Source organism: Mesorhizobium sp. NFR06, from assembly GCF_900115245.1.
In the GTDB taxonomy this organism is placed as follows: Bacteria; Pseudomonadota; Alphaproteobacteria; order Rhizobiales; family Rhizobiaceae; genus Mesorhizobium.
Genome location: NZ_FOVT01000002.1, coordinates 177655 through 290024 on the forward strand (window position 1 = coordinate 177655; position 112370 = coordinate 290024).

At 63.6% G+C, this 112370-nt stretch carries 111 protein-coding genes and 2 pseudogenes (1 of these 113 running past the window's edge); 65 read left to right on the top strand and 48 right to left on the bottom strand.

Annotated features, from left to right (window positions below):
- Positions 1–186: 186 nt before the first annotated feature.
- Positions 187–609, top strand: a complete 423-nt coding sequence (locus F3H96_RS05000) for a BA14K family protein (protein WP_149790829.1) — start codon at positions 187–189, stop codon at positions 607–609.
- Positions 610–729: 120 nt separating this feature from the next.
- On the opposite strand, the gene F3H96_RS05005 is transcribed toward F3H96_RS05000, so the two are convergent.
- The 3 genes from F3H96_RS05005 to F3H96_RS05015 all read right to left on the bottom strand — a co-directional run bounded on the left by F3H96_RS05005 (position 730) and on the right by F3H96_RS05015 (position 2963).
- On the bottom strand, positions 730–1368 hold the full coding sequence (locus tag F3H96_RS05005; protein WP_149790830.1) for an MBL fold metallo-hydrolase: 639 nt from the start codon (positions 1366–1368) through the stop codon (positions 730–732).
- A 238-nt stretch (positions 1369–1606) separates the two neighbouring features.
- Complete coding sequence (locus F3H96_RS05010) at positions 1607–1924, bottom strand: hypothetical protein (protein WP_149791162.1); 318 nt, start codon at positions 1922–1924, stop codon at positions 1607–1609.
- Between the two features lie 145 nt (positions 1925–2069).
- On the bottom strand, positions 2070–2963 hold the full coding sequence (locus F3H96_RS05015; protein ID WP_149790831.1) for a branched-chain amino acid aminotransferase: 894 nt from the start codon (positions 2961–2963) through the stop codon (positions 2070–2072).
- Positions 2964–3224: 261 nt separating this feature from the next.
- Between F3H96_RS05015 and F3H96_RS05020 the strand changes: the two genes are divergently transcribed.
- From F3H96_RS05020 to F3H96_RS05035, 4 genes are all read left to right on the top strand, one after another.
- Complete coding sequence (locus tag F3H96_RS05020) at positions 3225–3752, top strand: MarR family transcriptional regulator (RefSeq protein ID WP_188131297.1); 528 nt, start codon at positions 3225–3227, stop codon at positions 3750–3752.
- The gene (locus F3H96_RS05025) at positions 3739–4458 is read left to right on the top strand and encodes a response regulator transcription factor (protein WP_149790833.1); all 720 of its coding nucleotides are present in this window, start codon (positions 3739–3741) and stop codon (positions 4456–4458) included. The genes F3H96_RS05020 and F3H96_RS05025 overlap by 14 nt, the downstream gene beginning before the upstream one ends.
- Before the next feature lie 53 nt (positions 4459–4511).
- The gene (locus tag F3H96_RS05030) at positions 4512–5927 is read left to right on the top strand and encodes an ATP-binding protein (RefSeq protein ID WP_149790834.1); all 1416 of its coding nucleotides are present in this window, start codon (positions 4512–4514) and stop codon (positions 5925–5927) included.
- 243 nt (positions 5928–6170) lie between these two features.
- Complete coding sequence (locus F3H96_RS05035) at positions 6171–7271, top strand: glycosyltransferase family 1 protein (RefSeq protein ID WP_149791163.1); 1101 nt, start codon at positions 6171–6173, stop codon at positions 7269–7271.
- 72 nt (positions 7272–7343) lie between these two features.
- On the opposite strand, the gene F3H96_RS05040 is transcribed toward F3H96_RS05035, so the two are convergent.
- From F3H96_RS05040 to F3H96_RS05050, 3 genes are all read right to left on the bottom strand, one after another.
- Complete coding sequence (locus F3H96_RS05040; RefSeq protein ID WP_149790835.1) at positions 7344–7703, bottom strand: tRNA-binding protein; 360 nt, start codon at positions 7701–7703, stop codon at positions 7344–7346.
- Positions 7704–7721: 18 nt separating this feature from the next.
- Positions 7722–8222, bottom strand: a complete 501-nt coding sequence (locus F3H96_RS05045; RefSeq protein WP_128258385.1) for a YbjN domain-containing protein — start codon at positions 8220–8222, stop codon at positions 7722–7724.
- Between the two features lie 312 nt (positions 8223–8534).
- Positions 8535–8837 (bottom strand): accessory factor UbiK family protein, encoded by a 303-nt coding sequence (locus tag F3H96_RS05050; protein WP_149790836.1) that lies wholly within the window; start codon positions 8835–8837, stop codon positions 8535–8537.
- Positions 8838–9050: 213 nt separating this feature from the next.
- Here F3H96_RS05050 and F3H96_RS05055 point away from each other — a divergent pair, with 213 nt between their 5' ends.
- The 7 genes from F3H96_RS05055 to F3H96_RS05085 all read left to right on the top strand — a co-directional run bounded on the left by F3H96_RS05055 (position 9051) and on the right by F3H96_RS05085 (position 15121).
- The gene (locus tag F3H96_RS05055) at positions 9051–9290 is read left to right on the top strand and encodes a BrnA antitoxin family protein (RefSeq protein WP_149790837.1); all 240 of its coding nucleotides are present in this window, start codon (positions 9051–9053) and stop codon (positions 9288–9290) included.
- Between the two features lie 106 nt (positions 9291–9396).
- Entirely contained in the window at positions 9397–10251 is an 855-nt protein-coding gene (lgt, locus tag F3H96_RS05060) for a prolipoprotein diacylglyceryl transferase (protein WP_149790838.1), read from the top strand.
- Positions 10248–11315, top strand: a complete 1068-nt coding sequence (locus F3H96_RS05065; protein ID WP_149790839.1) for a class I SAM-dependent methyltransferase — start codon at positions 10248–10250, stop codon at positions 11313–11315. The genes lgt and F3H96_RS05065 overlap by 4 nt, the downstream gene beginning before the upstream one ends.
- A gap of 81 nt (positions 11316–11396) precedes the next feature.
- A complete protein-coding gene (pgeF, locus tag F3H96_RS05070; protein WP_149790840.1) occupies positions 11397–12185 on the top strand; it encodes a peptidoglycan editing factor PgeF in 789 nt (262 codons plus the stop codon).
- Entirely contained in the window at positions 12185–13336 is a 1152-nt protein-coding gene (locus tag F3H96_RS05075) for a Xaa-Pro peptidase family protein (RefSeq protein ID WP_149790841.1), read from the top strand. Before pgeF ends, F3H96_RS05075 begins: the two co-directional genes overlap by 1 nt.
- A gap of 48 nt (positions 13337–13384) precedes the next feature.
- A complete protein-coding gene (locus tag F3H96_RS05080; protein ID WP_149790842.1) occupies positions 13385–13996 on the top strand; it encodes a hypothetical protein in 612 nt (203 codons plus the stop codon).
- A gap of 189 nt (positions 13997–14185) precedes the next feature.
- Positions 14186–15121 (top strand): ribose-phosphate pyrophosphokinase, encoded by a 936-nt coding sequence (locus tag F3H96_RS05085; RefSeq protein WP_149790843.1) that lies wholly within the window; start codon positions 14186–14188, stop codon positions 15119–15121.
- Between the two features lie 37 nt (positions 15122–15158).
- Here the strand turns inward: F3H96_RS05085 and F3H96_RS05090 are convergent, their stop codons facing one another.
- Together F3H96_RS05090 and F3H96_RS05095 are read right to left on the bottom strand one after the other, a co-directional pair.
- Entirely contained in the window at positions 15159–15725 is a 567-nt protein-coding gene (locus F3H96_RS05090) for a dihydrofolate reductase family protein (RefSeq protein WP_149790844.1), read from the bottom strand.
- A gap of 122 nt (positions 15726–15847) precedes the next feature.
- Positions 15848–16717 carry a helix-turn-helix transcriptional regulator gene (locus F3H96_RS05095; RefSeq protein ID WP_149790845.1) on the bottom strand — a complete coding sequence of 290 codons (870 nt, stop codon included), beginning with the start codon at positions 16715–16717 and terminating at the stop codon, positions 15848–15850.
- Between the two features lie 111 nt (positions 16718–16828).
- On the opposite strand from F3H96_RS05095, the gene F3H96_RS05100 reads away from it, so the two are divergent.
- A complete protein-coding gene (locus F3H96_RS05100; RefSeq protein ID WP_188131298.1) occupies positions 16829–18073 on the top strand; it encodes an MFS transporter in 1245 nt (414 codons plus the stop codon).
- Positions 18074–18226: 153 nt separating this feature from the next.
- A complete protein-coding gene (locus F3H96_RS05105; RefSeq protein WP_149790847.1) occupies positions 18227–19141 on the top strand; it encodes an alpha/beta hydrolase in 915 nt (304 codons plus the stop codon).
- An 80-nt stretch (positions 19142–19221) separates the two neighbouring features.
- Here F3H96_RS05105 and F3H96_RS05110 read toward each other — a convergent pair whose 3' ends face one another.
- Complete coding sequence (locus tag F3H96_RS05110; protein WP_149790848.1) at positions 19222–20064, bottom strand: alpha/beta hydrolase; 843 nt, start codon at positions 20062–20064, stop codon at positions 19222–19224.
- Positions 20065–20216: 152 nt separating this feature from the next.
- Here F3H96_RS05110 and F3H96_RS05115 point away from each other — a divergent pair, with 152 nt between their 5' ends.
- Entirely contained in the window at positions 20217–20660 is a 444-nt protein-coding gene (locus tag F3H96_RS05115; RefSeq protein WP_149790849.1) for a MarR family transcriptional regulator, read from the top strand.
- A gap of 82 nt (positions 20661–20742) precedes the next feature.
- On the opposite strand, the gene F3H96_RS05120 is transcribed toward F3H96_RS05115, so the two are convergent.
- From F3H96_RS05120 to F3H96_RS05145, 6 genes are all read right to left on the bottom strand, one after another.
- Positions 20743–21504 carry an ABC transporter ATP-binding protein gene (locus F3H96_RS05120; protein WP_149790850.1) on the bottom strand — a complete coding sequence of 254 codons (762 nt, stop codon included), beginning with the start codon at positions 21502–21504 and terminating at the stop codon, positions 20743–20745.
- A 17-nt stretch (positions 21505–21521) separates the two neighbouring features.
- Complete coding sequence (locus F3H96_RS05125) at positions 21522–22517, bottom strand: ABC transporter substrate-binding protein (RefSeq protein ID WP_149790851.1); 996 nt, start codon at positions 22515–22517, stop codon at positions 21522–21524.
- A gap of 59 nt (positions 22518–22576) precedes the next feature.
- Entirely contained in the window at positions 22577–23422 is an 846-nt protein-coding gene (locus F3H96_RS05130) for an ABC transporter permease (RefSeq protein WP_149790852.1), read from the bottom strand.
- Between the two features lie 24 nt (positions 23423–23446).
- A complete protein-coding gene (locus F3H96_RS05135) occupies positions 23447–24811 on the bottom strand; it encodes an LLM class flavin-dependent oxidoreductase (protein ID WP_149790853.1) in 1365 nt (454 codons plus the stop codon).
- 37 nt (positions 24812–24848) lie between these two features.
- Entirely contained in the window at positions 24849–25406 is a 558-nt protein-coding gene (gene msuE / locus F3H96_RS05140; protein ID WP_149790854.1) for an FMN reductase, read from the bottom strand.
- Positions 25407–25546: 140 nt separating this feature from the next.
- On the bottom strand, positions 25547–26191 hold the full coding sequence (locus F3H96_RS05145) for a glutathione S-transferase family protein (RefSeq protein ID WP_149790855.1): 645 nt from the start codon (positions 26189–26191) through the stop codon (positions 25547–25549).
- 464 nt (positions 26192–26655) lie between these two features.
- Here F3H96_RS05145 and F3H96_RS05150 point away from each other — a divergent pair, with 464 nt between their 5' ends.
- From F3H96_RS05150 to F3H96_RS05175, 6 genes are all read left to right on the top strand, one after another.
- Positions 26656–27297: a 50S ribosomal protein L25/general stress protein Ctc gene (locus tag F3H96_RS05150; protein WP_149790856.1), complete on the top strand. Its 642-nt coding sequence runs from the start codon at positions 26656–26658 to the stop codon at positions 27295–27297.
- A gap of 113 nt (positions 27298–27410) precedes the next feature.
- On the top strand, positions 27411–28133 hold the full coding sequence (gene pth / locus F3H96_RS05155) for an aminoacyl-tRNA hydrolase (RefSeq protein WP_149790857.1): 723 nt from the start codon (positions 27411–27413) through the stop codon (positions 28131–28133).
- 267 nt (positions 28134–28400) lie between these two features.
- On the top strand, positions 28401–29504 hold the full coding sequence (gene ychF / locus F3H96_RS05160; RefSeq protein WP_149790858.1) for a redox-regulated ATPase YchF: 1104 nt from the start codon (positions 28401–28403) through the stop codon (positions 29502–29504).
- A 20-nt stretch (positions 29505–29524) separates the two neighbouring features.
- Complete coding sequence (gene corA / locus F3H96_RS05165; protein ID WP_149790859.1) at positions 29525–30499, top strand: magnesium/cobalt transporter CorA; 975 nt, start codon at positions 29525–29527, stop codon at positions 30497–30499.
- 100 nt (positions 30500–30599) lie between these two features.
- Positions 30600–31061: a MaoC family dehydratase gene (locus tag F3H96_RS05170; protein ID WP_149790860.1), complete on the top strand. Its 462-nt coding sequence runs from the start codon at positions 30600–30602 to the stop codon at positions 31059–31061.
- Positions 31058–31528, top strand: a complete 471-nt coding sequence (locus F3H96_RS05175) for a MaoC family dehydratase (protein WP_149790861.1) — start codon at positions 31058–31060, stop codon at positions 31526–31528. Before F3H96_RS05170 ends, F3H96_RS05175 begins: the two co-directional genes overlap by 4 nt.
- Before the next feature lie 165 nt (positions 31529–31693).
- Here F3H96_RS05175 and F3H96_RS05180 read toward each other — a convergent pair whose 3' ends face one another.
- The 5 genes from F3H96_RS05180 to petA all read right to left on the bottom strand — a co-directional run bounded on the left by F3H96_RS05180 (position 31694) and on the right by petA (position 36044).
- On the bottom strand, positions 31694–32239 hold the full coding sequence (locus F3H96_RS05180; protein WP_149790862.1) for an adenine phosphoribosyltransferase: 546 nt from the start codon (positions 32237–32239) through the stop codon (positions 31694–31696).
- 198 nt (positions 32240–32437) lie between these two features.
- A complete protein-coding gene (locus F3H96_RS05185; RefSeq protein ID WP_149790863.1) occupies positions 32438–33133 on the bottom strand; it encodes a phosphatase PAP2 family protein in 696 nt (231 codons plus the stop codon).
- A 141-nt stretch (positions 33134–33274) separates the two neighbouring features.
- Positions 33275–34144: a cytochrome c1 gene (locus F3H96_RS05190; RefSeq protein WP_149790864.1), complete on the bottom strand. Its 870-nt coding sequence runs from the start codon at positions 34142–34144 to the stop codon at positions 33275–33277.
- Between the two features lie 21 nt (positions 34145–34165).
- A complete protein-coding gene (locus F3H96_RS05195; RefSeq protein ID WP_149790865.1) occupies positions 34166–35467 on the bottom strand; it encodes a cytochrome b N-terminal domain-containing protein in 1302 nt (433 codons plus the stop codon).
- A gap of 16 nt (positions 35468–35483) precedes the next feature.
- The gene (gene petA, locus F3H96_RS05200; protein ID WP_149790866.1) at positions 35484–36044 is read right to left on the bottom strand and encodes a ubiquinol-cytochrome c reductase iron-sulfur subunit; all 561 of its coding nucleotides are present in this window, start codon (positions 36042–36044) and stop codon (positions 35484–35486) included.
- A gap of 311 nt (positions 36045–36355) precedes the next feature.
- On the opposite strand from petA, the gene F3H96_RS05205 reads away from it, so the two are divergent.
- Positions 36356–36700: a cupin domain-containing protein gene (locus F3H96_RS05205; protein WP_149791164.1), complete on the top strand. Its 345-nt coding sequence runs from the start codon at positions 36356–36358 to the stop codon at positions 36698–36700.
- Positions 36701–36807: 107 nt separating this feature from the next.
- Here F3H96_RS05205 and F3H96_RS05210 read toward each other — a convergent pair whose 3' ends face one another.
- The 5 genes from F3H96_RS05210 to F3H96_RS05230 all read right to left on the bottom strand — a co-directional run bounded on the left by F3H96_RS05210 (position 36808) and on the right by F3H96_RS05230 (position 43361).
- Positions 36808–37119 (bottom strand): DUF6665 family protein, encoded by a 312-nt coding sequence (locus tag F3H96_RS05210; protein WP_149790867.1) that lies wholly within the window; start codon positions 37117–37119, stop codon positions 36808–36810.
- Between the two features lie 9 nt (positions 37120–37128).
- Positions 37129–39009, bottom strand: a complete 1881-nt coding sequence (locus F3H96_RS05215; RefSeq protein WP_149790868.1) for an ABC transporter ATP-binding protein — start codon at positions 39007–39009, stop codon at positions 37129–37131.
- Positions 39006–40898 (bottom strand): ABC transporter ATP-binding protein, encoded by a 1893-nt coding sequence (locus tag F3H96_RS05220; RefSeq protein ID WP_149790869.1) that lies wholly within the window; start codon positions 40896–40898, stop codon positions 39006–39008. Before F3H96_RS05220 ends, F3H96_RS05215 begins: the two co-directional genes overlap by 4 nt.
- A 135-nt stretch (positions 40899–41033) precedes the next feature.
- The gene (locus F3H96_RS05225; RefSeq protein ID WP_149790870.1) at positions 41034–42920 is read right to left on the bottom strand and encodes an ABC transporter ATP-binding protein; all 1887 of its coding nucleotides are present in this window, start codon (positions 42918–42920) and stop codon (positions 41034–41036) included.
- A 24-nt stretch (positions 42921–42944) separates the two neighbouring features.
- Positions 42945–43361, bottom strand: coding sequence for a hypothetical protein (locus F3H96_RS05230; RefSeq protein WP_244619911.1), 417 nt, complete (start codon positions 43359–43361; stop codon positions 42945–42947).
- A gap of 470 nt (positions 43362–43831) precedes the next feature.
- On the opposite strand from F3H96_RS05230, the gene F3H96_RS05235 reads away from it, so the two are divergent.
- Both F3H96_RS05235 and soxR read left to right on the top strand, forming a co-directional pair.
- Positions 43832–44290, top strand: coding sequence for a tRNA (cytidine(34)-2'-O)-methyltransferase (locus F3H96_RS05235; protein WP_149790872.1), 459 nt, complete (start codon positions 43832–43834; stop codon positions 44288–44290).
- A 148-nt stretch (positions 44291–44438) separates the two neighbouring features.
- On the top strand, positions 44439–44933 hold the full coding sequence (soxR, locus tag F3H96_RS05240; RefSeq protein ID WP_149790873.1) for a redox-sensitive transcriptional activator SoxR: 495 nt from the start codon (positions 44439–44441) through the stop codon (positions 44931–44933).
- Between the two features lie 130 nt (positions 44934–45063).
- On the opposite strand, the gene F3H96_RS05245 is transcribed toward soxR, so the two are convergent.
- On the bottom strand, positions 45064–45321 hold the full coding sequence (locus F3H96_RS05245; protein ID WP_149790874.1) for a hypothetical protein: 258 nt from the start codon (positions 45319–45321) through the stop codon (positions 45064–45066).
- A 119-nt stretch (positions 45322–45440) separates the two neighbouring features.
- Here F3H96_RS05245 and hemF point away from each other — a divergent pair, with 119 nt between their 5' ends.
- From hemF to F3H96_RS05270, 5 genes are all read left to right on the top strand, one after another.
- A complete protein-coding gene (gene hemF, locus F3H96_RS05250) occupies positions 45441–46355 on the top strand; it encodes an oxygen-dependent coproporphyrinogen oxidase (RefSeq protein ID WP_149790875.1) in 915 nt (304 codons plus the stop codon).
- Between the two features lie 245 nt (positions 46356–46600).
- A complete protein-coding gene (locus tag F3H96_RS05255) occupies positions 46601–46861 on the top strand; it encodes a DUF1344 domain-containing protein (RefSeq protein ID WP_149790876.1) in 261 nt (86 codons plus the stop codon).
- A 366-nt stretch (positions 46862–47227) separates the two neighbouring features.
- A complete protein-coding gene (locus F3H96_RS05260; RefSeq protein WP_027164980.1) occupies positions 47228–47413 on the top strand; it encodes a DUF1059 domain-containing protein in 186 nt (61 codons plus the stop codon).
- A 237-nt stretch (positions 47414–47650) separates the two neighbouring features.
- Positions 47651–48229, top strand: coding sequence for a hypothetical protein (locus tag F3H96_RS05265; protein WP_149790877.1), 579 nt, complete (start codon positions 47651–47653; stop codon positions 48227–48229).
- An 84-nt stretch (positions 48230–48313) separates the two neighbouring features.
- On the top strand, positions 48314–49294 hold the full coding sequence (locus F3H96_RS05270) for a S8 family serine peptidase (protein ID WP_149790878.1): 981 nt from the start codon (positions 48314–48316) through the stop codon (positions 49292–49294).
- 24 nt (positions 49295–49318) lie between these two features.
- Here F3H96_RS05270 and F3H96_RS05275 read toward each other — a convergent pair whose 3' ends face one another.
- From F3H96_RS05275 to F3H96_RS05285, 3 genes are read right to left on the bottom strand one after another with little or no spacing between them, the layout of a single operon-like run.
- Positions 49319–50587 carry a CCA tRNA nucleotidyltransferase gene (locus tag F3H96_RS05275; protein ID WP_149790879.1) on the bottom strand — a complete coding sequence of 423 codons (1269 nt, stop codon included), beginning with the start codon at positions 50585–50587 and terminating at the stop codon, positions 49319–49321.
- A complete protein-coding gene (locus F3H96_RS05280; RefSeq protein ID WP_149790880.1) occupies positions 50584–51216 on the bottom strand; it encodes a CoA pyrophosphatase in 633 nt (210 codons plus the stop codon). The genes F3H96_RS05275 and F3H96_RS05280 overlap by 4 nt, the downstream gene beginning before the upstream one ends.
- On the bottom strand, positions 51216–51875 hold the full coding sequence (locus F3H96_RS05285) for a DUF1285 domain-containing protein (protein ID WP_149791165.1): 660 nt from the start codon (positions 51873–51875) through the stop codon (positions 51216–51218). Before F3H96_RS05285 ends, F3H96_RS05280 begins: the two co-directional genes overlap by 1 nt.
- Before the next feature lie 154 nt (positions 51876–52029).
- Between F3H96_RS05285 and F3H96_RS05290 the strand changes: the two genes are divergently transcribed.
- From F3H96_RS05290 to F3H96_RS05305, 4 genes are read left to right on the top strand one after another with little or no spacing between them, the layout of a single operon-like run.
- Positions 52030–53034, top strand: coding sequence for a MoxR family ATPase (locus F3H96_RS05290; RefSeq protein ID WP_149790881.1), 1005 nt, complete (start codon positions 52030–52032; stop codon positions 53032–53034).
- A complete protein-coding gene (locus tag F3H96_RS05295; RefSeq protein WP_149790882.1) occupies positions 53034–53948 on the top strand; it encodes a DUF58 domain-containing protein in 915 nt (304 codons plus the stop codon). Before F3H96_RS05290 ends, F3H96_RS05295 begins: the two co-directional genes overlap by 1 nt.
- Complete coding sequence (locus F3H96_RS05300; RefSeq protein WP_149790883.1) at positions 53945–56764, top strand: DUF4159 domain-containing protein; 2820 nt, start codon at positions 53945–53947, stop codon at positions 56762–56764. The genes F3H96_RS05295 and F3H96_RS05300 overlap by 4 nt, the downstream gene beginning before the upstream one ends.
- Before the next feature lie 3 nt (positions 56765–56767).
- The gene (locus F3H96_RS05305) at positions 56768–58855 is read left to right on the top strand and encodes a hypothetical protein (RefSeq protein WP_149790884.1); all 2088 of its coding nucleotides are present in this window, start codon (positions 56768–56770) and stop codon (positions 58853–58855) included.
- Between the two features lie 165 nt (positions 58856–59020).
- Here the strand turns inward: F3H96_RS05305 and clpS are convergent, their stop codons facing one another.
- From clpS to F3H96_RS05325, 4 genes are all read right to left on the bottom strand, one after another.
- Positions 59021–59326, bottom strand: a complete 306-nt coding sequence (gene clpS, locus F3H96_RS05310; protein ID WP_149790885.1) for an ATP-dependent Clp protease adapter ClpS — start codon at positions 59324–59326, stop codon at positions 59021–59023.
- Between the two features lie 254 nt (positions 59327–59580).
- Complete coding sequence (locus F3H96_RS05315) at positions 59581–59925, bottom strand: hypothetical protein (protein WP_244619912.1); 345 nt, start codon at positions 59923–59925, stop codon at positions 59581–59583.
- A gap of 153 nt (positions 59926–60078) precedes the next feature.
- Positions 60079–60360 (bottom strand): hypothetical protein, encoded by a 282-nt coding sequence (locus F3H96_RS05320; protein WP_149790886.1) that lies wholly within the window; start codon positions 60358–60360, stop codon positions 60079–60081.
- Between the two features lie 38 nt (positions 60361–60398).
- Positions 60399–60701 (bottom strand): hypothetical protein, encoded by a 303-nt coding sequence (locus F3H96_RS05325; protein ID WP_149790887.1) that lies wholly within the window; start codon positions 60699–60701, stop codon positions 60399–60401.
- A 252-nt stretch (positions 60702–60953) separates the two neighbouring features.
- Here F3H96_RS05325 and F3H96_RS05330 point away from each other — a divergent pair, with 252 nt between their 5' ends.
- The 3 genes from F3H96_RS05330 to F3H96_RS05340 all read left to right on the top strand — a co-directional run bounded on the left by F3H96_RS05330 (position 60954) and on the right by F3H96_RS05340 (position 63545).
- On the top strand, positions 60954–61670 hold the full coding sequence (locus F3H96_RS05330) for a response regulator transcription factor (protein WP_149790888.1): 717 nt from the start codon (positions 60954–60956) through the stop codon (positions 61668–61670).
- Complete coding sequence (locus F3H96_RS05335) at positions 61667–63076, top strand: ATP-binding protein (protein ID WP_149790889.1); 1410 nt, start codon at positions 61667–61669, stop codon at positions 63074–63076. Before F3H96_RS05330 ends, F3H96_RS05335 begins: the two co-directional genes overlap by 4 nt.
- Positions 63077–63170: 94 nt before the next feature.
- Positions 63171–63545: a YciI family protein gene (locus F3H96_RS05340; RefSeq protein WP_149790890.1), complete on the top strand. Its 375-nt coding sequence runs from the start codon at positions 63171–63173 to the stop codon at positions 63543–63545.
- 19 nt (positions 63546–63564) lie between these two features.
- Here the strand turns inward: F3H96_RS05340 and F3H96_RS05345 are convergent, their stop codons facing one another.
- Entirely contained in the window at positions 63565–65043 is a 1479-nt protein-coding gene (locus tag F3H96_RS05345) for a pyridoxal-dependent decarboxylase (protein WP_149790891.1), read from the bottom strand.
- An 81-nt stretch (positions 65044–65124) separates the two neighbouring features.
- A complete protein-coding gene (locus F3H96_RS05350) occupies positions 65125–66210 on the bottom strand; it encodes a pyridoxal-phosphate dependent enzyme (RefSeq protein ID WP_149790892.1) in 1086 nt (361 codons plus the stop codon).
- Between the two features lie 194 nt (positions 66211–66404).
- Between F3H96_RS05350 and F3H96_RS05355 the strand changes: the two genes are divergently transcribed.
- The gene (locus F3H96_RS05355; protein ID WP_149790893.1) at positions 66405–68468 is read left to right on the top strand and encodes a BTAD domain-containing putative transcriptional regulator; all 2064 of its coding nucleotides are present in this window, start codon (positions 66405–66407) and stop codon (positions 68466–68468) included.
- Positions 68469–68685: 217 nt separating this feature from the next.
- On the opposite strand, the gene F3H96_RS05360 is transcribed toward F3H96_RS05355, so the two are convergent.
- From F3H96_RS05360 to F3H96_RS05375, 4 genes are all read right to left on the bottom strand, one after another.
- Positions 68686–69723, bottom strand: a complete 1038-nt coding sequence (locus tag F3H96_RS05360) for an MBL fold metallo-hydrolase (RefSeq protein ID WP_149790894.1) — start codon at positions 69721–69723, stop codon at positions 68686–68688.
- Positions 69724–69832: 109 nt separating this feature from the next.
- Complete coding sequence (gene choV / locus F3H96_RS05365; RefSeq protein WP_149790895.1) at positions 69833–71014, bottom strand: choline ABC transporter ATP-binding protein; 1182 nt, start codon at positions 71012–71014, stop codon at positions 69833–69835.
- A complete protein-coding gene (gene choW, locus F3H96_RS05370; protein WP_149790896.1) occupies positions 71011–71865 on the bottom strand; it encodes a choline ABC transporter permease subunit in 855 nt (284 codons plus the stop codon). Before choW ends, choV begins: the two co-directional genes overlap by 4 nt.
- Positions 71866–72068: 203 nt before the next feature.
- Positions 72069–73004, bottom strand: a complete 936-nt coding sequence (locus F3H96_RS05375; RefSeq protein ID WP_149790897.1) for a choline ABC transporter substrate-binding protein — start codon at positions 73002–73004, stop codon at positions 72069–72071.
- Between the two features lie 230 nt (positions 73005–73234).
- On the opposite strand from F3H96_RS05375, the gene F3H96_RS05380 reads away from it, so the two are divergent.
- The 8 genes and pseudogenes from F3H96_RS05380 (at position 73235) to F3H96_RS05420 (ending at position 83545) form a co-directional block, all read left to right on the top strand.
- Positions 73235–73846, top strand: coding sequence for a thymidine kinase (locus tag F3H96_RS05380; protein WP_149790898.1), 612 nt, complete (start codon positions 73235–73237; stop codon positions 73844–73846).
- Between the two features lie 428 nt (positions 73847–74274).
- A complete protein-coding gene (locus F3H96_RS05390) occupies positions 74275–75363 on the top strand; it encodes a hypothetical protein (RefSeq protein WP_149790900.1) in 1089 nt (362 codons plus the stop codon).
- Positions 75364–75397: 34 nt separating this feature from the next.
- Positions 75398–76546: a hypothetical protein gene (locus F3H96_RS05395; RefSeq protein ID WP_149790901.1), complete on the top strand. Its 1149-nt coding sequence runs from the start codon at positions 75398–75400 to the stop codon at positions 76544–76546.
- A gap of 25 nt (positions 76547–76571) precedes the next feature.
- Positions 76572–78476, top strand: a complete 1905-nt coding sequence (locus F3H96_RS05400; protein ID WP_149790902.1) for an AAA family ATPase — start codon at positions 76572–76574, stop codon at positions 78474–78476.
- A gap of 59 nt (positions 78477–78535) precedes the next feature.
- Positions 78536–78947 (top strand): annotated as a pseudogene (locus F3H96_RS05405) (DUF559 domain-containing protein).
- 67 nt (positions 78948–79014) lie between these two features.
- Positions 79015–80319 carry a DUF6638 family protein gene (locus tag F3H96_RS05410; protein ID WP_149790903.1) on the top strand — a complete coding sequence of 435 codons (1305 nt, stop codon included), beginning with the start codon at positions 79015–79017 and terminating at the stop codon, positions 80317–80319.
- A gap of 103 nt (positions 80320–80422) precedes the next feature.
- Positions 80423–81547 (top strand): DUF2333 family protein, encoded by a 1125-nt coding sequence (locus tag F3H96_RS05415; RefSeq protein ID WP_149790904.1) that lies wholly within the window; start codon positions 80423–80425, stop codon positions 81545–81547.
- A gap of 318 nt (positions 81548–81865) precedes the next feature.
- On the top strand, positions 81866–83545 hold the full coding sequence (locus tag F3H96_RS05420) for a formate--tetrahydrofolate ligase (RefSeq protein WP_149790905.1): 1680 nt from the start codon (positions 81866–81868) through the stop codon (positions 83543–83545).
- A gap of 134 nt (positions 83546–83679) precedes the next feature.
- Here F3H96_RS05420 and F3H96_RS05425 read toward each other — a convergent pair whose 3' ends face one another.
- From F3H96_RS05425 to F3H96_RS05435, 3 genes are all read right to left on the bottom strand, one after another.
- Positions 83680–84993: a hypothetical protein gene (locus F3H96_RS05425; RefSeq protein WP_149790906.1), complete on the bottom strand. Its 1314-nt coding sequence runs from the start codon at positions 84991–84993 to the stop codon at positions 83680–83682.
- Between the two features lie 16 nt (positions 84994–85009).
- On the bottom strand, positions 85010–85225 hold the full coding sequence (locus F3H96_RS05430; RefSeq protein WP_149790907.1) for a hypothetical protein: 216 nt from the start codon (positions 85223–85225) through the stop codon (positions 85010–85012).
- Positions 85226–85386: 161 nt separating this feature from the next.
- On the bottom strand, positions 85387–86028 hold the full coding sequence (locus tag F3H96_RS05435) for a cysteine hydrolase family protein (protein ID WP_149790908.1): 642 nt from the start codon (positions 86026–86028) through the stop codon (positions 85387–85389).
- Between the two features lie 126 nt (positions 86029–86154).
- On the opposite strand from F3H96_RS05435, the gene F3H96_RS05440 reads away from it, so the two are divergent.
- Positions 86155–87138 carry a helix-turn-helix domain-containing protein gene (locus F3H96_RS05440; protein WP_149790909.1) on the top strand — a complete coding sequence of 328 codons (984 nt, stop codon included), beginning with the start codon at positions 86155–86157 and terminating at the stop codon, positions 87136–87138.
- Here the strand turns inward: F3H96_RS05440 and F3H96_RS05445 are convergent.
- Complete coding sequence (locus F3H96_RS05445; RefSeq protein WP_149790910.1) at positions 87125–87682, bottom strand: sugar O-acetyltransferase; 558 nt, start codon at positions 87680–87682, stop codon at positions 87125–87127. The genes F3H96_RS05440 and F3H96_RS05445 overlap by 14 nt on opposite strands.
- Positions 87683–87812: 130 nt before the next feature.
- Here F3H96_RS05445 and F3H96_RS05450 point away from each other — a divergent pair, with 130 nt between their 5' ends.
- From F3H96_RS05450 to F3H96_RS05475, 6 genes are all read left to right on the top strand, one after another.
- A complete protein-coding gene (locus F3H96_RS05450; RefSeq protein ID WP_149790911.1) occupies positions 87813–88274 on the top strand; it encodes a DUF4126 family protein in 462 nt (153 codons plus the stop codon).
- On the top strand, positions 88271–89647 hold the full coding sequence (locus tag F3H96_RS05455) for an FAD-containing oxidoreductase (RefSeq protein WP_149790912.1): 1377 nt from the start codon (positions 88271–88273) through the stop codon (positions 89645–89647). Before F3H96_RS05450 ends, F3H96_RS05455 begins: the two co-directional genes overlap by 4 nt.
- A 119-nt stretch (positions 89648–89766) precedes the next feature.
- Positions 89767–90939, top strand: a complete 1173-nt coding sequence (locus F3H96_RS05460) for an MFS transporter (RefSeq protein WP_149790913.1) — start codon at positions 89767–89769, stop codon at positions 90937–90939.
- Between the two features lie 113 nt (positions 90940–91052).
- On the top strand, positions 91053–92108 hold the full coding sequence (locus F3H96_RS05465; RefSeq protein WP_149790914.1) for a succinylglutamate desuccinylase/aspartoacylase family protein: 1056 nt from the start codon (positions 91053–91055) through the stop codon (positions 92106–92108).
- Between the two features lie 240 nt (positions 92109–92348).
- The gene (locus F3H96_RS05470; RefSeq protein WP_149790915.1) at positions 92349–94538 is read left to right on the top strand and encodes an anthranilate synthase; all 2190 of its coding nucleotides are present in this window, start codon (positions 92349–92351) and stop codon (positions 94536–94538) included.
- Between the two features lie 31 nt (positions 94539–94569).
- Entirely contained in the window at positions 94570–95499 is a 930-nt protein-coding gene (locus F3H96_RS05475) for a cation diffusion facilitator family transporter (protein WP_188131306.1), read from the top strand.
- A 201-nt stretch (positions 95500–95700) separates the two neighbouring features.
- Here the strand turns inward: F3H96_RS05475 and F3H96_RS05480 are convergent, their stop codons facing one another.
- On the bottom strand, positions 95701–96771 hold the full coding sequence (locus F3H96_RS05480; protein ID WP_348530049.1) for a hypothetical protein: 1071 nt from the start codon (positions 96769–96771) through the stop codon (positions 95701–95703).
- Between the two features lie 130 nt (positions 96772–96901).
- On the opposite strand from F3H96_RS05480, the gene F3H96_RS05485 reads away from it, so the two are divergent.
- The 5 genes and pseudogenes from F3H96_RS05485 (at position 96902) to F3H96_RS05505 (ending at position 99083) form a co-directional block, all read left to right on the top strand.
- Positions 96902–97336: a DsrE family protein gene (locus F3H96_RS05485; RefSeq protein WP_149790918.1), complete on the top strand. Its 435-nt coding sequence runs from the start codon at positions 96902–96904 to the stop codon at positions 97334–97336.
- Between the two features lie 68 nt (positions 97337–97404).
- Positions 97405–98178, top strand: coding sequence for an SDR family oxidoreductase (locus F3H96_RS05490; RefSeq protein WP_149790919.1), 774 nt, complete (start codon positions 97405–97407; stop codon positions 98176–98178).
- A gap of 52 nt (positions 98179–98230) precedes the next feature.
- Complete coding sequence (locus F3H96_RS05495; RefSeq protein ID WP_149790920.1) at positions 98231–98539, top strand: putative quinol monooxygenase; 309 nt, start codon at positions 98231–98233, stop codon at positions 98537–98539.
- A 66-nt stretch (positions 98540–98605) separates the two neighbouring features.
- Positions 98606–98850, top strand: a pseudogene (locus F3H96_RS05500) (type II toxin-antitoxin system prevent-host-death family antitoxin).
- Positions 98847–99083 (top strand): hypothetical protein, encoded by a 237-nt coding sequence (locus F3H96_RS05505; RefSeq protein ID WP_188131299.1) that lies wholly within the window; start codon positions 98847–98849, stop codon positions 99081–99083. The pseudogene F3H96_RS05500 and the gene F3H96_RS05505 overlap by 4 nt, the downstream one beginning before the upstream one ends.
- 13 nt (positions 99084–99096) lie before the next feature.
- Here the strand turns inward: F3H96_RS05505 and F3H96_RS05510 are convergent, their stop codons facing one another.
- Together F3H96_RS05510 and F3H96_RS05515 are read right to left on the bottom strand one after the other, a co-directional pair.
- Positions 99097–99873, bottom strand: a complete 777-nt coding sequence (locus F3H96_RS05510) for an esterase family protein (RefSeq protein ID WP_149790921.1) — start codon at positions 99871–99873, stop codon at positions 99097–99099.
- A gap of 4 nt (positions 99874–99877) precedes the next feature.
- Entirely contained in the window at positions 99878–101044 is a 1167-nt protein-coding gene (locus F3H96_RS05515; protein WP_149790922.1) for an ATP-grasp domain-containing protein, read from the bottom strand.
- A 415-nt stretch (positions 101045–101459) separates the two neighbouring features.
- Between F3H96_RS05515 and leuA the strand changes: the two genes are divergently transcribed.
- The 4 genes from leuA (at position 101460) to F3H96_RS05540 (ending at position 107233) form a co-directional block, all read left to right on the top strand.
- On the top strand, positions 101460–103211 hold the full coding sequence (gene leuA / locus F3H96_RS05525) for a 2-isopropylmalate synthase (protein WP_149790924.1): 1752 nt from the start codon (positions 101460–101462) through the stop codon (positions 103209–103211).
- 293 nt (positions 103212–103504) lie between these two features.
- Complete coding sequence (locus F3H96_RS05530) at positions 103505–105283, top strand: hypothetical protein (RefSeq protein WP_149790925.1); 1779 nt, start codon at positions 103505–103507, stop codon at positions 105281–105283.
- 366 nt (positions 105284–105649) lie between these two features.
- Positions 105650–106453, top strand: a complete 804-nt coding sequence (locus tag F3H96_RS05535; protein ID WP_149791166.1) for an alpha/beta fold hydrolase — start codon at positions 105650–105652, stop codon at positions 106451–106453.
- Positions 106454–106615: 162 nt separating this feature from the next.
- Positions 106616–107233, top strand: coding sequence for a hypothetical protein (locus tag F3H96_RS05540; protein ID WP_149790926.1), 618 nt, complete (start codon positions 106616–106618; stop codon positions 107231–107233).
- 98 nt (positions 107234–107331) lie between these two features.
- On the opposite strand, the gene F3H96_RS05545 is transcribed toward F3H96_RS05540, so the two are convergent.
- Positions 107332–108273 carry a metallophosphoesterase gene (locus tag F3H96_RS05545; RefSeq protein ID WP_149790927.1) on the bottom strand — a complete coding sequence of 314 codons (942 nt, stop codon included), beginning with the start codon at positions 108271–108273 and terminating at the stop codon, positions 107332–107334.
- Between the two features lie 68 nt (positions 108274–108341).
- Here F3H96_RS05545 and F3H96_RS05550 point away from each other — a divergent pair, with 68 nt between their 5' ends.
- Positions 108342–108845: an NUDIX domain-containing protein gene (locus F3H96_RS05550; protein WP_149790928.1), complete on the top strand. Its 504-nt coding sequence runs from the start codon at positions 108342–108344 to the stop codon at positions 108843–108845.
- On the opposite strand, the gene F3H96_RS05555 is transcribed toward F3H96_RS05550, so the two are convergent.
- On the bottom strand, positions 108846–109832 hold the full coding sequence (locus F3H96_RS05555; RefSeq protein ID WP_149790929.1) for a glutathione S-transferase family protein: 987 nt from the start codon (positions 109830–109832) through the stop codon (positions 108846–108848). It abuts the gene before it with no gap.
- 287 nt (positions 109833–110119) lie between these two features.
- Here F3H96_RS05555 and F3H96_RS05560 point away from each other — a divergent pair, with 287 nt between their 5' ends.
- The 3 genes in view from F3H96_RS05560 to F3H96_RS05570 are tightly spaced (at most 27 nt apart) and all read left to right on the top strand, a layout consistent with a single transcriptional unit that may run on beyond the window.
- Positions 110120–110725 carry an N-acetyltransferase gene (locus tag F3H96_RS05560; protein WP_149790930.1) on the top strand — a complete coding sequence of 202 codons (606 nt, stop codon included), beginning with the start codon at positions 110120–110122 and terminating at the stop codon, positions 110723–110725.
- Between the two features lie 27 nt (positions 110726–110752).
- Positions 110753–111514 (top strand): 3-hydroxyacyl-CoA dehydrogenase, encoded by a 762-nt coding sequence (locus tag F3H96_RS05565; protein WP_149790931.1) that lies wholly within the window; start codon positions 110753–110755, stop codon positions 111512–111514.
- 6 nt (positions 111515–111520) lie between these two features.
- Positions 111521–112370: the 5' portion of a CaiB/BaiF CoA-transferase family protein gene (locus F3H96_RS05570; protein WP_149790932.1), read on the top strand. The gene runs 338 nt beyond the window's last position; 850 of the gene's 1188 nt are visible here — the first part of the coding sequence; its start codon is at positions 111521–111523; its stop codon lies beyond the right edge, outside the window.

Genomic DNA, 112370 nt, shown 5'->3' on the forward strand with positions numbered 1-112370 from the left:
TTTCAGGCGGGACTGCTCCCGCCCGGAACGGGTTGTGCCCAGGCCTCGAACAACCACCAAGCCTCGAAAAATCGTTTTCGCCGATTTCCATTCAGCCTCCGTTCAGCCACGGTCCTCTATTAACCTTTGCTAAAGCCGGTTCGCATCCCCTGAAAAATGCGCGGGCCGGCGCGAAGGAGACCGAAAATGAACCGTTTTCTCAAGACAGCCATCCTGACCGCCGGCATCGCCGCGACCACTTTGGCCACCTTCTCGGCAGCCAATGCCGACGACTGGCGCTGGCGCCATCATCACCGCGACCATGGCGATGCCCTCGCCGCCGGCGTTGTCGGCCTCGCGGCAGGCGCCCTGATCGGCAGCGCGCTCAGCAACCCCGGACCGCGATATTACGCTCCCGCCTACGATGGCGGCTATGATGACGGCTATTATGTCGATCGGCCCGTGCGTCGCTACTACGTGCAGCCGCGCGTCGTCTACGCCGACCGCTATGCAGAGCCGTGGACCCGCGAATGGTACGAGTATTGCTCGGACCGTTACCGCACTTTCAATTCGCGGACCGGCACCTTCACCGGCAGTGACGGCGACCAACACTTCTGCGTTGCCAACTGACAAGTAAAACGGCCAGGTTCGGCGCCTTCGCGGTAGCCTTCCATCCAGAGCTAGACAAAGTAGAGTTCCCTGCCCAAGAAAAGCGCCGCCTCCAGCGGCGCTTTTCTTTTGCTTGCACGGTCAGGTCAAAAATGGATTGGTGCGCCGCTCGTCGCCAAAACGGCTGCCCGGACCATGGCCGCAGATGAAGCCGATATCGTCGCCAAGCGGCAGCAACTTTTCCTTGATCGATGCAATGAGTGCCGCGTGGTCGCCGCCCGGCAGGTCGGTGCGCCCGACCGAGCCGCGAAACAGCACGTCGCCGACATGCGCGAACTTCGCCGCGCGGTTGTAGTAGACGACATGCCCCGGCGCATGCCCCGGGCAATGCAGCACCTCGAACGTATGATTGCCGAACGACACAGTGTCGCCTTCGGCTAGGAACCGGTCCGGTACGCAATTGCGCACGCCGGCGATGCCGTAGCGGCTGCCCTGGTTCTCGAGGTTGTCGAGCAACAACTTGTCGGCCGCGTGCGGTCCGATGATGTCGATGCCCAGCGCATCCTTCAGGTCCATCGCCCCGCCGGCGTGGTCGATATGGCCATGCGTGATCCAGATCGCGCCGGCGGTGATGGCATTGTCCTTTAGCACGGACAGTATCTGGTCGACATCGCCGCCCGGATCGACGACGACGCCGTTCCTGTCGTCCATGTCGAAGAGAATGGTGCAATTCTGCTGGAAGGGCGTGACCGGCACGATGCCCGCATTGAGCTGACCCATGGCTTCCTTTCTCGAGCAATTCCAGGAAAAGTGTGACACGGTTTTTCGCCTGGAATTGCGCCAAAGACAACGAGAGGGAGCGGTTTGCCGTTTTCGTGCAACGGTGAACCGCTCCAGATGTCGCCCTGATGTAGAGGCCATGGCGGGCCGCGTCCACCGTCGGCCGAGACGAATGATCCTCGAAAAGAAATGGGCGGCCGAAGCCGCCCATGCGCAGGCCGAAGGGGTATGTCCGGGCCTATTTCTTCATCGCGTTCATGACCGCGCCGATGATGGCGGTCAGGATGGCGCCACCGCCAACGCCGCCGACGATGTTTGGAATGTTGAGCGCGCTACCCAGTCCGCCGGCAGCCGCTGCTGCCGCCGCCGGATCGACCGTACCGCCGCCGAGCAGGCTGCCCAGGATGGCCGCGCCGCCGACGCCGCCAATCGCTCCGCCGAGGATTTTAGGAAGCTGACCCATCGCCGCTTGCTTCAGCGCCGCGCCGACTGCCTGACCGCCGATAACACCCGTAATCACCTGTATAACGATCGCAACGAGCGTGTTCGTATCCATGTAATTGGTCCCTCCATAGCCGCCAGCCTCGCGGGCCGACACCATCATGAGACGCCGAACCGCTGGAAAGTCAAATGCACGAAAGCTTAAATGAAAGGGGCGGCTCGAAAACCGCCCCTTTTTAACAAAAAAGCTGTGACTATCGCTATTCTGCGGCGATGGCGTGCTTTGGTTGCACTGCGGCGGAATAGTCGTTCATCAATGTCTTGGCGATCTCGCCGACCTCGAATCGGTATGGCCCGATCTCCGAAACCGGCGTGACTTCGGCGGCCGTGCCGGTTAGGAAGCATTGCTCGAAACCCTCGAGCTCTTCCGGCATGACGGCGCGCTCGATCACTTCGAGACCGCGGTCCTTCGCCAGGCCGATCACGGTGCGGCGGGTGATGCCGTCGAGGAAGCAGTCGGGCGTCGGCGTATGGATCTTGCCGTCCTTGACGAAGAAGATGTTGGCGCCGGTGGCTTCCGCCACCTGGCCGCGCCAGTCGAGCATCATGGCGTCGGCATAACCCTTGGCCTCGGCGGCATGCTTGGACAGTGTGCAGATCATATAGAGTCCGGCGGCCTTCGACTTGGATGGGGCGGTGCGCGGATCGGGTCGACGCCATTCGGCGACATCGAGGCGGATGCCCTTGAGCTTCTGCGCGGGGTCGAAATAGCTCGGCCACTGCCAGATGGCGATGGCGCAATTGATGCGGTTGTTCTGCGCCGAAACGCCCATCTGCTCGCTGCCTCGCCAGGCGATCGGACGAACATAGGCGTCCTGAAAGCCTTGCTTCTTCAGCAGCGTCCGGCATGCTTCATCGATCTCGGCGACCGGGTAGGGAATCTTGAAGCCAAGCAGGCGCGCCGATTCATGCAGGCGCTCATTGTGCTCGGTCAGCTTGAAGATCTGGCCGCCATAGGCGCGCTCGCCCTCGAAGACGGCGCTGGCATAGTGCAGGCCATGGGTCAGCACATGGATCTTGGCGTCGGCCCATTTGACGAACTCGCCGTTCATCCAGATGAAGCCGTCCAATTGATCGAAGGGAACGGATGCCATGGAAACCTCCCGCGGGCGGGCGCCCGCAAATCGTTGTGTCAAATAGACTTTCGCGCCGGCCCCGCCAAAGGATGCGAGACGCTGGCCAGTGCGTGAAAGCGTAAGCGGATATTCAATTCGTGGCAAACTCAGGAAGTTCCGGAAAAACGGCTTGCGCTTGCCTTTTCGTTCGCAATCCGCCGAAAAGCTTGTCAAAAATTATCATTGCCGGGAAATTACGTCAATAGTACTGACATAATTGCCGCCTCGCATGGAGAAATGATGACGAGCCCCGCAGCCGCAAAACCGATCAGGACAGCGATCACCGATGAGGACGGCATCGACTTCGCCATCATCGAACTGTTTTTCTTCGCCTATCGCGATTTCACCTCCGATCCGGACCAGATCCTCGCCGATTACGGCTTCGGCCGCGCCCATCATCGTGTGCTACACTTCGTCAACCGCAGGCCCGGCCTTACCGTCGCCGAATTGCTTGATGTGCTGAAGATCACCAAGCAGAGCCTTGCGCGGGTCTTGAAGCAATTGATCGACACCGATCATATCGTCCAGGTGCAGGGTCCGCGCGACCGCCGGCAGCGCGAACTCTACCCGACCGCCAAGGGTCGCGCCCTGGCCTTGGCGCTGGCGCGGCCACAGTCGCGCCGCATCCGTGCGGCATTGGAGGATTCCGGAACCACCGAACGCGCCACGATCGAGCGATTCCTGGAAGCGATGGTCAATCCGGAACTAAGAGCGCAGATCGACATTGTGCCTGCGCAAACATCGGGGAAGAACCATGGAGACCATTGAGAAGGTTGATCATCCGGCTGCGCCCGACGATGACGCGCCGCATCTTCTGGTTGTTGATGACGACACGCGTATCCGTAACCTGCTCAAGCAATATCTGACCGAGAACGGCTTTCGCGTCACCGTCGCCGGCAATTCCGGCGAGGCCAGGCGCAAGCTCGCCGGGCTCGACTTCGACTTGCTGGTGCTCGATGTCATGATGCCGGGCGAAACCGGTGTCGACCTCACCAAGGCGCTGCGGGCCGAGAAGAACGTGCCGATCCTGATGCTGACGGCGCTGTCGGAGACCGACAGCCGCATAACCGGGCTGGAAGCCGGCGCCGATGATTATCTGCCGAAACCGTTCGATCCGCGCGAGCTGATCCTGCGCATCAACAACATCCTGCGCCGTGGCGGCCCGGCAGCGACGCCCAAGGTCGAACAGCTGGTCTTCGGGCCCTATACTTTCCAGATCGCCAAGCGCGAGTTGAAGCGCGGCGGCGAGGCGCTGAAGCTGACCGACCGCGAGCAGGAGATCCTCGCCATCTTCGCCGCGCGAGCGGGCGAGACCATACCGCGCCATGAGCTGGTCGGTGACGAATCCGATGTCGGCGAGCGCACCATCGATGTGCAGATCAATCGGCTGCGCCGCAAGATCGAGCGCGATCCGTCCAATCCGGTATGGCTGCAGACGGTGCGCGGTATTGGGTATCGGCTCAGCGTGGAATAAGTTACTTCTCGACGGCCCTTTGCTGAACAGGCCGTCGATGAGTGGAAGGGCGAATGGCGACCACGCAACTGGAACAGCCTGAAGGGGGCGGCCTCGGCGATCTGGCGATGCGAACGCTGAGGGCGATGCCGCGCGCCTGGAACCGGTTCTGGCGCCTGGTCGCGCTCTACATGCCGAAGCGGCTCTACGCCCGCTCGCTAATCATCGTCATTGCGCCGATGATCCTGCTGCAGTCGGTGGTCGCCTTCGTCTTCATGGAACGCCACTGGCAGACGGTCACCCAGCGCCTGTCGCAGGCGACCATCGCAGATATAGCGGCCGTCATCGACATGATGGAGACTTATCCGCACGACGCCGATTACGCCAACATCATCCGCATTGCCCAGGACCGCATGCAGCTTAAGGTAGATCTGCTGCCGCCCGATCCGCTGCCGCCGCCCGGCCCGAAGCCGTTCTTCTCGATCCTCGACGAGGCGCTGTCTTCAGAGATCACAAAGCAGATCAACCGCCCGTTCTGGATCGACACGGTCGGCAACTCCAATGTGGTCGAAGTCCGCGTCCAGCTTGAAGGCAAGGTGCTGCGCGTCTTCGTGCGGCGCAGCCAGGCTTATGCCTCGAACACCCACATCTTCCTGATCTGGATGGTCGGCACCTCGCTGGTGCTCTTGATGATCGCCATCCCCTTCCTGCGCAACCAGATCAGGCCGATCCTGACGCTCGCCGAGGCCGCCGAAAGTTTCGGCAAGGGCCGACCGATGCCGCGCGATTTCCGCCCGCGCGGCGCCGAGGAAGTCCGTCGCGCCGGCTTCGCCTTCATCCAGATGCGCGAGCGTATCGAGCGCCAGATCGAGCAGCGCACCGCCATGCTGACTGGCGTCAGCCACGACCTCAGGACGATCCTCACCCGCTTCAAGCTGCAGCTGGCGCTGGCCGGCGGCAAACCCGAGACCAAGGCCGCGCTCAACCAGGACATCGACGACATGCAGTCGATGCTGGAAGGCTACCTCTCTTTTGCCCGTGGCGAGGCCGCGGAGGACACCGGCCGCTTCGACCTCGAGACCTATTTCCAGAAGCTCGGCGACGAAGCGCATTTGCGCGGCTGCAAGCTTGCGACGACGCTTACCGGCGATCCGACCGTGCACGTGCGGCCGAACGCCTTCGCCCGTTTGCTTTCGAACGTCATCGGCAACGCCTTCCGTTATGCCAAGACAGTCGAGGTCCAAGCCAGCCACGGCCGCGGCTCGCTGACCGTCACCATCGACGACGACGGGCCGGGCATCGCCCCCAACAAGCGCGAAGAGGTATTCAAGCCATTCCTACGGCTCGACGAGGCGCGCAACCTCGATGCCAGCGGCACCGGGCTCGGCCTGTCGATCGCCCGCGACATCGCCCGCAGCCATGGCGGCGACATCACGCTTGAAGACAGCCCGCTCGGCGGTCTGCGCGCCGTGATCAAGGTTCCAGCGTAAATCCGGGCAAAGATGGGTTCATCGGCCCGTCATGAATTCGTGGTCAAGAGCGCGCATGAAGCGCGCGACATTTATCGATTCGGCTGTGCCGCCCCGCTTCGATCCAGTACCTGCCCGGGTGCGCTGGAGCGAAGCGCGAGTTGCTGCCTGGTTGCCGTTCCGGCACCGCGCCGGCGCGCTCAGGAACTATCGCGGCAAAGGGCCGTCATGCGCATCGGGATCGCCACGCGTATCGGGATCGCCATGCGTATCCTGATGGTCACCGACGCGTGGCGGCCGCAGGTCAATGGCGTGGTGCACACGCTGGAACGCCTCACCGAGGCGTTGAAACCCTTCGACGTCACGCTCGAATTCCTGACGCCGAACCTCTTTCGCACCTTGCCGATGCCGACCTATCCCGACATCCGGCTGGCGCTGACGACGCCTGGCCGTGTCGCGCGCCTGATCGAGGCCGCGAAAACCGACCACATCCACATCGTCACCGAGGGCCCGCTCGGCATCATGGCGCGCCGCCATTGCCGCAGGACCGGCCGCCCCTTCACCACCAGCTACCACACGCGCTTCCCCGAATATCTCGGCGCCCGCCTGCCGGTGCCCGAGAGCTGGGCCTATAACTGGCTGCGCGACTTCCACAATTCCGGACAGGGCACGCTGGTGGCGACAAAATCGCTGGCGGACGATCTCGCGGCGCGCGGCTTCACCAAGCTGAGGCCCTGGACGCGCGGCGTCGATACCGACCATTTCCGGCCGGACAAGCGCAAGGAAACCGAATTCCCGCGCCCGGTTTTCCTGTGCGTCGGTCGCGTCGCGATCGAAAAGAACCTGACTGCCTTCCTCGACCTCGAATTGCCCGGCAGCAAGATTATCGTCGGCGAAGGTCCGGAATTGGCAAAGCTCAAGGCGCGCTATCGCGATGCGCATTTCCTCGGCCACCGTCCGAATGACGAACTGGCCGAGATCTACGCGTCGGCCGACGCCTTCGTCTTCCCGAGCCGCACCGACACGTTCGGCAACGTCATCATCGAGGCGCTGGCCAGCGGAACCCCCGTCGCCGCCTATCCGGTGACCGGGCCGATCGACATCGTCGGCGACGGCGTTGGCGGAGCGGTATCGAACGATCTGGGCGAGGCAGCGATGAAGGCGCTTCACGTCGATCGCACCGAGGCGCGCCAGCGCGCCATGCGCTACAGCTGGCAGGCCTGCGCCGAAATGTTTCTCGAGGCGGTCGAGGAAGCGCTGGGAATGCCGCGCAAGCTGGCCGATCAGGATGCGGTGGCTGCCGGCAGACCGAGGCTGGTCCTAGAGCCCGATTCAGATTTCAGGTCGAGTCGACCTGAAATCTGAATCCGGCTCTAAATCAAAGAGATAGGGCATGATGTCGTCCGAAAACCGCTTCACACTTTTCGGCATCATGCTCTAGAACAAGCGGCCGCCATCCGGCACCTTGCGTTCGATGGCGCCGAGCACGACCGCGCCCTCTTCATCGGGAAAGCCGAGCGTCAGCACTTCGGACATGAACGGACCGATCTGGCGCGGCGGGAAATTGACCACCGCAAAGACCTGGCGCCCGATCAGTGTTTCCGGCGCGTAGTATTTGGTGATCTGCGCCGATGACTTCTTCACCCCGATCACCGGACCGAAATCGATCTTCAGCTTGAATGCCGGCTTGCGCGCCTCCGGAAACGGCTCGGCCTCGATGATCGTGCCGGCGCGGATGTCGACACGGTCGAAATCGGCAAAGCTGATCTCGGGCTTGCGCTCGCTGCTCGAACTCATCGGTGATGCCTGCCTGGTTCAGGCGTTTCCATGCGTCTCAAAGAGCACGCTGGACAGCGCGTCCTTGGCCGATGTACCCGACCAGACGACGAACTGAAAGGCCTGGAAATAGCATTCGCAGGCTTCCAGCGCCGAGGACAGCAGCACCTCGACCTGCTGGCTCGAAGGCTCGACCCCGCCGGCAAGCAGCAGCGACTGTCTGAACATGATAGCGCCCTCCTGCTCCCACAGGTCGAAATGGCCGAACAGCATCTGCTCGTTGATCAGCGACAACAGCCGCATCACTTCCAGCGCCCGCGTCTCCGGCACCTTGATGTCGAAGGCGCAGGCCAGGTGCAGCGCCTCGAAATCCTCCATCCAGGAGAAGGAAACGTGGTAGTCGGTCCAGCTGCCGGCCACCGAAATCGAAATCTCGTCGTCGCCGGCACGTTCGAAGGACCAGTCATTGTTGTGGGCCACCTGCTCGATGACGTCCACCGGGTGGATTTCGCGGGAGATTTCGAGTTCGAGGAGTTCCATGAATGCTTCCTGTGTTCAGGGGAGCGCCACACGCTCCGCGGGGCACACACGACGAACAATCTTGTCTAGAACTCGGACGGCCAGGACTTCTCAACGCAAAGACCTAACCGGACCCCACCGCCCGGCGCATGACCCTGCTTCGAATCATGCAACAAATTCAGTCTATTGATCGGGAGTCGCGTGAACAGCCCAATTTTTCGCACTGCCTCGTCCGCATGTGGAAAGCCGCTGTCACGAAGATTCATACAATGCCGGTAAATGATTCACGGCAAAGCGATTTTTCGGATCGCGCTATGTGGAAAAGTTTAGTGATTATTTTTTTGCGCGGGGCTTCGACGCACCCGCAGGTGCGGCCTGTCCGGTCAGTTCGGCGAGCTTGGCTTCCAGCGCCTCGATGCGCGCCGCCAACTGGATGTTGTCTTCCCTCGCCTTGACCGCCATCTCGCGCGCGGCCTCGAACTCTTCGCGCTGCACCACCTCCATGGAGTTGAGCATACGCTCGGCCTGCGCCCGGAACGCAGTCTCCACCTCGCGCCGCACGCCCTGCGCGGCGCCCGCGGCATCGGTCATCAGCTTGGCGAATTCGTCGAGAATGCGGTTCGGTCCGGTCGACATGGCAGGTCCTCGCTTGACCGTTTTGACGTAGTGGCGCGCGAAGCGGAATGCAAGAACGTTAAGGGTTGGTGCGTGCTGTGCGTTGCTATGGCGCATGGCGACGCCATGCCTACGCCATGCCTACGCCAGGCTTTCAAATCGCCCCAAGCTGTACTTGAGGACGCCAAATCGCTTATTGTGGCGTATCGCTTCAGCACTCCTCAGGGTCAACCTATGGCAACACCACCGCGCCGACCGACAAATCCGATGGCCGCCGCAGAAGCCGCCTTCAAGCCGGCCAAAAAACCAGTTGCCCCAATTCGCGAGCCCGCTGGCGCTCCGAACGCCAGAGAACTTGTTTCGATCAGGATCGATCGAGCTGTGCTGGATCACTTTCAAGAAGATGGTCCCGGCTGGCAGGACAGGATCAACGACGCTTTAAGGCAAATTGTCGCCAGCAAACCGCGGGGCTGAGACCGCAACCTGTCGTCGCTCATGTAACCACCGCCTGCCTTGACCCCGCCAAAACCCTGCCGCATGGTCCGCGCCCGACGAACGACCGCAACCGGGAGGCCCCTGTTTGAGCGAATATTTCCTGCTGCCGCTGGCCTCCTTGCCCTTCCCCAACATCGATCCGGTCATCGTCCATATCGGGCCGCTGGCGGTGCATTGGTACGGCGTCGGCTATATCGTCGGCATCCTCTTTGCCTGGTGGTACGCCAAGCGCCTCGTCACCACTCCCCGCCTCTGGCCGGACGGCAATCGGCCGATGAAGCCCGAGGATCTCGACGACTTCATCGTCTGGGCGGCGATTGGCGTCGTGCTCGGCGGGCGCACCGGCTATGTGCTGTTTTACGACCTGCCGCGCTACATCGCGCATCCGCTCGACATCTTCGCGGTCTGGCAGGGCGGCATGTCGTTCCATGGCGGCCTGCTCGGCGTCATCCTCGCCATGACGCTGTTTTCGCTCAGGCGCCGCATCCACACCTGGACGCTGTTCGATGTGGTCGCCGCCGGCGTGCCGGTCGGTCTTGGCCTTGTGCGTGTCGCCAACTTTATCAATTCGGAGCTTTGGGGCCGGCCCTCGAACGTGCCCTGGGCGATTGAATTCCCCAATGGCGGTCCGTTCACCCGCCACCCCAGCCAGCTCTACGAGGCCCTTCTGGAAGGCCTGGTGCTTTTCCTGGTCCTGCGCTTCCTCACCCATTCGCGCCTGAAACTGAAGACGCCGCGCTTCGTCGGCGGGGCCTTCATCTGCGGCTACGGCCTGTCGCGCATCTTCGTCGAGTTCTTCCGCGAGCCCGACCAGCAGCTCGGCTATCTGCTCGGAACCGGTTGGCTGACCATGGGCATGATCCTGTCCACGCCGATGGTGCTCGCCGGCATCTGGGCCATGATCACCGCAAAGCCGATGGCACGGCCGCAGGCGGCATGACCGGGTTGAAGGAGCGCATTAAAGGCCTGATCGGCGCAACGGGGCCGATCCCGGTCAGCGAGTATATGGCGCTCTGCCTGTTCGATCCCGACGCCGGCTATTACACCACGCGCGAGCCCTTCGGCGCTGCCGGCGACTTCATCACCGCGCCGGAGATCAGCCAGATGTTCGGCGAGCTCGTCGCCGTCTGGCTTTACCAGGCATGGCAGCGTGCCGGCCGGTCCCTGCCGGCGACTTTTGCCGAGATCGGACCGGGCCGCGGCACGCTGATGAAGGACATGCTGCGCACCTGGTCGCGGCTCGACCCCGCGCTCGTCGGCAACGCCTCGTTCGCCTTGATCGAGACCAGCCCGCGCCTTGTCGAAATCCAGAAAGAGACGCTTGCCGGACAGGACGCAAAGCTGGCCTGGCACCAAACCATCGACACGCTGCCGCGGCAGCCGCTCTTCATCGTCGGCAACGAATTGTTCGACGCGCTGCCGATCCGGCAGTTCGTTCATGTCGGCGCCGGCTGGCGCGAGCGCGTTGTCGGCCTCGATGATGCCGATCGACTGCACTTCTTCGCCGGTGCGGGATCCGTCGACCCGGCATTGCTGCCCGCGGCCGCCGCCGATGCGCCGCAAGGCGCCATCGCCGAAGTGGCGCCCGCCCGCTCGGCGCTGATGTCGGGCATTGCCGCGCGCATTGCCAGCCAGGGTGGCGCCGGCCTCTTCATCGACTACGGCCACCTGCAGCCGGGCATCGGCGACACTTTCCAGGCGCTGCGCCGGCACCAGCGTGAAGACGTGCTGGCCAATCCAGGTGAAGCCGACCTCACCGCCCACGTCGATTTTGCCCCGCTTGCCGATACGGCGCGCGCTCACGGTCTCGACGTGCAACTGTCGACCCAGGGCGAATTCCTGCTCGGCATGGGCCTGATCGAGCGCGCCGGCACGCTCGGCGCCAATGCCGATCCCAGGACGCGTCAAGCCATTTCGGACGCTGTCGAACGCCTGGCCGGCCCCGACGCGATGGGCCAGTTGTTCAAGGTGATGAAGATCCTGCCAGCGGCGAGAGCCGCCTGAGGCTGGTCCTGCCGGCTGGTTCGCTTCCTTGTCCGAACTTCGCCTTGACGAGACCGCCCCGCACGGACGACAAACCCAACCATGCTGAATCAGACCAGACCCGATCCAGTACGCTCGCCGCTCCTTGAAACGGCGCAAGGCATACGTCACGGCTATTTTACCCGCATCGGCGGCGTCTCCGGCGGCATCTATCGGGGGCTCAACATCGGCACCGGCTCCAGCGACGATCAGACGCTGGTCGCTGAGAACAGGCGGCGCGTTGCCGACTGGATGGGCGTGCCGGCGGATCATCTCTTGACCGCGCACCAGATCCATTCGCCGGATGTCGTCGTCGCCAGGGAACCCTTCGCGGACCCTCGCCCTCTGGCCGATGCCGTCGTCACCGACCGTCCGGGCATCGCCGTCGGCGCCTCGACCGCCGATTGCGGGCCGGTTCTGTTCGCCGATAGCGGGGCCCGCGTCATCGGTGCGGCCCATGCCGGCTGGAAAGGTGCTTTCACCGGCGTGCTCGAAAACACAGTGGCGGCGATGGAAGGCCTTGGCGCCCGCCGCGAGCGTATCGTCGCCGTTCTCGGTCCCTCGATCGGGCCCGACAATTACGAGGTCGGGCCGGAATTCGTCGCCCGCTTCGTCGAGGCCGATGCCGGCAATGCCCGCTATTTCAGACCATCGAGGACTGCCGGCCACTCGATGTTCGACCTCAACCAATATACGGTCGACCGGCTGCGCAAGGCCGGCGTGACTGCCGAAGGCCTTGGCCGCTGCACCTACGCAGAAGAAGACCTTTTCTATTCCTACCGTCGCACCACACACCGCAAGGAAGCGGATTATGGGCGCCAGGTCTCGGCAATCGTTTTGGAGAATGAGTAATGGCGCTGCATTTCGAACGATCGGAATTCGACGCGCGGCGCGACCGGCTGCTGATCGAAATGGCCGAAAAGAAGCTCGACGCGGTGTTGCTGTTCGCGCAGGAGAGCATGTACTGGCTGACCGGCTACGACACGTTCGGTTTCTGCTTCTTCCAGTGCTTGGTGGTGAAGGCCGACGGCTCGATGGTGCTGCTCACCCGTTCGGCCGATCTGAGGCAGGCGCGCCATACCTCGACCATCGAAAACATCGTGCTGTGGACCGACCGTCAGGGCGCCAATCCGGCGATCGACCTGCGCAACCTGCTCAACGACCTCGATCTGCTCGGCGCCCGCATCGGCGTCGAATATGACACCCATGGCCTGACCGCCTACAACGGCCGTCGCCTGGATGAGCAGTTGCAGACCTTCGGCCAGATCGCCGATGCTTCCGGCATCGTCGGCCGGTTGCGCCTGTTCAAGAGCCCGGCCGAGGTCGCCAAGGCGGAAAAGGCCGCCAATCTTTCCGACGACGCGCTGGATGCCGCCTTGCCGCTGATCAAGCAGGGCGGTGACGAAGGCCTCATCCTCGCAGCCATGCAGGGCGCGGTCTTTGCCGGCGGCGGCGACTACCCCGCCAACGAGTACATCATCGGCTCAGGCGCTGACGCCCTGCTCTGCCGCTACAAGGCCGGCCGGCGCAAGCTCAACAAGAACGACCAGCTGACGCTCGAATGGGCCGGCGTCTTCCATCACTATCACGCCCCGATGATGCGCACCGTTTTGACCGGCAAGGTGTCGAAGCGCCATCAGGAGCTGTTCGATGCCGCCCGCGCCGCTCTGCTCGCGGTGGAAAAGGCGATGACGCCGGGCAACACTTTCGGCGACGTCTTCGACGCGCATGCCCGCACGCTCGAGGCGCACAATCTGACCAAGCACCGCCTGAATGCCTGCGGCTATTCGGTCGGCGCCCGTTTCACGCCATCCTGGATGGACATGCCGATGTTCTACCAGGGCAATACCGAACCGATCGCGCCGAATATGACGCTGTTCGCGCATATGATCATCATGGACTCCGAGACAGAGACCGCAATGACGCTCGGCCGCACCTATCTCACCACGGAATCGGCGCCGAAGCCGCTGTCGCGCCATGATCTCGACTTGATCGTACAGTGAATCCATGATGGTTGGTTCACGCGGGGGCCAGTAGGGAGTTTTCAGGCAATGAGACGATCGCAGGTGACGACCGTGTCATTGCTTGCGGCGCTGGTGCTTGGCGCATGCACCAACGCCAAGGACGTGCTGGAGCCCTCGGCCATCACCCCGCCGGCGAGTTCGGCCCAGCCATTGCCCTCCACCCAAGGCACATCATCGGCCACCACGTCTCCGACCACGACCGCGCAGGCTCCTTCGACGGCTGCGTCGTCGGCAACGTCAGCAACGCCGGCCCAGACCGCCGCCCTTGCCAAGACCCGGCTGCAGGTGGCGCCGATCGTCGGCGCATCCGTGGACGCCGCTGCGCCCTTGACGGCGGAACTGCAGACCCGTGCCAGGCAGCGCGGCCTGACGCTTGTCGGCAGCACGGACCAGACGGCCACGCATGTGCTGAAAGGCTATTTTTCGACGATGTCCGAAGGCAAGGACACGACCGTCATCTATGTCTGGGACATTTACGACCCCTCCGGAAATCGCCTGCACCGCATCAATGGCCAGCAGAAGGCGCCGACGGTCGGCGGCGGCGAGGGTTGGCCCACGGTGGCGCCCGCGACCATGCAGGCCATTGCCGACCAGACGATCGACCAGTTCGCCGCCTGGCTCGGCGGTGGCGCCGGTTGACCGAACTGTTGCCGGCCGAACTGTTGCCGGCCAGACTGTTGCCGGCTTGCGATGTTTTCCACGTTTGTGGCGGTGGCCGGAAGGATTCCCCACAACGAGGCTTGCAATACCGGCGCGGGCCGCTAAAAGCCCGCATAAAAGGCGCATGAGAGTCTCTCCGGCCTCTCCATCCTTCACCAGGAACGGTGCATGAAGCTTTTCGCGGGCAATTCCAACCGGGTGCTGGCCGAAGCGGTCGCTCGCTATCTCAACATCCCGCTGGGGAAGGCCAGCGTCAGGCGTTTCGCCGATCAGGAAATCTTCGTCGAGATTCAGGAAAACGTGCGCGGCGAGGATGTCTTCATCCTGCAGTCCACCTCTTATCCGACCAACGACCATCTGATGGAACTGCTCATCATGATGGACGCCTTCATGCGCTCCTCGGCGCGGCGCATCACGGCGGTCATCCCTTATTTCGGCTATGCGCGGCAGGACCGCCGCGCCTCCGGGCGCACGCCGATCTCGGCCAAGCTTGTCGCCAACATGATCACCCGCGCCGGCGCCGACCGCGTGCTGACGCTGGACCTGCATGCCGGTCAGATCCAGGGTTTCTTCGACATCCCGACCGACAATCTGTTCTCGGTGCCGGTGATGGCCCGCGACGTGAAAGCCAAATACAAGCAGCTCGGCAATGTCGTCGTCGTGTCGCCCGACATCGGCGGCGTGGTGCGTGCGCGGGCGCTGGCCAAGCGCTTCGACGCGCAACTTGCCATCGTCGACAAGCGCCGCGAACGCCCCGGCGAATCGGAAGTCATGAACATCATCGGCGCGGTCGCCGGCAAGGATTGCCTTTTGATCGACGACATCGTCGATTCCGGCGGCACGCTCTGCAACGCGGCCGACGCGCTGCTCGCCAATGGCGCGACCTCGGTCACCGCCTACATCACGCATGGCGTGCTGTCGGGCGGCGCCGTGACCCGCATCGCCGGGTCGAAGCTGCAGGAATTGGTGATCACCGATTCCATCCAGCCCAGCCAGGCCGTGCTGGACGCGCCGAACATCCGTGTCATTTCGATCGCCGACCTGATGGGCGAAGCGATCTCGCGCACGGCAACCGAAGAATCGGTGTCGAGCCTGTTCGACTAGCGCGGCGCCTTCGCCGGTTCCGTGAACGGTGAACGCTTTAACCGTCGATCCCGGCGGGCGCGTAGCGCAGCAGCGTGACACCTTGCGCAAGCCGCTCCGTGCCGAGCGACTTCAACGCCAGTGACAGGCCGGACTGGAAATACGGCTTGCCGGCGCCCAGCACGACCGGATGCAAATAGAGCCGGTACTCGTCGATCAGGCCCGCGCGTGCAAGGTGGGCCGCCAACTCTGCGCCGGAGACGGAAATCTCGCCATCGGTTTCCGCCTTGAGGGACCTTGCCACCGCCTCCGCGCCGCCCTTCACCAGACGGGCATTGGGCCCAACCTCTCGAAGCGTGGTCGAAAACACGATTTTCGGTGTCTCTCGCCAGGCGCGGGCAAAATCCCGCTCTACCTCGGAAGCGGCGATCTCTCGCTCCCGGCTGTCCCAGAAACGCATGGTTTCATACATCCTGCGCCCACAAAGCGCGATCGAAGTCCGCCTCATCCCATCGTTGAAATGCTGATGCAATTCTTCTTCGGGAACCGGCAGGTCAATGCCGCCGCTCGGCCCGGCGATGTAGCCATCCAGCGAGGTCAGCATGGCATAGGCGATCGTCGCCACGGGGTCCTCCGATTTTGCATTCGGGCAAAGGAGAACATAACTGATTGCAAATTGCAATCGGTATTTGTCAATTGGACCCTTGAACCGAGGATCGCCGCGCCAGCTTAATGCTGCCGGCTGCCTCACGCGGCGAGCGGGCCACCTGCGCGCCGCGGGGCTTCACCGACGTCACGGGCGCCGCGCATATAGCCGCGCGGCGAGGTGCCGAGCATGCGTTTGAACATGGTGATGAAGGCCGGCACGCTGTCATAGCCGAGATCGAGCGCCACCCTGGTGATCGGCTCGCGGTCGGCGAGCCTGGGCAGCGCCGCGAACAGGCAAGCCTGCTGGCGCCAGGTGGAGAGCGACAGCCCGGTCTGGCGGTGAAAAGCGCGCGTGAACGAGCGGCGGCTCATGCCCGCGGCATCCGCCCATTCGTCGATCGTCGCATGCGGCGACGGCGCTGCCACGAAGCGCCGGCAGAGCGCCGCGAGCTTCGCATCGGACGGGAAAGGCAGGCCGAGCGGCCGTTCCGGCAGGTTCGGAATCTCGTGCAGCAACAGTCCCATGACGAGGGCGGCACGCCCTTCGAGCTCGCCGCCCTGCGGCAGTTTCTCCGATTCCACGATCAGGCTGTGCATCAGTTCGGTGATGCCGACCACGCGCAAACCTTCCGGCAGGCCGGCAATGGCGCCCGGCATCACATAGACCGAGCGCATCGAAACATCGCCCAGCATCTCGACGGAATGCTCGATCCCGGCCGGTATCCACATCGCATGGTCGGGCGGCACCATCCAGCGCCCGTGCTTCGTCGTCACCAGGACCACGCCGACAAGGGCATGCAAAAGCTGGCTGCGGCTGTGGCGGTGTCGCGGCACGTGATAGCCGTCCGGATATTCGGTCGGTAGCGCGACCGCCGGCCCGACGGCCTGCTCCAGCCATTGCCAGCGGCTTTCATGCAGCAGGCTGAGCTCGGCGGCGTCACCCCTGAACACTTCCCGGTTATTCGGCATAGGATGTGGCCCACTCGCGAAACTATTGGACCAAACCACGAAAGAAGTCGCTTTGCAACCGGGCTATAAGGCCGCCTGCGGGTCGCCGCCAAAAGACTACGGAGCATTGCCTTGACTGATACGACCGCCACCTCCGTCGCCGCACCCGCGCCGGCAAGCAACATCTCTGCGCAAGCGACGGCCTTCACCGTCATTCTTGCGGTGAGCTTCTGCCATTGCGTCAACGACATCATGCAGTCGCTGCTTTCGGCGATCTATCCGCTGCTCAAGGACAATTACGGTCTCGATTTCTGGCAGATCGGCCTTTTGACCTTCACCTTCCAGGTGACGGCCTCCCTGCTGCAGCCGGTCATCGGCATGATCACCGACAAGCGGCCGATGCCCTACTCCTTGCCTTGGGGCATGGCCTCGTCGCTGATCGGCCTGGTTGTGCTCGCCCATGCCGGCCATTACTGGCTGCTCCTGATCGGCGCCTCGCTGATCGGCATTGGCTCGGCGATCTTCCATCCGGAATCCTCGCGCATTGCCCGCTTTGCCTCGGGCGGCCGCTTTGGCCTTGCGCAATCGCTGTTTCAGGTGGGTGGCAATTTCGGCCAGGCTATGGGCCCGCTGCTCGCCGCCTTCATCGTCGTGCCGTTCGGCCAGACCAGCATTTCCTGGTTCGCGGTCGGCTCGCTGGTCGGCATCGTCGTGCTGTGGCGGGTCGGCGGCTGGTACAGCCGGCTGCGCGCCTCGATGGCCACCCGCAAGCAGGCAGCCCACGTCTCGCCCTTCCCGCGTCGGAAGGTCATGTGGGCATTGGCCGTGCTGACGCTGCTGGTGCTGACCAAGAACGCCTACATCGCCTCGCTTGCCAGCTACTACACCTTCTACGCCATGCATAAGTTCGGGGTTTCGGTGCAGATGTCGCAGGTCATGCTGTTCCTGTTCCTCGGCGCCTCGGCGCTCGGCATCCTGCTCGGCGGCCCGTTCGGCGACCGCTATGGCCAGAAGGCGATGATCTGGTTCTCGATCGTCGGCGTGTTGCCCTTCACGCTGGCGCTGCCCTACGCCAACCTGCAATGGACGATGGTGCTGACCGTGCTGATCGGCCTGATCCTGTCGTCGGCCTTCTCCAACATCGTCGTCTTCGCGCAGGAATTGGTGCCCGGTCGCGTCGGCATGATCGCCGGCATCTTCTTCGGCTTCGCCTTCGGCATGGGCGGCATCGCCGCTGCCGTGCTCGGCGTCGTTGCCGACATGAAGGGCATCGATTTCGTCTTCCAGGTCTGCTCGTATCTGCCGCTGCTCGGCCTGCTGACGGTGTTCCTGCCCAACATGAAGGAAGCCAGGAAGGCGCGGGCCACCGCCAGCTGAGACACCGATCTCCAGGACTCGACCTAAGGGCGTGGCGTTTGCCGCGCCCTTATTGATTCTTTCCCCATGCGCCAGGTGAAAAGCCTGTTAGTGTTCGAAACGTGTGCGCGGGGCGACGCTGCCACAGGTTCCTCAACGTCTCTGGAGAGTGACATGCGCAAGATCGTGTTGGCCGTGTTGGGTGTGCTTCTTGTTACGTTGCCGGCGACGGCACGCATCGTTCCTTTTCCACCGGCTTTCAAGACGCAGTCCGTCGAAACCAATGGCACCAAACTCTATGTGCGCGTCGGCGGAAAGGGTCCCGCGGTCGTGCTGCTGCACGGCTTTGCCGATACCGGAGACATGTGGGGCGCCGCGGCGGCGGCACTTGCGAAGGATCACACCGTCATCGTGCCGGACCTGCGCGGCATGGGGCTGTCTGCCCACCCGGACGTTGGCTACACCAAGAAGAAGCAGGCCGTCGATATCGCCGGCGTGTTGGATTTCCTGAAGATCGACAAGGCCGACCTGGTCACGCACGACATCGGCAACATGGTTGGCTATGCGCTTGCCGCGCAATATCCCAAGCGCATCACCAAATGGGTCATCATCGACGCGCCGCTGCCCGGCATCGGCGACTGGGAAAAGATCAAGCAAAGCCCGCTGCTTTGGCACTTCAATTTCCGCGGCCCGGACATGGAGCGGCTGGTCGCGGGGCGCGAGCGCATCTATCTCGACCGCTTCTACAACGAACTGTCGGCCGATCCGAAGAAGATCGATGAGGCCACGCGCAAGCACTACGCCAAACTCTATGCCCGCCCGCATGCGATGCATGACGCTTTCGAGCAGTTCAAGGCCTTTGACCAGGACGCGATCGACAACCAGGCGATGCTCGCCGCCGGCGGTAAACTGACCATGCCGGTGCTGGCTGTTGGCGGGGAAAAATCCGCCGGCACCACGCAGGCCGATATCTTGCGGCTTGTTGCGACCGATGTCACGGGCGGCATCGTGCCCGACTCCGGTCATTGGATCATGGAGGAAAACCCCGACGCCACCGTCAAGCTGATCACTGGTTTTCTTGCCAAATAGCCACTGTCCCCTGGACTTTTTGATGAAAGCACAAAGCACCCGCCTGACGGCGGGTGCTTTGCCTGTCCAAGGGGACGATTTTACGCCTTGAAGAAGGCCAAGAGGTCGGCGTTGATGACATCGGCGTGGGTGGTCGCCATGCCGTGCGGGAACCCCTTATAGACCTTGAGCTCGCCCTGCTTGAGCAGCTTGATCGACAGAAGCGCGGAATCTGCGATCGGAACGATCTGGTCGTCGTCGCCATGCATGACCAGCACCGGCACGTCGATGGCCTTCAGATCTTCGGTGAAGTCGGTTTCCGAGAAGGCCTTGATGCAATCGTAATGCGCCTTGGTGCCGCCCATCATGCCCTGACGCCACCAATTCTCGACGACAGCCTGCGAGACTTCAGCGCCGGGGCGGTTGAAGCCGTAGAACGGGCCGGCCGCAACATCGTGGAAGAACTGGGCGCGGTTGGCGGCCTGAGCGGAGCGGAAACCGTCGAACACTTCGATCGGCAGGCCGCCGAGATTGGCCGCCGTCTTCAGCATGATCGGCGGCACGGCGCCGATCAGCACCGCCTTGGCGACACGGCCGCCCGAGCCATACTTCGCGACATAGCGGGCCACTTCACCGCCGCCGGTCGAATGGCCGACATGGATGGCGCCCTTGAGGTCGAGATGCGCCGCAAGTTCCGCGACATCGGCGGCGTAAGTGTCCATCTCGTTGCCGGTATCGGTCTGGGTCGAGCGACCATGGCCGCGGCGGTCATGGGCAATGACGCGGTAGCCCTTCGACAGGAAGAACAGCATCTGGGCGTCCCAGTCGTCGCTGCTCAGCGGCCAGCCATGGTGGAAAACGATGGGCTGGCCGGTTCCCCAATCCTTGTAGAAAATCTCGGTGCCGTCCTTGGTGGTGATCGTGCTGCTGCCGGGCTTGGTCATCTCAATCTCCATTAATTGATTTTCGCGATAATCAATATCGCAATAACAACATGACTAGCGCGGATCGAAACCCTTGTCTAGAGAAAATATGTATCGCGATATCATTTTTCGTGGTACATATCGAACACGCTCAGTCAGCAAAGGAATATGTCGTGCCTCTCCCATTGGACAATCAGCTCTGCTTCACGCTCTATGCCACCAGCATGGCGATCAACCGCACCTACAAGCCGATGCTGGACGAGATGGGCATCACCTATCCGCAGTACCTCGTGCTCAACGCGCTTGGAGAGACGGACGGCATGTCGGTCGGCAGCATCGCGCAGCGGCTCGCTTTGGAGTCGAGCACCATCACGCCGCTGGTTAAGCGAATGGAACAGGCCGGACTGGTTACCCGCCAGCGCAATCCCGCCGATGAACGCCAGGTGCAGGTCGACCTCACCGCGACCGGCCGTCAACTGCTCGTCCGGTGCAATTGCCTCAACGAGACCCTGATCGAGCGCTCAGGCATGACGCTGGCGGAACTCGATGCCGTCAACCGGCAGATCAAAGCGTTGCGCGATGCGCTGTCCGGCGGTCAGGCGGTCGACGCCACCTAAGGTCAGTTTGCGATTAGGGCAGGCCGAAGGGGGTTCCGGGACTTCCGTTCGCACGCCGGCATCACCTCAACATCGAGAGACCTCAATGCAGGCCGAACTCGCGCAGCAGCTCCTCGCGGTAGCGCACGAAGCGGCTTTCGCTGCGATCGCGCGGGCGCGGCAGGTCGACGTCGATCAGGCGCGCCGCGCCGCCCTTCTCCTTGGGCAGGATCAGCACCCGGTCGGCGAGATAGACCGCCTCTTCGAGGTCATGGGTGACCATCACCATGGTGACGTTCTCCTCGCTCCAGATGCGCGCCAGCTCCTCCTGCATGGATATCTTGGTCATGGCGTCGAGCGCGCCGAGCGGCTCGTCGAGCAGCAGGATCTCTGGCTGCACCGTCAGCGCCCGGGCAATGCCGACGCGTTGCGCCATGCCGCCCGAAAGCTGCCTCGGATAGGCGTCGGCGAACTCGGCCAGGCCGACCAGCGCAATGTAGAAACGCGCGCGCTTTTCTGCCTCTGCCTTTGCTATGCCGCGCACTTCGAGGCCGAAGGCGACGTTGCCGAGCACGGTGAGCCAGGGCAGCAGGCGCGGCTCCTGGAAGATCACCGCGCGCTCCTCGCCTACGCCCTCGATCTCCCTGCCGTCGATGGCAACGCCGCCATCATCGGCCCGCTCCAGCCCGGCAAGGATGCGCAACAGCGTCGTCTTGCCCGAGCCGCTGGCGCCGACAATGACCAGGCATTCGCCCGAGCGGATGTCGAGATTGAGCGAGCGCAGCACGGCGAGCTTTCGCCCGCCGAGGCTGAAGGATTTCGACAGGTCGCGTATCGTGACCGCGCCGCCGCTTGGCGTTGCCATGGCGTGGGTCTCCGTGCTCAGTTGGTTTTGGTTTCGCCCGGGCGATAGAGGATGTCGGCTGCCTTGAGCTTGCCCTTCGGCAGACGGCCGTCCCGCTCGAGAATGTTCACCCAGAAGTCGACGTCGCGGTCGGTCACCGCCGCCTTTTCGCGCAGGCCGAAGCCGGTCCAGTAGCGCGCAAGCTCGCCGTTCTCGCCGCGCCTGTTGAGAATGTCGGCGAGAAGCTTGCGCGTCTCGTCCGGGTTTTGCCGCGACCAGTCGGCGGCACGCGCCGACTGCTCGGCGAAGTTGCGGGCAGCGTCGGGATTGGCGGCGATGAAATCGCGCCGCAGCACGACGAAACCGCCGGCGATCTCGCCGAGCACATCGGTGTCGTTGAAGACGCCGCGCACGCCGCCATTGGCGACCAGTTGGCCGGCGAAGGTCGCCTGCCAGTAGCCCAGCCCGGCGACATCGACCTGACGCGAGCGCAACGTCTGTTCGAGCTGCGGTCCCGGTACCACGACCAGCTTGGCCGCGTCCGGCGGCAGCCCGACGCCATGCAGCGCCTCCCTCACCGTGTAGTCGAGATGGGCGCCGAGCGTGTTGACCGAAATCGTCTTGCCGGCGATGTCGGCGATCGACTTGATCGGGCTGTCTTCGAGCACGTAGAAGACGCTCTTGACGTCCTTGTTGATGCCGTTGCTTGGGTAGGCCGCGACGAAGTCGTTGCCGCCGGCGATCGAGTTGATCACGGCCGGCGTGGCGGCCGAGCCCAGGTCGACGCTGCCGGAGGCGAGCGCGAACAGCGATTCCGGGCCGCCGCCGGAATAGCCGACATTCTCCAGCTCGATGCCGAGGCCCTTGAAATAGCCGAGCTCGTCGGCGAGCTCATGCGGGGAGATGCCGCCGCGGCTGGCGAGATAACGTATCTTGACGGAAGCGGCTTGCGCCCTGGCGATCGATGGCATGCCGGCGAGGATGCCGGCGGCAAGCGGAGCGCCAAGGAGAAGCGAACGGCGGGTGATGCTCATGATCGGGCCTTTCGTGTTGGGAGGGCGGGTGTGTTGGGAGGACGGGGAGGAACAGCCGCTCAGCCGGCCGGATTGCTCCAGCGGCACAGGCGCCGCTGCAGGATGACCAGCGCCTGGTTGGCGATCAGGCCAAGCGCCGCGAGGATGACGATCGCCGCGAACATCAGCGGGATTTGGAAATTGTACTGCGCGTTCATCACCTGGAAGCCGATGCCCTTGTTGGCGCCGATCATTTCCGAGGCGATCAGGAGCAGCAGCGCGGTGGTGGCGCCGAGCCTCAGGCCGACGAAGATCGAAGGCACCGCGCCCGGCAGCACGACGCGGCGGAAAATGGTGAGCTGACGAGCGCCGTAGACGCGGGCCATTTCGAGCAGCTTTGGGTCGACTTCCTTGACGCCGCTGATGGTGTTGAGCAGCAGCGGAAACAGCGTCGCCCAGAAGATGACAAATACTTTCGAGGCTTCGCCCAGTCCCAGAAGCAGGATGAAAACCGGGTAGAGCGCGAGCGCCGAGGTCTGACGAAACAGCTGCAGGATCGGGTCGAGCGCCATTTCCACGGCGCGCGCCTGGCCCATGACCAGGCCGAGTGGGATGGCGACGACGACGGCCGCCACGAAAGCGAGGCCGGCGCGCTGCAGGCTGATGGCGATGTCGCCGAGCAGGCTGCCGCCGGCAACACCTTTCCAAAGCGCGACGATGATCGCGTCGATCGGCGGCAGCACCGCGGCATTGACCCAGCCGCGGCTCGCCGCCACCTGCCAGAGCGCGAGGAATCCCAGCAGCACGCCATAGCGCGACAGAATTCGTCCCGAGGCCCGGCCGGCTAGTCGCAGGGAGTCCATGGGCAGGGCGTTGCCCTCTCGCCGGCCGACGCCAACCGTCCGTTCGATGTGTTGCAAGGTCATCGTCTTGCCTTTCGTTTCAGCGGATCATTCGGCGGCGAGCACGGTCGAGCGCGCCGCCGCCCACGGGTTCTCCGGTCGCCTGAGGCCGAGGTTTTCGCGCAGCGTCCTGCCCTCATAGGCGGTGCGGAACAGCCCGCGCCGCTGCAGTTCCGGGATGACCAGATCGACGAAATCGTCAAGCGCGCCGGGCAGCCACGGCGGCAGAATGTTGAAGCCGTCCGCGGCCTCGTTGACGAACCATTCCTCCAGCTGATCGGCGACCTGGACGGCGCTGCCGATCACCGTGTAATGGCCGCGCGCCGTCGCCACCCACTGATAGAGCTGGCGGATCGTAAAATCATGCTCGTCGGCGATCTGGCGGATCAACGCCTGACGGCTCTTCATGCCTTCGGTTTCCCTGCTCGGCGGCAGCGGGCCGTCGAGCGGATAATCCCTGAGGTCGAGCGTCTGCCCGGCCAGCGCGTTGAGCAGCGCAACGCCGTCTTCGGGCAGGATGAGCTCGTTCAACTGCTGGTATTTGGCGCGGGCCTCCTCTTCGGTGCGGCCGACGAAGGGCGCCACGCCAGGCATGATCAGCACCTGCGCCGGATCGCGGCCGGCCGCTGCCACGCGCGCCTTGATGTCGCGATAGAACTCCTGCGCCGACGCCAGGTTCTGATGCGCTGTGAAGATCACCTCGGCAGAGGCCGCCGCGAGTCCGCGCCCGTCCTCGGACTGCCCTGCCTGCACGACCACGGGATGGCCCTGCACCGGGCGCGGCACGTTGAGCGGTCCCTTGACGCTGAAATGCTCACCCTTGTGATTGACGTCGTGCAGCTTGTCCTTGTCGTAGAAGCGGCCGGTCTTCTTGTCGCGAATGAAAGCGTCGTCTTCCCAGCTGTCCCACAATGCCTTGACCGTCTCGACATGCTCATGCGCCCGCGCATAGCGCTCGGCATGATTGGGCTGGACGTCGCGGTTGAAATTGCGCGCCGTGTCGTCGCCGGCCGACGTCACCACGTTCCAGCCCGCGCGTCCGTTCGACAAAAGGTCGAGCGAGGCGAATTTGCGGGCGAGCGTGTAGGGTTCCTCATAGGTGGTCGAGGCGGTGGCGATGAAGCCGATACGTGTGGTCAGCGGCGCCAGCGCCGAAAACAGCGTCACCGGTTCGAAACCGGCGATCTTGGCGTTGCCGCCTTCACGCGCGCCGAGCCCGACCGTCAGATTGTCGGCGAGGAAATAGGCGTCGAACAGGCCGCGCTCGGCGGTGAGCGCCAGCTTTTTGTGGAACTCGAAATTGGTCGCGCCATCGGCCGGCGCATCCGGATGGCGCCAGGCCGCGATATGCTGGCCGCCACCGGGCAGAAAGGCGCCAAGCTTGATCTGTCTGGTTTGGCTGGAGCTGGTCATGGGTGGTTCCTTCGGTTCGAAAACGATGGCCCGCAATTCAGGCGGCGAGGCCGACGCGGCTGGCCGCGCCGACGACACGCGTGACCTCGGCGACGGCTTGCCTGGCCCGGACGTGGATGGCCTCCGACACCAGAACGCCGTCGGCGAAGTCCTTGTCCGAAGCGTAGATCGCGGTCGGCATGGTGAGCGCCTCGAAGAAGCCGAACAGCGGCCGCAGCTGATGCTCGAGGATCAGCGAATGGCGCTCGCCGCCGCCCGTCGCCGTCAGAATGACCGGCTTGCCGCGCAACGAGGACGGATCGAGCAGGTCGAACAAGTGCTTGAAAAGTCCTGTGTAGCTGCCCTTGAAGGTCGGCGATCCGGCAACCAGCACATCGGCGCCGGTCAACTGTTGGACGATGGCGCGGGCGGGCGCGTCGAGATCGGAGAGCCGCCGTGCCGACGGGAACGACGGACCGAGGTCCTCGATGTCGTGGATTGCCGGTATGGCCCCGATGCGCCCCGCGACGTCTCCTGCGACTTGGGTGATGAAGGCCTTGGTCTTCGACGGGCGGGTCAGATTGCCGGATATTCCCACCACCAGCTTCTTGGTCATCTTCGCGCTCTCCTCGCGGGCATTTCTTCATTAAGCCTACCGATTTTATAGAATTAAATGAGCGAGAAGATTTCAAAAGCAGCCGCATGGAGAGATTGGGTTTGCGCCCTGACGCCGTTGATTGGTTCAGCCGATGCGGGTCACGCCTCGATCTTGACCGGCGGCAGTTGCGGCGCGTGCAGCCCTTGGAACGGGTCGCGCCAGGCGTCGATCGCCTCCAGCCGCCGATACCAGCGATGGATCGACGGGTAATCGTCGAGCGGCAACCCGGCGACGTCGTTGAAGGGAAGGAACGTCGCCATGCGGAAGTCCGCATAGGAGACGGAATTGCCGGCCAGCCATGCGCGTCCGGAAAGCTCGGGCTCGAGGACTGCCGCAGCCGCATGGAACTGCCTTAGTCCGTCTTCTACGACCGCCTGGTCGATTGGACCGATGCCATAACGCTGCTTGGTCCCGCGCTCGAAATGCACCATGTCGCAGGCGAATGCGAACCGTTCCTTGGCCCAGCTTATCCAGCGGATCATGTCCGGCTCGTCATCACCGGTTCGCCAGAAATCCGAATGCGTCACGCGCGACACGCGGCAGGCGATGGCATCGGCCTCCCACAGGCTCCATCCCGATCCCACCAGTATGGGCAATGTCAGATTGGGGTTGAGAGCGCGATAGCGCTCGGCTTGCCCCGGCGCCATCGGCGATGCGAATTCGAACGCGATCTCCGCTTTGACATAGCGTGCCGTGGCGACGGCAAGGCGAGGATTGGGATTGCGGCTGAACAGAAGCTTCATATCGGTCCCCATCGATTCTCGAGCGTTTGCCCCAGGACGATTGAAATCCGCCCGATCCTACATTGCAAAGCCGCTGGACGTGGCGCAGCAACTTGGCGCCGCTTGACGGCCACACCGAATGTGGGTCGGTATGGGCGACTGCGACCTGGCGCGGGACGGAATTTGTCTGGCGGCAAGCCCTGGACCATGGGTTTTTGACGAAGCCGGCCATCTTTCGGAGCCGCCGCGGGACCTTCAAGCCCAACAGCTTGCGCCCTCGCCTGCCTTCCGCTATAGAGCCGCCACCCGCGTAGACACCCTTGGAGGCAACGCGGAGGAAGGCCGGCCAGGCCTCGCATGATCCCCAGACGCATTTGGATCGCCAAACGCATCGGATAGATCGTGCAGGGCCGCGACGGCTTTCGACGTTTACGGTTGGCCTCGTGCTTGCCGCAAGCGCTCCATAACACGCGAAAGGAAATGCCATGAGCCACGATGCTTACGAGCTCAAGGCCGAAGCGCGCGAACAGGTCGGTAAGGGGTCCGCCCGTGCAGTTCGTCGCAACGGTAAAGTGCCTGCAGTTATTTACGGCGACAAGCAGCCCCCTCTGGCTATCGCCCTGAACTACAAGGACCTCTTCTACAAGATCCACGGCGGCGGGTTCCTGACCACGATCGCCACGATCGATGTCGACGGCAAGAAGATCCAGGTCCTGCCGAAGGATTTCCAGCTCGACCCGGTCAAGGATTTTCCTGTCCATGTCGACTTCCTGCGCATCGGCAAGGACACCGAGGTCAATGTCGACGTGCCCGTCCACTTCATCAATGAGGAAAAGTCGCCCGGCATCAAGCGCGGCGGCGTGCTCAACATCGTGCGTCACGAAGTCGAGTTCCACTGCCCGGCCAATGCGATCCCGGAATTCATCACCGTCGATCTCACCGGCACCGACATCGGCGACTCGATCCACATCTCGGCGGTCAAGCTGCCGGCCGGCGTCAAGCCGGTCATCTCCGATCGCGACTTCACCATCGCGACCATTGCCGGTTCGTCGGCGATGAAGCCGGAGGCGGAAGCGACCCCGGAGGCTGTGGAAGAGACGGCCGCCCCGGCGACCGAAGAGAAGTAATTCTCCGAGCCGGGTGATTTCATCCGGCTCTAAATCAAAGAAATAGAGCATGATGTTTTCCGAAAACCGCTTCACACTTTTCGGCATCATGCCCTAGGCGTCCGGAGGCGGCGATGCTTGTCTTTGCAGGCCTCGGCAATCCGGGCGCGAAATACGAAAACAACCGGCACAATGTCGGCTTCATGGCGGCGGACGCGATTGCCCGCCGCCATTCCTTTTCGCCCTGGTCGCGCAAGTTCCAGGGCTTGATTTGCGAAGGCACGCTGGGCGGCGAAAAGATCCTGCTGATCAAGCCGCAGACCTTCATGAACCTGTCCGGACAGTCGGTCGGCGAAGCGCTGCGCTTCTACAAACTCGAACCGGCCGCGCTTACCGTTTTCTATGACGAGATCGACCTTGCCGCCGGCAAGCTCAGGATCAAGGTGGGCGGCGGTTCCGGCGGCCACAACGGCATCCGCTCGCTCGACCAGCATGTCGGCAACGCCTATCGCCGGGTGCGCATCGGTGTCGGCCATCCCGGCGTCAAGGAGATGGTGCACGGCCACGTGCTCGGCGATTTCGCCAAGGCCGATCGCGAGTGGCTCGACGTGCTGCTCGCGGCAATCGCCGACGACGCCGGCTTGCTGGCAAAGGGCGACGACAGCTCGTTCATGAACCGCGTCACGCTGGCCTTACGCGACAAGCTTGTGCCGACCGGCGATGACGACCGCCCGCCGCCCAAGGCGCCGAAACAGCAAAGCCACATCCGCCAGGCGCGCCCACAGCAGCCGGCCGCAAAGTTTCCCGAAAGCAGTCCGATGGCCGCCATGCTGAAGAAGCTGTTCAAAAAAGACTGAGAGCATGGCGTTGCTCGCGCAAGAACCGTTCGGCGCCCGTGAGGAAGCCTTGATCGGCTTTTGCCTCTCGCCCTTGCGCTCGAGCACGACCGAGCCTTCACGGGCAGCGACGCGTGGCTCTCGCCAGACTGCGCCCGCCTTGGGCGGTGATCCGCATCAACCAGATCACCAGCCGCGAGGCGGCTCGGCCGATCAGGGCTTGACGTTCGTCACCCCTATCGCCCATAGCCCTCACCAAAATCGAATTCCCGATAGGACCGGACGAACATGGGTTTCAAATGTGGCATCGTTGGCTTGCCCAACGTCGGCAAGTCGACGCTGTTCAACGCGTTGACCAGGACGGCGGCCGCCCAGGCCGCCAATTATCCGTTCTGCACCATCGAGCCGAACACCGGCGAAGTGGCGGTTCCCGATCCGCGCCTGCAGAAGATCGCGGCCATCGGCAAGTCGAAGGAAATCATCCCGACCCGCATCTCCTTCGTCGATATCGCCGGCCTGGTGCGCGGCGCCTCCAAGGGCGAAGGCCTCGGCAACCAGTTCCTCGCCAACATCCGCGAGGTCGACGCTATCGTGCATGTGCTGCGCTGCTTCGAAGATGATGACATCACCCATGTCGAGGGCCGCATCGATCCGGTCGCGGACGCCGAGACGGTCGAGACCGAGCTGATGCTTGCGGATCTCGAAAGCCTCGAGCGCCGGATCGCCCAGATCCGCAAGCGCGCCGCCGGCAAGGACAAGGAAGCCATGGCCGTGCTGCCGATGATGGAGGCAGCGCTTGAATTGCTGCAGGCCGGCAAGCCAACGCGCCTCCTGCTCAACGGCATCGCGCAGGAGGACCTGCGCATCCTGCAAGGACTGAACCTGCTCACCTCTCATCCCGTTCTCTATGTCTGCAACGTCGCCGAGGCCGACGCCGCCACCGGCAACGAGCACACCAAGGCGGTGGAGAAGATGGCGGCCGCGCAGGGCGCCGGCACGGTGGTGATCTCGGCGGCGATCGAGGCGGAAGTCGCCCAGCTTTCCGACGAAGAGGAAATGGAATTCCTTGCCTCGATCGGCCTCGACGAGCCGGGCCTCAACAAGGTCATCCGCGCCGGCTACGAGCTTTTGCAGCTGATCACCTATTTCACCGTCGGGCCGAAGGAGACGCGCGCTTGGACGATCCACAAGGGCGACAAGGCCCCGCAGGCGGCTGGCGTCATTCACACCGACTTCGAGCGAGGCTTCATTCGCGCCCAGACGATCGCCTACAACGACTTCGTCACGCTGGGCGGCGAAGTGGCGGCCAAGGAAGCCGGCAAGGCGCGCGACGAGGGCAAGGAATATGTCGTCCAGGACGGCGACATCATGCTGTTCAAGTTCAACACCTGATCTCCAGGGAGAACCCGGCGATGATAAAAGCCTTCGTCGTGGACAATGATCGCCTGCGCCCCACCGAGGATCTCGCGGCGGATGGCGACAGGGTCGTCTGGGCCGACCTCTTCAATCCGAGCAAGGAGGAAGAGGCGCGTATCGAGAACTGGCTGGGCATTGCCATCCCGACCCGCGAGGAGATGGAGGAGATCGAGATCTCGAGCCGCCTGTATGTCGAGGACGGCGGCTACTTCATGACCGCCGTGCTGCCGGCGCAGACCGAGGCCGACGATCCCTTGATGTCGCCGGTGACCTTTGCGCTTGCCGGCAACCGGCTGATCACCATCCGCTACCACGAACCCAAGGCCTTCAAGACTTTCCCGCTGCGCGCCGAGAAGGTGGCGACCGGCTGCACCAGCGGCGACACCATTCTGATCGGTCTTCTCGAAGCGATCGTCGATCGCCTCGCCGACATCCTCGAGCGCGCCGGCCGCGATGTGGAAGCGATCTCACGTGACATTTTCGAGGCGCGCTCGACCCAAGCCTCGAAGCGCAACCGCGATTTCCAGGAACTGCTGAAAGGCATCGGCCGCAAGGAGGACCTCGCGTCCTCGGTCCGCGACAGCCTGATTTCGTTGCAGCGCCTGGCCGGCTTTCTCGCCCATGTCGCGGCCCAGACCAAGATGAGCAAGGACGTGCGCGCCCGCATCAAGACGCTGTCGCGCGACGTGCTGTCGCTCGCCGACCACGCCACCTTCCTGTCGCAGAAGATCTCGTTCCTGCTCGATGCCACGCTCGGCATGATCTCTATCGAGCAGAACGCCATCATCAAGATCTTCTCGGTCGCCGCCGTCATCTTCCTGCCGCCGACGCTCGTCGCCTCGATCTACGGCATGAATTTCGACATCATCCCCGAGCTGAAATGGGAGTTCGGCTACCCTTTCGCCATCGGCCTGATGGTGGTCTCGGCGATCCTGCCCTTCTGGTATTTCCGCCGTCGCGGCTGGCTCTGATACCGTCGCCGTTCGACTGGCTTACCAGAAAGCACTTGACCAAATCGCTGCCGGCCTGCATCCGGGTTGCCCGATCTTTGGGATTAACCGGATTGCCGATATGACCGGAAAGACCTGGGCTTTTGAGGATTTCATCGAGGGCGCCGCGCTGGACCTCGGCAGCAAGGACGTGAGTGCTGCCGAGATCATCGAATTCGCCGGCGAATTCGATCCGCAGCCGATGCATCTCGACGAGGAGGCCGGCAAGGCAAGCATCCTCGGCGGGCTTTCGGCTTCGGGCTGGCACACCTGCGCTATGTTCATGCGCATGCTGTGCGACGCCTTCCTGCTCGATTCGACCTCGCAGGGCTCGCCAGGCATCGAGCATGTGAAATGGAAGAAGCCGGTGCTGGCCGGCGACACTCTGCGCGGCACGGTCACGATCCTGTCCAAGCGCCAATCCAGGTCGCGGCCTCAGCTCGGCCTCATCACCATGCGCAGCGAACTGGTCAACCAGCGCGGCGAGAGCGTCTTCGAGCTCGAGAACACAGGCATGTTCCTGACCCGGGAGGCGGTGACGTGACCCTCGACGAATATTTCCTCATCGGCGAAACCATCACGCTCGGTTCGCATGAATTCGGAGCAGACGAGATCAAGGCTTTTGCCAAGAAATATGATCCGCAGGTTTTCCATGTCGACGAAGAGGCGGCGAAGAACAGTGTGCTTGGTGGGCTCTGCGCCTCCGGCTGGCACACCGCGGCCACGTGGATGAAATACAACCTCGAGAAACGCATGGAGACCGAGGGCGTGCGCTGGACAGGCCCCGGCCCGCAGCCCGAATTCGGTCCCTCGCCGGGCTTCCGCAACCTGAAATGGCTGAAGCCGGTCTATGCCGGCGAGACCGTGACCTTCACCCGCACCGCGCTCGCCCATCGTCCCCTCGCCGGCCGCCCCGGCTGGAACCTGCTTACGCTGCGCTCGGAAGCTTTCGATTCGACCGGCGACAAGGTCATCGAGTTCGACAGCGCGGTGCTGGTGAAGGTGGAGTAGGCCTTTGCCTTCTCCCCTAGTGGGAGAAGGTGGATCGGCGCGGAGCGCCGAGACGGATGAGGGGCGTTCCAGCGGAGTGAAACGCTGGTGGCATCTGGAGCACCCCTTATCCGACCGAGCTTCGCTCGGCCACCTTCTCCCACAAGGGGAGAAGAAAGAGGCGCCTCAATGCCCCTCGAACCCGATCAGCGTCCTGACCGGCACGCTGCGCGCTTCCAGCTTCTTGCGCCCGCCGAGATCCGGCAGGTCGATGACGAAGCAGGCGGCGACGATGTCGGCGCCGATCTGCCTGAGCAGCTTCACCGCCGCTTCCGCCGTGCCGCCGGTGGCGATCAGGTCGTCGACCAGGATCACCTTCTCGCCCGGCGAGACTCCGTCCTTGTGCATCTCCACCTCGTCCAGCCCGTATTCGAGGCTGTAGGCCACGCGCACCGTCTCATAGGGCAGTTTGCCTTTCTTGCGGATCGGCACGAAGCCGGCCGAAAGCTGGTGCGCCACGGCGCCGCCAAGGATGAAGCCGCGCGCCTCGATGCCGGCGATCTTGTCGATCTTCAGTCCGGCATAGGGATGCACCAGCTCGTCGATGGCGCGGCGGAAGGCGCGCGCATCGCCAAGCAAGGTGGTGATGTCGCGAAACAGGATGCCCGGCCTCGGGTAATCCGGAATGGTGCGGATGGCCGCAAGCAACGTGTCTTCGAGCGAGGATTTCATTGAGAGGGGCTCTCCGCGTGTCCGGCTGTCGGATGTGACGGCGTCGGCCCATTGGTGCCCAACGCGACCGACAAGGGCTACCGCGATGCGGCGCCTGAGACAAGCGCATCCGGCAAGGCATTGGCGCCGCCTGGCTCCAGCCTGCAGCAAAAAAGGCGCCTGAGACGGCGCCCTTCGCAAGTGGACTTGGCGTCGGAACTACATGCCGAGGTCGGAACGCAGCTCGGAGCGCGCCACTTCATATTCAGCCTTGAAGTCGGAACGGCTGAGCAGGACCGCCGCAATGACGCTTCCGGAAATTTTGCCCATCTCGATGTCGGACGGATAGTGGATGCCGCCGACTACACGGTTATGAGCATATTCGGCCGCGCGCGCCATGATCTCTGCGCGTTTCTCCGGAACCATGTCGGACAGGATGATGCCCATCATCGTGCCCACAGTCGCGTGGCCCGACGGCCACGAGCCGGAGTTCGACAGCTTCACAACGGGCTTGACCAGATCGCTGAGCTGATGCGGACGCGGGCGCTTCCAGACATCCTTGGCAGGGTCGACGACCGCGCCTTCGGTGGCCACGACACGGTCGAAAAAGGCGCTGAACTTCGGCAATGTTTCCTTGTTGAACTTCGGCCCCATGACATCGGCGAAACGCCAGACATTTTCTTCGGCATCGGCAATTGCACGCTTTTCCATCTCGGGTGTCCGCGTCACCTGTAGGGTCAGCACCTCACCGAGCTCCGCCTTGGTCTCGGCCGAATCGTTGGCCGGCGGCGGCGGCAGGATCATCGTCAGGTCGATGTCCTTATTGGTGACGAAGGGCTGGGCGTCATCGGCGCGGACGGCCGGGCTGGCGATAAGAAGCAGCAGCACGGCTGCAAGCGGAGCAAGTCTTTTCATGGGTACGATCCTTTGAGGTGGGCGAGGCAGGATCGCCTTGCGCAATGACGGCCATGTGACATGGCCGGATCAAACGCGGTCCCGAAACAAAAAAGGGCGCCTAAAGCGGCGCCCTTCGAAACTTTCCGATTTGATCGCGGCTCAATGCGCCACGTTGGCCCACACCCTGCGCTTGGTCATGTAGACCAATGCGCCGAACAGCAGCAGGAACACCATGACGCGGAAGCCGGTCTTCTTGCGCTCCTCCAGATGCGGCTCGGCGGCAAACATCAGGAAGGCGGAGACGTCGCGGGCATACTGGTCCACCGTCTGCGGCGAGCCGTCGTCATAGGTGACCTGGCCGTCCGAGAGCGGCTTCGGCATCTTCAGCGACACGCCGGACAGGAAGTACGGATTGTAGTGGGTGCCTTCCGGGATCACCATGCCGGCCGGCGGCGTCTGGTCGTAGCCGGTGAGCAGCGAATGGATGTAATCCGGGCCGCCCTGCGCGTACTGGGTGAAGATATCGAAGATGAAGCGCGGGAAGCCGCGCTCGACGCCGCGCGCCTTGGCGAGCAGCGACATGTCCGGCGGCGCCGCGCCACCATTGGCGGAAGCCGCGGCCTGCTCGTTCGGGAACGGCGCCGGGAAATGGTCCGACGGCTTGCCGGGGCGGTCGAACATGTCGCCCGCATCGTTCGGGCCGTCATGGATGGTGTATTCGGCCGCCAGCGTTTTGATCTGCGCCTCCGAATAGCCGAGCCCCTCCAAGGTGCGGAACGCCACCAGGTTCATCGAGTGGCAGGCCGAGCAGACTTCCTTGTAGACCTTGAGGCCGCGCTGCAGCTGCGCCTTGTCATAGGTGCCGAACGGGCCGGCGAAGCTCCAGCTCATTTCCTTGGGTTCGTTGATCGGGAAATGCGTCGGCGCTGCCGGGTTTTGTTCCTCCTCGGCGATGGCCGCGGCACTTGACATCCAAGTGCCCGCAACCACCAGGCCGAGCAGCGCCAGCGAGGTGAGAATCTTCTTCATACCCAAAATCCCCTCAGATTCTCAGCCCTTGGTTTCCGGCGCGGCTGTCGCGCCCGCCGGATGACCGCTGCCGCCCTTGTTCTTTTCCAGCACCGCCTCGGTTATCGAGTTCGGCAGCCTGCGCGGCGTCTCGATCAGGCCGAGCACCGGCATGACGACCAGGAAGAAGGCGAAGTAGAACAGCGTCGCCATCTGCGCCATGAACACATAGCTGCCTTCCGCCGGCTGCGAGCCCAGCCATCCGAGCAGGACGGCGTCGGCCACGAACAGCCAGAAGAACAGCTTGTACCAGGGCCGGTAGACCGCCGAGCGCACCTTCGAGGTGTCGAGCCACGGCACCAGGAACAGCATGGCGATGGCGCCGAACATGCACAGCACGCCGCCGAGCTTGGAATTGATCGGTCCGATGTTGAAGGTGATGGCGCGCAAGATCGCGTAGAACGGCAGGAAGTACCATTCCGGAACGATATGGGCGGGCGTCTTCAGCGGATTGGCGACCGTGTAGTTGTCTGGGTGGCCGAGATAGTTCGGCAGGTAGAAGACGAAATAGGCGAACACGAACAGGAACACGATCATGCCGAACGCGTCCTTGATGGTCGCGTAGGGGGTGAAGGCGACCGTGTCGGTCTTCGACTTGACATCGATGCCAGTCGGGTTCGACTGGCCCACGACATGCAGCGCCCAGATGTGCAGCACGACGACGCCGGCGATCATGAACGGCAACAGGTAATGCAGCGCGAAGAAGCGGTTCAGCGTCGGATCGTCGACGGCGAAGCCGCCGAGCAAGAGCTGCTGGATCCAGTTGCCGACCAGCGGGATGGCGCTGAAGAAGCCGGTGATGACGGTGGCGCCCCAGAAGCTCATCTGGCCCCAAGGCAGCACATAGCCCATGAAGCCGGTGGCCATCATCAAAAGGTAGATGATGCAGCCCAGGATCCACAGCAGCTCGCGGGGCGCCTTGTACGAGCCGTAAAACAGGCCGCGGAAGATATGGATGTAGACGGCTACGAAGAAGAACGAGGCGCCGTTGGAATGGAGATAGCGCAACAGCCATCCCGAATTCACGTCGCGCATGATCTTCTCGACCGAATCGAAGGCGAGATTGGTGTCGGACGCGTAGTGCATCGCCAGCACGATGCCGGTCAGGATCTGCGCGACCAGCATGATCGACAGGATGCCGCCGAACGTCCACATGTAGTTGAGATTGCGCGGCACCGGATAGGCGACGAAGCTGTCATAGATCAGTCGCGGCAGCGGCATGCGCGCGTCGAACCAGCGCTCGATACCGGTCTTGGGCGTATAGGTCGAGTGTCCCTCGCTCATCGAAATGTCCCCTGCCTCAACCGATAAGGATTTTGGTATCGGAAATGAACTTGAATACCGGGATCGCCATGTTCTCAGGCGCCGGGCCTTTGCGGATGCGGCCGGCGGTATCGTATTGCGAGCCGTGGCACGGGCAGAACCAGCCGCCGAAATCGCCTTCCTGGCCGAGCGGGATGCAGCCGAGGTGGGTGCAGACCTGAACCATCACCATCCAGGCTTCCTTGCCGGGCGTGGTGCGGTTGGCGTCGGTCGCCGGCGCATCGGCGGGCAGGTTGGCGTTACGCGCGATCGGGTCCTTGAGATCGCTGAGATTGACGGCTTCGCCGTCCTTCATTTCCTTTTCGGTGCGGTTGCGCACCACGACCGGCTTGCCGCGCCACTTCACGATCAGCGAGCTTCCGGGCTGCAGCGAGGAGACATCGACCTCGACCGAGGCCAGTGCCAGCGTCGAAGCGTCGGGACGCATCTGGTCGATGAACGGCCAGGCGACGGCTCCCGCGCCGACGACGGCGGCCATGCCGGTGGCTACATAGAGAAAGTCGCGACGGTTGGGATCGTGGATGTCGGTTGCGCTCACGGGTGCCTGATCCTTTCGCCTCTTCCTTACCGGAGGCCGAGCCTTGTCCCCGCTCAATCGCACCTGCCCGGCAGCGCATGGCGAACAGGCTAGCGAATTCCTCCGGCATTTGGAGTTCGGTTTATGCGTGAAGCCCGTTTTTGTCCAGTCAGGTGAAGGCACAAGGGCAGATTGTCGCGGGGATGTCCGGCAGTGGCGTCCGGAGCATCCTCGCCAGGCCGCCCAACAGGGCGAAACAGCAGGAATTCCATAGTGAAAACGGGCCGGTGTTCGCCTCGACATCGGCTCTTGGCCCGGTCTATTCTGCCGCCATGGCGCATGTCATTGAACGCGATAGCTGGGCCACCGACCCCGACCGCTGGAAAGGCGAGCTTCAATGCGGCCAGTTCGGCGCCAAGTCCTGCCTCATCTTCAACTATCAGCCGACGATCGGCGCCGGCCCGCGCCTGCACAAGCACCCCTATGCGGAGATTTTCGTCATCCGCTCCGGCACCGGCCTGTTCACGGTCGGCGACCAGGAAATAAAGGCCACCGCGGGCCAAATCCTGATCGTCCCGCCCGACACGCCGCACAAATTCGTCAATCTCGGCCCCGGTCCGCTCGAAAGCACCGACATCCACGAGAACGGCAGCTTCATCACCGAATGGCTGGAGTAGCTGTTTTTAAGCGTGTCGCGCTGGGCTCAGGCCACGCGCTTTAAAATCACAGTTTTGATGCATGTCGTCGTCCCAGAACCGCGCACGTCTGGGCAACATGCGTTGAGCTAGCTGGCGCCGAGCCTGACCAGCACCGCTCGCGGAATGTCGTATTCGCGGATAACGGCGTCGTGCTTGCGTAGACCGCAGAGCTCGCGCTGGATGAAATAGGCATGGACGGCGGCGGCCGCTGCCTTGAGCAGCCGCGGCCGCAGTTCGTCATCGACGTTGTCGCGAAGTTTGGCCAGCGTCTCCTCGACGCGCTGGCCGGCACGGCCCAGTGCCGCCGCTTTCTCGGCCAGTATTTCATGGCCGAGCAGGTCGAGCGCACTTTCCTGCGCGCCTGACCGTCCGAAATTCGAGGGCATGCGTACCGACATGACGCCGTTCTACTCCGCCGGCCTCGTCTCCTCCAGCGCTTCCTCGTTGAACAGGAAGCCGCCGGTCTGACGTTTCCACAGCCGCGCATAGAGCCCGTCGAGCGCCACCAGCTCGTCATGCGTGCCTTGCTCGACGATACGGCCGCGGTCGAGCACCACCAGCCGGTCGAGCGCTGCAATCGTCGACAGCCGGTGCGCGATGGCGATCACGGTCTTGTTTTCCATCAGCCTGGTCAAATTCTCCTGGATCGCTGCCTCGACGTCCGAATCGAGCGCCGACGTCGCTTCGTCGAGGATCAGGATCGGCGCATCCTTGAGGAAGACGCGGGCGATCGCGACGCGCTGCCGTTGGCCGCCGGAGAGCTTGACACCGCGCTCGCCGACATAGGCCTCGTAGCCGGCGCGCGCTCGGTTGTCCCGCAATTCCAGGATGAACTCATGCGCCTCGGCTTTCTTGGCCGCGGCGATCACTTGCGCGTCGGTCGCGTCCGGCAGGCCGAGCTTGATGTTGTCGCGCAGCGAGCGGTGGAACAGCGCGGTATCCTGACTGACCACGCCGATATTGCCGCGCAGCGAGTTCTGCGTGACCCCGGCGATATCCTGGCCGTCGATCAGGATCCGGCCGCCTTCCAGGTCGTAGAGGCGCAAGATCAGATTGGCCAAGGTCGTCTTGCCGGCGCCGGACGGGCCGATCAGGCCAACCTTCTCGCCTGCCCGCACGACGAGATCGATGCCGTCGAGCACGCCTTTCGCCTTGCCATAGTGAAAGGCGACCTCCTTGACGTCGATGCGACCGCCGGTGACGATCAATTCCTTGGCGCCCGGTGCGTCGGTAAGGCCAAGCGGCTGCGTGATCAGCGCCTTGGAGTTTTCCAGCACGCCGAGATTCCTGAGGATGCCGTTGAGCTGCATCATCAGCCGGCCGAGTAGCATGTTGAGCCGCAGGACGAGAGACAGCGTGAAGGCGACACCGCCGACCGTGATCGACCCTTCGACCCAGAGATAGATGGCTAAGGCGGCGATTGCCGTGATCATTGTGCCCGACAGCGTCGTCAGCGCCATGCGCACGCCGGTCAGCCGACGCGTGAATGGACGCAGCGCATCGAGATAAATGTCGAAGCCGCTTCTGATGTAGCGGTCGTCGCCATCGGCCGAGAACAGCTTCAGCGTCTGCACGTTGGAATAGGAATCGACGATGCGGCCGTTGATCATCGAGCCGGCTTCGGCCGTCGCCTCGGCATGCTTGCGGATCGCCGGCAGATAGAGTTTCGCCAGCCAGCCGAACGCGGCGATCCAGATCACCACCATGACCGCCAGCCGCAAATCCAGCCCCGCGACCAGCGCCAGCGTCGTCGCCGTATAGACGATCATGAACCAGACCACCTCGATGAAGCTCTCCATCAGGTCGCCCGTCGCCTGCCCCGCCTGCCAGACCTTCGTCGCGATACGGCCGGCGAAATCATTCTGGAAGAAAGCATAGGACTGGCGCGAGACGTGCCGGTGCGCCTGCCAGCGCACCAGGTTGTAGAACCCGGGCGTGATCGTCTGCTCGTCGACCAGCGCCGACAGACCGACGACCGCCGTGCGGATGATCAGCACCACCGCGCCCATGAACAGCAGCTCGGGGCCGGCCGTGTTCCAAAGCGCGTGCAAACTGCGCTCGCCGGGCAGTTGGTCGAGAATATCGACCAGTCTGCCAACGAAATAGAACAGTCCGGCCTCGACGAGCGGCGCGATGCCGCCGATGATCAGCATGGCGAAGAAGGCGAGCTTGGCTTGCCCGACATAATGCCAAAGGAAGCCGCCGACGCTGGCTGGTGGCCGGAGATTCGCCGGCTCGCGGAACGGATAGACCCAGTGCTCGAACCAGCGATAGATGGCTTGCATCATTCCGCGGCTTCACCTTTTGTCGACAGATCCTCGGCGGCCTGCTTTTCCTCGAGCAGGAAACCGCCCGACTGGCGCCGCCAGAGCTGGGCGTAAAGGCCGCCCTTTGCAATCAACGCCTCGTGCGAGCCGTCCTCGACGACGCGCCCCCTGTCCATCACCACCAGCCTGTCCATCGCCGCGATGGTCGACAGCCGATGCGCGATGGCGATGACTGTCTTGCCTCGCATGAGCTTGTAAAGGTTCTCCTGGATGGCCGCTTCCACCTCGGAGTCGAGCGCAGACGTAGCTTCGTCGAGAATCAGGATCGGCGCGTCCTTCAGCATAACGCGGGCAATGGCGATGCGTTGCCGCTGGCCGCCCGACAGCTTGACGCCGCGCTCGCCGACAAGCGCCTCGTAGCCGCTGCGGCCGTGCGGATCGGTCAGTGCCGCGATCACCTCGTCGATCTGAGCGGCTTTCGCGGCGCTGAACATGGCCTCGTCGCTGGCCGACTGACGTCCATATTTGAGGTTCTCTCGAACGGATCGGTGCAGCAGCGAGGTGTCCTGATTGACGAAGCCGATCGCCGCGCGAACGCTCTCTTGCGAGACGTTGCGGATGTCCTGCCCGTCGATCAGCACCTTGCCGTCCTGCACGTCGAACAGCCGCAGTGCGAGATTGACCAGTGTCGACTTGCCGGCTCCGGAACGCCCGATCAGCCCGACCCGCTCACCCGGCGCGATTTTCAGCGACAGATTGTCGATGACGCCGCCTTTGCCGTCCTTGCGCCAGTAGTTGAAGTTCACCCGGTCGAACTCGATGCCGCCGGCGCTGACGACAAGGGCGGGCGCGGCGGGATTGTCCAGCATGGTGATCGGACGCGCGATCGTCGTCATCGAGTTGCTGGCGACGCCGATCTGCCGGAAGACGTTGGCGCCGACATCGAGGATCCTGCCGGAGATGTTGGCGATCTGCAGCGCGAACGGTATCGCCGTCGCCACGGCCGCGGTGGTCATGGCGCCGGCGTTCCAGCCTGCGAGCGCCAGCCAGCTTATGGCGATAAGCAGCGCTGCGTTGAGGACGAACAATGCCGACCACATCAGCGTGAAAACGCGCATCAGCCGGTAGAACGTCTGCGCGTGCTCTTTCACGGCTTGCGAGACATATTTGTCTTCGTGTTCGCCGGTCGAGAATGTCTTGAGCGTCAGGATGTTGGTGTAGCTGTCGACCATGCGGCCGCTCACCTGCGACCACCGTTCCGACAGTTGGGACGAGCGTTGCGTGATCCTTGGCATCGCAGACCAGAAGATCAGGCAATAGAACACCAGCCACACCGCCACCACCGCCAGCAGAAGCGAGTCGAGCCGCGCCAGCACCACGATGGCGACCGCAACGAAGACCAGCGCATACCAGACGGCGTCGACGGTGAGGTTGACGCTCATCTCTACCGAATCGCCGCTTTGCATGACCTTGGTTCCGATGCGGCCGGCAAAGTCGTTCTGGAAGAAAGACCAATCCTGGCGCACGACATGCCAATGGCTCTGCCAGCGGATGAGGTCGATGAGATTCGGCGCGATGGCGTGGTTGCGAATGAGCGCATCGACGACCATCGACAGCGGACGCAGCAGCACGACAGTCGCCATCAGGGCAAGCAGCGGCCCATGCGCCGCGAAGAAATCGCCGGGCTTTGCGTCGGTGAGCAGGCCCACGATCAGGCCGACGAAAATCGGCAGCATCGCGTCCACGATGGCGGCGACGGCAACGATGATCATGCGCAACCAATAGGCGGCGCGAAATTGCCTTATGAAATACCAGTAGAACCGCCAAAGCCCCATGGGCGGCTGCCGGTCGTCCGCCAGCGCCACCGGCGAATAACGGCTTTCGAACCAGGTGAAGATGCGGTCTAGCATTTTTCTCTCGTGGGCCGGAAATCGGCCGCTACCGGCCCGCTTGTATCTCTGTGTTTCACCTGGGGGCGGCGGTTGCGCCCGGATCGATTTCCCGCAATCGTCATTCCCGCGCGCCCGCGCGAATCGCGGGCAATGTTACTCTGCCGCCAACTCGGATTCGGGTTCTGACGCCTTCGTGTCGGCCTCGGTCGACACGTCGTCGAGCAGGAAGCCGCCCGACTGGCGTTGCCAGAGCTGGGCATAGAGCCCGCCCTTGGCGACGAGCTCCTCATGCGAGCCTTCCTCGATGATGCGGCCCTTGTCCAAGACGACGAGCCGGTCCATCGCCGCGATAGTCGAAAGGCGATGGGCGATGGCGATCACGGTCTTGCCCTGCATCAGCTTGTAGAGGTTCTCCTGGATCGCCGCTTCGGCTTCCGAATCGAGCGCCGAGGTCGCCTCGTCGAGGATCAGGATCGGCGCATCCTTCAGCATCACGCGGGCAATCGCGATGCGCTGCCGCTGGCCGCCGGACAGTTTGACGCCCCGGTCGCCGACATGGGCATCGAAATTCTTGCGGCCGTCGGAATCGGAAAGCTCGCTGATGAAATCCAGCGCCTCGGCCCGTTTCGCCGCCTCGATCAGCATTTCGTTGCTGGCGTCAGGCCGGCCGTAGAGGATGTTCTCGCGCACAGAGCGGTGCAGCAGCGAGGTGTCCTGTGTCACCATGCCGATCTGAGCGCGCAGCGAATCCTGCGTTACCGCCGCGATCTCCTGGCCGTCGACGAGGATCCTGCCGCTTTCGAGATCGTAGAAGCGCAGCAACAGGTTGACCAGCGTCGACTTGCCGGCGCCGGAACGGCCGACAATGCCGACCTTTTCGCCAGGCTTCACGGTGAGCGACAGGTTCTCGATGACACCCTTCTGCTTGCCGTAATGGAAGCGGATGTCGTCAAAGCGGATCTCGCCATGGGCAACGGATATGTCCTTCGCTCTCGGCCGGTCCTCGACGAGACGCGGCAGCGAGATCGACTGAATGCCGTCCTGTACGGTGCCGATGTTCTCGAACAGGCCGGACATTTCCCACATGATCCACTGCGACATGCCCCACATGCGAAGCACAAGGCCGATAACCACGGCGACCGCGCCGATCGTCACCGCCTGGCCGAGCCACAGCCACAGCGAGATCGCGGTCACCGAGAACAGAAGCAGCGAATTCAGGATGTAGAGCAGGCCGTAGAGCACCGTCACCAGCCGCATCGAGCGGTAGACGGTGTCGAGGAAGCTCGCCATGCCTTCCTTGGCGAATGTTGCCTCGCGCCGCGCATGCGAAAACAGCTTCACCGTCTGGATGTTGGTGTAGCTGTCGACGACGCGGCCGGTCATGGTCGAGCGTGCATTCGCCTGCTCCTCGCCGACCTTGCCGAGCCGCGGGATGAAAAAACGAAGAAGGCCGATATAGCCGACCAGCCACACGCCGAGCGGCGCGGCCAGCCGCCAGTCCGCCGAGCCGACGATGAACAGCATGCCGAGGAAATAGACGATGACGTAGTTCAGCACGTCGATCAGCTTGATGACGCATTCGCGCACGGCGAGCGCCGTCTGCATCAGCTTGGTGGCGATGCGGCCGGCGAACTCGTCCTGGTAGAAGGCCATCGACTGCTTCAGCAGGTAGCGGTGCACCTGCCAGCGGATGCGCATGGGATAGTTGCCCATCAGCGTCTGCTGGTTGAGCAGCGAATGCAGCCAGACGGTGCCCGGCAGCGCGAACAGCACGACGAAGGCCATGCCGGCGAGCTTCCAGCTCTCCGTCTGCAGGAAGGTTTCGCGGTTCTGCGCCGACAGCCAGTCGACAATGCGGCCGAGGAAGCCGAACATCCAGACTTCCGTGAAGGCAATCGCCGTCACCAGCACCGCATCGAGGATGATGTAGGGCCAGGCGCCGCGCGTGTAATGCACGCAGAAGGCAATCAGCGTCCTTGGTGGCTCGACCGGCTCCGCGGCCGGGAACGGATCGAGCCTGTTTTCAAACCAGCGGAACATCCGGGCACTCGACTGTCTATGCGCTCACGCTGCGCGGGATTGATGGGCGGGGCTTTGCGGCCGCGCGGCGCAGCGAGCCGGCGATACGGAATCATCTGTATCGCCGGCCCTGCTTCGCGCAATATAGGGTGTTGCGGGCTTTTCGCCGACTGGCTCGTTCGACGATCCTGACGGCGCCGAATTTCCCGACGGAAAGCTCGAGCCTGCCCGGCCCTTGTCGCCAGGCCGGATCATCCGGATGATCCGGCGCACCAGCGTGGGCCGGCTGTGGTCGGGCACTGCGGTCGAGAAATCGACGTCCGGCAGCATGCCGCGATGCGGACGGCGGCGTTCCTCGGCGTGCACCGCCGACGAATAGGTCTCGCCGATCAGCAGCGCCCAGGTTGCCGCTTTGCGTTCGTGCAGGCTTCTTGACCCCGGTATCTTATAGGGATCGAACATCGGTCCGTCCTCCATGTGTAATTGCGCTAAAAAGGGTGATGCGACGTCGACCGTCGGCATTCGGCCGAAGGCGGAGATCGAATCGGTCGGGACGTGACGACAAGAGTCGCTTGGGACACGACGAGCGTCGGTCCAGACACGTTCAGGTGGGCGGCGGCGCCCTTTTGGCAGTTTGAAAAACATCGCGGAATTCCCTCGAAAGCCGAAAACTGGGTCCGGCGGGAATTCGGTGCGATGAGGAGACTTAAAGTGTCAGAAGAATCGTCGTACCGAAACCGCCGTTGGGCATACGTGAGCCCCGGAAAGGAGCTGGATGTGCATGGTCATCATGTGTTCCCCTTCCTTCGGTTCGGGTTGACGATGGTGTGCATATACTCGACTTCGCAGAAAATGGCCACCCGCCAATCCCGAAATCGCCGAAAGCCGGAGGTGCCTGTGGCCGATCTGCCACTTATTAGAAGGATGCGAAAATGAACGACCGTCTCCGCATCGCGCTCTACCAGCCGGATATCGCCGGCAACACCGGCACAATCCTGCGCTTCGCCGCCTGCCTCGACCTTGCTGTCGATATCGTCGAGCCGGCCGGCTTCCCGCTCTCCGATCGGGCGCTGAAACGGGCCGGCATGGACTACCTCGAAATGGCGGCGCTCTCCCGCCATGCCGACTGGCACGCCTTCCAGGACTGGCGCCGGACGAATACACGTCGCCTGGTGCTGGTCACCACCAAGGCGACGGCCGCCTATAGCGGCTTCGATTTCGCCGCCGGCGACATCCTCCTGTTCGGCCGCGAATCCGCCGGCGTGCCGGATGAAGTTCATCAGGCGGCGGACGCGCGACTGACCATCCCGATGCGGCCCGGCGCGCGCAGCATCAACGTCGCTCTGTCTGTCGCCATGGTCGCGGGCGAAGCGCTCCGTCAGCTCGGATAGCACCTTCAACCCCTCCCCGCCGTCGCCTGCCGCCTCCCCTGCCGCTGCCGTTCTCACCCAGGCGCACATCGCCTTCTCCTGCATTTGCCCTATCAACAATTACTCGCTACAAGCTCAACCTAACTTGAGGTCAAGGGGAAAATTCGAGATGGCTCCGGTAAGCGAATTGACGGTCGGCCAGGTGGCGATGCGCAGCGGCGTTGCGGTATCGGCGCTGCATTTCTACGAGGCGCGCGGACTCATCCGCAGCCATCGTACGGCGGGCAACCAGCGCCGCTATGGCCGCGATGTGCTGCGGCGCGTGGCGATCATCCGCGTCGCCCAGGACGTCGGCATCTCGCTCGCCGAGATCGCTGCGGCACTCCAGTCCCTGCCCGAGGGTCGCACGCCGACGCGCGAGGATTGGCAGCTGCTTTCAACGGCCTGGCGCGATAGCCTTGATCAGAAGATCAGCCAGCTGAAGAAGCTGCGTGACGGATTGACCGACTGCATCGGCTGCGGCTGCATGTCGATCGACAAATGCCCGCTGAGGAACAAGGAGGACCGGCTGGGCCGGGAGGGAACCGGCGCGAGGCGATTGGTTCTTCCTTCTGCCCGTTCACAGGGAGAAGGTGCCCGAAGGGCGGATGAGGGGCGACGCTGACTTCGGCGATTGGTCTGCAGTCCCGGGCGACGCCAAAAGCTATCGCACGCCGCGCTGATAGTCTCACAAGCCGGCGCCGCCCCTCACCTGCCTGCCGGCATCCTCTCCCCGTAAACGGGGCAAGGAAATCCTAGTCCGCCGCCGGAAGTCGCCGCATGGTGAACTCGATCACATCGCCCGGACGCTCGAACCAGCTTTCGATCTCGGTCCAGTAGGCCTGCTTGGGAAAGCGCTCGAACCATTCCTTCGCCTTGAGCCGCGCGGCAGGGCGGGGCAACACGAAGGTCTCGCGCAGAAATCCGTCGCGCGGCTGCTTTTCGCGCTCGGCGCGCGAGCGCTCCAGCCTTCTCTTCAAGCCATCCAGCGGCGGTCTTGCCGGGGTGCCCACGAAGGAACTCCTTGCAACTAGTCAGACGGGACTTGACCCTTGCCCCTAAGAGATTAGGGATCGCGCGCGGAAAAAACGAGTCATTTGTCAGGCAAGTGAGCCTGTGACTGGAGACGGAATTGGAAAGACCTGACCTTCCTGTGGGCCTGCCTGCCGACATCGAGCAGAAGAAGATGAAGGCCCGCCTCTGGTTCGAGGCCTTGCGTGAGCGCATCTGCGCCACCTTCGAGCAGCTCGAGCAGGAGCTCGCCGGACCGCAAGCGTCATGGTCGCCTGGCCATTTCGAAAAAACCCCCTGGGAGCGCGACGAAGGCGGTGGCGGCGGCGGCACCATGTCGATGATGCGCGGCCGCGTCTTCGAGAAGGTCGGGGTGCACACCTCGACCGTCTATGGCGAATTTTCGCCCGAGTTCAGGAAGCAGATTCCCGGCGCCGAGGACGACCCTCAATTCTGGGCGAGCGGCATTTCGCTGATTGCGCACCCCTGGAATCCCAATGTGCCGGCCGTGCACATGAACACGCGCATGGTGGTCACCACGAGCCAATGGTTCGGTGGCGGCGCCGATCTGACGCCCGTGCTCGACCGCCGCCGCACCCAGGACGACCCGGACACGATTGCCTTCCATCGCGCCATGCAATTCGCCTGCGAGAAGAACGCCGCGGTTGCCGACTATCCCAAATTCAAAACCTGGTGCGACGAGTATTTTTTCCTGCCGCACCGCAATGAGGCCCGCGGCATCGGCGGCATCTTCTTCGACTGGCTTCATTCGGACGAGGACAAGGGCGGTTGGAACGCCGATCTCAACTTCGTCCAGGATGTCGGACGCTCCTTCCTTGTCGTCTATGCCCATCTGGTGCGGGCCAATTTCAACCGGAACTGGACCGACGGCGAGCGCGAAGAACAGCTCATCCGGCGCGGCCGCTACGTCGAATTCAACTTGCTTCACGATCGCGGCACCATCTTCGGCCTGAAAACCGGCGGCAATGTCGCCTCGATCCTCTCCAGCCTGCCGCCCGAGGTAAAATGGCCGTAACGATCCGGTGAGCCTGGCCATGGCCGCATTGCTGTCTCATTCGCCGAATCTTGGCGGGAAATGTGGCGGCCTCGATTTCTTTTTCGTCTAATATCCTTTTGAAAAAATTGATTTATTTAACGTTTCCGGGTCGGGAAGCGCCGGCGGCTCGTCATTGCCGCGAGCCGCGACCCGACGCGACTTGACGGCCCTGATCAAGAGGGGTGCCTGCCAAACGGGCGCCCGCATTTCCAGGAGAGCATGCCATGCGCAAGCTTATCGTGACGGCGGCAGCCGCCGCCTTTCTCGCCTCCGGTGGCGCCGCGTTCGCGGCGGTGAAGCACACCACCGGCACCGTCAAGAGCTTTGATGGAACGGCCATGAGCCTTGTTCTGGATGATGGATCGACTTTCAAGCTGTCCAAGGCCTTCAAGGATCCGGGCATTCAGGCCGGCGAGAAGGTCCGCGTGTCCTGGGATATGAACGGCAAGAACAAAATTGCCGAGGCCGTCAAGATCATGAAGTGACGGCTACCCTCGGCTAGAGCACGTTGCCGAAAAGTGTGAAGCGGCTTTCGGACGACATCATGCTCTATCTCTTTGATTTGGAGCCGGATTCGAATTTCAGGTCAGTTCGACCTGAAATCATCCGGGTCTAGGCAGGCTCAGGCAGCACGAAAGGCGGAGCACCCGTGCTCCGCCTTTCGTTTTCGTGCTTTTGCCGCGCCGGCTGCCTCTGGCTGCTCCGCATGCAACCGAAAACGACGGCATGTGTTATTGATATCCATCCGAGCAATTCCGCGAAACGCAAAAGCTGCCTCCAACGGGATTGCATAACAATAAATGGCTGGAGCGGCCGGGCTGAGCGGCTCCAGAGCGAGGAAAGGAAAACCCATGAAGGAATTTCAATGTGGATCGCTGGTCCCCGGCTGTGACTGGCACACGCGCGCCGACGAGGAAGCCGAAGTCATGCGCCGCGCCGTCGAGCACATGCGCGAGACGCATGGGGAAACCATCATCCGCGAGACGATGATCGAGGCGATCCGCTCGCGCATCCAAAAGGTCCGCGACGCGGCCTGAGCAGATCGCGGACTTCGAAACGTCCGACAGGCAAGATGGCGGGATGTCGCTCGGCGCATCCCGCTCTGTGCCTCGGCGATCCTTCAAGCAAATTCTTATATTCGTAACGGCGTGGATAACCTCCCGGTAACGGTGTGCGTGCGATGGTCCGGCGCATGATCCGGCCAGAGGCGGCTGCCCGAGGAGCCCTTCGCCATCAAGGCGCTGTCCGGAATGGTGGGGCGAGGTGTTGCGCGCATGCGCGAGCGGTCCAACATCCGAGGTGGTCTCTGCAGCGCGGCACTCCAGTTGTGCGCGTTCCTCTGCGCGTCGACGGCAAACGCCCAGGAATGGACCACCTCGCTCGTCGATATCCATCAGGGCTCTGCGCTCAGCGACCGCGCCAGGGGCCTCGGCAACGGCGGCTATGAGCTGCAGAGTGGAAGCTGGGTGTCGTTCAGCCGATGGTACCATGCGAGCTGGGTCGATATGCATGTCGACCTTCTCACCCAGATCACGCCCGATACCGGCATCCTCTGGGGATTTGGCACCGGAGAGCAGGCCGAGAAATACCGCATCGAGCCTAGCCTCAAGCTTGGTTTTCTCACCCAGATCCATCCGAACCCAAACAGCACCCTGTCCCTGTCGGTCGCCTCGATCATCGGCGGCAACCTGACCGAAAAACCCTGCGAGGCCGACTACGGCGACCTTGGAACCTACAGCGTCAATTGCCGGCTGGCGGCGGGCGAGACGGCGCCCGAGGAAACGTTGAAATATCTGGTTAACGCTACACCCGAGAGGCTGCATCTATGGCTCAACTACCGTGTTACGTTCTGATCGCCGGAAGGCCGCGGATGAGAAGCCCTGCGGCTGCCTTGTTTCGTGAATCATCCGCCTTCTTGTTCGACTGGGAGTAAGATCATGTCTCGTAATTTCAGGAAGTTCGGCATTGCCGCGGCTCTGGTCCTCCTGCCGGCTTCCATGGCATCGGCGCAGGAAGTCCCCGACGCGGACGAGACGGCCGTGCTGTGCCACGGCGTCCAGTCCATCTGCGTGAGCGCAAAAATCCCGGTCGCGCGGACGACGCAAGCCGTACAGAACTGGATGAGCCCAGACGTCGGCGCCGCATGGGCAGCCGGCTACAAGGGCAAGGGCGTCACCATCACCATGGTCGACGATTTCAGCAGCTCATCGCGTTTCTCCGGCAATCTCGGCATCGGCGTGCAGACGCAACGGCACGGTGAATGGACGCGCGAGGAAGCAGGCATGATCGCTCCAGCGGCCACGATCCGCTCCAAGGATTTCTCGACGGGTTCGGCCGTCCCGCTGGCCGCTGGTCGCAACGTGCTCAACCTCAGCTACGGCATGTACACCACCGCGGGCTACGGCGTGGACCAGATCGGGTGGGCCCCTGAAGAGGCGTCCATCATCTCTTATGCAACCAGGGGATCGGCCGTCGTCTCGAAGGCGGCGGGCAACGATGCGGTCGCCGTCGGTGGGGTCACGGGCGGCCAGCAGGACTATCTCGACCTCGCTTTGATCGGCAAATCGACGGCGATTTTCGTCGGCGCGCTGTCGACAAACGGCACGACAACCAACAAAGCCCAGCTCGCCTGGTATTCCGACTACGCCGGCTCCAACGCGCTGGTGCAAAGCCACTTCCTGGTGGTCGGCGTCGAAGGCGACAAAACCGGTCTTTACGGAACTTCGTTCGCGGCGCCGATCATCTCGGGCTACGCTGCGATTATCGGCAGCAAGTTCACGAAAGCGACGCCGGTTCAGATCACCAACGACCTGCTCAACACCGCCCGCACCGACACGCTGGCCAACTACGACCCGTCCGTCTACGGCAAGGGCGAGGCAAGCCTTTCGCGCGCGCTGGCTCCAGTGGCGATACATTGAGGGGGCGTCGGTCGCTCCGACCGTCTAATCCCCCAGGGCCTGCGCGGCGCGTTCCATCAGCGCGCCGCGTCCCAGTGTGAAGCCCGATTCAACCCATTCCTTTTCAAGGTTCTTCAGCGTCGCGCCGAGCTTCGGCCCCGCAGACGCTCCAAGCCCGGTCAGGTCGGCGCCCTTGATCGGAAATACCGGCTTTTCCCATTTCAGCGTGAAATTGAGCAGGCGTGAAAAGCCACCGGCTTCCATCATCGCCTCATTGTCCTCGACGGCGCGCGTCCGCGCAGCGGCGAGGGCCAGCCGAATGCGATCGAGATAGCCGCCGCGACCGCCGAAGTAGAGCTTTTTGGCGAGTTCGGTCTCGGTCACCTTCGGATCCGGGGCAATGGTCAGCGCCCAGTGCCGCAGACGATCGGCCTCCTCGTTGGAAAACCTCAGCCGCTCGGCAAGCGTCTTCATGCGCATGGCGTCCGGCGGCACCATCGCCTCCAACCGGAGCATCGCATCGGTTGTCCAACCCAGATCCTTCTCGGCCCTGACCAGCCCGTGGACGGCATCGATGCCCCATTTTTCGCTCTCCGGCAGGACCGCCGTGAGCACGCCGGCCTGCCGCATCCACAAAAGGGCGCGCGACGGATCGGCTGCCGAAAGCAGCTTCTTGAGCTCCGACCAGACGCGTTCGGCCGAAAGCTGGGTAAGTCCTTCCTTCAGCCTGGCGCAGGCCTTCAGCCCTTCCGCGTCCGGCCGTCCGTCGCCATACCAGGCAAAGAAGCGGAAAAAGCGCAGGATGCGCAGATAATCCTCGCGAATGCGCGCTTCCGCGTCGCCGATGAAGCGCAGCCGCCGCGCCTCGATATCGGCGATGCCGCCGACGAGATCGACGACGGTGCCGTCGGCTTCGGCATAGAGCGCGTTGATGGTGAAGTCGCGCCGCTCGGCGTCCGCTTTCCAGTCGCGGCCAAAAATCACTTTTGCCCGCCGCCCGTCGGTCTCGATATCGGCCCGCAGCGTCGTCACCTCATAGGGCTTGCCGCCTGCGATCACCGTGATGGTGCCGTGCTCGATGCCAGTCGGAACCGTCTTGAAGCCGGCCGCCTCTGCGCGTCGGATGGTCTCTTTCGGCAGCGTCGTCGCGGCGATATCGATGTCGGCCACCGGTTGGCCGAAAAGCGTGTTGCGCACAGCGCCACCGGCGACGCGCGCTTCCTCGTCGCCCTGCTTCAGCGCGGCAAGCAATCGCTGCAGGTGCTTGTCGCCCAGCCAATCGGCCCTGCCCGAGAGAGACACCTCAGTGCTCACGCATAGAGCCTTTCATAGAGCGTGCGGATGATGCCGGCGGTGACGCCCCAGATGCGCTGGCCGCGATAGGGCATATCGTAGAAGAACCATTCGAGATCGTTCCACATGCGGCTGTCGCGCGCGTGGTTGGCCGGCTCCATCAGGAAGCTCAAGGGCACCTCGAAAGCGGCGTCGACCTCGTCGGCATTGAGCGTCAGCGAAAAGCCCGGCCGCACCACCGAAAGCACCGGCACGATGCGGTAGCCACTTCCCGAAACATAATCCGGCATGCGGCCGATGATCTCGATGAAGTCCCGTTCGAGGCCGATCTCCTCGAAGGTCTCCCGCAGCGCGGTCGCCTCCGGGCCTGGATCGGTCGGATCGATGGTGCCGCCTGGAAAAGCCACCTGGCCGGAATGGCTGCGCAGCTTCTCGGCGCGCTTGGTGAGCAGCACCGTGGCGCCCTCGGCACGGTCGACCACCGGGATCAGCACCGCCGCGTCGCGCAGCGGCTTGACCTGTTTGAGCCTCGGATGGCCAGGATTGAAGCGATGGTCGCCGAAATCGTCGCCGGGCACGGTGGCGGCCTGCGCCGCGACGCGAGCGCGAAAATCGGCGATCGAAAAAGGCGTCGGCGTCACTTGGTCCATCACGCGCTCAGCCGTTTCAGCTTCGCTGCCGGCATGATCGGATAGACCTCGCCGCCCGAGCGGACGGCGAACATCGCCTTGCCGTCGATGTCGATCTCCTCGCCATGCTCGACCAGCTCATACATCACCGGCCGCGCCACCAGCGCCTCCAGCCGTCCGCGCACCATCACATAGGGTTTCAGTCCGCCGGTCTCGTCCTCGTCGACGAACCGCAGCGGATGGCCGGGGCCGGCCGCGACGACGTCGCCGACATTGGTGCGGAAGGTGATGACCTGGTCGTCGCCCGCCCCCGACACGTTCATTTCAACGGCGATAAAAGGCGCGTCGACGACGCGGATGCCGACGCGCTCGACCGGCGTCACGAGATAGGTCTTGCCGTCCGCATCCTTGCGAAGCACGCTGGAAAAGAGCTGCACCAGCGGCATGCGGCCGATCGGCGTGCCGAGATAGAACCAGGTGCCGTCGGCCTTGATCTCCATATCGAGATCGCCGCAGAAATCCGGGTTCCAGCGCTCGACCGGCGCCGGCCCTTTGCCGGCCCGCGCCGCCCGCGAGATCAGCGCCTCCAGCCCGCGCGCCTCGGTGGCGCCCGTCAGGCTCTGTCCGCCCAGGCTTTGTTCACCCAGGCTTTGTTCACGATGTTCGCTGCGTTCGGCCATGGTCACGAAATAGTCACTGTTGTCCCGATTGTCAGCCTTGTCCGCCCAAGTCTGTGATTTAAGTTCGAATGCAGGCGCCGGGCGGGGCCGAATCGCGGCATTCTGCACCATTGAGAATGCAGGCCGGTGTCTCCAGCCACAAGGATCGAACGGCATGAGCGTGATGATCAAGGAAAGCCCGATCAGCGAAAAAGCGATGATCGAGGAGGCCGAGAAGGCGCTGGCCGACATCTCCAGGGTCCGCGACGCGGTCGGCCGGGTGATTTTCGGCCAGGAGGCTGTCGTCGAGCGCACGCTGGTGGCGCTGCTTGCGGGCGGCCATGCGCTGCTGGTCGGCGTGCCGGGCCTTGCCAAGACAAAGCTGGTCGAAACGCTGGGCATCGTGCTCGGCCTCGATTCGCGTCGCGTCCAGTTCACGCCCGACCTGATGCCGTCGGACATCCTCGGCTCCGAAGTGATGGAGCAGGACGAGTTCGGAAAGCGCTCCTTCCGCTTCATTTCCGGGCCGATCTTCACACAATTGCTGATGGCCGACGAGATCAACCGCGCCTCGCCGCGCACGCAATCGGCGCTGCTGCAGGCGATGCAGGAATATCACGTCACCATCGCCGGCGTCCGCCACGACCTGCCCTCGCCCTTCCACGTGCTGGCGACGCAGAACCCGCTGGAGCAGGAAGGCACCTATCCGCTGCCTGAAGCCCAGCTCGACCGCTTCCTGATGCAGGTCGACATCCTCTATCCGGAGATCGAGGCGGAGCGCCGCATCTTGCTCGAAACGACCGGCGTCGACGAGGCCAAGGCCGACAACGTGCTGCAGCCGGCCAGACTGCGGGAAATCCAGACGCTGATCCGCCGCATGCCGGTGCCTGAAAGCGTCGTCGAGGCGATCCTCGCGCTGGTGCGTTCGGCCCGTCCTGGCCAGGGCAATGCCGAGACCGACAAGCACGTCGCCTGGGGCCCTGGCCCCCGCGCCAGCCAGGCGCTGACCCTGTGCACCCGCGCACGCGCCCTATATGATGGCAGGCTGGCGCCCTCGGTCGACGACGTTCGCGCCTTGGCCGAGCCGGTGCTGCAGCATCGCATGGCGCTGACTTTCGCCGCGCGCGCTGAAGGCACTTCGGTGCGCGACGTGGTGGCGAAACTGGCAAAAGGCATCTGATGGGTCGAATAGGCGAGGTCCAGGCACCGGTTGCGACGCGTGACGCGCTCGCCCGCGGCCGGTTGCGGGCTTCATTGGTGCCGGACCTGCTGGTCGAGGCGCGCCGCATCGTCAACACGGTGATCGCCGGCTGGCACGGTCGCCGCAAGCGCGGCATCGGCGAGAATTTCTGGCAGTTCCGGCCCTATGTCGAAGGCGATTCCTCGCGCATCGACTGGCGCCGCTCGGCCAGGGACGACCATACCTACGTGCGCGACCGCGAATGGGAAGCTGCCCACACCGTCTGGCTCTGGGCCGACCCATCGCCTTCCATGCTCTACAAATCGACCGCTGCCGCCGTTTCCAAGGAATCGCGCGCGCTGGTGCTGGCGCTTGCCTTGGCCGAACTCCTGTCGCGCAGCGGCGAGCGCATCGCCTGGCCCGGCCTCACCGACCCGTTCACCGCCCGCAACGGTGCCGAGCGTATCGCCGCGCAGCTCAGCCATGCCGGCGCGCTGCCCGCCAAGCCCGATCTGTCGGCCATCCGCCGCTTCTGCGACATCGTCTTGGTCAGCGATTTCCTCGATCCGGTCGAGGAGACCATGGCCTGGCTCGACGTGCTCGCCCGCCATGGCGTGCGCGCGCATCTGATCGAGGTCGCCGACCCGGCCGAGGAAAGCTTCCCTTATGCCGGCCGCACCGAGTTCGCCGATCCCGAGACCGGCGACAAGCTGACCGCCGGCCGCGCCGAGATGCTGGCCGAGGAATACCGCTTGCTCTACAAGGCTCGCCGTGAGGAACTGGCCGCCTGGTGCAAACGCCTCGGCTGGAGTTTCACTGTCAACCACACCGACCGCCTCGCTTCCGAGGCGCTGGTGCGCGTCCACATGGCGATGACCGCCGATGGCATCAATCCTGGAAAGGCAGTTGCATGAGCTGGCTGCCGCTTTCCTTCGGGGCGCCCATGGTGCTGTGGGGCCTTCTGGCGCTACCGGTGATCTGGTGGCTCTTGAGGTTCACCCCGCCAAAACCACAGATGGAAGTTTTTCCGCCGCTGAAAATCCTCGCCCGGGTGCTGAGGCGCGAGGAAACCCCGCAGCAAAGCCCATGGTGGCTGACGCTGCTTCGATTGCTGATGGCCGCGCTCGTGGTGATGGCGCTGGCTGAGCCGGTCGTCAATCCGCGCGAAAAACTGCCGGCGCAAGGCGCTGCCCTGGCGCTGGTCATCGACAATGGCTGGGCGAGTGCCGCCGACTGGAGGAAGCGCGTCGCCACCGCCGAGCGGCTGGTCGCCGATGCCGGCTCGAACGGCGTGCCGGTCGTCATCGCCTTCACCGCCGAGAAGCCCAATGCCGAGATCGGCCCGTTCGACGCCTCCGCCGCGCTCGACCATCTGCGCGCCGCCAAGCCGCGACCGATTCCCCCCGACCGCCCGGCCGTCTACGCCCGCGTCGCCGCCGCGCTGGAACGCCTGCCTGGCGCCAGCGTTGCCGTGCTGGCCGACGGGCTTGCCGCCAAAGGCGACGAAGCCGCTTTCAAGACGCTGCTCGAGAAGAACGCCGCGCGGCTGGTCTGGGCCGCTTCCGGCCGGACTTCGCTGACCGGCCTGACTGGCGCCGACAACCAGGTCGACGGCTTCGCGCTGACCGCCATCCGCGCGCCGGGCGATCCCGCGCCGGCACAGGTAACGGCGGGTGCCTTCGACGACAAGGGCCGCCGTATTGCCGATGCGACGCTGACCTTCGCGCCGGGCGAAGCCACCGCCACGGCCACGATGGCGGTCCCGTTCGAGTTGCGCAACGATTTCGCCTCAATCGCGCTCGACGGCGAGCATCAGGCAGGCGCCGTGCGCGTGTTGGACGAGAGCTCGAAACGGCGGCGCGTCGGCCTTCTGTCGCAGAGCGAGGCCGACCAGGCGCAACCGCTTCTGTCGCCGCTCTACTATATCCGCCGCGCCCTGCAGCCCTTCGCCGATCTGGTCGAGCCGTCGAGCGCCGACCTCGCCGACGCCATTCCGCAGCTTCTCGACCAGAAGCCGGCAATGATCATCATGGCCGATGTCGGCACCATCCCGGAGCAGGTCAAGCAGCGGCTGGTCGACTGGGTCGACAAGGGCGGCACGCTGGTGCGTTTTGCCGGCCCGCGCCTTGCCGCGGCCGGCAACGACGATGACCTCCTTCCGGTCCGGTTGCGCAGCGGCGAGCGCGCGCTGGGCGGCGCGCTGTCGTGGACGACACCGCAGGCGGTCACCGAATTCCCGAAGAACGGTCCTTTCGCCGATCTTTCGCCGCCCTCCGAGGTGACGGTGAGCCGGCAGGTTCTGGCCGAGCCGACGCCCGACATCGTCGAACGCACCTGGGCCACGCTTGCCGACGGCACGCCGTTGGTGACGGGCATGAAGAAGGACAAGGGCACGCTGGTGCTCTTCCATGTCACGCCGGAGGCGACCTGGTCGAACCTGCCGATCTCCGGCAGCTTCGTCGAGATGCTGAGGCGGGTCGTGCAGCTGTCGCGCAACCAGGGCGCGGCCGTCGCCAATGCCGAAGCCAAGGCCGCGTCGATCCCGCCCTACCGCATGATCGCTGCCGACGGCATGCTGACGCCGCCCTCGCCCGATGCGCGACCACTGGTGCCCGGCGCCGGGCCGCTGCCGGTGACGCTGGAAAACCCGCCCGGCCTTTATGGCTCGGAGACCGGCGTCTTCGCCCATAATTTGCTCAACGCCTCGAGCACGTTCACACCGCTTGCCCGCCCGCAGGTCTCGCTGCCGGTGACCAACATCGCCTACGCCTTCGATGAATCGGAGAACCTCAAAGGGCCGTTGGTCGCCGTCGCGCTCCTGTTGATGGTGCTCGACACCGTGGCCGTGTTCTGGATGGGCGGCCTGCTGACGCGCCGGCCGCGTCGCGTACCCGTGGCGACCGCCGCCGCCGTTCTGGTCGTGCTGGGCGGCCTCTTCGGCCACGCCGATCTTGCCCGCGCCGACGATTCGAAGCCCGGCGACGCCCAGGCGATCGAAGACATTACGAAAACCCGCATCGCCTATGTGATCACCGGCGAACCCGGTGTCGATTCGATCAGCCGCGCCGGCCTTGAAGGCCTCACGCGTTTCCTGATCGAGAAGACCGCGCTCGAGCCCGGCCCGCCGGCCGGCGTCGACATTGCCAAGGATGAATTGTCCTTCTTTCCGCTGATCTATTGGCCGGTCGATGCAACGGCGCCTATGCCCAGCCAGGCGGCGATCGCGCGCATCGACGCCTATATGCAGCAGGGCGGCACGGTCCTGTTCGACACGCGCGACCAGTTTTCGAACGGCATCGGCGCTGGCTCGGCAAGTCCGGCCACCGAGCGGCTGCGCGACATCCTGGCCAATCTCAACGTGCCTCCCCTGGAGCCGGTGCCATCGGACCACGTGCTGACCAAATCCTTCTTCATCCTTCCGGAGTTTCCCGGCCGCTTCAACGGCAGCCCACTCTGGGTCGAGGCCTCGCTCGATGCCAGCAACACCGAGAACCGCCCCGTGCGCACCGGAGACGGGGTCTCGCCGATCATGATTACCGCCAATGACTTCGCCGGCGCCTGGGCGATCGACGAGAACGGCGATCCGATGCTGCCGACCGTGCCGCCGGACCCGATGCAGCGGGTCTATGCTCTGCGTGCCGGCGTCAACATCATGATGTACATGCTGACCGGCAACTACAAATCCGACCAGGTGCACGTGCCGGTGCTCCTCGAACGGCTGGGGCAGTAGGTCATGAACTGGTCGATCTCCTTCGAACCGCTCGTCTCCTGGCCGCTCTTTGGCTTGCTCTTCGTGCCGTTGCTTTTGCTTGCGCTGGTCGGCCTGTGGTTCGGCCAGCGCGGCTCGGCGCTGCGCCTCATCGCGCTGCTCGCGCTTGCCGCGGCATTGCTCAACCCGGTGTTCCTCGCCGAAGAGCGCGAGGCGCTGAAGAGCGTCGTCGCCCTCATCGTCGACCGCAGCCAGAGCCAGGATATCGGTGACCGCGTGAAGCAGACCGACGAGGCGCTCTCCGGGTTGCAGCAGCGTCTTGCCCGCTTCAAGCAATTCGATGTCCGCGTCGTCGAGGCCGGCAAGTCCGAAGCCGCCGACGAGCGCACCGAGACCAGGCTTTTCAGCGCGCTGGAAGGCGCCTTCCGCGATGTGCCGCCCTCGCGCATCGGCGGCGCCATCATGATCACCGACGGCGAGGTGCACGACGCGCCGGCCGGCGCGCCGGAGTTCAACGCGCCGCTGCATGCGCTGATCACCGGCAGCGAGCATGAGAAGGACCGCCGCATCCGCTTCGAGAACGCGCCGCGCTTCGGCCTTGTCGGCAAGCCGCTCGACATGACCTACCGTGTCATTTCGACGGAAGGCGCTGGCGCGCCCGTGGACGTGCGGGTCTCGGTCAATGGCGAGCAGGTCTCGGTCGAGCATGCGACCGTCGGCCAGCCGATGAAGCTCTCGGTCACCATCCCCAATGCCGGCCGCAACATCGTCCAGCTCGGGATCGATCGTGAGCCGGGTGAACTGACCGACGCCAACAACCGCGCGATAGCGTTGGTCGACGGCATCCGCGAGAACCTGCGCGTGCTGCTGGTTTCCGGCGAACCGCATGGCGGCGAGCGCACATGGCGCAACCTGTTGAAGTCGGACGCGTCGGTCGACCTCGTCCATTTCACCATTCTGCGGCCGCCGGAAAAGCAGGACGGCACGCCGATCAACGAATTGTCGCTGATCGCTTTCCCGACGCGCGAGCTGTTTGTCGAGAAGATCAAGGATTTCGACCTGATCATCTTCGACCGTTACCAGCACCGCGACGTGCTGCCGATCCTCTATTACGACTACATCTCCGAATATGTCGAAAAGGGCGGCGCGCTGCTGATCGCCGCCGGCCCCGAATATGCCGGTGAAAACTCTATTGCCCGCACGCCGCTCAACGCCGCGCTGCCGGCAATGCCGACCGGCGAAGTGCTGGACAAGGCCTTTTATCCGCGCCTGACGGATCTCGGCCAGCGTCATCCGGTGACGCGCGGGCTGGACGGCTCGGCGAGCGAGCCGCCGCATTGGAGCCGCTGGTTCCGCACCATCGGCGTCAAGAATCCGGAAGGCGAGGTGGTGATGAAGGGCGCCGACGACCGGCCGCTGCTCCTGCTCGACCGCAAGGGCGAAGGTCGTGTCGGCATGCTGCTTTCCGACCAGGGCTGGCTGTGGGCGCGCGGCTTCGAAGGCGGCGGGCCGCATGTCCAGCTTTATCGCCGCATCGCCCATTGGCTGATGAAGGAACCTGAACTGGAAGAGGAAAGGCTGACAGCCGACGGCCGCGGCATGATGCTTGAAATCCGCCGCCAGACGATGAGCGACGATCCGGGTCCTGCCCAGGTGATCACGCCGACGGGCAAGGCGGTGACGGTGAAGCTCGAAAAATCCGAGCCCGGTATTTTCACCGGCAGCCTGCGGACCAGTGAGATCGGCCTGTACCAGATCGGCAATGGCGACCTTACCGCGCTTGCCCATGTCGGCCCGATCAACGCGCCGGAATTCTCGGACGTCGTTTCAACCGAGGACAGGCTGAAGCCGCCGGCGGAGGCGACCGGCGGCAGCGTGCGCCGGCTGGCTCCTTCATCCATGCTCGGCAATCTCGCCGGCGGTGTTGCCTTGCCGTCGATCGTGCCGGTCCGCTCGTCGGCCGCCGCGGCGGGCGACGATTGGATTGGCCTGCGCACAACCGACGACAGCGCGCTCAAGGCCGTGTCGCGCGTGCCGCTGTTCGGCGGCTTCCTCGGTCTCGGCCTGCTGCTGCTCGCCATCGGCTCGATGTGGTATCGCGAGGGGCGGTAATCCTTTTCCTTCTCCCCGTTCCACGGGGAGAAGGTGCCCGAAGGGCGGATGAGGGGCGGCGCCCACCAGTCAGAATACGGCGCTTGCCTTACCCCTCACCCTGCTCGGCCGGCAAGCCGGCCTCGCTTCCCTCTCCCCGTAAACGGGGCGAGGGAAAAGATCCCCCTACTCCTCCGGCTCGGTGGTGAACAGCAGCGGATAGCCCTTGGCCTTGCCGGCGTCGGTCGCGCGCGTTGCCTTGGTCTCGGCGACGTCGCGCGTAAACACCGCGACGACGCATACGCCGCGCGTATGCGCCGTGATCATGACGCGGTGCGCCTGATCCTCGCTGAGCTTGAACTCACCCTTGAGCACCGTCACCACGAACTCGCGCGGCGTGAAATCGTCGTTGATGAGGATAACCTTGTATAGCTTCGGCCGCTCTGTCTTCGGCTGTGTCTTGACACGAGGTTTGATGACGGTTTCGGGCATCGGATCCACCAGCTAGATCAATTCCAGGAAAGTGTGAAACGGTTATGCTCGGCGCCTTCGCCGCAGCCTTCCGTCCGGAATTGCGCCAAACCAAACAAGACGATAGAGCGGTTTGGCGTTTCCGCGAAAGGTGAACCGCTCTGGGAAGGGCTCTCGCTCTCACCTTTGTCACGCGGGAAATCACACGTCCAATTGCGCGCCGACAACGACTGACAAGGACGATCGATCTTATTTGGGGAAGCGCGGCCTGCCGGTCAACGGCCTTGGCGCCCGAGCGGGCGGCGCATGGCGGTGCCGGATCTTCCCGAGCCGGCGCCGCCATCCATGTCCGAGCCGCGTTCCGTGAAGGCAAAGAATATCCAGCCAGCCAGGCCGATCAGCGTTATGCCGGTCAGCACGATCAGGATCCAGGACTGTGCCGGGGTGATATAGTCGAAGCTCGACGAGATCGCCGGCGCGAAGAGCTCGGGCTCGGTCCTGCCGCTTGCGGGGTCCGGCACCGGGCTTGCGGCAAAGATGATCAACGATCGGGCCGCCGCGGTGGCAATCAGGCCGCCAAGGGTCAGCGTGCGCATCAGGGACGAAAACCGCTTTTTCATGCGGATTGTCCTACAGCACCGGCATTGCAATCGGGTTAAGGGCGATCGCGTTGAGGATTGGACCGGGTACGGCGAGAGACCCTGCCGGTTTCGGGCTCCAGCCGCCAGTAAGCCGCCCCGGCCGGAGCCGGAGCGGCTTTCGTCTAACGTCGATCAGGGCTTCTTGGCAGCCGGCTTTGCAGCAGCGGGCTTCGCCGCCGGCGCCTTCTTCTTCGCAGCCGGGCACTTGTGCGTCGCGGTCGGCTTGCAGGTCTTCTTGGCCGCTACCTTCTTCATAGCAGGCTTGGCGGTGGCGTCGGTCGCCGGAGCGGTCGTGGTCGTCGTCGTCGAAGCAGCCGGGGCAGCGGTCGTCGTGGCCGCGGCGTTGCCGAGAGCCGGCATCGAGAAGGCCAGGGCAACACCGAGGCCGAGAGCGGAGAGGAGGGACTTTTTCATGGCTTTGCTTCCTTTTATGCGGGTCGGAGAGTCGAGAGTCACTGGTCTGGGTCGACCGGTGCCACTCCAAGCAGCTTCAAAGCGTTTGCGAGCATCCGGATGCCCTGCGCCTGCTTCTTGTTGGCGCAGAACCGGTTTCCCCTTCTTTGCAGTGCTTTCGCCGCGGTGACCTGCGTTGCCGCGGCATGGGTTTCGAGGGCTTCGTCAACTTGACGGCTGAGATTGGTGCAGCGCTCGGTGCGGGTGAGCGGGACGACCTTTGCGGTTGAGGCGCCGACCGCCGCTGTGATGAGAGACATGCTGAGCAAAGCACCCATCACGCTGATCCAGAACCTCTGCATCGGTCTTGTCCGTTACTCCGGCAACTTGCGTCGCAGCCATCACCTGACCGCCACGACACCGGTTATGGCCTTGAAATTTTTCACTAGTTTTTCCGGACTGTAGAATTTTGTTTCTGGATTGTTTCTGGTGACTGTTTCTGGGGAGTCCGGCGGGCTTGGCTATTGCGGCCACTGGCCAAGATGTGGCCCGAATTCTATCGTGTGGGTTGGTCGGCGAAGGGATCGCCTTGGCCAACAAATGACAGGGTTCCAGTGAAATCCGATGCACACATACTGATCGTCGACGACGACAAGGGCATACGCGACCTGCTGCAGGAGTTCTTCCAGAAGCGCGGCCTGCGCACGACGGCGGCTGGCGACGGCATCGAGATGGAAGCGATCCTGCGCCGCACACCGGTGGACCTGATCGTTCTCGACGTGATGCTTCCCGGCAAAAGCGGACTTGAGCTTTGCCGCGAGATCCGCGCCAACTACGCCACGCCGATCATCATGCTGACGGCGGTCACCGAAACGACCGACCGCGTGGTGGGCCTCGAAATGGGCGCCGACGACTATGTGCCCAAGCCATTCGATCCGCGCGAGCTTCTGGCCCGCATCCGCGCCGTGCTGAGGCGCAACGGCGGCGCCGAGCCGCGTCGTCCGGCCGCCAGGGAGGTCTACCGCTTTGCCGGCTGGACCATGGATTGCGCACGCCGCCGCCTGACGGCGCCCGACGATGTACGGGTGGAACTGACGATGGCGGAGTTCAACCTGCTGCAGACCTTCGTCAAAAGCGCGCAGCGCGTGCTTACCCGCGAGCAGTTGATCGAGCTGTCCGGCGGCGACACCGGCTACAGCTTCGACCGCAGCGTCGACATCCTGGTGAGTCGGCTGCGCCGCAAGATGGAAGACGATCCGAAAACGCCGAAACTGATCCTGACGGTGCGCAGCGGCGGTTATCAGTTCCTGCCCGAGACGACGTCCGAATGAGACGCTTCCTGCCGCAGACCCTGCCTGTCTGGGTGCTGCTCATCGTCATTGCCGGCCTCATGATCAGCCAGGTCACGACGCTTTACATCGTCGCGCGCGACCGCGCGGCCGCCAACAGCGTCGTCGATCTCTATCGGCTGAACGACCGTGCCTATTCGCTGGTGCAGCTGATGCATGACGCCACGCCCGAGGAACGCAAGGCGACCGCGTCCGGTCTGTTCAACTCGACCTATGCGCTGACGGTTTCGGACACGCCCGCCGTCACCTCGTCGATCGCCGGCGACGATCAGCTTGCCGAGTTGGAGGATATCCTGGTCGGCCGCCTGTCGAAGTTCGGCATCACCGACGCGCGCGTCCGGCGCGATCCAGCCACCCAGGAGTCCGACGTCCCGGACGGCCGGGCGGTGAACAAGGATGTCGGCCAGGTCGAGCGCGACCTGCTGGTACTGGCCGCGGATTTTGCGCAGAGCGACAAGCTGACCGCATCGTTGCGCTTTTCCGATGGACAGTGGTTGAATTTCACCGAGCCGATCACGCCGGCGGGACCGATTCTGAGCCTCGACAGCCTGCCGCTCTACTCGCTGATCGCCGGCTTGATCATCATCATGTCGATCTGGTCGCTGGCCCGGCTGACCGCGCCTTACCGGATGATGGAGACGGCGGTTAACCGCATCGGCAATGATTTGAAGAGCCCGCCGATCGCCGAAACCGGCAGCCGCGAGATCCGCGCCGCGGCAAAGGCGATCAACGCCATGCAGAGGCGGCTGCGCGATTATGTCGAGGACCGCGAGCATCTGGCCGCGGCGCTTGCCCATGATCTGCGCACGCCGCTGACCCGGATGCGCCTGCGTCTCGAACTCCTGCGCAGATCGCCGGCGCGCGAATCGCTTGCGAACGATCTCGCCGACATCGAAAGCATCGCCAGCTCGGTCATCGACTTCGCCAAATTCGAGGTAACCGAGGAAAAGGCCGAACGGATCGATTTCTGGTCGCTGGTGGAATCGGTCGCCGACTCCTTCGACGGCGCATCCTTCGACGAGGACGCGGCCCCTTCGCGCGGCCTGATTTGCGTTGCGCGGCCGGTCGCCCTGCGCCGTTGCATCACCAATCTCATCCAGAACGCGGTGACCTACGGCAAGAAGGCGCATCTCGGCGTGCGGCGATCGGGCGACATGATCACGCTTTCGATCCGCGACGAGGGCCCCGGTATCCCGCAAGCGAAGCTGGATGCCGTGTTCGGTTCCTTTGTGCGGCTGGAGGAATCGCGCAACCGCACGACCGGCGGCCTCGGCCTCGGCCTCACCATCGCCCGCAACATCGCCCGCGGCGCCGGCGGCGAGGTCAATCTTTCCAATTACCCCGGTGGCGGCCTGCTGACGGAACTGCGCCTGCCCGTGGCAGCTTGAGTCAGGAGCCGGTCAAGCGCGCCGGCGAACCCACTGGATCGGCCGCTTCATCCTTGTGATAGTGCGGCCCATTTCGGCATGAGGAAAACCGACCATGTTCTACGCTGTCCTTGCCTACCACGTCGAAGAGACCGTCCAGTCCTGGACGCCCGAGGAGGATAAGGCGCTGATGAAAGACCTGCTCGAGGTCAACGACAGGCTGACCCGCGAGGGCAAGCTCGGGCCGGCGGCCAGGCTGGGCCCGACCGCGGCAGCCGTCACGCTGCGCGGTCCGGGTGACGGCATGGTGATCGACGGCCCCTTCGCCGAGACCAAGGAGCAGTTGCTCGGCCTCTATGTTCTCGACTGCGCGAACCAGGACGAAGCGATCGCCGCGGCGCGCGACTTGAAGCGCGTCAATCCCACCGCCGTCTACGAGATCCGGCCGATCATGCTCTATCTGCCCGGCGTGCCGCTGGCGGCGCGCTGAACCAGGTTCCCTACACCTTTCAGACCGGTGCCGCAGCCTCGATTTCACGTCCTAGCCGGAGCATCTCGCGGACCGCCAGGTCGAGATCTTCACGCCGGGTGCGGTGATTGGCGATTGCCGCCCTCAGGCAGTGCCGGCCCTGCACCGTGGTATCGGACAGAGCCGCAATGCCTTCTTCCTGGAGCCTCAGCATGATCTCGGTGTTGAACGCCTTGAGGCTTTCCTCCGACGCGCCATCCAGCCGGTGGCGGAAGCTGACGATGTTGATGGTGGTCGGCGCCATCAGCTCAAGCGCCGGCTCCGCCTCGATCAGCCCGGTGAGATAGCGGGCCTGGGCGATGTTCTGGTCGATCAGCCGGCCGAATTTTTCGACGCCGTGCTCCTTCAGCGCCATCCAGATTTTCAGCGCGCGAAAGCCGCGCGACGTCTGAAGTCCGTAGTCGTGCAGCCATTCTCCGGAGGCAAGCCCGCGCGGCGCCGATTCCAGAAATTCCGGCGTCACCGCGAAGCTGGTGCGGTGAGCCGCCGCATCGCGCACCAGCGCGCAGCCCGCCTCGAACGGCGCGTGCAGCCATTTGTGCGGATCGAGCGCTATTGAATCCGCCCGTTCGATGCCGGCGACGAGCGATCCGTTCTCGGGCGCGATCGCGATCAGCGCGCCGATGCAGCCATCGACATGGAACCAGAGGTCTTCTTCGGCCGCCAACGCGGCCAGCGCCTGGAGATCGTCGATCGCGCCGGTGTTGACGGTGCCGGCGGTGCCGATGACGCAGGCCGGCCTAAAACCCGCCGCGCGATCCTCCGCGACCGCCGCCTTGAGCGCGGCCATGTCGATGCGCAGACCCGCATCGCTCGGGATCCGCCGTAGCGCGCGATTGCCGAGACCGAGCGCCTCCATGGCCTTGCGATGGCAGGAATGCACCTGGTCCGAGGCGTAGTAGCGCAGCGGCCTCGGGATGGCGCCGACGCCCCGCTCGCGCACGTCGACGCCCGCCTTGACGTTGCGCGCCACCGTCAACCCGATGATGTTGGCCATCGAGCCGCCGCTGACCAGCGTGCCGCTTGCCGAGGCCGGAAAACCGACCATTTCCTTGCACCAGTTGACGACCTGGCTGTCCATCAAGCCAGCGGCATGGTTGCCGCCGCCGAGGTTGGAACCTTGGATCGCCGCCAGGAAATCGCCGAGCGCGCCGGTGAAATTGCTGGAACCCATGTACCAGGACCAGAAGCGCGGATGAATGTTGCCCATCGGGTAAGGCATGACGTTGCGAGCGACATCGTCATAGACCTCAACCAGCGGCGCCGGCGACCGCGGCAAGGATGTGGTGAAGAATGACCGCACCTCGGCCGGCATCTCGCGCCACACCGGGCGCTCGCGGACATCCTTGAGATAGCCGATGGCGTCTTGGACGATCCGGTGCGAAAGCGCTTCCGCATCGGTCCAATCCGGCGGATCGAGCGTTTCGTCCGTGATCCTTGCTTCCTGAAAGATATCCATCCGGTCTCTCCGCCGCCGCGCGACCGACCCGCGCGCAAAATGGCGACGCCGCCAAGCGGGGCGACGTCGCGGTCCTCGTCGTCAGGCCTCGAACTGGCAGCTCGGCGTCGAGCGCGACAGCGCTGCTTCATCGGCGTCCATCTCGGTCTCGATGCCATCGAAGAGCGGCGTCGACATGTAACGCTCGCCGGTGTCGGGCAGCATGCACAGGATCACCGATCCGGCCGGAGCGGTTCCGGCGATCTGGCGCGCCACGGCGAAGGTGGCGCCGCCGGAGATGCCGGTGAAAATGCCTTCCTGCTGCGCCAGCGCCTTGGTCCATTTAATGCCTTCCGGACCGGAGATCGGCACCACTTCGTCGTAATAGCGCTGGTCGATTGCCTCCTGCAGCACATTGGGGATGAAGTCCGGCGTCCAGCCCTGGATCGGATGCGGCTCGAAAGCCGGGTGGCTGGCTGCCGGCGCGCCGCCGACGCCACGCTCCTGCGCCTTGCCGCTGCCGATCAGCTGCGCGTTGGCAGGCTCGGCGAGCACGATCTTGACCTCCGGCCGTTCGCGGCGCAGCACGCGCCCGACGCCGGCGACAGTGCCGCCCGTGCCATATCCGGTGACCAGATAATCAAGCCTTGAACCGGCGAAATCGTTAATGATCTCGCGCCCCGTGGTCGCCTCGTGGATGGCAGCATTGGCCTCGGTCTCGAACTGGCGGGCCAGGAACCAGCCATTGGCTTCGGCGAGCTCGACCGCCTTCTTGTACATGCCGAAACCCTTCTGGGCGCGCGGCGTCAGCACAACCTTTGCGCCAAGCATGCGCATCAACTTGCGGCGTTCGACGGAGAAGCTGTCGGCCATCGTCACCACCAGCGGGTAACCTTTCTGCGCGCAGACCATGGCAAGGCCGATGCCGGTGTTGCCGCTGGTCGCCTCGACCACCGTCTGGCCGGGCTTCAATTTGCCGCTGCGCTCGCCTTCCTCGATGATGTTGAGCGCCAGCCGGTCCTTCACCGAGGCCGCCGGGTTGAAGAATTCGGCCTTCACATAGATCGTTGCATGCGCCGGACCGAGATTGTTGATGCGGATCACAGGCGTGTCGCCGATCGTATCGAGAATGCTGTCGAACAGCCGCCTGCGCCCGGTGGTCGTTCTGATTTTCAACTGATGCAACATGGCTTTGCTCCTTGATGCGCTCACACACCGGTTACAGGCCGGCGGTTTGGGCGGCGCGGTTTCGACACCTTGCCGCGTTAGTAGCGTCTGACTTGCCGGCAATTCGGCCCGGCAATTCGGCCCGGCGTCGGCAATGGCTGCATCCGGCACGAAATTCGCCGCCGTATGCGCCCTGTCGTGTTTGGTGATAGAAGATGGAACGACTGGTCAGCGTGGGAACGAGCGTGGAAGCCGGCGTGGAATCCGTTCGATCGGCCCTGAAAAGCCAGGCTGCCGGCCTGTCGATCCGGCTGCTCGGCCCGCTCGGGATTGCACGCGACGGCGCCGCGGTCGCGCTGCCATCGTCGCGCAAACTGCGCGCCCTGCTCGCCTATCTCGTCCTGGCGCCCCACCCTGTCGGCCGCGGCCGGCTTTGCGAGCTTCTCTGGGATGTGCCCAACGACCCGCGCGGCGAGTTGCGCTGGTGCCTGAGCAAGCTGCGTGCCGCGCTTGATGACCCGGATCGGCGCCGGGTCGAAACCGACGCCGATACGGTCTCGCTTCGCCTCGACGATGTCCAAGTCGATGCGCTGGATGCCGCATCGGCGGTGGCCGAAGGCGTCGAGACGCTGGATCTCATGCGCCTGCAAAAGCTGTCGCGGCATTTCGCCGGCGATTTTCTCGATGGCCTGGAGCTCGATCGCAGCCCGCATTTCGGCAGTTGGCTGACGGCGCAGCGCCGTCGGTTTCACTCATCTCATATCGCCGTTATCGAGCATATCATCCGCCTTTTGCCGCCGGAGACCGACGAGGCCAGCGCCTATCTGGACAGTTGGCTGGAGCTTGCACCCTTCGACGGCCGCGCGCATGTCGCGTTGTTGGAAAACCTGGCCAGGCGCGGTCAGATCGCCGCCGCCGAACGGCATCTCACCGCTGCGGCGGAGTTGTTCCGCTCGGAAGAATTGGATTTCACGGCGATCCGCGAAGCATGGCACGAGATTAGAGCCCGGAATGCAGCTGCGATGTCCTGCGCCCGATCCGGGCCGTCTTTTCCGGTCCCGCCGCCGATCGCCGCGATCGAGTCCGAGCCGGCCGCGACGCGCCGGGCTTCGCTGGCGGTCATGCCGTTCGCCGAGGATGCCGCAGCTTTTCGTGGCGGGCTGGCCGACGGCCTGACACACGACATCATCACCCGTCTCGCCAAGCTGCGCGACTTTTTCGTCATCGCCCGCGGCTCGGTGTTTGCCCTGGCGGAGAAGAACATCGCGCCCGACGACGCCGGGCGCAGGCTGAATGTCGACTATGTCGCGACGGGTTCGGTCCGCAATTTGTCTGGTCGCGTCATCGTCTCGGTCGAACTGGTCGAGGTGCGTACGGCGAGGATCGTCTGGGTCGAGACCTTCGAGCACCAGCCGGACGAAATCTTCGTCGTCATCGAGGATATCGGCAACAGCATCGTCTCCTCGATCGCCGCCGAAGTCGCGACGGTCGAGCGCAACCGCGCATTGCTCAAGGCGCCCAACTCGCTCAACGCCTGGGAGGCCTATCATCGCGGCCTGTGGCACATGTATCGCTTCACCCGCCAGGAAAACGAACTGGCGCAGCACTTCTTCGGCGAGGCGTTGAAGCTCGATCCCACTTTCGCCCGCGCCTATGCCGGCATGTCCTTCACCCACTGGCAGAACGCTTTCCAACGCTGGGGCGATCGCGACCGTGAGACGGCACTGGCCTTCGAAAGCGCCGGCCACAGCCTTCTGGTCGACGACCGCAACCCCGCCGCGCACTGGGCGATGGGCCGCGCGCTGTGGCTACGCGGCGAGCAGGAAGGCTCCCTGCTTGAACTGACAGAGGCGGTCGACCTCAGCCCGAACTTCGCGCTCGGCCACTATTCGCTGTCCTTCGTGCACTCTCAGTCGGGCGATCCCAGGTCGGCGATCGGCTCGTCCGATCATTCACGCCATCTGAGCCCCTTCGACCCGCTGCTGTTCGGCATGATGGGCGCTCGCGCCATGGCGCATGCTCGCCTCGGCGAATACGACGAAGCTGCGGAATGGGCGCTGAAGGCGGCCGCAAGGCCCAATGCCCATGTCATCATCCTGGCGATCGCCGCCCACTGCCTGGCACTGGCCGACCGGCGCGACGAAGCGGGAAACTTCGCCGCCGCGCTCCGCAACACGTTGCCGGATTACCGCGCCGACGATTTCATCGCCACCTTCCGCTTCGATCGCGACGGCGAGGCTTTGTTCCGGAGCGGCGCCAAGCTCATTGGGCTGAACTGACTCCGAAACATGTCGCCCAAGACGACGCACTCTGGAGCCAGGAAAAGTGTGACACGGTTTTCCGTCAGGAAAACAAAGAACGTTTCGCCGTTTCCGTGAAACGGTGAAATGCTCCAATGCATGTCGCCCAGAAGTGTGCAGCGGTTCTGGGATGACGACATGCATCAAAACAAAGACTTAAAGCGCGTCGCCTGAATCCGTTTCAGCGCGACGCGCTTTAATGGATCAGCGGACCGCTAGCCTTTCGCCAGGCATCGATGCCGCCCTGAATGTGGCGGGCGCTGGCGATGCCGACGTCCTGCGCCGCCTGCACAGCCATCGCCGAACGCTCGCCGAAGGCGCAGTAGAACAGAAGCTGCTTGCTCGTCGACTTCGCCAGCTCATGCAGCATGCCGCCGGCGGCGATGTTTTCCTGCAGCCGTCCATAAGGCAGATGGATCGCGCCGGGGATGACGCCGTGGCGCTCACGCTCGGTCTGCTCGCGCAGGTCGATCAACGCCACGTCGGGCCGCCCGACCAGCGCCAGCGCCTGTTCGGCGGTTACCGCCCAGCCGCGGCTCGCAATATCGTCCTGATGCAGTCCCACCCTCATATTCGCCGGCACCGCGACATCCATCATCTTCGGGTTGGACAGATTGAGATTGTTCATGATGTTCACATACTCGTCGACCGACTTCACCTGCAGGCGCGGGTTGAAGGCCTTTTCCTCGCCGATCGTCGACACCGTCTCGCCCTTGTAGTCATGCGCGGGAAAGACCAGCGTTTCGTCGGGCAGCTTGAGCAGGCGGCCGAAGATCGATTCATACTGCTGGCGCGGATCGCCATTCTGGAAGTCGGTGCGACCGGTGCCACGGATGAGCAGCGTATCGCCGGTGAAGACACGGTCAGGCAGGATGAAACTGTAGGAATCGTCGGTGTGGCCGGGCGTATAGATGACGTCGAGCGCCAGGCCCTCGATGCCAAGCTTGTCGCCGTCGGCAAGCCGCATCGACACCACGTCGGCCTTGGTCTGCTCGCCCATCACCGTCACGCAATGCGTCTTGTCGCGCAGCGCGCCGAGGCCGGTGATGTGGTCGGCATGAAGATGCGTGTCGACCGCCTTGACCAGCCTGAGGTCGAGTTCGTTGACCAGTTGCAGGTAGCGATCGACCTTCTCCAGCACGGGATCGATGATCAGCGCCTCGCCGCCCCGGCGGCTGGCCAGCAGATAGGAATAGGTGCCCGAAACGGAATCGAAGAGCTGACGGAAGATCATTCGCGTCCCTTTCGCCTGACGTCGTGATCCGGCTGTTAGCCAGTCTAGAACAAGCTCGAAGGGCCCGCCAGCGGAACACCTCACGCTTGTCCAAAAAAGGCGGGAACCCCTACCGCCTGAGCACCGCGCTCAGCACGTCCCTGATGCCGATGGCCCCGACGAAGCGCGATCCTTCGTCGAACAGCGCCACGGGTGCGGTCTGCGAGCGGTGCATGGCCAGCATCACCGTCTTCAACGACGTGCCGGGATTGGCCCAGAACACTTGCGACCCCTCCTCCGGCTGGCGCTCGACATCGGCGCAGGATACCCACACCGCTGGCTTGCCGTCGCGCTCGGCCGCGGCCACCAGGCCATGCCCGTCGATCTTGAAGCGCGTCGTCTTGCGCCGGTCGAGCCACACCCAGCCGTCGTCGCCCTGCTCCAGGTCGCGACGGTCGCGCATCACGTTCCACGCCGTCAGCACCGACAGCGGGTTAACATTGGCGATGAAGTCGCGCACATAGTCGTTGGCGGGCCGCAGAACGATGTCTTCCGGCGCGCCGGTCTGCACGATGCGGCCGCCCTCCATGATCGTGATGTGGCTGCCGATCTTCAGCGCCTCCTCGAGGTCGTGGCTGACGAAGATGATGGTCTTCTTCAGCTCGGCCTGGAGCTGCAGGAGTTCGTCCTGCAGCTTGGTGCGGATCAGCGGGTCCAATGCCGAGAACGGCTCGTCCATCAACAGGATCGGCGCCTCGGTGGCGAAGGCGCGCGCCAGACCGACACGCTGCTGCATGCCGCCCGAAAGCTCGTGCGCGTATTTCTTCGACCACTGGTCGAGGTGGACGAGCTGCAGCTGCTTGTGCACGCGCGCCTTGCGCTCTGCCTCCGGCACGCCTGCGAGCTCGAGGCCGAAGCCGACATTTTCCTCGACCGTGCGCCACGGCAGCAGGCCGAACTGCTGGAACACCATGGCCACTTGCTTCTGGCGCAGCCGGCGCAGGGTCGCTTCGTCGCAGGTGACGACATCGACGGTGCGGTCGCCATCCTTGACCAGCACCTGGCCGCGCGACACGACGTTCAGCCGGTTGACCGCCCTGAGCAGCGTCGACTTGCCGGAGCCGGAAAGGCCCATCAGCACCGAGATCTCGCCCTCGTGCACGGTGAGGCTGGCGTCGGCGCAGCCCAGCACGTTGCCGGTCTTTTCGAGGATCTCGGCACGCGTGGCGCCCTTGTCGATCATCGCCAGCGAACCTGATTGGTCAGCGCCGAAGACGATGTCTACGTTCTTGAAATCAACCGCGACGGTCATTTCTTGCCTCCAACGCCGATGCGGGTCATGCGGTCGAGCACGATGGCGAGCACGACGATGGCGAGGCCCGCCTCAAGCCCGAGATCGATGCGGCGCGAGCCGAGCGCGCGGTTGATTTCCGTGCCGAGGCCGCCGGCGCCGATGAGGGCGGCGAACACCACCATCGACAGCGACAGCATGATCGATTGCGTCAGGCCAGCCATGATGGTCGGCAGCGCCGATGGCAACTCCACCTTCCACAGCAGCTGGCTCTTGGTGGCGCCGAAGGCCTCGCCCGCTTCGATGATTGCCTTGGGCACCGAAACCACGCCGAGATGCGTGAGCCGCACGGCTGTCGGAATGACGAAGATGATGGTGACGATCAGTCCGGGTGCGTTGCCGAGCCCGAACAGCGTCAGCACCGGGATCAGGTAGACGAAGGTCGGCAGCGTCTGCATCAGGTCGAGCACCGGCAGCATGATGCGATAGACCTTCGGCTTGTGCGCGGCCCAGATGCCGAGCGGCACGCCGATCGCCATCGCCATCGCGGCGGCGGCCACCACCAGCACCAGCGTCTGCACCGTCTGTTTCCACAGGTTCTGGTTGATGATGAAGATCAGGCCGAGAAAGACGCCGATGGCGAGAGGTCGCGAACGCTGCAACAGCCAGGCGACGATCGCGATGACCAGCGCCAGCAGAACCGGTGGCACCATCAGCAGGAGATCCACCGCCCCGTCGAGGATGAAATTCAGCCCGTTTGAAAACGCCCGAAAGACGGTGTCGAAATTGTCGGTCAGGAACCCGAAGAAGGCCTTGCCCCATGGGCCGATGGGGATTCTGTAGTCGGTCAGGAATTTCGAAATCGGATCCATCTTTCCCCTCTCGGCTCCGCCGCGCTTGACGTAAGGTCATCTTCTCACAGATTAACGCATGTCACCCAAAAGTGTGCAGCGGTTTTGGGAAAACGACATGCGTCAAAACAGAGGCTTAAAGCGCGCCGCGCTTTAAGAAAAAGGGCAGCCTCTTCTAACTGGCTGCCCTCTTCCCGGATCGCTATTCCGGACTCAAAGCCGGCTCAGCTCCCGAGCGCGGTCTTGATGGCAGCCGCCGCGTCGCCGCCGTCGAAGGTGGTGACGCCGGCGATCCAGGGCGTGATCGCGTCCGGATGCTTCTTCAGCCAGTCGGTCGCCACCGTCTGGGCGTCGCCGCCCTTAAGGATCGCGTCCATCATCTGCCCTTCCATGTCGAGATTGAACTTCAGGTTGGCGATGAACTTGCCGGCGTTCGGGCATTCGGTGGTGTAGCCTTTGCGCACGTTGGTGTAGACGGTGGCAGCGCCGAAGCCGCTGTCGCCCATGCCCTCGAGATATGTGATCTTCATAGCGCCCATCACCGGATGCGGCGTCCAGCCGAGGAAGGCGATCCACTCGTTGTTCTTCATCGACTGCTCGGCCTGCGTCAGCATGCCAGCCTCGGAGGACTCGACAAGCTCGAACCCGGCCAGATTGTCCTTCGGGTTCTTGATCATGTCGAGGATGATGCGGTTGCCGTCATTGCCGGCCTCGATACCGTAGATCTTGCCGTTGAACTTGTCCTTGAACTTGCCGAGGTCGGTCAGCGTCTTGACGCCGGCGTCCGCGACATAGGTCGGCACGACGATGCCGTAGCCGGCGCCGGTCAGGTTGGTGCTGATCGTCTCGACGGAACCGTCGGCGGTATAGTCCTTGATGTCGTTGGTCATCGACGGCATCCAGTTGCCGAGGAAGACGTCGAGGTCCTTGTTCTTCAGCGACGCATAGGTCACCGGCACCGAGAGCTGGATCACCTGCGGCTCATAGCCGAGCGCGGTGAGCAGCACCGAGGCCAGGCCCGTGGTGGCTTGGATGTCGGTCCAGCCGACATCGGACAGGCGGACCGCCTTGCAGCTCGCCGGATCGCCGGCATAGGCGGCGGTCGTGGACAGAAGCGCCGCGAGGCCGAGGCCTGCGACGAAAGATTTCATACGCGACATAAACTTTCTCCCATTGGAATTCAGAGGCAAAGCGAAGTCACGGTTCTTGCGCCCGCCTTGTTTCGTCAGCCAAACACCATTTTGATGTTGTTTCAAGCGGTTCAGCATCACGATGAACGGCGCGCGCTGGCCATTAAGCGACATGACGGCTTTTTGAGCGACATGGACTTTTTGGTGGACGGAGCCGGTGCCCTCTCCCCGCGTGGCAGCAAGTCGGCTTAAAAGGCCCCATGGCCAAACTTTACTTCCACTACGCCACGATGAACGCCGGCAAGACGACCATGCTTTTGCAGGCGTCCTACAACTATCGCGAACGCGGCATGTCGACGATGCTGTTCGTCGCCGGCCACTATCGCAAGGGCGACAGCGGGTTGATCTCGTCGCGCATCGGTCTCGAATCCGAGGCCGAGATGTTCCGCGGCGGCGACGATCTCTATGCCCGGGTCGCCGAGCATCACCAGCATGTTCCGGTGCATTGTATCTTCGTCGACGAGGCGCAGTTCCTCGAGGAGGAGCAGGTCTGGCAACTCGCCCGCATCGCGGACCGGCTGGGCATTCCTGTCATGTGCTACGGGCTGCGTACCGATTTCCAGGGTAATTTGTTCTCCGGCTCGCGCGCGCTGCTTGCCATCGCCGACGACCTGCGCGAGGTGCGCACCATCTGCCGCTGCGGCCGCAAGGCGACGATGGTGGTGCGCCTCGGCCCCGACGGCAAGGTGGCCAAACAGGGCGAGCAGGTGGCGATCGGCAAAGATGTCTATGTTTCGCTCTGCCGCCGCCATTGGGAAGAGGAGATGGGCAGGGTAGCACCCGACGACTTCATCGGCTTTGTCAGCCGCTGAGCCGGAATGTTCCCGGCAACAGAATGACCTTTACCGGCCTGACCGCCGATGGCGACATCGCCAATGTGATCGGCTGTCTCAAGGCCGACCCCAAAAGCCCTGATCGGCGCCCGCGAACCCGGTATGGTCCGTAAACGGCTCACTGCCGATCCGCTGATTTCGGAGAGATCCGCGACAAGAGATTTGCCGGCGCCATTTCACGGCACTGGCTATTTTTGCAAAAACAATAACTTAACGCATATCGGCTAAAGCTGTTCGACGACGGTGCGCATTACTGGGCGCTATGCGCATGCTTGCCTTGTCTTTCAAGAACCTAACCAATTCTTTTGTTTTGACGCCTCTCCTTGTCTTCCTTCTTTCAATCCCTTGAAGCCCCACATATATTCGCCGCCACGACACGGAAACGGATGCCGAAGCGGGAGGCCCCAATGGCGACATTGCAGAATTTCGATGCCGAAATTGCCAAGACCAAGCAGGTCGTGCAGGACATGCGCACCAAGATCGAGCAGTCCGGCACCGTGCTCGACACGCTTGCTCAGGCCGACAAGAAGATCGGCGACGCCAATTTCGACATCGAGAATGCCCGCATCGAGGATGTGCTCCAGCAGCAAAAGGTGATGGAGGGCAATATCGCCGACCTGATCATCGGGCTTGAGGACGCCACCAACGTCTTCGGCGCCGAATTCGAGAGCATGAAGAACTATACCGGCTGGGAAAACTTCGTCGGCGTCTTCTCGGCGCAGCGCAAGCAGCGCATGCGCACCGATCGCGTGCGCAACATGTCGCTGGCCGGCAATTTGCAGGAGCTTCTGGCGAAGTCGGATACCATCGTCGGCATCTTGAAGGCGCAGAAACAGGTCCTCGACCAGCGTTACAAGACCTCCGAGACCAGCCTGTCGCAGGTGATCGAACGCCGCAAGACGACCATGACCAATCTCGAAGCGGTGCAAAAGCGCATCGAGGAATTGAACCCCTTGCTGCTGGACATCGAGAACAAGATCGCCTCCTCCACCACCCAGAAGGAGCGCACCGAGCTCGAGGGCGAGCGCTCGAAGATGGCGACCGAATACAACGAGAAGCAGGCCAAGGAGCAGGAACTGCTCGCCGAAAGCCAGACGCTCGAGCGCTACACCTCGATGTTCCAGACCTTCGTGGATTCGCTCAACAACCAGATCGCCGCGCAGTCGACGCTGATCAACAAGCTGACTATCGACACCGAGCAGCGCATCGTCCTCTACAAGGCGCTGGAAGATTCGCTGAAGACCGCCGCCCAGCAGGACGTCGCTCACAAGATCAACACGCTGGGCAGCCAGGTTGACAATACGGCCGAGGAGACGATGGCCGGCATCGGCGCCGCTTCCCAGAAGCATATCGGCGATCTGCTCGAAATGCATGAAAAGAACATGGTGGCCAGCGCCGACATCCAGCGCCGCAAGAAGCTCGCCGACGACGCCTTCGCGCGCCGCTTCGACGACGTGATGAAAAAGCACAATGCCGCCAACTATGTGCAGCAATAGGCGGCGCCGCTGACTTCATTTCCACGGCAGCCACATGAAACCTGAGAACGACGCCGCGGCACGTTATTTTTCCGCCATCACGGCGGCACTGAGCGGGCTGGAAGTGTTCATGCGCGACGATCGCTCGCCGCTCTACCGGCACGGCATCGTCGCCAAGATCGTCGCCGAATACATCGCCCGGCTGGACAAGTCCTTTGCCTGCTGGCGCAACCGGCTCGGCTTCATGGACACGTTCCGCATTTCGCGCGCCGACAGCGGTTTTCCGGTCTTCCAGAACCTGCTCGAACTGGAAAACGACCGCCAGCAGGCCGACGCCCGTCTGGCCAACATCCCGCAGGCCGGCGAGCTGCGCGAGGAGATGGCCGACTTCATCCTGCGCCACAAGGAGTTTCCCGCAGCGCTTCAGAAATCGATGGCCGAGCGGCTCTATCTGGAGGACGTCAAGAGCGAGGCGACGTTCGGCCCGTTCACATTGGCGCAGACGGCGAAGGTCTCGGTCAACCCGAAGACCATGCGGCCCTATTATCTCGTCCACTGGGCCTCGTTCGACGGCAGCGCCAACCTGCCGCTGGTCTACATGGTGACGGTCGAGGACTCTTCCGACAACATGGTGCGCCAGCTGGTCGACGGCAGCACGGGCAAACTCAACGAGAGGGTCGATATTCCGCTTCCCGTCGACGGCCTGCTCAACCCCGAGCTTGCGCACCGCTTCGACGACTTCACCGAGAAGAATTCGGCCTACACGCTGTCGCCGGCGACCATCGCGGTCAATCTCGACAAGGATTTCGAGCCGCTGCATCCCAAGCAGTTGCGGCGCGTCGTGCTCGGCCCCTTCTATTCGGCCGGCATCACCGACAACAATTCGACGGTGGCGGAGGTGCTGGCCAAGGTGCGCAAGCCGGAGAACGCCTGGCTGCTGACCTGGACCATCCAGGAGGTCTTCTCCAAGAGCGAGAAGCCCGGCCGCAGGGGGCTGTTTTCCAGCGAGAAGACGACGCAGGAATTCTTCATCAACACCGACGATCTCGAAGCCGCGCGCCAGGGCGTGTCGAGCTACGAGAACCACGCGCTGATCCCGCACGAGGCCTACCAGGCGCTCTATGCCGCCGGCGAGGCGCAGAAGATCTTTTCTGGCTACAAGGTCCACATCCTGTCCAACGGACAGGTCATCAGCGACGTATGACCGTCGAAACCGCGGAGCATCCTTCATGGACACCGGCCTGACCACGATTTCGGAAGCCGCCATCGAAAAGCACCGCACCACCGCGCAGAGCTTCATCACCCGCATCGTCGTGCTGGAGGATCCGTCGCGCGAATCCGGCACGGCGCTTGCCGGCACCAACCGCCGCTTCGTCTCGACCGTCTCGGTCGGCTCGGTGCGCCGCACCCGCGAGGTCGAGCTCTCGAAGACCGTCGGAGCGATCCATCCCGACGACCAGTTGATGACCATTCCGCAACACACGCTTCTCTACCGCGCCCGGCGCGGCCTGGCGATCGCGCTCGCCATTTCGGATGTCTTCGCCGAAGGCTCCGACCTCGAGAGCCTGCAGGCGAAGAACGTCCGCGCGCCGCTCGAAGGCGACGAGGCGGCGACGTTTAAGAAGCTTCTGTCGGCCTCGGCTTATGTTTCGGCCTTCAGCCTCGCCTCTTACCTTTTCCAGCTGATCGACAGCGACGGCGAGGCGCCGAACGACATCCCCGAGCCCGATTTCCTGTTCGATACGCCGCAGGACGCGGTGAAGTCGATTGTCGCAGGCTTGGACAAGGCGATCGCCGGCTCGAAGGACGATACCGACCTGACGACGCGGGCGCGCGCCTTTGCCCGCGTCGCCATCGACGGGCTTTTGGCGCGCAAGGGTCGCTTCGACGGCATCGGCCCGTTCGAAAACGCGCATATCCGCATCGATGTCGACGACTTCACCCTCGACGGCTTCGACGTCGCGCCCGGCAAGCGCGCCAAGCCGCTGGTGATGACCTTCAAGAAACCCGAAGAGGTTGTCGGCAATCACATCGCCAAATTCCAGTCGGTCAGGCTGGCCAAGATGCTGATGGCCTACGACTTCGAGCGCGAGCTGAACCCCTTCGTCGAGCTCGGCGGCTTCCTCTTCACCTTCATCGGCGACGGCGCGCCCGGCACCGGCAAGACGACGCTGATCCAGATGATCGCCGGCCTCGTCAACGGCTACTGCCAGGTCGCCGGCTATCCCTTCGCCTACGAGAATTTCGGCGTCGACCAGATCTCGTCCTACCAGGGCAAGTCGGGCCAGAACTGCCGCCAGTTCATCAACAACGTGCTCAACCCGCGCGCCATCGGCTTCGGCACCATCGACGACATCGACCAGGTGGCGGCGCGCCGCTCCGACGACCGCGCATCGGCCGGCCAGCAGGAAATCACCGGCGTGCTGATGGACGCCTTCGCCGGCGCCTCGACAGTGGTGCGCGGCAACTGCGCCTTCGGCATGTTTTCCAACTATCCGGAAAATGTCGACGATGCGCTGCGCCAGCGCGCCGGCGCGCGCTGGCTGGTCGACGGGCCGCAGACCCGCGACGACTATATCGACATCTTCGTGCTGCTTGCCGGCAAGAACCACAAGATCCCGCTGGGCGAGCACGAGCTCTACGCCGCGCAGGAGATTCAGCGTGCCGTTGCCGAGGCCTATGTAGAGCATGAGAAGCCCCAGGAAGACGGACTGATGAAGGTCTATGAGCGCTACATGAAGGAGAATGGCGCGCCGAAGACCATGGCCGATGTCGGCACCTACCTGCACATGATCAAGGACGCCGAGCCCCGCTTCACCGGCCGCGCCATCAAGAACGTCACCGACGCCATCAAGATGCGCGCCATGGACATCGAGCTGCCGGACGACTGGTTCGAAAAGCCGGAAGCCTTCATGCACAAGAGCTACGACGACAAGAAAGCGATGATCGAGGAATTGCGCGGGCCGTTCTCGATGGACATGGTGATGCAGGAGATCAATCGCTACGCCGATTCCGAGTTCCGTTATTCCGACAAATCCGACGACGCGGCGGTGGAGAAGCTCCTGCGCGACGCGCGGCTGCGCGAGCGCGCTGCGCGCGAGATGGAGGAGTTGAAGAAGAAGGGGCTGTGGTGATCTTCCTTCTCCCCGTTCACGGGGAGAAGGTGCCCGAAGGGCGGATGAGGGGCAGCGCCATGCGCGGTGGAAATGAGCCAAAGGTTACGAGAGCCCGTGAGCTGCGGAAGGTCGAAAATGATGCCGAGCAAAGACTGTGGCACGAACTGCGCGGACGGCGATTGAATGGGCACAAGTTTGTTCGCCAATTACCGATTGGCCCCTATTTCGCGGACTTCGCCTGCCGTGAAGCCAACCTGGTCGTGGAAGTCGACGGGAGCCAACATGCGGGTCGATCTCGGGATCGATACAGGGATGAAACGATGAATCGCAACGGTTGGTCAGTGTTGAGAGTTTGGCACTCGGATGTTTTGACCAGCCTTTCGAGCGTGCTGGATACCATTGTTGCAGCACTGGATGGGTCGGCTGGATCGCAAGATGATTGGTGTCGATGCGAAATTTCTGCCGGTCGCAAACCCGGAGCGAGGATGATGAGTGTCTGCGCCGCCCCTCATCCGCCCTTCGGGCACCTTCTCCCCGTGAACGGGGAGAAGGAAAGATGAAAGCCGCCAAAAAACCCGATCTCCTGCGCGACAACGAGCTGATCTACGGCAGGCTGCTCACCGTCGACGAACCGCATCTCGTCCAGCGTTACAACAAGGCGCTTGCCGCGTTCGGTCTTCAACCCTCCAAGCTTGCGAGCTTCCAGATCGACCGCACCGGCTTCTCGCCCGAAATCGCCGAGGAGTGCGGCGACTACGACTATCTCGATCCCAATGAAGTCAACCGCCGCTTCATCATCCTGACGCCGTCGCAGATCGACCTGCCTGTCGTGCACACCGCCTTTTCGAACACCTCGCAGCTGATGTTCGAGTTCATGTCGAAGAACCAGCGCGCCATCGACGCGCTGACCATCAAGGACGTGATCTACGGCGAGATCGAGGATGCGGTCCCCAAGGTCAACGACATCGAGGACCTGCTGTCGATCAACCAGGTCGAATTCAAGGTTCTGTCGGCCGAGGACGTGCTGGGCAAGGCGGCCGAGCTGGGCAAGCTCGTCGACCGGCTGAAGCAGGAGCCCGACGCCTGGCGCGACAATGCAATGCTCGAGCGCATGGTCGACCTCGCCAAGGTCTGCGGCGACATCCGCGAGAACGCGCTGGTGCCCGACCAGGTGATCTTCCGCCACAACGCCTACTGGACCAGCCATTTCGGCGGGCTCTACGTGTTTGTCGACCCCGACATGACGACGGTGATCAGCGATCCCGCGGCTCCCGGCTTCCGCCGCTCACGCCCCTGGCAAGTGAGCTATCTGTCGATCAACGACGCCGACAAGGTGTTCCGCTTCCTCGCCGCCACCGGGCGCCTCGACCTGCCGCGCGCTTCATGGATCGAGACTTCCGGCTATCTCGAACATCGCGCCGAAATGGTCGTGCGCGCGCTGATCCGAGAGGCCGAGCCCAACCGCAATTTGACCGATGTCGACAAGGTCTGGCTGCAGACCTGGATCCACGGCCATGCCGACCTGATCGCCCAGGACGGAAACTTTCCCTTCCTCAACGCCGCCAAGCGCGAGATCGCCCAGTTCGGCCATCTCAAGATCGAGGATGTGCCGCCACGCCAGCGCTTTCTGGTGGTCCGCGCCAAGCCCGATCATCCCGACGCCTGGCTGGCCAATCAGCTGATCTCGGATTTCGTGCCGCAGGACTTCGTTTCGCGCTACGTCTTCAACAAGCCGGGCTTCTACAAGGATTATGATGGCTTTAGCGACGCCTGGCGCGCGCATGTTGTGGACGTTCTGAAAACCACATATTTGAAGGACAAGGCTGCGTTCCGCACGCGCCTTTACGGCTTGACGGACTAGAACGAAATGAATCGTCATTCCGTTCTAACTTATTGTTTTGGCGCGTGATGTTATCCGAAAAATCTGCAACATTTTGGCATCATACTGAGGGGTGACGACAGCCATGCTAGACCCGATCGTGAACTTCTTCACCCGGATCTTCCAATGGATCGGCCGCGGCATCGGCTTCATCATCGGCGCCATCCTGTGGCCGTTCATGTGGGTTGGCCGCTGGTATGGCCAGCGCGGCTGGATCCTCAAGGCTGTGGTCGGTCTTGCCGTTCTGGTGCTGATCGGCCTCTACGCCAACTTCTTCTACGCCACGCAGTGGTGGAACAATTTCAACCCGAACTATCCCGACACCTACACCTTCGAGAAGCGCAATGTGTCGGCCGGCGAGCAGGTTTCGGCCGGCACCGGCACCGATACGGCCAAGACCTGCGGCAACTCGGCGATCGCCCAGGTGGCGGCCGATCTGACGGATTTCAACGTCAACCAGAACGCCTGGATCTCCTCGATGATCCTCTACAAGCTCGGTCTGTTCGGCATCGACTGGGACCACACGCCCTGGATGGACAACAAGGCCTCCTTCCAGCGCGGCATCAACCAGGCGGTGCGGCGCACCGCGACCGAGCTTGCCGACAATCTCGGCCGGGTGCGCACCACCTCGCAGATCGACGCCGACCTGCAGGACGCGCGCGGCAATCTGCAATTCGACGAATACACCTGGTATTTCGGTCTGAACCCGTTTGGCCCCAAGACGCCGACGCCAAGCTACTATCGTGACGCGGTGCGCAAGCTGCGCTCCTTCAATGCCCGTCTCGCCACTTGCCAGGCGACCTTCGACGCCCGTGCCGACAATCTCAAGCAGTATATCGACCGCATCGCTTCGGACATCGGCTCGACCTCGGCGATCCTCAAGGAGCGCGCCGAAAACCATAACAATGGCTGGTTCGATACCCGCGCCGACGATCGCTTCTGGTTCGCCTACGGCCAGCTCTACGCCTATTACGGCCTGATGAAGGGCGCCCAGGCCGACTTCGATGACGTGATCAAGGAAAAGCACCTGCAGAGCTTGTGGGACACGATGGATTCGCAATTTGTCTCGGCCCTGCGCATCCAGCCTTTCATCATCGCCAATGGCCGCGAGGATGGCTGGCTGTTGCCGACGCATCTGACGACGATGGGCTTCTACATCCTGCGCGTGCGCTCCAACATGGTCGAGATCAGCAACGTGCTGACGCAGTAGCGGCGTCTTGAGACAACAGGCCGATGGCGGAATTGCGCCGTCGCCTCTGTCGCTTTTCGCGTATTCAGCGGCTGTTTTGAGACGGCGGAACGGTTTGTGCTCTGGCTTCTATACGCCGCTAACAACCGGGCGCCAATGACCCGAGGAGGGTCGGACCGGGAACAGCCATTTCTTTCTTTGCAGGAAACATAGTTGCATGAAAGTTGACGCCGTGGCAGCGACAGGGTTAGAAAATGCCCCTGCGCCCATGTGGCGTTTCGAACATGCACAAAAGATCAAAACCGTCCCTTCCACCGCCCAATCCAGAGGAAAGCCGTCATGGCCGAAGTGAAGTCCGACATCGAGATCGCGCGCGGCGCCAAGAAAAAGCAGATCCAGGAGATCGGCGCCAAGATCGGCATCCCGACCGAGCATCTCCTGCCCTATGGCCATGACAAGGCGAAGGTCTCGGCCGAGTTCATCAAGTCGGTGAAAGACAGGAAGGACGGCAAGCTGATCCTGGTCACCGCGATCAACCCGACGCCTGCCGGCGAAGGCAAGACGACCACCACGGTCGGCCTCGGCGACGGCCTGAACCGCATCGGCAAGAAGGCCATCGTCTGCATCCGCGAAGCCTCGCTCGGTCCGAATTTCGGCATGAAGGGCGGTGCGGCCGGCGGCGGCCTCGCCCAGGTGGTGCCGATGGAGGACATGAACCTTCATTTCACCGGCGACTTCCACGCCATCACCACCGCCCACAACCTGCTCTCGGCGCTGATCGACAACCACATCTACTGGGGCAACGAGCTCGGCATCGACACCCGCCGTGTCGTCTGGCGCCGCGTCATGGACATGAACGACCGGGCGCTGCGCGAGATCATCTCCTCGCTGGGCGGCGTCGCCAACGGTTTTCCGCGCGAAGCCGGCTTCGACATCACCGTCGCCTCGGAAGTGATGGCGATCCTCTGCCTCGCCACTGACCTCAAGGACCTCGAGAAGCGCCTGGGCGACATCATCGTCGCCTATCGTCGCGACAAGTCGCCGGTCTATGCCCGCGACCTCAAGGCCGACGGCGCGATGGCGGTGCTCTTGAAGGACGCCATGCAGCCCAACCTCGTGCAGACGCTGGAGAACAACCCGGCCTTCGTGCATGGCGGCCCATTCGCCAACATCGCGCATGGCTGCAACTCGGTCGTCGCCACCACGACGGCGCTGAAGCTTGCCGACTACGTCGTCACCGAAGCCGGCTTCGGTGCCGACCTCGGTGCCGAAAAGTTCTTCGACATCAAGTGCCGCAAGGCGGGCTTGAAGCCGTCGGCCGCCGTCATCGTCGCCACCGTGCGCGCCATGAAGATGAACGGCGGCGTCAAGAAGGAAGAGCTCGGCAAGGAGAACATCGAGGCGGTCAAGAAGGGCTGCCTCAATCTCGGCCGCCACATCGAGAACGTGCACCAGTTCGGCGTGCCGGTGGTGGTGGCGATCAACCACTTCACCACCGACACCGAAACCGAGATCCAGGCGATGAAGGATTTCGTCAAGGCGCAGGGCGCCGAGGCGATCCTGTGCAAGCATTGGGCGCAGGGCTCAGCCGGCATCGAGGATCTGGCGAAGAAGGTGGTCGAGATCGCCGAATCCGGCGCCTCGCAGTTCTCGCCGCTCTATCCCGACGACATGCCGCTGTTCGAGAAGGTCAACACCATCGTCAAGCGCATCTACCGCGGTGACGAGGCGATTGCCGACAAGTCGATCCGCGACCAGCTGCATGCCTGGGAGCAGGCCGGCTACGGCAACCTGCCGGTCTGCATGGCCAAGACTCAGTACTCCTTCTCGACCGACCCGAACCTGCGCGGCGCGCCGACCGGCCACACCGTGCCGGTGCGCGAGGTCAGGCTCGCGGCCGGCGCCGGCTTCGTCGTCATCATCTGCGGCGAGATCATGACCATGCCTGGTCTTCCCAAGGCCCCGTCCTCGGAAAAGATCTTCCTCAACGAACAGGATCAGATCGAGGGCCTGTTCTAGGGCAATTCCAGGAAACAAAGAGATGGAGCGGGTCGCCATTTCCATGAAACGGTGAAACGCGCTAAGCATCCAGCAGACTAGGAATGATCAAGGGCGTCGCGCTATCGCGGCGCCCTTTTTGCTTGCCGGATCCCTTACGCCACCGTGGCCGAACCGAACTTCTTGATGGCTGCGACCGACATTGAGACGAACTGGTCGAGTATGGCGAAGAAGATATCCAGGCTGAAGCCGAACAGGAAGGCGAAGGTGAACAGGCTGAAGCCTATTCCGGTGACCTCGCCGCCGAGCTTGGTGCCGGGCGCCATGAACCAGGCGAGGATCATGCCGGCAAGCCCGCCGAGCGCGATGCGGTGGATGAGCCGGGACAGCGGCGGGTTGGGCAGCAGCGGATTGAGGATCATACGCATGTGGAACATGATGCCGCCAAGCGCGCCGTAAAGCGCGGGCAGGATCCACAATGCATAAGGGCTGAGAACCTCGCTGAGCGTCTTGGCCTGCAATGTCAGCGTCGAAATCGAATTCGGCGTGATGGTGATGATGCCGGCGCACTGCAGGTTGCGTGTCGCCTCATCGAAGTCGGCGTTCACGTCTTCCGCCTGGCCGGACATGCCGGTGGCGCTGACGACTTCCGCGCCGCCTTGAGCGCTGCCGTTGTTCCTGCAATCGAAATCCGACTGCCTGAGCGGTTGGCTGTTCTCAGCTCCGCCTTGCTGTTGCGCCAGCGCAACCCGCTGGCCACAGAACTGGTCTATGGCCATCTGCCGGGGGTTCGAGAAATCAAGCGGCGCGCCCGCTTTTGCCGAGGAAGCCGAAAGCTTGCAATAGGCCCATTGCATGCCCCAGAGCGGAAACGGCGCCTCCTGCGTCATGAACCCCTGCGCCCTCACCAGCAGCGAGGAAAAACGCTGATCGAGCGCATGCAGGCTGTCGACGGAATTGTAATAGGCATCTTTGAGCAGCGTAAGGTCGGTCGCTGACGCCTGCTGGGCGGTGGCCGACCTCAGTTGCCTCTTCGTCGCCCAGACCTGCCTGATCGACTGCCTGAACCGGGCGCTGAAATCGTTGTTGTCGATCTCCTGCAGCTCGCTGCCGATCGAAACGCCCCTGTTGTAGACATATGTCAGCTTGCCGATGATGATCATCATCGTCACCGACAGGGCTATGAGAAAATAGGTTGCGAGCGCGGTCCGGCGCGACATGTCGCCCGGCGACCAGCCGGTGCGCAGGGCAGCCAGGGTGGAAAACGGCACGGTGCTGGAACAGTCGTTGAGCACGGTCTGCAGTTTCATGACCTCAGGCTGGCTTGCCGTCGCATCGGTCAGCTTTTCCGCATCGCCGATGGCGGCAAACAGCGCGCTGTCCTTGAACACGCCGTAGCGGCCATAGCCGGCGACCAGCTTCGCATCCGCAAGCAGACCGGAAACAAGGGGATCGTGGGATGCCGTCATCTCAGCGCTCCGACGGCTAGCCCAGATAACCCGGCACGAAGCCATATTGCGACGGGCACCCGCAGGGATAACCCGCAGGTCCCGGCGGCTGCGCCCAGCACCAGAAGAACTGGGTAAAGCAGATCGTTCCTGGCGCATGCGGCGGGACTTGCGCGAAGACGGGCCACGGCAGCATCGCCGCGCCGACAGCAAGGGCCAGGACGACCACGGTTCGTGCAACGCGCGTCTTCAATCCAGCCCCCAAAGCCAACCGCGCTTACTCACATGCGCTTTGACTTTGCGAAAATACCGGAACGCCTTCCGTGAAATCGGTCACGCTCTTCCAGGATATTGTCGCCGAACAAAAAAGGCGCCGCGTCTACGCAGCGCCTCTTTGGGTTCAAGTCCGTTCCGTCAGGCGGCGTTTCGCTTCAGCGCCCGCTGGTTCGATGCGTAAATCGTGTCGCGTTCAGGCAGGGCGCCGGTCTTCAGGCAATCGATCCAGTCGGCGGTCTTCAGCACCGCGGCGAAGCGCGATTGCAGGACAATGCTGATGACGCGATGGATATCCTCGGCGGAGGCATAACCGGCGCTGTTGGCGTAAGGCACCGAACCACTCGCGTCCGAGAGGAACTCGACCGCAAAACCCATATGGACGGCGTGGATGATGGTCGACAGATCGCAATTGTGCGTCATGTACCCGACGACCGCGATCGTATCGATGGCATTGGCGCGCAGCCAGGCCTCGAGATCGGTGCCGGTGAAGGCCGAAGGCAGCGTCTTCTCGACATAATGGTCGCGGCGACGCCTGGCGATCTCTGGATGCAACTCGCCGCCATGACTGCCTTTGGCGAAGATCGGCGAGGTCTCCGGCGCCATCTGTTTGACGACCACGATCTTGATGCCGGCCGCGGCGGCGGCGTCCATGGCGCGCGCCACATTGGCGACGCTGTCGCCGAACGGCGGGTGCTGGATGGCGAGATTGCCGCCATTATAGTCGTTCTGGACATCGACGACGACAAGCGCGCGGCGCGGCTGGGTGACTGGTGCTGACATGGCGGTTTCCTTTCGACCGTGTTGATGCGGCAAAACTAGGCGCGTGTTGCAGGAGCGGAAAGTGGCCCGATTGACATCATTCGAAAGAATTGGGACAATCGTCATTAAACCCGAGGATGTTGCCCCATGAAGAACCCGATCATCGCAGCCGTCGCCTTCGACGGCATCAGCCCCTTCCACCTCTCGGTGCCTTGCCTTGTGTTCGGCGCCGACCGCACCAAGCTTGGCCTGCCGCGCTTCGATTTCCGAGTCTGCGCGATGGAGGAAGGGCCCATTCATACCGATGCCGGACTGAGCATCCTCGTGCCGCATGGGCTTTCCGCGCTCGACGAGGCCGACATCGTGATCATTCCAAGCTGGAAGGACCTCGATGCCCCTGTGGCCGCCCCGTTTAAGGATGCGCTGCAGCGCGCGCATCGGCGCGGCGCGCTGATCGTGGGCTTGTGCCTCGGCACCTTCGCCATCGCCGGCGCCGGGTTGCTTGCCGGGCGAAAGGCGACCACTCATTGGGCCTATACCGACCAGCTGCAGGCGCTCCACCCCGACCTCGCGATTGATGCGGACGTGCTCTATGTCGACGAAGGCGATATCATCACCTCTGCCGGCGTCGCCGCCGGGCTCGACTGTTGCCTGCACATCGTGCGCGCCCGCTATGGTGCCGAGGCCGCCCTCCGGCTTGCCCGCCACGTCGTGCTTTCGCCGCACCGGCAGGGCGGACAGGCGCAGTTCATCGAGCGCCCGCTTGCGCCGACGCCAGACGCCGACCGCTTCACGCAGGCTCTCGATCAGGTGCGGGCAACACCCGGCGAACCGCACAGTCTCGACAGCGTCGCCGATAGGGCCGGTCTCACCCGCCGCACCTTCACGCGCCGCTTCCAGAAGTCGATCGGCACCAGTTTCGGCGACTGGCTGGCCGATCAGCGTGTCGCGCTGGCGCAAAGGCTGCTGGAGCAGACGGACAAGTCGATGGATATGGTGGCCTTCGAGGCCGGCTTCGGTAGCGCTACGTCGCTGCGCCAGCATTTCGCCGCGCGGCTCAGGACGTCGCCGATGCAGTATCGGCGCGAATTCTCGAAGGGCGGCACACAGGCGGCCTTCAACGGCGCGTAATCAACCGCGCTGGATTGCCGACCACTGTTGTGTTGGCCGCCACGTCGCGCGTCACCACCGCTCCCGCACCGACGATGGCGCCCTCGCCAATGCTGACGCCGCCGAGGATGACGGCGCTGCCGCCGATCCAGGCGTTGTCGCCGATGGTCACCGGTTTCGCAATCTCCAGCCTGGCACGCCGCCCAACCGCTTCCCGATGATGCTCGGCGCAATAGATCTGCACGTTGGGGCCAAGCAGTGCTGCCTTGCCGATGCGCACGGGCGCGGTGTCGAGGATGGTGCAGCCGGCGTTGAGGAAGGCGCCGTCGCCAAGAAACAGATTGAAGCCATAGGCGCAATGAAACGGCGCCTCGATGCGAACCCCGTCGCCCGCGCCGCCGAGCAGCGCGCCCAAGGCCGGAGCGATAGCGCCGCGCTGCCTGGGCGGCAGACTGTTGTGCGCGAACACCGCATCGCGGGCGGCAACGCGCAACGCCTCCAGCTCATCGTCGATGCACGTGTACCATTCGCCGGCCGCCATCTTCGTTCGTTCGCTTGCAGTCATGGCGGCACCTCCAGATTTGTCTCATGCCAAAGCATAATCCATCGTCAGGCAAAAGCCCGTGGCCAAACGCTTGGCCTATGCTAGCCTGCCTTCCTGGAACCGTGCAGGGTGGCTGATTGAGGGGGGCTTCATGCTCTACTTGCTTGCATTGCTGATCGGCGTCGTTGCCGGCCTGCGCGCCATGACCGCGCCCGCCGTGGTGTCCTGGGGTTCTTATCTCGGCTGGCTGCCGGTCGCCGGGACCTGGGCGAACTTCATGGGCCACTGGATCGCCGTCGGCATCTTCACCATCCTGGCCATCGTCGAGCTGATCGCCGACCATTTGCCGTCGACGCCGAGCCGGAAAGTGCCGCAGCAATTCAGCGCGCGCATCATCACTGGCGCTTTTTCAGGCGCTGTGATCGGCGCCGCTGCCGGCGCCACCATCGGCGGCCTGATCGCCGGCGCAATCGGCGCGGTGATCGGCACGTTGGGCGGCGCCGAAGCGCGCAGCCGGCTGGCCGCCGCCTTCGGCAAGGATCCGCCCGCCGCCTTCATCGAGGATGCGGTCGCCATCATCGCCGGCTTGCTCATCGTGGCGGCGGTCGCATGACTGCGAAGAGCTTCGACGCCATCGTCATCGGCGCCGGCCAGGCCGGGCCGCCGCTTGTCGGCCGGCTCGAGGCGGCCGGCATGAAGGTGGCGCTGATCGAGCGCAGGTTCATCGGCGGCACCTGTGTCAACACCGGCTGCATGCCGACCAAGACGATGGTGGCCAGCGCCTATGCCGCCCATCTCGCCCGCCGCGCCGCCGATTACGGCGTCGCGCTCTCCGGTCCGGTCGGGGTCGACTACGCGCGGATCAAGGCGCGCAAGGACAAGGTCACCAATGACGCCCGCGGCAATCTCGAAAAATGGATCGGAGGCATGAAGGGCTGCACCCTTTATCGCGGCCACGCGCGCTTCGAATCCGCCAGCACCGTGCGCGTCGGTGACGAGTTGCTCACCGCGCCAAAGATCTTCCTCAACACCGGTGGCCGTGCCTCGGTGCCGAACCTGCCTGGCGTCGAAGAGATTCCCTATCTCACCAATTCCTCGATGATGGACCTCGATGTGCTGCCAAGCCACCTGATCGTCGTCGGCGGCAGCTATGTCTCGCTCGAATTCGCGCAGATGTTCCGCCGCTTCGGCTCGCAGGTGACGGTCATCGAGAAGGCGCCGCGGCTGACCGGGCGCGAGGACGAGGACACCTCAGCCGCCATCGTCTCCATCCTCGAAAACGAAGGCATCGCCGTCCATGTCGGCGCCGATGACATCAGCTTTGCCAAGAAAGGCAACGACATCGCGGTGACCTTTTCCGCGGGCAAGCCGCCGGCGGTCGGCTCGCATGTGCTGCTGGCGCTGGGGCGCACGCCAAACACCGACGATCTCGGCCTCGACAAGGCAGGTGTCGCGATTGATCAGCGCGGCTTCATCGTCGTCGACGACCAATTGCGCACCACGGTGCCCGGCATCTGGGCGATGGGCGACTGCAACGGCAAGGGCGCTTTCACCCACACCTCCTACAACGACTACGAGATCGTTGCCGCCAACCTGCTCGACAACGATCCACGCAAGGTCAGCGACCGCATCGAAGCCTATGCGCTCTACATCGATCCGCCGCTCGGCCGCTGCGGCATGACGGAGTCCGCGGTGCGCAAATCTGGCCGCCGAGCCCTTGTCGGCCAGCGGCCGATGACCCGTGTCGGCCGCGCAGTCGAAAAGGGTGAGACGCAAGGCTTCATGAAGATCCTCGCCGATGCCGACACCGGCGAAATTCTCGGCTGCTCGGTGCTCGGGCCGGGCGGCGACGAGGCGATCCACTGTGTGCTCGACCTCATGTATGCCAAGGCGCCGGTCTCGACGCTGGCACGCTCCATGCACATCCATCCCACCGTCTCGGAGCTGCTGCCGACCATAGCCCAGGAGCTGAAGCCGCTGGCTTAGGTTTCCTCCGTAAGGTCGCCCTCGTCTTTCTGCATTGCTGCGTTGCAACAATGGCGCTTGTGCGCTGGGCACGTCCAAAGCCAGTCTCGATTTTTGAACCGATTCAGTCCGGACATCCCATGCCGCTGCCGATCCTAGCGCTTGCCATTGCATCCTTCTGCATCGGCACGACCGAATTCGTCATCATGGGCCTGTTGCCGGAAGTCGCGGCCGACCTCGGCGTCTCGATCCCTTCGGCCGGCCTGCTGGTCACCGGCTATGCGCTGGGCGTCGTCTTCGGCGCGCCGATCGTCGCCATGGCGACTGCCCGCCTGCCGCGCAAACCGGTGCTTGTCGGCCTCGCCACGCTCTTCGTCATCGGCAATCTCTTCTGCGCCTTCGCGCCCAACTATTGGCTGCTGATGGCGGCGCGTGTCTTCACCGCTTTCGGCCACGGCGCCTTCTTCGGTATCGGTTCGGTGGTTGCCGCGAGCCTCGTGCCGCGCAACAAGCGGGCCAGCGCCATCGCGCTGATGTTTGCCGGCCTGACGCTTTCCAACATCCTTGGCGTTCCCGCCGGCACGGCGCTCGGCGAAGCTTTCGGCTGGCGCGCCACCTTCCTTGCCGTCGTCGGCATCGGCCTGATCTCGGTCGCGGCCATCGCCTGGCTGGTGCCGTCGGACGTCGCGGAGCCCAGCGGCGGCGGCCTGCTCGGCGAATTGCGCGTGCTCGGCAAGCTGCAGGTGTGGCTGGCAATGCTGATCGCCTCGCTCGCCTCCGCCAGCCTGTTTGCCGTCTTCACCTACATCAAGCCCTATCTCACAGACGTCTCCGGCCTGTCGACCGCGACCGTCAACTGGGTACTGCTCTTGTTCGGCGCCGGCATGACCATTGGTAACATCATCGGTGGCCGGCTGGCCGACTGGAAACTGATGCCGACGGTGATCGGCACGCTGCTCGCCATGGCCCTGCTGTTCGTCGTCTTCGCCAAGCTTGGCCCGGTTGCCACGATCGCCGTCGCCGTTGTCTTCCTCTGGGGCATGCTGATCTTCATCGTCGTGCCGCCCTTGCAGATCCGCGTCGTCGAAGCGGCTTCCGAAGGGCCCAACCTTGCCGCCACCCTCAACCAGGGCGCTTTCAATGTCGGCAATGCCGGCGGCGCCTGGATCGGCGGCCTCGCCATCTCCTGGGGCGTGTCCTACGCCAACCTGCCGCTGGTGGGTGCGTCGCTCGCGCTGATGGCCGTCGCGGTGGCCGTAATCTCGCAGGCGCTGGACCGCCGCGCCGTCCTGCAACCACAGCCGGCCGAATAGGGCTCGGCGCCTTCGCCGCAGCCCTCCTGCGCCGACAACCCGCCAGGCTGGACCACTCGACACCCCAACCGCAAACATGCATGTGTGGCCTTCCCCCTACCGGAGGCCGCCTAATGCAAAAGACGATCGAACGCATCGCCGGCGACAGCGAAGGCGTCGCTTACGAATTTCCGGTCTTCCGCTACGAAGGCAGGGACAGGGCGGCCCCTTCAGCCTATCTGCAGGCGGCGCTGCATGCCGGCGAACTGCCGGGCGTGGTCGCGATCGACGCGCTGATGCCGATGCTTGCCAAGGCCGAGACAGAAGGCCGCATCAAGGGTCCGATCACCATCGTGCCATGGGCAAATCCGATCGGCCGTGCGCAATATCACTTTGGCGAGCATCAGGGCCGCTTCAATCTCGGCACCCGGACAAACTTCAACCGCTCCTTTCCGCTGCTTGCGGCGCCCGAAGTCGGGCTTTTGCCGGATGTCGGCCTTGGCGGCGCCGATCGCCGGCTGAAGAACCGGCTGGTCCAGCTCTCGCTCGGCAACGACATCGTCCTTGATCTCCACTGCGACGACGAAGGCCTCGCGTATCTCTACATCCACACCAGCCTATGGCCGGCGATGGCCGACTGCGCGGCCGCCATGGGCGCCGAAGCCGTTTTGCTGTGGAGCCAAGACAATACCGGCACCTTCGAGGGCGCCTCGATCATGCCCTACCAGAACGTGCCGGCCAGCATCGCGCGCTTCGACCGGCGCGTCGTCACAACGGTCGAATATCGCGGCATGCTCGATGTCGATGGCGCCACGGCTGCTTCCGATGCCGAGGGCCTCTATCGCCTGCTGGTGACGCGCGGCGTCATCCAGGATCCGTTGGTTCCGAAACTCGGCCAGTTTGCCGGCCCCGTCGTGCCGCTGGAGAACATCGACATGATGCCGGCGCCCAGGGCCGGCGCAATCCTTTACGACGTCAAGCCGGGCGACCGCGTCAAGAAGGGTGACAGGCTTGCGACGATCGTGCATGCGCCCGGCGAGGTCGGCGGCCGCACCGAGGTCTTCGCGCCGCAGTCGGGCTTCATCCTGACCCGCCGCTCGCGCCGCATCATCCGCGCCGGCGAGGATCTTTTGAAGCTCGCCGGCGACGGCAGAAGCGGCGACGCGCGCTCCGGCACGCTGGAAGACTGAGGCCATCAGGCCTTCACCCGTCTCCATGAAATCCAGTTGCGCGGCCGCCCATTCGCCGCTATGGGAGTCGGCCATGAACATGCGTTCGAACAAGACCGTTTGGTGGTGGGCTCGCTGACAGCGGCCTGTTCGTGCTTGTGCGCGTGAAAAAGAGGGTGGCCGCAACGGAATGTCCGGGCGGCCATTTGTTTTTTAAAAGCCATTCCGGGTCCGTTGCCCAAAACGCTGATGGAGACGGCAATGACGACTAAAGTTCTGGACAACGGGGCCGAGCGCTTCGTCACCGCGGGCGGGGTGACGATCACCCGCGAACGGCACGACAGGCCCTACGAAGGCGCCATCGATGCCTATGTCGACGGCCTCAATTCGCGCCGCGGCGCGGTGTTTTCCTCTAATTACGAGTATCCTGGCCGCTACACACGCTGGGACACGGCCATCATCGATCCGCCGCTGGTGATCGCCGCGCGCGGTCGCGCCATGCGCATCGAGGCGCTCAACGCGCGCGGCGAGGCGCTGTTGCCGGTGATAGCCAAGGCACTTGCCGCGCTGAGCGAGGTGGCGATTGCCGAAACCTCGAAAAAGCTCATCCGCCTCGACGTGGCAAAACCCGGTCGCGTCTTCACCGAGGAGGAGCGCAGTCGCGTTCCCTCGGTCTTCACCGTGCTGCGCGCCATCACCGCTTTGTTCAAGACCGCCGAAGACGCCAATCTCGGCCTCTACGGCGCCTTCGGCTACGACCTCGCCTTCCAGTTCGACCCGGTCGACTACAAGCTCGAGCGCAAGCAAGGCCAGCGCGACCTTGTGCTGTTCCTGCCCGACGAAATCCTGGTCGTCGACCATTATTCGACCAAGGCCTGGACCGATCGCTACGACTATTCCGGCGAGGGTTTTTCGACCGAGGGCTTGCCGCGCGACGCCCATGTCGAGCCGTTCAACACCGCCGACCGCATCCCGCCGCGCGGCGACCACGAGCCGGGCGAATACGCCACTCTGGTGCGCCGGGCGATGGAGAGCTTCAAGCGCGGCGACCTGTTCGAGGTCGTGCCCGGCCAGATGTTCTACGAGCGCTGCGAGACCCAGCCTTCGGAAATTTCCCGCAAGCTGAAGTCGATCAACCCCTCCCCCTATTCCTTCTTCATCAATCTTGGCGAAAACGAATATCTGATCGGCGCCTCGCCGGAGATGTTCGTGCGCGTCAACGGTCGGCGCGTCGAAACCTGCCCGATCTCCGGCACCATCAAGCGCGGCGACGACGCCATTTCCGATAGCGAGCAGATCCTGAAGCTGCTCAACTCCAAGAAGGACGAGTCCGAACTCACCATGTGTTCGGATGTCGACCGCAACGACAAGTCGCGCGTCTGCGAGCCGGGCTCGGTGCGCGTCATCGGCCGCCGCCAGATCGAGATGTATTCGCGGCTGATCCACACTGTCGACCATATCGAGGGGCGCCTGCGCGAAGGCATGGACGCCTTCGACGCGTTTCTGTCGCACGCCTGGGCGGTCACCGTCACCGGCGCGCCGAAGCTTTGGGCCATGCGCTTCATCGAGCAGAACGAGAAGAGCCCGCGCGCCTGGTATGGCGGCGCCGTCGGCATGGTCAACTTCAACGGCGACATGAACACCGGGCTGACCCTGCGCACCATCCGCATCAAGGACGGCATCGCCGAGGTGCGCGCCGGCGCCACGCTGCTTTTCGACAGCGTGCCCGAGGAAGAAGAAGCCGAAACCGAACTGAAGGCATCCGCCATGCTCTCCGCCATTCGCGACGCCAAGACCGGCAACGCCACCGGAACCGAGCGCGCCACCGCGCGCGTCGGCGACGGCGTCAACATCCTGCTCGTCGACCATGAGGACTCTTTCGTCCACACCTTGGCCAACTACTTCCGTCAGACCGGCGCCAATGTGTCCACTGTTCGTTCGCCTGTGCCGGAAGAGGTCTTCGAGCGGCTGAAGCCCGACCTCGTCGTGCTGTCGCCCGGCCCGGGCACGCCGAAGGATTTCGACTGCGCCGCCACCATCAAGAAGGCGAGGAGCCGCGACCTGCCGATCTTCGGCGTCTGCCTCGGCCTGCAGGCGCTGGCCGAGGCCTATGGCGGCGAGCTTCGGCAACTGCATATCCCGATGCACGGCAAGCCGTCGCGCATCCGCGTCTCGAAGCCCGGCATCATCTTCTCGGGCTTGCCCAAGGAAGTGACCGTCGGCCGCTATCACTCGATCTTCGCCGATCCGGTGCGCCTGCCCGATGGATTCGTGGTCACCGCCGAGACCGAGGACGGCGTCATCATGGCCTTCGAACACCGCAAGGAGCCAATCGCGGCGGTGCAGTTCCATCCCGAATCGATCATGACGCTTGGTCACAACGCCGGTATGCGCATCATCGAAAACATCGTCGCGCATCTGCCGCGCAAGGCCAAGGAAAAGGCCGCCTAGCGCGGCGCATCGGATGAGTGCGACGATGGCGATGACTTCGCAGGAAGCAAAAGCGGCGGCAAGGCAGAAGGTCGCCAGCCTTGCTTTCTGGTCGATCGTCGTCGCCGGCGTCGTGCTCGCTCTCAAGGTTGCCGCCTGGTACATCACCGGTTCGGTCGCGCTCTATTCGGACGCGGCGGAATCGATCGTCAACGTCATCGCGTCGGCCGCCGCTTTCTGGGCGATCCAGGTCAGCTACAAGCCCGCCGATCAGGACCATCCCTTCGGCCATCATAAGGCCGAATATTTCTCGGCCGTGCTCGAAGGGGTGCTGATCGTCGTCGCGGCACTCCTGATCATCAGCGAGGTCTGGCGATCCTGGCAACAGCCGGCGCCGCTCGAGCAGCCCTGGCAGGGCCTTGCGGTGAACGGCGTCGCCACGGTGATCAACGCCATCTGGGCCTGGATGTTGATCCGCGCCGGTCAGAAATCGAGGTCGCCCGCGCTGACCGCCGATGGCCAGCACATCATGACCGACGTGGTGACGTCGGTCGGCGTGCTCGGCGGCCTTGTCGGCGCCGTGCTCACCGGCTGGCAGATCCTCGACCCCGCGCTGGCCGTCATCGTCGCGCTCAACATCCTGTGGCAGGGCTGGCATGTCATCGGCTCGTCGATGAACGGATTGATGGACCGCGCCGTCGGTCGACAGGAACACATGCAGATCCGCGACATCATCTCGGCCAATTCGAAGGGCGCGCTCGAGGTGCATGACCTGAAGACGCGCATCGCCGGGCGCGCCACTTTTATCGAATTCCACCTTGTCGTCGACGCCGACATGTCGGTCGGCGCCAGCCATGTCATCTGCGACCGCATCGAGGACGCGCTGAAGGCCGAGATCCCCTCGGTGCGCGTCACCATCCATGTCGAGCCGGACGACGAAGCCAAGCTGCCGAAAGGCACAACAGCGGTGCCTTTCGCGTAGTAGAAAATATTCGTCATTCCAGGCGAAGCAGGAGCGAAGCTCCGTCGCGAAGACCCTGGAATCCATGCCGTTACCTCGATCGAACAGTGCAACAGAGCAGAATTCTGCACCGTGGCGGCGCTTCCAAGTCATGGCATGGATTCTATGGTCTGCGCCGCGTCGCTTCGCTCCTCGCTCCGCCATAGAATGACGAAGCGCTGCTTAAGGCGCGCAGGCCGACTGCGGCAACGGCTGCAGCCGATAGACCTTGTCGTCGGACTTCGTCTTGCCCGCCGCCGCCTTCGAGCAGAGGTCGACGACCGCGACCGCATTGTTGGGATTGGCGATCATCATCGTGCCGTTGGCGCCGCGCTTGAGGAAAATCTCCTTTTGCGAGATGTCGCAGGAAAAATCGCTCATCTTCGAGCTTGCCGAGCAGCGCCACTGGTCGGCCTCGCCCTGGCAGGAATAGGTCTGCGTGACTTTCGCGCCTTTCTGCCTCGTGGTCACCGAAACGGCGATGTCGGCACCGTCGGGCCAATCCTTGGCGTCACCGTTTTGAGCGAAGGCGGCGAGCTCGACCGAACCACGGAAGACGCGGATCGATCGCGTCAGCTGGTTGGGATGCGACTTCAGATGCGCATCGTCGTAATCGCGCCCGAAGCAGAACGGCTGGTCGGGCTTGAGCCGCACGCGCAGCGGGTCCCCGAGCGCCGGGTCGATCGGATCGATGCGCGCGAACTCCGCCTTGCAGGTATCGGCCGGCATCGGATCGAGCTTGAAATTGTCGTCCTCGCTGCCCAACGCCTGCTTGTTGTACTCAGCCTTGCCGAGCTGCTCCTCCGAATCCGGGTCGAGATAGATGTCGGGCGACAGGTCGGACAAGACAAGCTTTCCCTTGTCGTCGACTTTGAGCGAAGCAAGCGTGCGGTCGCATTCCATGCCGCAACGGATGATGGTCGACGGGTCGCTCGCGTCGTTCTTGTTGCACCAGCCGCTGGCCCATTCCGGTGCCTTGGCGCCGCGCACCGTCGTGGTCAGAAAGCCGTTATAGGATGTGTCATTCTCCGCACCCGGTTCTTCGTTCGGTCGGCTGACCGGGTCATGGCCGTAGAAGAAGAAGATGCGCGCCACCTTCTGTTGCGGATGCGCCTTGAGATGGGCGGCGTCGTAAACGCGGCCGAAGCAGGCGTCGGCGCCGTTGGGGCTGAGTTCTTTGAGGCTGAGAGCATCGCCGGCGCGTGCCGCGCAGGCGAAGGCGGCTAGGGCAGCGCAAAGCACGGCGCCCACCATGGCCCTCGCCGCCATTGACCTCGATGTCATATGACCCTCCTCCCACCGACAGCACTGCGATTATGCTAGTCTAGGAGTGCCGCCCGGACCATGCAAAATTGCTCGTGCGGGTGAGCCAAGGGAGGACAGGATGCTGCGCCGTGACGTTTTTCGTGCCGGCCTTGCGGGCGTTGCGGGCCTATTCGGTCTGAGCCGGGCAAATCCGGCAACAGCTGGGGAAAGACTAAAAGTCGCCTATCACCTCAGCGACGCGGACAAGGTCAACTTCGTCCTCGGCAACATCAAGAACCACTATGAAGGCACCGGCGGCAATGTCGACATCGTGCTCGTCGTGCACGGTCCGGCTCTGGCCGCCTTCAAATCCAAAGGCGCCTCCGGCGCTGTTTCCAGCCGCTTTGCCGGCCTTGTCCAGCAGGGACTCGTTCCGCAAGCCTGCGGCAACACCCTGCGCGGCATGGACATCACGCTGGCCGACCTGCTGGCCGGCTTCGAGGTCGCCGAGGAGGGCGGCGTCGTGAAACTCGCCGAGCTGCAGCATCAGGGCTATGTCTATCTCAAGCCTTGAACGAGCCCGGGCTTGAACGCCAGGCCGGCAATGGCCTACGAAGGAATGCAACCCGGAGGCCAGCCGAAATGACGATACTTGCCATTCCCGATCTTGCCGGCAAGACGGTGCTGGTTACCGGCGCTTCGACCGGCATAGGTGCTGCGCTTGCCCGTGCCTACGCGACACAGAAGTGCCGCGTCGCGCTGCACTACAATGCGAGCCGCGAAGCAGCCGAAAGCCTGGCCAAATCCATCCGTGACGATGGCGGCGAGGCGTTTCTCACCCAAGGCGACTTCTCGATTGCCGCCGATGTGGAACGCGTCGTCGAGGAGAGCGCGGCGCATTTCGGCCGGCTCGACGGCCTCGTCAACAATGCCGGCGGCATGCTCGGCCGCATCGCCTATGCCGACCAGACCGAGGCGCATTACGATGCGGTGATGGACCTCAACGCCCGCTCGGTGCTGACCGCGTCGCGCAAGGCGATACCGTGGCTGAAGCGCCAGGGCGGCTTCATCATCAACACGTCCTCGATCGCCGCCCGCAACGGCGCCGGCGGCGGCGCCGGCCTCTATGGTTCGTCCAAAGCCTTCGTTTCCAATGTCACGCGCGGCATGGCCAAGGAGCTGATCGGCTTCGGCATCCGCGTCAACGCCGTGGCGCCGGGCACGATCCTGACGCCGTTCCACGAACGCTATTCGAGCGCGGAGCAGATCAAGGCCATGGTCGCCACCATTCCGCAAGGCCGCGCCGGAACCGCGCAGGATTGCGTCGGCGCTTATCTGTTCCTGTCGTCCGATCTGTTGAGCGGCTACATCATCGGCCAGGTGATCGAGGTCAATGGCGGCCAGTTGATGCCGTGAGCTGGCGATTGCATACTTGACGCAGCCTGCAACCTGGAGGGAGATCAAGGGCATGTACGGACTGATCGGCAAGATGCGGGCGGCGCGCGGCCAGCGCGACGCGGTCATGCACGTGCTGCGCGAGAGCACCGGCGCGCTCCCCGGCTGCCTGAGCTACATCGTCGCCACCGATCCGGTCGACGCCGACGCGATCTGGGTCACCGAAGTGTGGACCGACCAGGCGAGCCACAAGGCCTCGCTGCAACTGCCGGAGGTCCAGGCCGCGATCGCCAAGGCGCGTCCGTTCATCGCCGGTTTCGAATTCCAGGTCGAGACCCAACCTGTCGGGGGCTTCGGCCTTCCCGAAACCAAGGTCGGTTGACGATAGTGGCAATGCCCGAGAGATAGACTAAGTTCAATGGACTAAGTCTGTCTGGAGCCGCCTGCGATGCAGACTGTGAACATCCACAGTGCGAAGACCAATCTATCGCGTCTTGTAGACCGAGCCGCCAATGGCGAGCCCTTTATCATCGCCAAGGCGGGCAAGCCTTTGGTCAAGGTCGTGCCCATCGATCAGCCGACCACGGCGCAGATGCGACGCGTGGCTTTATGGCAGGTCAGTTTTCCGTCCCCGGCGATTTCGACCGCATGGGTGACGATGAGATCGAACAGCTGTTCGGCGTGAACAGGTGAAGCTGTTGCTCGACACCCATCTGTTGCTGTGGGCAGCTGGCGAACCGGATCGGCTGCCACTTTCGGCCCTTGCCGAGATCGAGAACCCGTCGAACGAGCTGTTGTTCAGTCCTGCCAGCCTTTGGGAGGTCGCGACCAAGCGTGGACTTGGGAGGGAGCACTTCACCGTCGATCCACGTTTGCTGCGGCGAGGCCCGCTAGACAACGGCTACGATGAGGCCGGCCTCACCTGAATATCGGCACAGCTTAGTCGAGCCTGTGCATCAGATCGTCATCCAGCCAGCGGCCGAAGAAATAGACAAGCTGCTTGTGCCACCACGGCCAGTCATGGCTGACGTCGCCGCCCCAATAGTCGACCCAGGCTGGGATGGATTTGTCGCGCAGCACCTGTTCCAGCTCGCGCGTCTCAACCAGCATGCGCTCTTCCCAGGCGCCCTGCCCGCAGCAGAAGATCAGCCGCAGCGCCCGCAGCCGCCCGAGCAGCTTCTGGTCGACGATGCCGGGCAGATAGTCGAGCGGCGAGTTGAAATAGATGTTGCCCTCCAGCGCCCGGCCGAAGAAGTCGCGGGCCGAATAGACGCCGGACAGCGAGATCACGCCGCTCGCCAGTTCCGGGAAGCGGAACACGAAATTCGACGAGTGGTAGCCACCCATCGAGCAGCCGCAGAACAGCGGCTTCAGGCTGCGTCCGCCATTGGCCTTGGCGGCGACCGCCTGCAATTCCGGCAGCGCCTCCTCGCGCACATAGCGGAAAAAGGCCTCGTGGCGGGCGATGCGATGCGACGCGTCGTCATGCTTGTTGAAGAAGGACTCTGAATCGATGCCGTCGAGCGTGAACAATTGGATGCGGCCGGTGTCGATGAAGTCGGCAAGTGCTGCGACCCCGCCTGAATCCTCGAACTGGTAGAACCGCCCTTGCGAGGTCGGAAATACCACGACGGGGCGCCCGGCATGGCCGTAGCGCTTGTATTCCATGTCGCGGCCGAGATTGCGGGCATGGCCCTTGTGATAGGAGATGTCCATCGGCTCAGGCCTTTTCCGCGTGGATATAGTCGACCGCCTGGCGCAGCGCCTTCGGATCCTTCGAACGCATCTGATAGGCGTAGTTGCCCATGGCGCGGCTGAAGACCTCTTCAATGGCCTGGTGATGGACGATCTTGTCGCCGTGGGCGGCTAGCACGTCCGCATGGCTGTGCAAATAGTCGATGTGGCGTTTGCGGCTGGCATAGGCGGTGAAATACTTGCCCCTGTAAGGGCCGCCGGCGGCATCCTTGACCACCATGTCGGCCCATGCGGCATAGACGTCGATGTCGAAGGTGTAGTTGATGGCGTCCGTCATCCAGGCACCGGGCGGGCGCATGTTGACCTCGAGCGCGATGACGCGATTGTCCTTGGTCTCGAACAGCTCGATGTGGAAGAAGCGCTCGCGCACGTCGAACGCCTCGAGGATCTTGCGGCCCGCCTCCTCCACCTGCGGGCTGATCTCGGGAAAGCAGGTGTAGCTCATGTGGCGGTCGCGGTTGACCGCCTCCATGATGCTCTGGTCGTAACGGTGGCTGGCGGCCAGCACCACCTCGCCGTCGCGGTTGACCAGCCCGTCGAAGGTCACCACCAGTCCTTCGATGAACTGCTCCATGACGAAGGTGACGCCCTCGGGCTTCTCCCTGAAGAACTGGTCGAGCTCCTTGGCATTTGAAATCTTGAACGTGTTGGAGGCGCCGGAACCCGAATCCGGCTTGACCACCACCGGGTAGCCGACACGGCGGATGAAGGTCATGGCCCCAGTGCGGTCGGAGCATTTGCGCTGCGGGATGGTCTCGACGCCGCTCTTGCGGAAGAAGGCGCGCATGCGGCTTTTGCGCTTCAAATTCTTCACGAAATCGACCTTGGTGCCGAAGATGTTGAAATCGGTGCGGATATTGGCTTCGAGCTCCAGCCAATGCTCGTTGAGCGACTCGAAGCGGTCGATGCGTCCCCATTTGTGGATGAAGTGCCCCATCGCCCGGAAGACGGCATCGTAATTTTCCATGTCGGCGATGCGGTAATATTCCGAAAGCGCCGCCTTCAACTTGCCGTTCAAGGTCTCATAAGGCGCATCGCCGATACCGAGCACGGTGGCGCCCGCTTTCTTCAGCCGGTCGCAGAACTCGGCGCCATTGGCTGGGAAATGCGGCGAGAAGAACACGAAATTCATGGACGGCACCCTCCCCGGAGCTTTGCGCGATAGCCAAGTCTGGCGCATTTGCAAGGCGCGGGGAAGACTATCCGCGCCAGCGACGGTATTAGATACAATGCGTCCCGCTTGCCTCCGCCGGGCCGCTCCTGTAAGAGAGCCGCCATGACCACGCGTGCCCGCACCGTCGCTTCTCCTCGCACTGGCTTCGCCGGCGAGACCGCGCGCGCGCTCGCCTCGATCCTGCTTCTTCTCGGCCTTATCGGCGATCGCCGGGTTCGCTGAAGGAGCGCCCGGCGGTCGAAACCGCCGCTTAAGGCGCATGCTCCTTGGCCAGACTTTGGCAAAGTCACATCAAGCGAACGAATTTATGTAGAGGCGACGCTCGCCACCCATCCGCCTGAAGCGGGCATGCGGGCCGCCGGGAGAAATGACGATGAACGCACGAGAAGAAATCCGCGAGGGCGAGGCTGAAAGCCAGATGCGCCCGTCCGGCCACATGCCGGATGCAGCACGCAAATACCAATCCTACCCGATCGTCGGCCTGACCGACCGTACCTGGCCGAACAAAATTATCGACAAGGCGCCGATCTGGTGCTCGGTCGACCTGCGCGACGGCAACCAGGCGCTGATCGACCCGATGGGTCATGAGCGCAAGGCGCGCATGTTCGCGCTGCTCCTCGACATGGGCTTCAAGGAAATCGAGATCGGCTTCCCCTCGGCCTCGCAGACGGATTTCGACTTTGCCCGCTGGTGCATCGAGGAAGGCGGCGTGCCTCGCGATGTGTCGCTCCAGGTGCTGGTGCAGTGCCGGCCTGAGCTGATCACGCGCACCTTCGAGGCGCTGAAGGGCGCGCATCGCCCGATCGTGCATTTCTACAATTCGACCAGCGAATTGCAGCGCCGCGTCGTCTTCGAAAAAGACGTCGGCGGCATCAAGCGCATCGCCACCGACGCCGCAAAGATGATCACAGACATGGCCGCCAAGGCCGGCGGCGGCTACCGCTTCGAATACTCGCCGGAAAGCTTCACCGGCACCGAGCTCGAGGTCGCGCTGGAGATCTGCAACGCCGTCACCGAGATCGTGAAACCGACGGCCGACAACAAGCTCATCATCAATCTGCCGTCGACGGTCGAGATGTCGACGCCAAACATCTATGCCGACCGCATCGAATGGATGTGCCGCAACCTCGACAACCGTGAGAACCTGATCGTCTCGCTGCATCCGCATAATGACCGCGGCACCGGCATCGCCACCACCGAGCTCGGCCTGATGGCTGGCGCCGACCGCGTCGAGGGTACGCTGTTCGGCAATGGCGAGCGCACCGGCAATGTCGACATCGTCACGCTGGCGCTGAACATGTATACCCAAGGCGTCGACCCGGAACTCGATTGCTCCGACATCAACCGGATGAAGGACGTCTACGAGTATTCGAACCAGCTGAAGATCCCGGAGCGTCACCCTTACGTCGGCGAGCTCGTCTACACGGCCTTCTCCGGCTCGCACCAGGACGCCATCAACAAGGGCATGAAGGCGCTCAAGAAGGCCAACACGCCGATCTGGGAAGTGCCTTACCTGCCGATCGACCCGGCCGATGTCGGCCGCACCTACGAGGCGATCATCCGCATCAACTCGCAGTCCGGCAAGGGCGGCATCGCCTATGTGCTGCATGCCGACTACGGTCTCAATTTGCCGCGCAATCTGCAGATTGAGTTCAGCCAGGCAATCCAGGCGATCACCGATGCGGAAGGCAAGGAAGTGCCGGTCAAGCGCATTCACGAACGCTTTCTGGAAACCTACGTCGATCAGCCCGGTGCCAGGCTGAAGTTCCTCGACCACCGCACCTATCCCGACACCGAGGTGAAGGGCCGGCGCATGGTCGAAGCGGATATCCTCGACAACGGCAAGGAAGTGACCATCACCGGCTCGGGCACCGGCCCGATCGACGGCTTCGTCGATGCGCTGTCGCGCCATGTCGGCGTGGAGATGTCGGTGCTCGACTATTCCGAGCATTCCTTGCAGCGCGGCTCCAACGCCTCGGCGATCTCCTATGTCGAGATGGAATATCCGGGCGGCAAGCTGTTCGGCGCCGGCATCAACACCAACATCGTCGCCGCCTCGCTGGAGGCCGTTGTTTCGGCAGCCAACCGCATCATCGGCAATTCCAGGAAAAATGCGAAACTGTAAGGCTCGGCGAACTTCGCCGTAGTGTCCGGAATTGCGTCAAGACAGAAAGATAGAGCAGTTCGGCGTTTGCGCGAACGGCGAACTGTTCTTGGCCGGTTGGATGGGGTTCAGGCATCAGAGTGGCGCATCCCAGCGTGCGCCACGCTTCAAAGAAAGACCGAACCTGGCATTCGTTAACCGGCGGGGGAATTTCCGGTGGCTTACGCGATCGCATAATACAAGCATCCTTGTGCGCCGCCGCGAGCGCTATATGATCGCGTCCTAACCTGTGCCGAGTTCGGAAGGATCGACACTTGGAGCATGCCCCGCCTGCCGCCCCCGCAGTGCGCGAGACATTGGAGCGACTGCTTGCCAGCGAAACGTTCGGACGATCCGAGCGTGCCCGCAGGCTTTTACGCTATCTTGTCGAACGCGAGCAGGCCGGCGAGGCGGACAGGCTGAAGGGCGTTTCCATCGCTATGGACGTCTTCGGCAAGGACGGCGATTTCGACGCTTCGACCGACGCCGTGGTCAGGGTCCAGGCCGGTCGGCTGCGCGAACTCCTGGAGCAGTACTTCGCCAATGAAGGTATCGGCGAGCCGGTGCGCATCGCGATCCCGCGCGGCGGTTATGTTCCTTCCTATGAACTGAACGCAATCCGGCTGCCCGGCGACGCCAAGTCGGTCTCCGGCACCGTCGCGCAGCGGCCCGCTGCATTGGCCGAAGCCGCTCCGGTTGCAACCGAACATCTCGATAACCATGCAGCGGTCGAGCCCGTGGCGCCGGCGGCGCCCGCCCAGTCGCTCACGCGGCAATTGCGGTTCTTCTGGGCTGCCATGGTTCTGGTCATTGCCATGCTCGGCGTGCTGATCTTGCGTCAAAGCAACGCCTTCCTCGGCGGCGGCATGGCCGCAACGGCCGAAACGGCGGGCGCCGCCGGCACCGCCGCCCAGCCGACATTCGACTCCCTGCCGCTGATCTACATCGCCCTGAAAGCCGACGGAGCGGACGCGGCTCGCGTCGCGTCGGCGCTGCGCGCCGGCCTTGCCGGGTTCGACACCATCGACTTCATCGGGCGCGATGCGGATTCAACGCGCGATAAGTCCGCCGACCCGATCAGTTTCGTTTTCTATGTTGTTCCCGGGCCAGCCGCCGGCGACGTCAGGGTCGAGTTGCAGAGCGTTGCGACCGGACGGGTTCTGCTGTCGCGCAACCTGACATCGGCTGAAAGCGCGCCCGGCGTGGTTGAAAGCAACGCCGCCAGCCTCCTGACCTCGACCGTTCCCGCCTCCGGCGCGATCTACAGCTACATCGACCAGAGTGACGTCCGGACCAGCCAGATCGGGTGCCTGGTGCTCGACGACCGCTATTATCTCGACCAGAGCGCCAAGACGCACGAGGCTGCCTATCGCTGCCTCGAGAAGCTGGTCGGCGAAGGCACCAAATCGTCGCTTCTCTACGCGGAACTGGCCTCGCTTCATCTGGAAGCCGTCACCAGCCACTACGCCTATCCGCCTGATGCGACGCTCGAAAAAGCCATGTCGCTGGCCCACCGCGCCGTCCAGATGGGGCCGATGAGCCCGCATGCGCATCGCGCCTTTGGCTACCTCAACTCGCGTCTCGGCAACACGGACGAAGCGATCCGCTGGATGCGCAAGGCCTATGAGCTCAACCCATACGATCTCGGCATGGCCGCCGCCTACGGCTACGGCCTGATCTTCGCCGGCAAATATGATGAGGGAACGCCGATCCTGGGCCACGCGGTCGAGGCCTTCAGCGGCCACCCGACCTGGTGGGATTATGGCCTGTTCGTCGGAGCCTTCATGCAGGGCGACATGAAAAAGGCGGCGGTCGCCAGCGAGTCGCTGCGCACGACGGCATCCAAGTCGCATTATCTTGCCGCGCGCCTGATCGGCGCCAGGATTTCGGGTCGCGCCAAGCTGGCGAGCGAGCTTGCCAACGAGCTCACGGTCGAATTCCCGAAATTCGCCGCCGATCCACGCGCGACATTCGTCGACCGCAAATATCCCGCCGATCTCACCGACCGGCTGGTACAATCTTTGCGCGAAGCTGGAATAGGCAACCCAAGCTGACGGCAATTGCTGCCAGCGTACTGCCTTTCAACCACGGCACCGACAATTTCGGCAAACCGCGTCGGCCGCCTGCGCCGAATTTTGTAAAAACCTTGCAAAAACAATCGGTTGAGACGATTGAGCGGTTCCACCGGATGCTGAACTGTATCGCTGCTCGCTTCCAATGCATGCCGCCCCGGGATGTGCAGCGGTTCTGGGACAACGACATGCGTCGAAACACCTGAATCCCTTTCGGCGCGAGGCGCTTTAGACCAGGCTGGAGCAGGATCGGTGGTCGCGAAAATTTTACTGGCCATCAAGATGGCCAGGGAGCAATTCAGCCACATTTCGCATTTGCTGCCCTCTTACCACGCCACCCTAGTTTTCATGCTTGCATCCCCTCATGCCGTTGAATACGGCGCTGGCCCGAAAACGATCGTGCTTTTGCATGGCTTTGGTTCATGCCATGCAATCTGGCGCGATGTGGCCGCATCGCTTGGGCCAGGCATGAGGGTGCTGGCCTACGATCTGCCTGGACATGGGCATTCACTGGAATGCGAAGGCACCGGCGGCGCCAAGCCGGCCGCGGGAGCCATCCTTGCCGATCTCGCCGCCCGCCGGCTGGGCAAGGTTCATCTCGTCGGTCACTCCATGGGCGGTGCGGTCGCGACATTGATGGCGCTTGCCGATCCCGGCAAGGTTGCTTCGCTGACCTTGCTGGCACCGGGCGGCTTCGGCCCCGAAATCAACGCGCCCCTGCTGCGGCGCTATGCGGCCGCAGCCGGCGAAATAGAGGTTCGGGCCTGCCTTGCCGCGATGTCGGGTCCGCGGAGTCCGACGCCTGACCACGCGGTCGAGGCGTTGTGCCGGATGCGCAAACGGCCGGGCCAGTTGCAGATCCTAATCGATATGGCGGCCGCAATGACCAGGGATGACCGGCAAGGGGTCATCCCTGCCGCGCAACTGGACACGCTCGATATGCCGGTGATGGTTGTTTGGGGAGCGGAGGACCCGGTGCTGCCCGTGGAGCAGACCGAGTCTCTGCCGTCGCATTTCCATCTCCATCATATCCTTGACGCAGGTCATATGCTTGTCGAGGAGGCTCCCGACCTGGTTGCCGAGATCGTGCGCCGCAACACGCGCCGGCGCGCCAGACGGTTACGTCCGGCGCTGGGCGCGGCGGCAAGCTGATTGCGGAACGATGGTCCGCCTGTGCCGGCTCCGCGCCAACCCGAACAAGGACCGTGACGGGTCACCGCCGTGACCGAACCGGTTCGCGCGGTCCGTCGTCGGCAGTGCATTTTGCCGGCGACTGTGTTAACTCGCTGTTAACCAACAGCGAGGCAGCCGCCCATGAAGGATGCAGGCGACAAACTCAGCCCCATTGAGCCGTCGCGAAAGCTCTCCGATGCCATACGCGACGTCAAGAACGCCTTCGCCGACCGCGATGACGTTGTCGTCGACATGCGCGAGGCCCACCGCATGCGGCTCGAGCTCTTGGCAACCGAGCTTGCCCCGGTCTTTGCCGATGTCCCGACCGACATGGACAGTTTCGATTTCGCCGTCTCGTCGGGCCTGCAGCCGCGGCTGTGGATCGATGCGGTGAGCCATGTCGCGATGGGACGCGACCGCCGCACCTACCGCTTCCTCAAGGATACGCGCGTCGGCCGTGTGGTGCTGGCCGAATCCACCGAGATGAAAGCGGTCGCCGATGCGGTGACGCGCTACGTGGCGGAACGCGTCGTCGAGCGGCAACGTATGATGGAGGGTGGCGTGGAAAGCCCCGTTCCGGGCCTGCATCGTCTGGTCGTCCAGGAAGCGGAGCCGCCTATTCAATCCGAGACCCGCCGCAACGGCTGGACGACTTTCTTCGCCGGCCTGGGCCTGATCGCCGCCGGCGCCCTTGTCGGCCTGGCGGTTTCGCTGGCGTTGTTCTGGGACCGCCTCATGCAGATGAAGATCAGCTTCTGACCAGGCAATTTCAGGAAAAGTGTGAGCGGTTGGGCCCGGTGGCTCCGCCGGGGCCTGCGCCAGCAATTGCGTCGAAACAAAGAGCTGGGACAGTTCCATCAAACGGCGAATTGTCCCGTGCGCCGCGCCGCGCCGGCCGGAACGTCGAGGTCCATGGTCTGCAGGTCCGAAGGCGGCATGGCAGGCCCGGTCAGGCCGCGCCGGATGAGGCGCAGACGCCAGTCGCCCTTTTCGCCGTCGATTTCGAACATGTTGTACTGCGCCGGCGGATGCTTGCCACCGGGCGCCTGGCCCGCGGCAGCGACCCCGACCACGGGCACCTTGGCGCCACGCGGGCCGATGGTGAACAACGACGGCAGATGCGAATGGCCGTGCAGGATGAGTTCGGCGCCATGCCGGCGGATAAGCTTGTGGAAGCGGGAAATGCCGAACAGACGCTTATGCTGCTGAACCGCGCCGCGCACCGGCGGGTGGTGGATCATGATGGCGCGGAACAGCCCCTGTCGCGTGGTATCGTCGAGAAGCTTGCCGAGCCGCTCGGCCTGCCCTTCCATGAAGAAGCCGTTGGCCATGAAGGGCGCGGTGGCGCGCGCCGTGGTAACGCCGATCAGCGCGACGTTGCCGCGCACGCGCAGATACGGAAAGGAATTGCGGTCGACCGGACTGTTGACGCCGTCGCCCGTCATCCAGGGAGCCCACGCCCGGCAGACCTTGTCGAAGGCGCCCGGCACATAGGCGTCGTGATTGCCGGGTACCACGGAAACGTCATGCGGCGATCCAAGCGTCTCCAGCCAGTGCTTCGCCATCTCGATCTCGCCGTCGAGCGCCAGGTTGACCAGATCGCCGGTGACGGCGAGGTGGTCGGGCGCGCTGGCCGTGATGTCGGCGACGATGGTGTCGATCACCGCGTCATGCATATAGCGGCGGCGGTTGCGCTGCCAGTTGACATAGCCCAGCACGCGCTTGGACGCGAGGTCGCGATAGGTTACATCGGGCAGCGGTCCCAGATGAGCATCGGAAATATGCGCGAGCCTGAACATCGTTCCTTCTTAAGCGACGCCGACGGGGCTTTCCACTCACCGTTTGCTGTTCGCTTGCGGATGGTTGGATGAACCGCCGGGCCGATCCGGAAGAGCTATTCCGCCAGACCGGCTGGCCGGGACTGCGGGCGAGGTTCTTCCATTTCTATTTCCTGATGCGCCGCCCGATGACGCTCGGCGTGCGCGGTCTCGTCCACGACCGCGCCGCCAATTCGGTCTTCCTGATCCGGCATACCTATGTTCCGGGATGGCAACTGCCGGGCGGTGGGGTCGAAGCGGGCGAAACGTTCGAGGAAGCGCTGGCGCGCGAGCTGGCCGAGGAAGGCAACATTGTCCTGACGGCTCCTCCGGTGCTGAAGTCGATGCATTTCAACCGCCGCTCCAGCAAGCGCGACCATGTCGGCTTGTATCTGGTCGAGGCCTTCAGCCAGACGGCGCCGAAACGGTCGGACCATGAGATAGCCGAGGCAGGTTTCTTCCCGCTCGACCGCCTGCCGGAAAACACTACGCCGGCGACACGGCGACGGTTGGCCGAGATTTTCGGCGGCGAGCGGCCCTCGGCTTACTGGTAATCAGGCGGCCTTCCTGAACCTGTTTCGATCATGCGGCGCGGCGTGATCGAGTTCCGGCCCCACCGGAACGATTCCTGTCGGATTGATCGATCTGTGGCTGCCGTAATAATGCGCCTTGATATGATGCAGGTTGACCGTGCCCGAGACGCCTGGCACCTGGTAGAGATCGCGAAGATAGTTCGACAGGTTCGGATAGTCGGCGATGCGGCGCAGATTGCATTTGAAGTGACCGACATAGACCGGATCGAAACGCACAAGCGTGGTAAACAGCCGCCAGTCCGCCTCTGTGATGCTCCCGCCGACCAGATAGCGTTGCCTCGAAAGCCGCTCCTCGAGCGTATCGAGCGCTGAGAACAACTCGCCGAACGCTTCCTCGTAGGCGGCCTGTGTGGTGGCGAAGCCGGCGCGATAGACGCCGTTGTTGATCGCCGGATAGACCAGCGCATTGATCTTGTCGATCTCCGTGCGCAGCGACGCCGGATAGAAGTCGAGACCCGCATCGCCCCATTCGTCGAAGGCGGAATTGAGCATCCGGATGATCTCGGAAGACTCATTGTTTACGATCGTCCGTTCCTTTTTGTCCCACAGCACCGGCACGGTCACACGGCCTGAATAGGCGGGATCGGCCTTGGCATAGATCTGGTGCAGGAAATCGAGGCCGTAGAGCGTGTCGCCGGTGGCGCCGTCCTCGGTTTTGAAAGTCCAGCCATTGTCGCCGAGGAAATGGTGCACCACGGAGATGGAAATTACGCTCTCCAGCTTCTTCAGGGCACGGAAGATCAGCGTGCGGTGTGCCCACGGGCAGGCGAGCGACACATAGAGATGATAGCGGCCGGGCTCGGCTTTGAAGCCGCGCGTGCTGCCCGTCGCCGGTGCGCCGTCGCGCGTGATCCAGTCGCGCCATTGCGACTCCGTTCGCACAAACCTGCCGCCACTGTCTGTGTTGAGCGCGCGATCCTGCCATTTGCCTTCGATCAGCAATCCCATGCGAAAATCTCCCTGCGGTACAATTATCTAGGCGGATGGCCGGGTCGGCGAAACCCCCGGGCGCTGAACAGTTCGTCAAATGACGAACAATTGGTCGTGCGACGCAAAGAAAGGCAAAAAGCGCCGATTGCAGCGGCGCAAAATTGGTGCTAGCGGAAGCGCCCATGTTCGACTTTGCCTCGATCCGGTTCGACCGACGACGAAAGGGCGCCCGCGCTTAAAGCGCTGACTGGCGAACGCTGCCGCTTTGCAGCAAACCCTTCCTCGCATACCGGAACGCAAAGACCATGAGCCTTGCCGACGTGAAATACCTGCCGGAAACCCCGGCGCATGATGCTGAAATCGAAGCCATCAACGACGAGGCCTTCGGCCCCGGTCGCTTCGTGCTTGCCGCCTACAAGATCCGCGAATCTGGCGGGCATGACCGTTCGATGTCCTTTGTCGCCGTCAAGGACGACGCGGTGATCGCTTCCGTGCGCATGACGCGCGTGGCAGCCGGCGCCGGCCGCGCCATGATGCTCGGCCCGCTTGCGGTGCGCCCTGTCTTCAAGAATCTCGGCATCGGCCGCAAGCTGGTCGCGATCGCGCTGGAAGCGGCCAGGAAGGCCGGCGCGCCCGCCGTCATTCTGGTTGGCGACGAACCATACTATGGGCCACTCGGTTTCAAGCGCTTCCCGCGCGGGCAGATCACCATGCCGCGCCCCGTCGACCTCGACCGGCTGCTGCATCACGAAATCAAGCCGGGCGCCGTCGCCCGCTTTGCCGGCGATGTCTGCCACGCCAGCACGGCGAGGGTTGCGGAATTTGCCCCGGCCTCGGCGCGACCGGCCGCCAACGCGCAGCCATCGATCGACCCTGGTATTGCGGTTGCGCCTCCTTTGCGGGCTTCGTAGCATAATCCGAAATCCCGGGAGGCTTGCATGAACCCAAATGGCCAGACCGCGATCGTCACCGGCGGCGGATCCGGCCTTGGCGAGGCGACGGCGCGCGCGTTGGCGGCCAAGGGCGCCCGTGTCGCCGTCCTCGACATCGGCATCGAGCGCGCCGCAAGGGTCGCGGCCGACATCGGCGGCATTGCCGTCCAATGCGACGTCGGCGGCAGCGACAGCGCCACGGCGGCGATCGCCGAAGCGGCTGAAAAGCTTGGCGAACCGCGCATCCTGGTCAATTGCGCCGGCATCGCGATCGGCGTGAAGACGATCGGCAAGGACGGACCGCATCCGCTCGACCAGTACCGCAAGGTGATCGAGATCAACCTAATCGGCACCTTCAACATGATCCGCCTCGTCGCCGACCGGACGGCGAAACTCGAGCCGCTCGCTGGCGGCGAACGCGGCGTCATCGTCAACACCGCCTCCGTCGCCGCCTATGACGGCCAGATCGGCCAAGCCGCGTACTCGGCGTCCAAGGGCGGCGTCGTCGGCATGACCCTGCCGGTGGCGCGCGATCTGGCGCGATCCGGCATCCGCGTCTGCACAATCGCGCCCGGCATCTTCAAGACGCCGATGATGGCCGGCATGCCGCAGGAAGTGCAAGATTCGCTTGGCGCTTCCGTGCCCTTCCCGCCACGTCTTGGCGAGCCGTCGGAATATGCCGCGCTTGCCCTCCACATCGTCGAAAACCAGATGCTGAACGGCGAGACCATCCGCCTCGACGGCGCCATCCGCATGGCGCCGAAATAAGCGGAGATGATTGGTTCGCCAACAGGCGCCGGTGTTGCCACCGAAAAGACCGGCCCGCTCGCCGGCTTGAAAGTGATCGAGATGGCTGGGCTCGGCCCGGTGCCGCTTGCCGCGCTGATGCTGTCCGAGATGGGCGCCGAGGTGCTGCGCATCGAACGCGCCGACGCCGGCCAGCCGCTACCAGACCTCCGCCAAGAATACGATCTCGACCGCCACGGCCGTTCCATCCTCGAGCTCGACCTTAAGCGTCCGGAGGCCGCCGACCTGTTGCTGCGCCTTGCCGCGGGGGCCGACTTGCTCATCGAAGGCTTCCGCCCCGGCGTGATGGAGCGGCTCGGCCTCGGGCCAGATGTCGTGCTGCAATGCAATCCGGGGCTAGTCTATGGCCGCCTGACCGGCTTTGGCCAGGACGGGCCGCTGTCCGCGCGGGCCGGGCACGACATCACCTATCTCGCCTATGCCGGCCTGCTGCATGCGATCGGCAGGCAGGACGCGCCGCCGGTACCGCCGCTCAACCTCGTCGCCGATCAAGGCGGCGGCGCCCTGATGCTGCTCGCCGGCGTGCTCGCAGCTCTTGTCCAGCGTTCGCGGACCGGAAAGGGCCAGGTGATCGATGCCTCGATGATCGAGGGCGCCTCGATGCTCGCGGCGCCGATCCACGCCTATATGGCGGCGGGTCTCTGGAGCGATTGGCGCGGCGACAACCTGTTCGATTCCGGTGCGCCGTTCTACGACACCTATGAGACGGCCGACGCAAAGCACATTGCGGTCGGCTGCCTCGAACCGCGCTTCTTTGCCGAGTTCGCCAGGCTGTTGCCGCTCGCTGACCATTTTGTCGGCGGCCAGTACGACAAGT

Excerpts from the sequence above, each read along its gene's own strand:
- F3H96_RS05110 (WP_149790848.1), bottom strand. The coding sequence starts at position 20,064 with ATGACCAAGCCCGGCAGCAGCACGATCACCACCAAGGACGGCACCGAG.
- F3H96_RS05485 (WP_149790918.1), top strand. The coding sequence starts at position 96,902 with ATGCTGCGCCGTGACGTTTTTCGTGCCGGCCTTGCGGGCGTTGCGGGC.
- F3H96_RS05195 (WP_149790865.1), bottom strand. The coding sequence starts at position 35,467 with ATGAGCGAGGGACACTCGACCTATACGCCCAAGACCGGTATCGAGCGC.
- F3H96_RS05005 (WP_149790830.1), bottom strand. The coding sequence starts at position 1,368 with ATGGGTCAGCTCAATGCGGGCATCGTGCCGGTCACGCCCTTCCAGCAG.
- F3H96_RS05475 (WP_188131306.1), top strand. The coding sequence starts at position 94,570 with ATGACTTCGCAGGAAGCAAAAGCGGCGGCAAGGCAGAAGGTCGCCAGC.
- F3H96_RS05085 (WP_149790843.1), top strand. The coding sequence starts at position 14,186 with ATGAAGCTTTTCGCGGGCAATTCCAACCGGGTGCTGGCCGAAGCGGTC.
- pth (WP_149790857.1), top strand. The coding sequence starts at position 27,411 with ATGCTTGTCTTTGCAGGCCTCGGCAATCCGGGCGCGAAATACGAAAAC.
- clpS (WP_149790885.1), bottom strand. The coding sequence starts at position 59,326 with ATGCCCGAAACCGTCATCAAACCTCGTGTCAAGACACAGCCGAAGACA.
- F3H96_RS05375 (WP_149790897.1), bottom strand. The coding sequence starts at position 73,004 with ATGTCGCGTATGAAATCTTTCGTCGCAGGCCTCGGCCTCGCGGCGCTT.
- F3H96_RS05265 (WP_149790877.1), top strand. The coding sequence starts at position 47,651 with ATGCGCGAGCGGTCCAACATCCGAGGTGGTCTCTGCAGCGCGGCACTC.
- F3H96_RS05315 (WP_244619912.1), bottom strand. The coding sequence starts at position 59,925 with ATGAAAAAGCGGTTTTCGTCCCTGATGCGCACGCTGACCCTTGGCGGC.
- F3H96_RS05015 (WP_149790831.1), bottom strand. The coding sequence starts at position 2,963 with ATGGCATCCGTTCCCTTCGATCAATTGGACGGCTTCATCTGGATGAAC.
- F3H96_RS05255 (WP_149790876.1), top strand. The coding sequence starts at position 46,601 with ATGCGCAAGCTTATCGTGACGGCGGCAGCCGCCGCCTTTCTCGCCTCC.
- choV (WP_149790895.1), bottom strand. The coding sequence starts at position 71,014 with ATGACCGTCGCGGTTGATTTCAAGAACGTAGACATCGTCTTCGGCGCT.
- F3H96_RS05295 (WP_149790882.1), top strand. The coding sequence starts at position 53,034 with ATGGGTCGAATAGGCGAGGTCCAGGCACCGGTTGCGACGCGTGACGCG.
- F3H96_RS05400 (WP_149790902.1), top strand. The coding sequence starts at position 76,572 with ATGGACACCGGCCTGACCACGATTTCGGAAGCCGCCATCGAAAAGCAC.
- F3H96_RS05490 (WP_149790919.1), top strand. The coding sequence starts at position 97,405 with ATGACGATACTTGCCATTCCCGATCTTGCCGGCAAGACGGTGCTGGTT.
- choW (WP_149790896.1), bottom strand. The coding sequence starts at position 71,865 with ATGGATCCGATTTCGAAATTCCTGACCGACTACAGAATCCCCATCGGC.
- F3H96_RS05190 (WP_149790864.1), bottom strand. The coding sequence starts at position 34,144 with ATGAAGAAGATTCTCACCTCGCTGGCGCTGCTCGGCCTGGTGGTTGCG.
- F3H96_RS05065 (WP_149790839.1), top strand. The coding sequence starts at position 10,248 with ATGACCGGGTTGAAGGAGCGCATTAAAGGCCTGATCGGCGCAACGGGG.
- F3H96_RS05180 (WP_149790862.1), bottom strand. The coding sequence starts at position 32,239 with ATGAAATCCTCGCTCGAAGACACGTTGCTTGCGGCCATCCGCACCATT.
- F3H96_RS05325 (WP_149790887.1), bottom strand. The coding sequence starts at position 60,701 with ATGCAGAGGTTCTGGATCAGCGTGATGGGTGCTTTGCTCAGCATGTCT.
- F3H96_RS05030 (WP_149790834.1), top strand. The coding sequence starts at position 4,512 with ATGGCGACCACGCAACTGGAACAGCCTGAAGGGGGCGGCCTCGGCGAT.
- F3H96_RS05435 (WP_149790908.1), bottom strand. The coding sequence starts at position 86,028 with ATGTCAGCACCAGTCACCCAGCCGCGCCGCGCGCTTGTCGTCGTCGAT.
- F3H96_RS05480 (WP_348530049.1), bottom strand. The coding sequence starts at position 96,771 with ATGGTGGGCGCCGTGCTTTGCGCTGCCCTAGCCGCCTTCGCCTGCGCG.
- F3H96_RS05125 (WP_149790851.1), bottom strand. The coding sequence starts at position 22,517 with ATGAGCATCACCCGCCGTTCGCTTCTCCTTGGCGCTCCGCTTGCCGCC.
- F3H96_RS05285 (WP_149791165.1), bottom strand. The coding sequence starts at position 51,875 with ATGGCCGAACGCAGCGAACATCGTGAACAAAGCCTGGGTGAACAAAGC.
- F3H96_RS05080 (WP_149790842.1), top strand. The coding sequence starts at position 13,385 with ATGAGACGATCGCAGGTGACGACCGTGTCATTGCTTGCGGCGCTGGTG.
- F3H96_RS05345 (WP_149790891.1), bottom strand. The coding sequence starts at position 65,043 with ATGGATATCTTTCAGGAAGCAAGGATCACGGACGAAACGCTCGATCCG.
- ychF (WP_149790858.1), top strand. The coding sequence starts at position 28,401 with ATGGGTTTCAAATGTGGCATCGTTGGCTTGCCCAACGTCGGCAAGTCG.
- pgeF (WP_149790840.1), top strand. The coding sequence starts at position 11,397 with ATGCTGAATCAGACCAGACCCGATCCAGTACGCTCGCCGCTCCTTGAA.
- F3H96_RS05355 (WP_149790893.1), top strand. The coding sequence starts at position 66,405 with ATGGAACGACTGGTCAGCGTGGGAACGAGCGTGGAAGCCGGCGTGGAA.
- F3H96_RS05300 (WP_149790883.1), top strand. The coding sequence starts at position 53,945 with ATGAGCTGGCTGCCGCTTTCCTTCGGGGCGCCCATGGTGCTGTGGGGC.
- F3H96_RS05335 (WP_149790889.1), top strand. The coding sequence starts at position 61,667 with ATGAGACGCTTCCTGCCGCAGACCCTGCCTGTCTGGGTGCTGCTCATC.
- F3H96_RS05095 (WP_149790845.1), bottom strand. The coding sequence starts at position 16,717 with ATGCCGAATAACCGGGAAGTGTTCAGGGGTGACGCCGCCGAGCTCAGC.
- soxR (WP_149790873.1), top strand. The coding sequence starts at position 44,439 with ATGGCTCCGGTAAGCGAATTGACGGTCGGCCAGGTGGCGATGCGCAGC.
- F3H96_RS05270 (WP_149790878.1), top strand. The coding sequence starts at position 48,314 with ATGTCTCGTAATTTCAGGAAGTTCGGCATTGCCGCGGCTCTGGTCCTC.
- F3H96_RS05145 (WP_149790855.1), bottom strand. The coding sequence starts at position 26,191 with ATGAAGCTTCTGTTCAGCCGCAATCCCAATCCTCGCCTTGCCGTCGCC.
- F3H96_RS05360 (WP_149790894.1), bottom strand. The coding sequence starts at position 69,723 with ATGATCTTCCGTCAGCTCTTCGATTCCGTTTCGGGCACCTATTCCTAT.
- F3H96_RS05220 (WP_149790869.1), bottom strand. The coding sequence starts at position 40,898 with ATGCTAGACCGCATCTTCACCTGGTTCGAAAGCCGTTATTCGCCGGTG.
- F3H96_RS05320 (WP_149790886.1), bottom strand. The coding sequence starts at position 60,360 with ATGAAAAAGTCCCTCCTCTCCGCTCTCGGCCTCGGTGTTGCCCTGGCC.
- F3H96_RS05350 (WP_149790892.1), bottom strand. The coding sequence starts at position 66,210 with ATGTTGCATCAGTTGAAAATCAGAACGACCACCGGGCGCAGGCGGCTG.
- F3H96_RS05470 (WP_149790915.1), top strand. The coding sequence starts at position 92,349 with ATGACGACTAAAGTTCTGGACAACGGGGCCGAGCGCTTCGTCACCGCG.
- F3H96_RS05025 (WP_149790833.1), top strand. The coding sequence starts at position 3,739 with ATGGAGACCATTGAGAAGGTTGATCATCCGGCTGCGCCCGACGATGAC.
- F3H96_RS05560 (WP_149790930.1), top strand. The coding sequence starts at position 110,120 with ATGAGCCTTGCCGACGTGAAATACCTGCCGGAAACCCCGGCGCATGAT.
- msuE (WP_149790854.1), bottom strand. The coding sequence starts at position 25,406 with ATGACCAAGAAGCTGGTGGTGGGAATATCCGGCAATCTGACCCGCCCG.
- F3H96_RS05460 (WP_149790913.1), top strand. The coding sequence starts at position 89,767 with ATGCCGCTGCCGATCCTAGCGCTTGCCATTGCATCCTTCTGCATCGGC.
- F3H96_RS05260 (WP_027164980.1), top strand. The coding sequence starts at position 47,228 with ATGAAGGAATTTCAATGTGGATCGCTGGTCCCCGGCTGTGACTGGCAC.
- F3H96_RS05550 (WP_149790928.1), top strand. The coding sequence starts at position 108,342 with ATGAACCGCCGGGCCGATCCGGAAGAGCTATTCCGCCAGACCGGCTGG.
- F3H96_RS05340 (WP_149790890.1), top strand. The coding sequence starts at position 63,171 with ATGTTCTACGCTGTCCTTGCCTACCACGTCGAAGAGACCGTCCAGTCC.
- F3H96_RS05510 (WP_149790921.1), bottom strand. The coding sequence starts at position 99,873 with ATGGACATCTCCTATCACAAGGGCCATGCCCGCAATCTCGGCCGCGAC.
- F3H96_RS05210 (WP_149790867.1), bottom strand. The coding sequence starts at position 37,119 with ATGTCGGTACGCATGCCCTCGAATTTCGGACGGTCAGGCGCGCAGGAA.
- F3H96_RS05170 (WP_149790860.1), top strand. The coding sequence starts at position 30,600 with ATGACCGGAAAGACCTGGGCTTTTGAGGATTTCATCGAGGGCGCCGCG.
- corA (WP_149790859.1), top strand. The coding sequence starts at position 29,525 with ATGATAAAAGCCTTCGTCGTGGACAATGATCGCCTGCGCCCCACCGAG.
- F3H96_RS05380 (WP_149790898.1), top strand. The coding sequence starts at position 73,235 with ATGGCCAAACTTTACTTCCACTACGCCACGATGAACGCCGGCAAGACG.
- F3H96_RS05465 (WP_149790914.1), top strand. The coding sequence starts at position 91,053 with ATGCAAAAGACGATCGAACGCATCGCCGGCGACAGCGAAGGCGTCGCT.
- F3H96_RS05000 (WP_149790829.1), top strand. The coding sequence starts at position 187 with ATGAACCGTTTTCTCAAGACAGCCATCCTGACCGCCGGCATCGCCGCG.
- F3H96_RS05225 (WP_149790870.1), bottom strand. The coding sequence starts at position 42,920 with ATGTTCCGCTGGTTTGAAAACAGGCTCGATCCGTTCCCGGCCGCGGAG.
- F3H96_RS05440 (WP_149790909.1), top strand. The coding sequence starts at position 86,155 with ATGAAGAACCCGATCATCGCAGCCGTCGCCTTCGACGGCATCAGCCCC.
- F3H96_RS05105 (WP_149790847.1), top strand. The coding sequence starts at position 18,227 with ATGCGCAAGATCGTGTTGGCCGTGTTGGGTGTGCTTCTTGTTACGTTG.
- F3H96_RS05565 (WP_149790931.1), top strand. The coding sequence starts at position 110,753 with ATGAACCCAAATGGCCAGACCGCGATCGTCACCGGCGGCGGATCCGGC.
- F3H96_RS05515 (WP_149790922.1), bottom strand. The coding sequence starts at position 101,044 with ATGAATTTCGTGTTCTTCTCGCCGCATTTCCCAGCCAATGGCGCCGAG.
- F3H96_RS05420 (WP_149790905.1), top strand. The coding sequence starts at position 81,866 with ATGGCCGAAGTGAAGTCCGACATCGAGATCGCGCGCGGCGCCAAGAAA.
- F3H96_RS05075 (WP_149790841.1), top strand. The coding sequence starts at position 12,185 with ATGGCGCTGCATTTCGAACGATCGGAATTCGACGCGCGGCGCGACCGG.
- F3H96_RS05230 (WP_244619911.1), bottom strand. The coding sequence starts at position 43,361 with ATGTTCGATCCCTATAAGATACCGGGGTCAAGAAGCCTGCACGAACGC.
- F3H96_RS05450 (WP_149790911.1), top strand. The coding sequence starts at position 87,813 with ATGCTCTACTTGCTTGCATTGCTGATCGGCGTCGTTGCCGGCCTGCGC.
- F3H96_RS05035 (WP_149791163.1), top strand. The coding sequence starts at position 6,171 with ATGCGTATCCTGATGGTCACCGACGCGTGGCGGCCGCAGGTCAATGGC.
- F3H96_RS05120 (WP_149790850.1), bottom strand. The coding sequence starts at position 21,504 with ATGGCAACGCCAAGCGGCGGCGCGGTCACGATACGCGACCTGTCGAAA.
- F3H96_RS05555 (WP_149790929.1), bottom strand. The coding sequence starts at position 109,832 with ATGGGATTGCTGATCGAAGGCAAATGGCAGGATCGCGCGCTCAACACA.
- F3H96_RS05495 (WP_149790920.1), top strand. The coding sequence starts at position 98,231 with ATGTACGGACTGATCGGCAAGATGCGGGCGGCGCGCGGCCAGCGCGAC.
- F3H96_RS05540 (WP_149790926.1), top strand. The coding sequence starts at position 106,616 with ATGAAGGATGCAGGCGACAAACTCAGCCCCATTGAGCCGTCGCGAAAG.
- F3H96_RS05415 (WP_149790904.1), top strand. The coding sequence starts at position 80,423 with ATGCTAGACCCGATCGTGAACTTCTTCACCCGGATCTTCCAATGGATC.
- F3H96_RS05130 (WP_149790852.1), bottom strand. The coding sequence starts at position 23,422 with ATGACCTTGCAACACATCGAACGGACGGTTGGCGTCGGCCGGCGAGAG.
- F3H96_RS05290 (WP_149790881.1), top strand. The coding sequence starts at position 52,030 with ATGAGCGTGATGATCAAGGAAAGCCCGATCAGCGAAAAAGCGATGATC.
- F3H96_RS05445 (WP_149790910.1), bottom strand. The coding sequence starts at position 87,682 with ATGACTGCAAGCGAACGAACGAAGATGGCGGCCGGCGAATGGTACACG.
- F3H96_RS05045 (WP_128258385.1), bottom strand. The coding sequence starts at position 8,222 with ATGGAACTCCTCGAACTCGAAATCTCCCGCGAAATCCACCCGGTGGAC.
- F3H96_RS05135 (WP_149790853.1), bottom strand. The coding sequence starts at position 24,811 with ATGACCAGCTCCAGCCAAACCAGACAGATCAAGCTTGGCGCCTTTCTG.
- leuA (WP_149790924.1), top strand. The coding sequence starts at position 101,460 with ATGAACGCACGAGAAGAAATCCGCGAGGGCGAGGCTGAAAGCCAGATG.
- F3H96_RS05205 (WP_149791164.1), top strand. The coding sequence starts at position 36,356 with ATGGCGCATGTCATTGAACGCGATAGCTGGGCCACCGACCCCGACCGC.
- F3H96_RS05280 (WP_149790880.1), bottom strand. The coding sequence starts at position 51,216 with ATGGACCAAGTGACGCCGACGCCTTTTTCGATCGCCGATTTTCGCGCT.
- F3H96_RS05410 (WP_149790903.1), top strand. The coding sequence starts at position 79,015 with ATGAAAGCCGCCAAAAAACCCGATCTCCTGCGCGACAACGAGCTGATC.
- F3H96_RS05545 (WP_149790927.1), bottom strand. The coding sequence starts at position 108,273 with ATGTTCAGGCTCGCGCATATTTCCGATGCTCATCTGGGACCGCTGCCC.
- F3H96_RS05455 (WP_149790912.1), top strand. The coding sequence starts at position 88,271 with ATGACTGCGAAGAGCTTCGACGCCATCGTCATCGGCGCCGGCCAGGCC.
- F3H96_RS05215 (WP_149790868.1), bottom strand. The coding sequence starts at position 39,009 with ATGATGCAAGCCATCTATCGCTGGTTCGAGCACTGGGTCTATCCGTTC.
- F3H96_RS05395 (WP_149790901.1), top strand. The coding sequence starts at position 75,398 with ATGAAACCTGAGAACGACGCCGCGGCACGTTATTTTTCCGCCATCACG.
- F3H96_RS05235 (WP_149790872.1), top strand. The coding sequence starts at position 43,832 with ATGAACGACCGTCTCCGCATCGCGCTCTACCAGCCGGATATCGCCGGC.
- F3H96_RS05010 (WP_149791162.1), bottom strand. The coding sequence starts at position 1,924 with ATGGATACGAACACGCTCGTTGCGATCGTTATACAGGTGATTACGGGT.
- F3H96_RS05425 (WP_149790906.1), bottom strand. The coding sequence starts at position 84,993 with ATGACGGCATCCCACGATCCCCTTGTTTCCGGTCTGCTTGCGGATGCG.
- F3H96_RS05020 (WP_188131297.1), top strand. The coding sequence starts at position 3,225 with ATGACGAGCCCCGCAGCCGCAAAACCGATCAGGACAGCGATCACCGAT.
- F3H96_RS05050 (WP_149790836.1), bottom strand. The coding sequence starts at position 8,837 with ATGTCGACCGGACCGAACCGCATTCTCGACGAATTCGCCAAGCTGATG.
- F3H96_RS05390 (WP_149790900.1), top strand. The coding sequence starts at position 74,275 with ATGGCGACATTGCAGAATTTCGATGCCGAAATTGCCAAGACCAAGCAG.
- F3H96_RS05040 (WP_149790835.1), bottom strand. The coding sequence starts at position 7,703 with ATGAGTTCGAGCAGCGAGCGCAAGCCCGAGATCAGCTTTGCCGATTTC.
- F3H96_RS05150 (WP_149790856.1), top strand. The coding sequence starts at position 26,656 with ATGAGCCACGATGCTTACGAGCTCAAGGCCGAAGCGCGCGAACAGGTC.
- F3H96_RS05535 (WP_149791166.1), top strand. The coding sequence starts at position 105,650 with ATGCTTGCATCCCCTCATGCCGTTGAATACGGCGCTGGCCCGAAAACG.
- F3H96_RS05305 (WP_149790884.1), top strand. The coding sequence starts at position 56,768 with ATGAACTGGTCGATCTCCTTCGAACCGCTCGTCTCCTGGCCGCTCTTT.
- F3H96_RS05055 (WP_149790837.1), top strand. The coding sequence starts at position 9,051 with ATGGCAACACCACCGCGCCGACCGACAAATCCGATGGCCGCCGCAGAA.
- F3H96_RS05185 (WP_149790863.1), bottom strand. The coding sequence starts at position 33,133 with ATGAAAAGACTTGCTCCGCTTGCAGCCGTGCTGCTGCTTCTTATCGCC.